We start from the raw sequence: 114,900 nt of genomic DNA, 5'->3' as shown, positions 1-114,900 counted from the left end.
TATTGGAGGTGCGGAATGGCGGGGACCGGCCGGGCCGCGGGCCCGGCGCCCGAGGACCTGACGGCGCGGGCCAAGATCCGGGACGCGGCGCTGCAGCAGTTCGCCGAGCACGGCATGAAGGGCGCGACGTTCCGCGGGATCGCCAAGGCCGCCGGGGTCTCGGTGGGGCTCGTCCAGCACCACTTCGGCTCGAAGGAGGAACTGCGCGAGGCGTGCGACGCCTACGCGCTCGACACGGTCCGCGAGCTCAGCTCGACCTCCGCCGGCGAGGCGATGGGCGACCCGGGGTTCCTGGCCGCGGCCGTCCAGGCGGACCTGCCCGTCCGGCGCTACCTGGCCCGCGCGCTCGTCGACGGCTCGGCGGCGGCGGGACGCGTGTTCGACGACCTGGTCGACGTGACCGAGCGGTACCTGGCGGATCCGCCGCCCGGGACCGCCGCGCCCACCACCCGTGACGCACAGGCCTACGCCGCCGCGATCGTCGCGATGACGACCGGGATCGAGGTGCTGCACCAGCACCTCAGCCGGGTCCTCGGCGTCGACACCTTCACCCCCGAGGGGTCGCTGCGGCTGCGCCGCGCGGTCCTGGAGATCTTCGACGACCAACTGCTCGACCGGGAGACCGTCACGCGCGCCCACGCGGCGATGGACCGGTACGAGGCGAGTATCAAGGGAGACGACGATGAATGACGTGGTCCGGGCCGACGGCCTGGTCAAGACGTTCGGCCGGACGCGCGCGCTCGACGCCCTCGACCTGCGCGTCGCCCCCGGCGAGGTGCACGGGTTCCTCGGCCCCAACGGCGCCGGGAAGTCCACGACCATCCGCGTCCTGCTCGGGCTGATGCGCGCCGACTCCGGCGCCGCGAGCCTGCTCGGCGGCGACCCGTGGCGCGACGCCACCGCCCTGCACCGCCGCATCGCCTACGTCCCGGGCGACGTCACGCTGTGGCCGAACCTGTCCGGCGGCGAGGTCATCGACCTGCTCGGGCGGTTGCGCGGCGGCCTCGACGGGAACCGGCGGGACGAGCTGCTCGGCCGCTTCGAACTCGACCCGAAGAAGAAGGGCCGCGCCTACTCCAAGGGCAACCGGCAGAAGGTCGCCCTCGTCGCGGCGTTCGCGTCCGACGCGGAACTGCTCATCCTGGACGAGCCCACCTCCGGACTCGACCCGCTCATGGAGGAGGTCTTCCAGGAGTGCGTGCGGGAGGAGAGGCGTGCCGGGCGCACCGTCCTGCTGTCCAGCCACATCCTCAGCGAGGTCGAGGCGCTCTGCGACCGCGTCACCATCATCCGCAAGGGCCGGACGGTCGAGACCGGCACGCTCGACGAGCTGCGGCACCTGACCCGCACGTCCATCCACGCCGAGCTCGCCGCCGCCGCGGACGGCGTCCCGCTGCCGGGGGCGCACGACGTCCGCATCGACGGCACCACCATCAGGTTCGAGGTCGACACCCCCGAGCTGGACGCCGCGCTCAAGGAGCTCACCCGGATCGGCGTGCGGACGCTGACGAGCCGGCCGCCCACGCTCGAAGAGCTGTTCCTGCGCCACTACGAGGACGACCTCGCCAGGGAGACCGCGTCATGACCGCCACGACCCTGCACGCCCCCGCGCGCGCCGCCGGCCGCGACGGCGGCCTCGCCGGCGCGGGCATGCTGCTGAAGATCTGGCTGCGCCGCGACCGCGTCATGATGCCGGCCTGGATCTACGGGCTGACCGCGCTCGTCTCCAGCACCGTCTACAGCCTCAAGCACGAGTACGACACGCCCTCGGCGCTCGCGAGCTTCGCGCGCGGCATCAACGACAACCCGTCCACGCGGGCGCTCTACGGGCCCGTCCTGAACGACGGCAGCGTCGCGGGGCTCAGCGCGTGGCGCGTCGGCGCGACCGGCGCCGCGTTCACCGCGGTGATGTGCGTCCTGCTGGTCGTCCGGCACACGCGCGCCGAGGAGGAGGCCGGCCGGCTGGAGCTGGTCGGCGCCGCCGCCGTCGGGCGCCGCGCGCCGCTCACCGCGGCGCTCCTGACCGCGGTGACCGCCGCCGGGACCCTGGGGGCGGTGGCCGCGCTCGTCATGATCCTCTTCGGGCTGCCGGCGGCCGGTTCGGTCGCGTTCGGGCTGTCCTGGTTCGGCGCCGGGCTGGTGTTCTCCGGCGTCGCGGCGCTCACCGCCCAGATCGCCGAGACCTCGCGCCTGGCCAACGGCCTGGCGTTCGCCGTCCTCGGCGTGTCCTACCTGCTGCGCGGCGTGGCCGACGCGAGCTCGGCGCACTGGGTCTCGTGGCTGTCGCCGATCGGCTGGGCACAGCGCGTCCGCCCGTGCGCGGACGAGCAGTGGGCCGTCCTGCTGCTTCCCCTCGCCGCGTTCGTGCTGCTGGTCGCCGCCGCCTACCTGCTGACCGAGCGCCGCGACCTCGGCGCCGGGATCCTGGCTCCGTCCCTCGGCCCCGCGCACGCCCCGCCGTCCCTGCGCGGCCCGTTCTCTCTGTGGTGGCGGCTGCAGCGCGGGACGCTGCTCGGCTGGGCCGGCGGCTTCCTGGTGTACGGGCTGGCGATCGGCGGGGTCGCGGACGGCGTCGACGACCTGGTCAACGGCAGCGACGCCGTCCTGGACGACATCCGCAAGATGGGCGGCCAGCAGGACATCGCGGACGCGTTCCTCGCCACGGCCATGGGCCTCATGGCGCTGTTCACCGCCGCCTACGCGGTGCAGAGCCTCCTGCGGCTGCGCGCCGAGGAGAGCGGCGGACGCCTGGAACCCGTCCTCGCGACCGCCGTCGGACGCACCCGCTGGGCCGTCGCCGCCCTGGCGAACACCGTCGCGGGGACGGTGGTCATGCTCACCGCCACCGGCCTGGCCGTGGGCCTGGTCCACGGCGCCCGCTCGGACGACCTCGCCGGCCAGCTTCCCCGCCAGCTCGGCGCGGCGCTGGCCCAGCTCCCGTCGGTCTGGGTCGTCGCCGCCGCCGCGATGCTGCTGTTCGGCGCCCTTCCCCGCGCGGCGTCCGCCGGATGGGGCGTCCTCGCCGTCTTCCTGCTCCTCGGCCAGGTGGGACCGCTGCTGGGTCTCCCGCAGGCGGTCATGGACCTGTCCCCCTTCACCCACACCCCGAAGCTGCCCGGCGGCGACGCCGACCCGCTCCCCCTTCTCGCGCTCACCGCGGTGGCGGCCGGACTGGCCGCGGTCGGACTCGCCGCCTTCCGCCGCCGCGACGTCACCTGATCGACGCTCCGCCGGACGGTTCCCGGGCGGGCGCCGGCAGGCCCGCCCGGGAACCCGCATGACCTCCCCTTTCATGGGTACTCCGCAATCTTGCGACTACGGGAGGTGATGGTCATGTCCATCGGAGCCGGCGAGACGCCGGAGGGAACCCCCATCGATCCATTGCGGGTCCGCAGCGACGCCCGCGGCCCCTGCCTGCTGGTAGAGGCGGAGGGGGAGCTCACGATCCTGACGGCCGACGCGCTGCGCGAGCACGTCCTGGCCGACATGCGGGCCATGAGCGGGCCGGCCCTGATCGTCCTGGACGTCGGCGAGGTGAGCTTCTGCGACTCCTCGGGACTGAACGCGATGATCACTCTGTGGAAGGCCGCCCACGCCTCCGGGGGCGAGCTCGTCCTGGCCCGCCCGGAGCGCCGGTTCCGCACGATCATCGAACGCAGCGGCCTGGACCGGCACCTCATCGCCCACCCGACCACCGAGCAGGCCCTCGACGCGCTCTCCTCCCGCTGAACCCGCCGTCCGCCGCGGCGTGTTCACCAGCAGGTCCACCCTGCTCCTCCAGCTCGCGCACCCCGTCGTGGGCGCGGGCGTCGCGGACCGGCACTTCGCGCGCGGTGTGCGGCCCGCCCACACCGCAACCCCGCTCCCGCTGCGCCACTCCCCCGTCGCCGCCCGCGCCCTCCGCTCGGCCGGGCGGGCGCGCGGCGGCTAGAGTCGGCCGCACGATGACGAGCGACGACGAACTCCTGCGGAGCCTGCTCACCGGCGGCCCGGAGAGCGAGCCGCAGACCGACCGCATCCTGGACGCCGCCCTGCGGTCCTTCGAGACCTTCGGGCCGCGCCGCACCACCCCCTCCTGAACGCGGGCGGCCGGAGGACTCAGGCGCCGTCTCCGGACGGGAGGACGATGCGGACCGTGGTGCCCTCCCCCGGCGGGCTCTGGACGGTGACCCGGCCGCGCAGGGCGCGGACGCGGTCGGTGAGGCCCGCCAGGCCGCCGCCCGGGTCCGGGGCGGCACCGCCGACGCCGTCGTCGCGGACCTCGGCGGCGATCCCGTCCGGCCCCGTGCGGACGGTCAGGTGGATCGCGTCGGCCCGGGCGTGCTTGACGGCGTTGGTGAGGGCCTCGCAGAGCGCGAAGTAGAGCGTCGACTCGATCTCGGGCGGGAACCGGTCCGCGGGCAGGTCGAGATGGACGGGCACGGCCGTGCGGCTGGCGACCAGCTCCATCGCCGGGGCCAGCCCGGCGTCGGCGAGGATCGCCGGGTGCATGCCGCGGGCCAGGGCCTCCAGTTCGGCGACCGCCTCGGTCAGTTCGCGGCGGCAGGTCCCGGCCTGCTCGCGGGCCCGCGGGTCAGCCGCCGCGACCTCCAGCCGGACGAGCATCTCCTCCAGGTCGTGGAGCCGCTGCCGGGCACTGTGCTTCAGGTCGGCGGCGAGCCGCTCGCGCTCGGCCGCCTGGACGCGCACCAGGCGCTCGCGCGCCTCGCGCGCCCGCTCCAGATTGGCCTGCGCGGCGGCCTGGAGCCGGACGGTCTCCAGCGCGCGGCCGCCCGCGACCAGCGCCGCCTCGACGAGCGGCTCGTGGTCGCGGAGCGCGGCGGCGAGGTCGACGGTGGCGAGGGGCTCGCCGCCGGACGTGCGGACCTCGTGCCGCCAGCGGCCCGCCGAGCCTCCGGGCGCGTCGCGCATGCGGCGGCCGTCCACGTCGACGTAGCCGCCGTCCGCCCACATCCACAGGTCCAGGTCGTCGTCGCCCAGGACGGTGCGGAGCGCGCCGCGGACGCGCGCCACCGAGACGGGGGCGACGAGCAGGCGCTGCATCCGCTCGGCGACGATCAGCTCGGCCAGCCGGGCGCGCAGCGCGGCGCCGAGGAACGCCAGCGGCAGCACCGTGGCGAAGACGCCCTGGAAGAGGTAGACGTCCAGCACGTCCGCCAGTTCTGCGTCGCTGCCGATGAGCGTGCTCTGGACCGCCAGGGCGCCGGTGACGCCAAACGTCACGGCGACGGCGACGGGAACGGTGAGCGCGCGGTCCAGCCGCCCCGTGCGCGGCAGGCGGGCCACCAGGATCACCACGAGGGCGCCGGCCAGCACCGTCATCGCGCCGGCCAGCCCCCGCTGGACGCCGTGGAACGCCTCGTGGTCGGGACGCAGCACCGGCCAGGTCACCGACGCCGCGAAGCCGTTCCAGGCCGGACGGGAGACGGCGCACAGCAGCCCCTGCCCGCCGACCATGATCACAACAGCGGCGGCGGTCCACGGCTTCGCGGCGGCGCCCTCCAGCCGCCCCGCCGGGTACAGCAGCACGCCGATGCCGATGGCGAGGAAGAACACCGACTGGGCGAACACCGACACCAGCGGCGCCGCGCCGGTGTTCCAGGCCGCCGCCCAGGTGACGGCCCACGCCGCGGCGGCCGCGACGAACGCCGCGCCGGTGCGCCGGCCGGTGCGCCCCGCCGCGAACAGCCCGCCCGCGACGGCGAACCCGCCGCAGCAGACCAGGGTGACGGCGGCGGCGACGGGCTGGGCGCGCCAGTGCGGCCAGCCGCAGGCCAGCGCCGCGACCGCGACCGCCGCCCCCGCGGCCAGGGCGCGTCGGACCCGCGCGCCGAGCCACGGCGGCCACCGGGGGACGGGCCTCACCGCGATCCTTCCGTGTCGTCCCGGGAAACCACCGTCCGGGACGGGGGTTTTCCCGGATGTGCGCGCAGGGCGCCGCCGGGAGCATGGGATCGTGCCGGGAACGGCCGCGTCACGAGCCCGAGGACGGGCCCGTGGCGCATCGCGGTGGCGTGCGGGGGCCACCACCGAGGTCACCTGACGCGACCGGACTCGCACAGGCAGTTTTCCCCACCGCCGCACCGCCGCGCGAGGGTCTGTTACCCGATCGATGCGTGGGACGCGGGTGGACGCGATGACCGCGCTACCGGGGTGTCCGGTTGCGGTCAGCGGGTCTCGGCAGCGCGCAGCCACGTCAGGACGGCGAGCACGCGCTTGTTGCTGTCCTGGGGACCGGGCGGCCCGCCGGGCGTGGTGATCTTGAGCTTGGCGAAGATGGCCCGCACGTGGTCCTCGACCGTCCGGGCGGACAGGTGCAGCCGCTTTCCGATGCCGGCGTTGGAGTGGCCTTCCGCCATCAGCCCGAGGACCTCCCTCTCGCGCCCCGACAGCCTGGACAGCTCCTGCTCGCGGTGCCGCGCCTCGACCAGCCTGGTCACCACGTCGGGATCGATGACGACCTCGCCGCGCATGACCCGCTCCAGCGCCGAACGCAGGTTCTCCACATCCGTCACGTGGTCTTTCAGCAGGTATCCGACGCCGCGCGGCCTGCCGCGGAACAGCTCCATCGCCTGCGGGGTCTCGTTGAAGGCCGACAGGACCAGGACGCCGAGGCCGGGGTGGCGCTCCAGGAGCCGGCGTGCCGCGACGACGCCCTCGTTGGTGAACGTGGGCGGCATGTGCAGGTCGAGGATGGCGACGTCCGGCGGATCGTCGGCGACGCGGGCCAGCAGTTCCTCGCCGGAGCCGGCGGAGGCCACCACGTCGATCCCGACCGTGGTGAGAAGGGTGACCAGAGCCTGCCGGAAGATCCCGCTGTCCTCCGCCACGGCTACTCGCATGGAAGGTCCATCCTTACCGTCATGCCCGCGCGGGGGCCGCCGCCGACTTCCACCTCACCGCGCAGCGCCCGGATCAGGCCGGACGGACCGGCCAGATCGGCAACGGGGTCGGCGGGGTCTCCGGGGCGGGCACCGTCGAGCCCGATCTCGGCGAGCACCCGCCCGTCCTCCTCGCCGACCCACACGGAGATCCGGGTGGCACGCGCGCGCTCGACAGCGTACGACAGCGTCTCGCACAGCGCGGAGTAAAGCGTGGACTCGATCTCGCGGGAGAACCGGCGCGGCGTGACGTCGAGCGCGACCCGGGTGCCGAGCCGCTCGGCGACGACCTCCAGCGCCGGGCCGAGACCGTGCTGGACGAGCAGCGCCGGCTGCACCTCTCTGGCCAGCGCCCGCAACTGGGCGAGGGCCTCCCTCAGCTCGGCGCGGCAGGCGCGGGCGTGCTCCTTGACCGCCGGGTCGCCGGTGACGGCCTCCAGCGTGCCGAGCATCGCGCCGACCGCCAGCAGCCGCTGCTGCGCGCCGTCGTGCAGGTCGCGGCCGAGCCGCTCGCGCTCGGCGGTCTCGGCCCGCACGAGGCGCCGGTAGGCGGCCCGGACCTGTTCGAGGCCCGCCTGCACGCCGGCCTGCAGCCGCGCCGTCTCCAGCGCCCGGCCGCCCGCGACGAGCGCGGCCTCCACGAGGGAGCCGTGGTCGCGCAGCGCGCCGCCGAGCTCAACGACCGCGAGCGGCTCCCCGGCGGCGCCGCGCACCCTGTGCCGCCAGCGCCCGCCGTCCTCCGCCGGGCCGTCCGCGCCACCGGTCTCCGGGCCCAGGTCGACCGAGTGCCCGGCGATGTCGACGTAGACGCCCTCCGTCGGCGCCCAGAACCAGAGCTCCAGGGTCGGGTCGTGCAGGACGTCGCGCAGCGCGTCGCGGACCCGTTCCACCGACACCGGGGCGGTCAGCCGGAGCATCCGCCCCGCGACGGTCAGCTCGGCGATGCGGACCCGCAGCCCGGACGCCAGCAGCGTCAGGGGGACGAGGACGACGACCGCGCCCTGGATCACGTAGACGCGCAGCAGGTCGTCCAGCGGGATCGACGCCTCCATGATCGGCTTCTGCGTGAACGCCGCCGAGATGCCGACGAACCCGATCGCGACCGTCACGGGCAGGGCGAGCAGGCGCCGCAACCGGCCCATCCGCGGCAGCCGCACGAGGAGGACGACGGCGAACGAGAGGGCGAGGAGGAGGTACAGGGCGGCGGAGACCTGAAGGACGACCTTGAAGGTGTCCAGGTCGGGGTAGAGGGCGGGCCACCACACCGACTCGCCCCGGAACGCGGCCCATTCCGGCTCGGACGTGACCCACAGCGCCGTGGGGCAGCCCCACAGGATCAGGCACGCCATGACCGTCCAGATCCGGTCTCCCAGGTACTCCAGCCGCCCGCCCGGGTAGAGCAGGACGCCGACGGCGAGGGCGAGGTAGAAGTCGGCCTGGGCGTAGGGCGACATGATGGGCCCGATGGTCGCGTCCCAGCTCGCGGCCCAGTTGACCGCCCAGAACACCGACGCGGCCGCGAACAGCAGCCCGGTGCGGCGGGTGCGCGGCCCGGTCGCGAGCAGCACCCCCACCACGGCGATGGCGGCGCAGCTGGCCAGCGTGGTCGCCGCGGCGGCCGGATGGTCCCGCCAGTACGGCCAGCCTGCGAGGAGCGCCAGCCCCGCGACCGCCGCCCCGGCGACGAGGGCGCGCCTCGCCTCCGTCCCGAACCACGGCGGCGACCTGCGCCTGCGTGGCGCGGAAATCACCACGACCATCCTTTCCATGCTGGGACCTCGGCCCCCGTCCCGCCACCGCGAACCCACGGGAGGCGGGTCCGTGCTTTCCCGGGGCCGCGACGGCCGTGCGCCCCTCGGCGGGCGCACCGGCATCCTCCCGACTCGGGGCGCACTCCCGAAGGGGCGTTATCCGATCGATGCGCGAGCCGTTCCGGCGATCCCGTCCCTGCCTCGCGGGACTCCGGGCCCTGGCTATGGGACCATCCACGGCGGCTTTCCCCTGACGCGGGACACCGCCGTGCTGCCCTGCGGATCCGGGCGTCCTCCCGCCGGATCGCAGGTCTACTTGTGCGGGACGGGATGCGCGCCGTGGAGGGCGTCGGCGGTGGCGCTCTTGTGGGCGCAGGCGATGCGCTCGATCTCGGCGGGGCCGGCGCCGCCGGTGACGAGGTCGAGGATGTGCCCGTGCTCGGCCACGGAGCGGCGGGCGCGGCCGGGGGCGTAGCCGAAGGTCGAGCGGCGCATGTGGTCCAGCCGCGTCCACTCGGCTTCGAGCAGAGAGCGCAGGTGCGCGTCCGGGCAGTGCTCGTAGATCGAGAAGTGGAACGCGCGGTCGAGCGCGGTGAACGCGGTCGGGTCGAACACCTCCAGCGCCTCCACCATGCGATCGTTGATCTTGCGGGAGGCGGCGATGTGCGCGGCCGTCATGAGCGGTGCGGAGATCGCGGTGGCGTAGCCCTCCAGCCGGGCGAGGACTTGCAGCGTGTGCTCGACCTGCTCGGCGTCGAAGACCGCGACGCGGGCGCCGACGTTGCGCACCACCTCCACGAGCCCGTCGGACTGCAGCCGGCGCAGCGCCTCGCGCAACGGGATCGTGCTGACCCCGGCCTCCTGGGCGAGCTGGTTGATGACCAGCCGGTATCCGGGCACGTAGGTGCCTTCGAGGATGCGCGACCGCAGCAGCTCGTAGCAGAACTCGGCCTTGCCCGCCCTGGTCTGGTCCTGCTTCTTCGCGGCACCCACCCGGTTCTCCTCACCCTCGGCCCGCACCGCCCGGACGTGTTCGCCGGGCCGGTCACCGCGACAGCGCGTCAATCATTCTCTCCGACGACGAAGACGAGAAGAACCTTCGCGTTCGACGGACCGCCCTCGAACGGCGTCGCGCGACGCCTGTACTCCGGCGGGCCGTGCCGGTTAGTCGGGCAGCAGCGGCACCGAGTCGCCCTGGTCCCGGCCGAGAAGGACGGCGCGGGTGATGGCGGACGAGCCGAACCGGTCCCGGACGCCGTCCACCGCGCCGTCCACCGCCATCGCCTGGTCGAACGGCAGGGTGAGCTGGACGGCACGGTCGTCGTGCAGGTTGCCGAGCGAGAGGCCGATCAGCGTCAGGCCGCGCTCGTCGATCACGGGCACGGCGGCGGCGAGCAGGCCCCGCGCCGCCGCCAGGAGCACGGAGGTCTCGGCGGTGGCCTGGGCCAGCGTGTGCGAGCGCGTGGCCCGGGCGTAGTCGCCGAACCGCAGCCGGAGGGTGACCGTCCGGCAGACGCGGCGGGCCTTGCGCAGCCGTCCGCCGAGCCGGTCGGCCAGCCCGACGAGCATCACGTCCAGCTCCGCCGCCGAGCGTTCGCGGCGGCCGAGCGCCCGCTGCGCCCCCATCGACCGCCGCCGCACCCCCGTCCGCACGGGGCGCGGGTCGCGGTTGTGCGCCAGGGCGTACAGGTGGCGGCCCGCCCCCGGGCCGAGCATCGACACCAGCGTGGACTCCGGCATGCCGGCCACGTCCCCGACCGTCGCCACGCCGAACCCGGCGAGCTTGGCCGCGGTCGCGGGCCCCACGCCCCACAGCCGCCGCACCGGCAGCGGGCGCAGGAACTCCAGCTCGCCGTCCGGCGGCACCACCAGCAGCCCGTCGGGCTTGGCGACGCCGCTGGCGACCTTGGCGAGGAACTTGGTGCGGGCGACCCCGACCGTGATCGGCAGCCCGACCTCCTCGGCGATCTCGCGCCGCAGCCGGACGGCGACGTCCACCGGCGGGCGGCGCAGCCCGTCGGCGTCGAGGAACGCCTCGTCGATCGACAGGCCCTCCACCAGCGGCGTCGTGGCCCGGAACACCGCGAAGACCGCCTTGCTCGCCGCGCTGTAGGCGCTCATGCGCGGCGGGACGACGACCGCCCGCGGGCACAGCCGGCGGGCCTGCCCGCCGCTCATCGCCGTCCGCACGCCGCAGGCCTTGGCCTCGTAGCTCGCCGCCAGCACCACGCCCGTCCCGACGATCACCGGCCGCCCCCGCAGCGCGGGATCGTCCCGCTGCTCGACCGACGCGTAGAACGCGTCCAGGTCGGCATGCAGGATCGTCGCACCATCGGACACGAACATATGTTCGCATATTCGGCCGTCGCTCCTGGTGGCGGGCCCCTGGGACGAGCGGAGGGCCCGTCGCGACGAGCGTCGCGACGGGCCCTCGTGCGGGTGGTCACTCGTTGAAGAGGCGGCCGTAGTCGGCCATGGCCAGGGCTATGTCCGCCTGGGCCCAGAAGCGGTGGTAGGTGAACGCCGGCGCCGTGGAGCTCTGGCCGCTGGCGTACGCCCACACGCGCGCGTAGTCGGGGTCGCTCTTGTAGAAGGAACGGATGGACATGAAGGTCGAGCTGGAGTTGATCGGGTCGCCGTTCGGCATCGTGCCGCTCCAGCCGGAGGGGACGTAGACCGGGTCGGTGAGGCGCTTGTAGTCGGACCTGGTCTCCTGGACGGAGACGCCCTTGGCGTCGGTGTGCTTCCAGATGGCGTCGAGCAGGTCCTTGGCGGCCTGCTTGGCGGCGGTGTCACCGGACTTGGCGGCGTAGTACGTCAGGGTCTTGGCGTACGCGGCGGCCACGCCGACGTCGTCGGTGTAGTCCTGTACCGAGACGTGCAGACCGGCGTTGGCGGGCGGCATCCCGGTGGAGCCCGACCAGTTCGCGTCCGGCTGCCCCGTCCACTTGAGGGTGGAGGGGATCTTGATTCCGCCCGTGGACGGGTCGACCGTCGTCTGCGACAGCGCCCAGGAGACCCACTTGTCGAGGATCGCCTTGGCGGACGCGTCGCCGGTGACCTGGTAGTACTCGGCCACGCGCTCCATCGACCACGCCTGGAAGCCGAACCACTGGTTGCTCGGCGGGTCGTGGTAGACGGGCTGCCAGTCGTAGGCCATGCCGAAGAACTCGGTCAGGCCGGCCGGGGGCGTGCTGTAGCTGCCCTCCCAGCTGTTGGTGACGCCTCCGGCGATCGCGCCCTCGGCGGACTGCAGCCACCTGTAGAGCTGGAGTTGCCGGGTGAGGCTCTTGCCCCAGTCGGCCTTGGCCGTCGCGCCCTTGGGCGCGAGCGCGGCGTCGTTCACCAGGGCGTAGGCGGCCAGGGGGTTCTGGTAGCCGAAGTGCGAGGCGCCGTCGCCGATGCGCCACGCCCAGCCGGCGCTCGTGTCCGTCGCGCCGCCCCACGCGTAGTACCAGGACAGCAGGTAGTGCTCGCTGTCCTTGCCCGACCCGGCCGGGCAGGACGAGGGCGAATGGCAGTCGCCGATCTTCTTGAAGTACTTGTCGAAGAACGAGTAGCGCAGGTAGTCGCCCATCTTGCCCGCCTTGGCCACGGTGGCCGAGACGTCACCGGACCTGCCCTGGTCCTTGGCCCAGGCGTTCGCCCAGTACGCGGCCTGGATGGCGCGCGCGTCGGCGTCCGGCGCGTCGGTGAACTTCCACTGCTTGGCGTAGGCGGAGTCCTTGATGAACAGGTCGAGATAGCCGTTGGTGCCGCCGAAGGCGAACTTGTCGCACGTCGGCTGCGGGACGGTCTCGAACACCGACTCCTGCGCCCCGCGCTGGTAGGTGTTGATGTAGGAGGGGCCGTCAGCGCTCGGACCCTGCTCGCAGCCGCCGCCGGGCGTGTTGCCGTACCCGTAGACGTTGTCCACGTCCTGCAGCCAGTGCATGCCGTAGATGTCGTCGGTGCCGTAGGCGGACTTCAGCTCGCTCGCGATCGGGTCCTGGCCGACCGGGACGCTGCCGTCGATCAGTGACGGGTAGTCGCTCACGGCGGCGTGCTCGGCGGCGTAGGTGGCGGGCTTGGAGGCGTTGTAGAAGGAGTTCGTCGGCTGGTCCGCGTGCGTCGGGATCATGTACTTCTCCATCAGCGCCCAGGAGGCGTTGAAGGGGGCCCAGTTCTGCGTGACCTTGCCGTACATGGCCTCCAGCCAGATGAGATAGCTGTAGGCCTCCGACGTCGTCTCGTGCCCGTGGTCGGGGGCCTCGACCATGAACGTCTCCACCGAGTGGTACGGGATGCCCTCGGGGCTGAAGTAGCCGTTCGCCGGATCCTTGATCTTGTTGTACTGGTCGAGGAAGCGCTGGGTGTAGGTGTCGCCGGAGGTCGCCACCTCGGTCGCGTTGACCTTGGCCGCGGCATGGCCGGGCGCGGCGGAGGTGAACGTCGCCTGGCCCGTCCCGGAGGCGTCCGCGGTGATCGTCACGTTCTGCGCGGTGGACCAGTTCTGCGGCGTGAAGGTCAGCGTCCCGCCGCCGGTCACCGACAGGCCGGAGTTGCCCGCGGTCCGGGTCGTCGTCACGGTCACCGTCGCGGACGGGGCCTGCGACAGCTTGACCGCGTACGCGGCCTTGGCGCCCTGCGCGACGGTCAGCGCGGCGGGGCTCGCCACGACGCTCGCCGCCGCCGTCACCGTGACGCCCACCGGCGCGGACTCGGCCGTCGCGCCGGTGCTGTCGGTCACCTTGGCGTAGATCGAGTACGAGCCGCCCGCGGTGGGCGTCCAGCTCAGCCCGTACGGGGCGGTGGTGTCGGCGGCGCCGAGCGACCCGTCCTGGTCGAAGAACTCCACCTTGGAGACGGTCGCGCCGGAGCCGGCCGCCGCGGTGGCGGCGATCGGCACCGCGGCGCCCACCGAGTACGTCGCGCCGGCGGACGGGCTCGTCAGCGCCACCGTCGGGGCGGACGAGCTCTGGTTGCACGGCGTGCCGTTGAGGCTGAACGCGGTGGGGTCGGTGTTCGTCCCGCTGTAGGTGAACTGCGCGCCGACGTTCACCGAGGCGCCCGAGGCGAGCGTCCTGTTCCAGTTCTCGTTCTCGACGGTGACCTGCTGGCCCGACTGCGACCACTTCGCCGACCAGCCGCTCGCCAGCTTCTGGTTCCCCGAGTAGGAGTAGGTCAGCTTCCAGCCGTCCAGCGCGTCGCCCTGGTTGGTGATGTCGATGCTCGCGGTGAAACCGCTGCCCCAGTCGTTCTTCTTGTAGACGACCTTGCACGCCGCTGCGGCGGCATGCGCCGGGGCCATGACGCCCAGGCCGCCGCAGAGCAGGGTCAGCGTCGCGCCCACGGCCGTGAACGCGCGCCATCGTTGATGTCTTCTCACCTGTGTTCCTTCCAGTCGCGCCCGGCGTCCGGGCGTGGCGGTCTCCACCCCCGGCGGAGCACGGCGGTGGTGGTGATGGGGTGGGCGGGGGCCACGCCGGCCCCGGTCCGTCAGCCGGACTCCCGGATGATCAACTTGGTGCGCAGCACGACGCCGCGCTCGGTGTTCGGCCTGCCGCCGGTGCAGGCGCGCAGCTCGCGCGCCAGGCGGGCGCCAAGGTCCTCGGCCGGCTGCCGGACGGTCGTCAGCCGGGGGCGTACCTGCTGGGCCACCGGGGCGTCGTCGAACCCGACGACCGCGACGTCGTCGGGGACGCGGCGGCCCGCGCGGCGCAGCGCGCTCAGCGCGCCGACCGCCATCTGGTCGGACGCGGCGAGCACGGCGTCGACGTCCGGCCGGCGCTCCAGCAGGCGGCGCATCGCCCGCTCACCGGACAGCCGGCCGAAGTCGCCCTGGCAGACCAGCCCGTTGACGCCCATCCCGGCCTCGCGCGCCGCGAGCCGGTAGCCGGCGAGCCGGTCGACGGCGGCGCCCATGTCGGCGGGCCCGGCGATGGTGCCGATCCGGCGGCGGCCCGAGGCCAGCAGGTGCCGGACGGCGGCATGCGCGCCGCCCCGGTTGTCGACGTCGACGTAGGGCAGCGCCACCTCGTCGAGGGGGCGCCCGGCGAGCACCACGGGAGCGCCGGCGGCGGCCTGCACGAGCGGGGCGACCTGGTCGCGGCGGGCGCTGACGAGAAGCACGCCTTCGGCCCGCCCGCCGCGCAGGTAGCCGGTGGTCGCCCGCCACTCGTCCGCCCGGCCGGCCATGAGGACGACGAGCGGCGCCCGGCCGCCGAGCTCGCGGCGCAGGCCCCACAGCAGGCGTGCGAAGAACGGGTCGCCGAGGACGCGGCAGCCGTCCTCGCAGACGACGGCGGCGATGGTGCCGGACGACTCCCGGTCGGGAGGGCCGCTGCGGCGCCGGACGTAGCCGAGCCGCTCGACCGCCGCCTCGACCTGGAGGCGGGCCGCCTTGCTGACGCGCGCGGACCCGTTCAGCACGCGGGACGCCGTGGCCGGCGACACGCCGGCCAGCTGCGCGACATGGGCGAGGGTGGGCGGTCGGTCGGGGAGGGCGGGGTCGTGCGGGGGGTGGGTGACGGTCACGCTTGCGGCACTCCCTTCGGGGGTTCCCGGCCTTTCGAGGGGGTGGACCGGGTCGGGAGTAGTGGGAGCGCTCCCAAGAATCTGATCGGACGCGCATCGTGTCAAGGGTCGCGACGAAACCGAATTCCGGGTCGCCCGCACCCGCCGCTCACCGCGCGCGCAAGGCGCCGTGAAAGTTCGTGAAAGGAATGGAACAAGGCTTCCCTCCCCCGTCCAAGGCGTTCTACGTTCACCGCAGTCCAGGAGTGGGAGCGCTCCCAAGCCCCATCATCCGACGTGAAGGCGGAGATCCATGAGATCGCTTTCCCCGCGCACCGCCGCGGTGGCGGCGCTGACCGGCGCGATCTGCGCGGCGGGCTCACTCGTCGCGGGCACCGGGACCGTGCTCGGCGCGCCGCCCGCCCGCGCCGCCGTCGCCTGCGAGGTCGGCTACACCACCAACGACTGGGGCACCGGCTTCACCGCCGCCGTCACGATCACCAACCGGGGACCGGCCGTGAACGGCTGGACGCTGACGTACTCCTACACCGGGAACCAGCGCCTCACGGGCGGGTGGAACGGCCGGTGGACGCAGTCGGGCACGACCGTCACGGTCGCCAACGAGAGCTGGAACGCGGCCCTCTCGACGGGCGCGTCCGCGCAGGCCGGAGCGCAGTTCGCCTACAGCGGCACGAACGCGGCGCCGACCGCTTTCGCGCTCAACGGGACGGCCTGCAACGGCGGCGGCGAGCCCACCACCGATCCCCCGACCACTCCCCCGCCCGGCGGACCCGCCCCCAAGCTGAAGGTCTCCGGCAACACGTTCGTGAACGCCGCCGGCGCCGCGGTGCGCCTTCGCGGGGTGAACCGCTCGGGCGGCGAGTTCGCCTGCGTCCAGGGCAACGGGATATGGGACGGCCCCATGGACGCCGCCTCCGTCGCCGCGATCAAGAACTGGAACGTCAACGCCGTCCGGGTGCCGCTCAACTCCGACTGCTGGCTGGGCTTGGACAACGTCGATCCCGCCTACCGCGGAACCGCCTACCAGAACGCCGTCAAGAATTACGTGGGGCTGCTCGAAGAGAACGGCATCACCCCCATCCTGGAACTGCACTGGAGCCGCGGATTGTGGACCGGCTACGACAGCCATTGCCAGACCGCGGCGGCGGAATGCCAGAAACCGATGCCGGACGCCCAGTACGCACCGGAATTCTGGAAGCAGCTCGCCGCCGCCTACAACGGCGACACGGCGGTCGTTTTCGATCTGTTCAACGAGCCTTACCCGAACAACCTCCAGGTCATGGACTACGCCCAGTCGTGGAAGTGCTGGCGTGACGGCGGCTCGGCCTGCACGGGCCTGACCTACGAGGCGGCCGGGATGCAGGACCTCCTCGACGCCGTCCGCTCGACCGGCGCGCAGAACGTCGTCATGGTCGCGGGCAGCAGCTACTCCAACGACCTCGGCCAGTGGCTCGCCCAGAAGCCGTCCGACCCCACCGGGAACCTGGCGGCCGCGTGGCACTCCTACAACTTCAACTACTGCAAGGACGCGTCCTGCTGGGACCAGCAGATCGCCCCCGTCGCCGCGCAGGTCCCGCTCGTCGCCGGCGAGATCGGCGAGAACACCTGCGGCCACTCCTACGTCGACTCGCTCATGACCTGGCTGGACGCGCGCGGAGCGTCCTACCTCGGCTGGACGTGGAACACCTGGGACTGCTCCAGCGGCCCGTCGCTGATCAGCTCCTACGACGGCACCCCGACCGCCTACGGCGCCGGGCTGCGCGACCACCTGCGCTCCGCTCCCTGACCCCCGATGGAAGCCCACCCCAACCAGATGGAGGAATCCGGATGAAACACCCCTCCGCGCGCAGCGGCCGCGGCGCCCGGCGCCGCGGCGCGGCGGCCGCCTCGGCGGCCGTGCTGCTCGCCTCAGGCATGGTCGCGCTGGCCCAGGCCCAGGCCAGCGCGGCCGCCGGCTGCAAGGTCGACTACACAACCAACGACTGGGGCACGGGCTTCACCGCCTCGGTGACGGTCACCAACCTCGGCGACCCGATCAGCGGCGGCTGGACGCTGGAGTGGGACTTCGCCGGTGACCAGCAGGTGACCTCCGGCTGGAACGGGACGTTCACGCAGTCCGGCAAGCACGTCACCGTGAAGAACCCGAGCTGGGCCCAGACGCTGGCGACCAACGCGACGGCCAGCCCCGGCTTCCAGGGCACCTACTCTGGCGCCAACCAGGCGCCGGCGCAGTTCAAGCTGAACGGGACCCTCTGCACCGGGTCGGCGGGACCGACCGACCCGCCCACCGACCCGCCGACCGATCCGCCCCCGGGCAACCGCGTCGACAACCCCTACGCCGGGGTCAAGGCGTACGTGAACCCCGAGTGGTCGGCCAAGGCGGCGGCCGAGCCCGGCGGCAGCGCGGTGTCCAACCAGTCGACCGGCGTGTGGCTGGACAGGATCGCCGCGATCCAGGGGACGAGCGGCTCCATGGGCCTGCGCGCCCATCTCGACGAGGCCCTCGAACAGGGCGCCGGTGTGATCCAGCTCGTCGTCTACGACCTGCCCGGGCGTGACTGCTCCGCGCTGGCGTCCAACGGCGAACTCGGGCCGGACGACCTCGACAAGTACAAGACGCAGTTCATCGATCCGATCGCCCAGATCCTCGGCGACGCCAAGTACGCCGACCTGCGCGTCGTCACGGTCGTGGAGATCGACTCGCTGCCGAACCTCATTACCAACGCCGGGGGCCGGCCGACCGCCACTCCGGACTGCGACACCATGAAGGCCAACGGCAACTACGAGAAGGGCGTCGCCTACGCGCTGCAGAAGCTCGGCGCCATCTCCAACGTCTACAACTACCTCGACGTCGGCCACCACGGCTGGATCGGCTGGGACGACAACTTCGCCCCGACCGCGCAGCTGCTCGCCACCGTCGCGCAGGCGTCCGGCTCGAAGGGCAACGTCGCCGGGTTCATCACCAACACCGCCAACTACGGAGCCTTGCAGGAGCCGTACTTCACCATCAACGACGCCGTGAACGGCACGTCCGTCCGGCAGTCCAAGTGGGTCGACTGGAACCGGTACGTCGACGAGCTGTCCTACGCGCAGGCGTTCCGGCAGGAACTCATCAAGGACGGGTTCGACTCGGGCATCGGCATGCTGGTCGACACGAGCCGCAACGGCTGGGGCGGCGCGAACCGCCCGACCGGGCCCGGCCCGAAGACCACCGTGGACGCCTACGTGGACGGCAGCCGTACCGACCGGCGCATCCACCTCGGCAACTGGTGCAACCAGGCGGGCGCCGGTCTCGGCGAGCGGCCCAAGGCGTCCCCCGCCGCCGGCATCGACGCCTACGTGTGGATGAAGCCCCCGGGAGAGTCGGACGGCGCCAGCAAGGAGATCCCGAACGACGAGGGCAAGGGCTTCGACCGGATGTGCGACCCCACCTACACCGGCAACCCGCGTAACAACAACAACATGAGCGGCGCGCTGGCGGACGCCCCGCTGTCCGGGCGCTGGTTCTCCGCCCAGTTCCAGGAGCTGCTCAAGAACGCCAACCCGCCCGTCCGGTAACCGGCCACCACGGAAACGGCCCCGTGACCCGCTCCGGTCACGGGGCTTCTCCCATCCTGGAGGCGGTGCCCCGGAAAGGAAGCGGCCCGCGGCGTCCCCTGTCGGACGCCGCGGGCCACGTTCTGCTCGGGCCTCAGGAGGTCATGCAGTGGGGTTCGAGTGCGGTCGGCGAGCCCGGCGCCTTCACCGTGAACCCGAACGTGGTCGACGCGCCGACGGCGAGGGCGCCGTTGTAGTTCGCGTTCTTGACCGTGACGTCCGGGCCGGACTGCGTATGGCTGCCGTTCCACAGACTGTCGACCGTCTCGCCGTTGGCGAAGGTGAAGTGGGCCATCCACCCGCCGAGCGGGAGCGTACCGGTGTTGGTGACGGTGATCTCGCCCTGGTAACCGCCGTTCCAGCTGCCGACGGAGCGGTACCCGGCCTTGCAGACCTTGCCGGGGTCGCCGGGCGGGTCGGTGGGCGGGTCGGTCGGACCGCCGCCGTCCTCGCCGACGCCGGTCACCTCCCCGTTACCGCCGTCGAAGACCACGTCGGAGCAGCCGTAGAACGTCTCGTTGCTGTCCGAGCGCTGCCACACGGTGTAGAGGAGGTGGCGGCCGCTCTTGCCGGAGGGCAGCCTGGCGTTCCAGTGGTAGTAGGCGTCCTCGTTGCCGGGCGAGCCGACGCTCGGGGGGTCGGTGACGCTGTAGAACGGCTGGTCCTCCAGGTCGTCCCAGCTGAGGGGCCTGGTCGGGCTCCAGCTGTCCTTCGTGATGTAGGTGCGGAACGTTCCGGGATGGGCCGCCCACTTGTTGTACCGGAACTCGATGTCGGCGCCGGAGGTCAGGTGCGTGACCGGCCAGTCGTCGCGGGCGAGGTCGTAGCCGCTGAAGTCGTAGACGACCGCGCCGCCGCTGCACGGCTTCCCGTCGGGGATGAAGCCGCGGGTGCGGCCGGCCCCGTCCGAGCGCAGGACGGCGAACCAGTTGTAGAGCGAGTTGGGGCCGCTCTGCGCGACCGCCGCCGCGCAGGCCGGGTTGTGCGGGACGATCTGCCCGGTCGGGCTCAGGCCGTCCTTCCAGCACAGGTAGGTGCGGCTGCCGGGCACCATCATCGCGCCGTGCGCCGACGCCGGCGCGGCCGTCAGCAGCGCTCCGGCGATCATCGCGGGTCCGAGCACCGCGCCCGCGGCCAGTGCCCTTCGTCTTCGCCTGCCCATGGTCCTCCTGTCACCGGGCCGAGGAGAGTGCCGTCCAGCGGACGCTAACTCGGCCCCGGGCGGCCCGTGAACGGGCCTTTCAGGCTTTCATCGGCCGCCGGGGACACGGCACGGCCGCGGGCTCAGCCCTTCGTCGCGCCCGCGGTGAGACCTCCGATCAGCTGGCGCTCGGCCACCGCGTAGAAGGCGATGGCGGGCACCATCGCCAGCACGATGTAGGCGATGACGAGCGCGTAGTTCGTCGAGTACTGCCCCTGGAACTGCTGGATGCCGACGGGGATCGTCTGCCATTTCGGGTCGGCCAGCACCAGCAGCGGAAGGAAGAAGTTGTTCCAGCTCGTCACGATGGCCAGGACCGACACGGTGCCGAGGGCGGGCCTCGCCATCGGCAGCAGGATGCGCCAGAAGAACCCGAACCGGCTGCAGCCGTCCATGATGGCGGCCTCCTCCAGCTCCGCCGGGATCGTCCGGAAGAACGACCGCAGGATGATGATCGTGATGGGCAGCGCGAACGCGGCCTGCGGCAGGATGATGCCGAGGGGGTTGTCCAGCAGCCCGAACGAGCGCAGCAGGACGAACAGCGGCAGCACCGCCACGGCGGGCGGGAACATCAGGCCGGCCGCGAACAGCGTGAAGAAGAACTCCCGGCCCCGGAAGGCGTAGCGGGCGAACGCGAACGCCGCCAGCGCCGCCGCCGCGACGGCGAGCAGCGTGGTGGCGACCGCGATCATCACGCTGTTGCCGATCTGCCGCCAGAAGTCGCCGGACGACAGGATGCCGGTGTAGTTCGACACCTTCCACGGCCCAGGCAGCCCGGCCGGGTCCGTGGTGAGGTCGCCCGTCGTCTTGAACCCGGAGAGCACCGCGTACAGCAGCGGGACGACGATGAAGGAGCCGAGCACCCACACCAGGGTGTGCCGGGACGCGCTCCGCGCGAGGCCCGCCCTCATCGGCGGGCTCCCGCGGAGGTGACGGCGCCCTGCAGGTCGCGGCGCAGCGCGTAACGCTGGTAGAGCAGGGAGAAGACCATGCTGATGAGGAACATGGCCACGCTGATCGCGCTTGCGTAGCCCATCTGGTACCGCTTGAACCCGAACTGGAACATGGTGACGGCCATCGTCTCCGTGGAATTCGTCGGCCCGCCGGTCGTCGTGACCCATACGAGGTCGAACAGCTGGATCGAGCCGATGACGGACAGGAATACGCTGATCCGCAGCGTCGGCCCGAGCAGCGGCAGCGTGACGCCGCGGAACCGCCGCCACGGCCCGGCCCCGTCGATCGAGGCCGCCTCCAGCACCTCGGCGGGGATGCCCTGCAGCCCGGCAAGGTAGATCATCATGTGGAAGCCGAAGTACTTCCAGGTCATGACGGCGAACAGGGTGGGCAGCGCGGTGCCCGGGTCGGAGAACCAGGTGCCGGCGAGGCCGCCGACGAGCGGCAGGCCGCCGACGAGCGTGTCGGCGAGCCCGGTGCCCGGCAGGAAGATGATGCCGAAGAGCACACCGGCGATCACCTCGGACAGGATGTAGGGCGCGAAGAAGACCGCCCGGTAGACCGCGCGGCCGCGCATCCGCTGGTTCAGCAGGACGGCCGTGCCGAGCGCGATCGGCAGCTGGACGGCGATCGACAGGACGACCAGGACCAGGCCGCGCCACAGGTCGCCGCGGAAGACGGGGTCGGCGGACAGCTTCCGGTAGTTGTCCAGGCCGGCGAAGTCCTCGGGCCGGCCGAAGCCGCCCCAGGTGAAGAAGCTCGTGTAGAACGCGACGAAGATCGGGATCAGCACGAAGAAGAGGAACAGCAGCAGCGCCGGGAGGAGGAACCAGGTGGCCGACATCCAGTCGCGCAGCCGCCGCCCCGCCGGCGCGCCGCGGGCCCGCCCGCGCGGGGCCCGCACGGCGGGCCGCGGCCGGTCGTCGGTCGTGGCGGACAGCGTCATTGGCTCTTGGCCGCCTTGGTCACCTGCCGCACGACCTCGTCAGGGGTCCCCTTGCCGCCGACGAGGGCCGCGACGCTGTCGTTGACCTGCTGCCCGACGGCGGGCGGGAAGGCCTGGTCCAGGTAGAGCTGGAACCCGCTGGAGCCGGCCAGCGCCTGCGCGACCTGCTTGCGGTTCGGGTCGCCGAGCGCGCTCTCGGCGCCCTTGACGACCGGCATGAAGGCGCCCGAGGAGACGAGCTTGCGCTCGTTCTCGTCGTTCATCAGGAACGCCAGGAAGTCCAGTGCCTCCTTGGGCGCGTCCTTGCTGAGCGAGTGGCCGTTGCCGCCGCCGAACACGTCGGTGACGGTGCCCAGGCCTCCGTCGACGGTCGGGAAGGGGAACCAGCCGAGGTCGTCGCCGATGCCCTTGCCTGAGGCGTCCTTCTCCACCGACGGCGCCCACTGCCCCATCAGCTCCATGCCCGCCTTCCCGGCGCCCATGGTGGCGGCCTGGCCTCCCGGCGCGTCGTAGCCGGCGTTCTGGAAGCCGCCCTGGAAGGGCTGGAGGTCGACCAGTTCCTTGAGGTGCTGCCCGGCCTGGACGAACGCCGGGGCGGTGAAGTCGGCGGACCTGGCGGCCTGCTCCATCGCGGCCATGCCGCCGACGCGCATCGCCAGGTAGGCCCAGTAGTAGTGGCCGGGCCACTTGTCCTTGCCGCCCAGCGCGATGGGGGTGACCCCGGCGCCCTTGAGTTTGCGGACGGCGTCCAGGAACTCCGCCCAGGTCTTCGGGGTGTCCTTGATCCCGGCCTTGGCGAAGTGCCGCTTGTTGTACCAGAAGCCCACCATGCCCATGTCGTAGGGGATGGCGTAGGTCTTGCCGTCGAACTGGTACGCCTTCTGCGATACCGGCGTGATGGTGCCGAGCAGGCTCGCACCGTCGGAGGTGAGGTCCTTCACCAGCCCCGCGTCGATCTGCTGCTTGAGCACCCCGCCGCCCCAGGTCACGAAGACGTCCGGGAGCTTCCCGGAGGCGACGAGCGCCGTCATCTTCGACTTGTAGGCCTCGTTCTCCAGGTTGGTGAGCTTGATTCTGACGTTCGGGTGCGCGGCCTCGTAGGCCTTGGCGATCTGCGGGTAGAGGGTCTTGGACGGCTCGGTGGTCGCGATGTCCATCCACTCGACGGTCACCTTGCCTCCTCCCGATCCGGAGTCGCCGTCGCCGCAGGCGGCGAGCAGGGGCGCGGCGGCGGCCAGCACGGCGCCCGCGGAGACTGCGGTGAGGAGGGAACGGCGCGACAGCGGTGGGATGCCCATGATGGCCTCCTGGATCGGGGGTGGGCTCGGCCGGGAGCGGCGGCACGGGACCGCTCGATCGAAACTTTTCGAAATTCTTCGGGCTTGCCGTTGCCGTTGGACTCTAAGAAAGGGCCCCCTCACGGTCAAGGCTTCGGCCGCGAGTGACCTAAATGGAACGCTTGAGAAGTCCAGGACCGGGACTAGGAGAGCGCGAAACATTGCGATACTGTTCGCAATCGTTTCCTCGGGGAGGAGAGAAGCGTGCCCGTGCGCACCACCGACGAGATGCCGGACCCGCCGTCCCGGCCGACCCTGGCACTGATCGCGTCCGAGGCGGGGGTGTCCCCCGCCACGGTCTCCAAGGTCCTCAACGGCCGCACCGACGTGGCCGCCGCGACCCGCGAGCGCGTGGAGGCGCTGCTGCGCACCCACAACTACCCCGGCCCCGGCGGGTCCCGGCGCGCCCGCAGATCCGGTCTGATCGACCTGGTCCTGGCCGGGCTGGACAGCCCGTGGGCGGTGGAGATCCTGCGCGGGGTGGAGGCCGAGTGCGCCGAGCACGGCACCGGCGTGGTCGTCTCACTGGTGCGCGAGGACGACGCCCGCCCGCCGAGCTGGCAGAACCTGCCCGCGCTGCACCACAGCGACGGGGTCATCCTGGTGACCTCCCGGATGACGCGGCGCCAGCGCGAGCAGCTGGAGCGGGCCGGCGTCGGGCTCGTCCTGGTCGATCCGGTGAACCTGCCGGACGCCGAGATCGCCAGCGTCGGCGCCACCAACTGGGCGGGCGGGCTGGCCGCGACCGAGCACCTGATCGGGCTCGGCCACCGCCGCATCGCGATGATCGGCGGCCCCGCCGACATGCTCTGCACGCAGGCCCGCGTGGACGGCTACCGGACCGCCCTGGAGCGCGCCGGGATCGAGGTCGACCGGGACCTCGTCCGGTACGGCGACTTCCACCACCGGGGCGGGTACGCCCGGACCCGCGAGCTGCTGGCGCTGCCCGAGCCGCCCACCGCGGTCTTCGCGGGCAGCGACGAGCAGGCCATGGGCGCCTACCAGGCGGCCCGGCTCGCCGGGCTGCGCATCCCCGAGGACCTGAGCGTCGTCGGCTTCGACGACCTGCCGACCTGCGAGTGGCTGTCGCCGCCGCTGACGACCGTCCGGCAGCCGCTGGAGGAGATGGGCCGCGTCGCGGCCCGCACCCTGCTCCAGCTGCTGGACGGACGGCCGCCGCTGACCCCCCGCGTGGAACTGGCCACCGACCTTCGGGTGCGCGCCTCCACCGCGCCGCCCCCGGCCTCGCCGTCCCGCACCTCGCCGTCCCCCACGGAGGAGCGATGACCGAAGCCGTCCCGGCCCCGAGCACGATCCGCGGGCCCTGGCAGGACCGCGGGCTGCCGGTCGCCGAGCGGGTCGCCGCCCTGCTGGCCCGGATGACGCCCGAGGAGAAGGCGGGGCAGCTCGCCGGCTTCTGGGCGATGCCGGCCGGGCCGGGCGAGCCCGTGGCGCCGATGGAGGACGACTCCCACGAGACCGCCCCGCGCCTGGAGGAGATCCTGGACCGCGGCCTCGGACAGCTCACCCGCGTGTTCGGCACCGTGCCGGTCGGGGCGGCCGAGGGCGCCGCCCGGCTCCGCGAGCTGCAGGGCCGCGTCGCCGCGGGCAACCGGTTCGGCGTCCCGGCGATCGCGCACGAGGAGTGCCTCAACGGCTTCATGACATGGGGCGCCACCGTGTTCCCCAGCCCGCCCGCCTGGGGCGCGACCTTCGACCCCGAGCTGGTCGGCGAGATGGCCGCCGCGATCGGGGCGAGCATGCGGGCGGCGGGCGTCCACCAGGGCCTCGCGCCCGTGCTGGACGTCGTCCGCGACGCCCGCTGGGGCCGTACGGAGGAGTGCATCGGCGAGGACCCGTATCTCGTCGGGGTCCTCGGCACGGCCTACGTGAGGGCCTTGGAGGGGTCCGGCGTCGTCACCACGCTCAAGCACTTCGCCGGCTACTCCGCCTCCCGCGCCGGACGCAACATGGCGCCGACGCCGATCGGTCCGCGCGAGTTCGCCGACGTCGTCCTGGAACCGTTCATGATGGCGCTGCGCGACGGCGGCGCCCGCTCGGTCATGCACTCCTACACCGACGTGGACGGGATGCCCGCCGCGGCCGACGAGCGCCTGCTGACCGGCCTGCTGCGCGAGGACCTCGGCTTCGCGGGCGTCGTCGTCGCCGACTACTTCGGCATCTCGTTCCTGGAGAGCCGGCACCGGGTGGCCGGGTCGCGCGGCGAGGCCGCCGCGCTGGCGCTGCGCGCGGGGATCGACATGGAGCTGCCGACCGTCCGCTGTTACGGCACGCCGCTGATCGAGCTGATCCGGCGGGGGGACGTGCCCGAGGAACTGCTCGACCGCGCCGCCGGCCGCGTCCTGGCGCTGAAGGCCGAACTGGGTCTGCTGGACGGTGCGCCCGCCGGGGCAGGCGGGGCGGACCTGGACTTCGACCCTCCGGAGCACAGGGCGCTGGCGCGGCGGCTGGCCGAGGAGTCGGTCGTCCTGCTGGCGAACGACGGCGTGCTGCCGCTGCGCTCCGGCGAGGGGGTGGTGCTGGCGGGGCCGCTGGCGGACGACCCGTTCGCGATGCTGGGCTGCTACACGTTCCCGAGCCACGTGGGCCGCCAGCACCCGGAAATGCCGCTCGGCGTGAACATCCCGACGCTGGCGGACGCGCTGCGCGCCGAGCTGCCCGGCGTGCGGGTCGCGGCCTCGGCCGACGTGTTCGTCGCCGCGGACGACGACATCGAGGCCGCCGTCGCGGCGGCGCGCGAGGCCGAGGTGTGCGTGCTCGCCCTCGGCGACCGGGCGGGGCTCTTCGGCCGCGGCACGTCCGGCGAGGGCTGCGACGCCGAGACGCTCGCGCTGCCGGGGCGGCAGGCCGAGCTGGCCGCGGCCGTCCTGGACACCGGCACGCCCACGGTCATCGTCATGCTGACCGGGCGCCCGTACGCGATCGAGTCCCTCGCCGACCGGGCCGCCGCCGTCGTGCAGGCGTTCTTTCCCGGCGAGGAGGGCGGCGGGGCCGTCGCGGGGGTCCTGTCGGGCCGGGTCGAGCCGTCGGGGCGGATGCCGATCAGCGTGCCGCGCCGCGCGTCCGGCCCGCCGGTCACCTACCTGCGGTCGCTGATGGACGGCGGGCACGACTGGAGCGTGGTCGACCCCGTCCCGCTCTACCCGTTCGGCCACGGTCTGACCTGGACGTCGTTCGAGTACGAGGACCTGCGCGCGGACGAGCGGGCGGCGACCGACGGCACGGTGACGGTCAGCGCGGTCGTCCGCAACACCGGGGAACGCGCCGGAACGGAGGTGGCGCAGCTGTACCTGTCCGACCCGGTCGCCTCGGTGGTGCGGCCCGCGCGCTGGCTCGCCGGGTGGGCCAGGATCCGGCTGGAGCCGGGCGCGGCGGCGCGGGTCGGGTTCCGGGTGCACGCCGACCGGACCTCCTTCACCGGCCCGGACCTGCGCCGCATCGTCGAGCCCGGCGTCGTCGAGGTCTCCGTGGGACGGTCGAGCGCCGACCTGCCGCTGCACGGCGCGTTCACGCTCGACGGACCCGTCCGCGAACTCGGCCCCGACCGGGTCCTCTCCGTCCCGGTGGAGGTCACGCCGCTGTGACCGCGTTCGGCAATCCCGTTCTGCCCGGCTGCCACCCCGACCCGTCGGTCTGCCGCGTGGGCGGCGACTTCTACCTGGTGACCTCGACCTTCGAGTGGTTCCCCGGGCTGCCGGTCTTCCACAGCCGCGATCTCGTGCACTGGCGTCAGGTCGGGCACGCGCTGGACCGGGCCGGCCAGCTGCCGCTGGACGGCGTCCCGGCGTCCGGCGGCCTGTACGCCCCGACGCTGCGCCACCACGACGGCACCTTCTACCTGGTCTGCACGCTGGTGGACGGGACGAGGTGGTCGGGGCACTTCGTGATGACCGCGTCCGATGCCGCCGGGCCGTGGTCGGACGCGCGCCGGCTGGACGGCGAGGGCATCGATCCGTCCCTGTTCTTCGACGACGACGGGCGCGCATGGTGCACCGGCACCCGGCCGACGGGACGCTACGAGGGCCACACCGAGATCTGGCTGCGCGAGTTCGACCCGTCCGTCCTCGCCCTGACCGGCGAGGAGCACGTGATCTGGGACGGGGCGGTGAAGGGGGCGATCTGGTCCGAGGGCTCCCACCTGTACAAGGTCGATGGCCGGTACGTGCTGCTCACGGCCGAGGGCGGCACCGCCCACGACCACGCCGTGATGGTCGCCCGCGCCGACGCCGTCACGGGTCCCTACGAGGGGAACCCGCGCAATCCGGTGCTGACGCACCGCAACCTCGGGTCCGGGCATCCGATCGTCGGGGCCGGGCACGCTGACCTCGTGGACACCCCGGACGGCGAATGGTGGATGGTGCTGCTCGCGATGCGCCCGCACCACCTCGACCGGTGCGCCCTCGGCCGGGAGACGTTCCTGACCCCGGTCACCTGGGAGGACGGCTGGCCGGTGACCGGCGGGCGGGTCGAGCCGCGCCACCCCGTCCCGTCGCTGCCGCCGCACCCGTGGCCGGCCGCTCCGGCGTGCGACCACTTCGACGGACCCGAACTGGACCCGGCCTGGAACATGCTGCGGACGCCGCGCGAACGCTGGTGGAGCCTGACGGAGCGCCCCGGTCACCTGCGGCTCCGCGTCCGTCCGGAGACCCTCGCCGACGTGGCCAACCCGTCGTTCCTCGGACGGCGCCAGCAGCACCAGGACTTCGCCGCGTTCACCTCGCTCGACTTCGCACCGGCCGATGAGGAGCGGGCCGGGCTCGCCCTCGTGCAGAACAACGACTTCCATGTCCTGCTCGTGTCCACCAGCCAAGGAGTGCGCTTGGTCGGACGCGAGCAGGGGGCCGAGACCGTGCTCGCCGCGGGCCCCGCCGTCCCGGGGCCCGTCCGGCTGGCCTTCGAGGCGCACGGACGCTGGTACCAGGCGTACTACGGCTCGGCGCCGGGGGAATGGGCGCCGCTCGGCCCCCCGGTGGACGGCGACCTCCTCAGCAGCCAGGTCGCGGGCGGTTTCACCGGCGCCTACATCGGCCTCTACGCCACGTCCAACGGCCGGGCGGGCGGCGGCCACGCCGACTTCGCCTGGTTCGAGTACCGCCCGCTCTAGAGGAGCAGCGCGGGGTCGGCGATCACGCGATCCACGACGAGGCCCGCGGCGCCGAGGACCGCGGCGCCCTCCGCCAGGCCGGAGACCTCGACCGGTGGCACGCCGCGCCGCAGCGAGCCCGGCCCCTCCGCGAGGACGCCCTCCAGCGGGGGCCGGATCCAGGCGGCCAGCGGGGAGAAGACCCCGCCGAGCACGATGGTGTCCGGGTCGATCAGGTTGACGGCCGAGGCCAGCGCGCCGCCGAGCGCGCGGCCCGCCCGGGCCACCGCGTCCAGCGCCGCCGCGTCGCCGGCGCCCAGCCGCTCGACCAGCCTGCTCACCGACCCCTCCGGCCCGGCGGCCGGCCGCGTCACCGGCAGGCCCGCCGCGCGCAGCATCGCCTCCTGGCCGGCGATCTGCTCCAGGCAGCCGCGCCCGCCGCAGGAGCACGCGGGGCCGGACGGGTCGGCGACCAGATGCCCGAGCTCGCCCGCGAAGCCGTGCGCGCCGCGGAACACCCGCCCGTCCACGACGATGCCGGCGCCGATCCCGATCTCCCCCGAGACGTGCACGAAGTCGCCGAACCGGGCGCCGTCGCCGAACCACAGCTCGCCGAGGGCCGCGAGGTTGGCCTCGTTGTCGTACTCGGCGGGCAGCGCCGTCGCCAGGCCCGGGGCGCCGGTGACGGGGACGTCCGTCCAGCCGAGGTTCGGGGCGTGCCGCACCACCCCGTTCTCGCGGTCGAGCAGGCCGGGCAGGGCGACCGCGGCGCCGGCGACGGTCAGGCCCTGCCCGGCGACGGCGGCGACCGCCTCGCCCGCGAGCGTGGACAGCGCGGCCAGCACGGCGCCGGGCTCGCGGCCGCGGTTGTCGGAGCTGACGACGTGCCGGTAGCGGACCTGCTTGGCGAGGTCGAGGACGCAGGCGGCGAGGTAGTCGACGTTGACCTCCAGGCCGAGCCCGGCGGCGCCGTCGCCGTGGACGGAGACGCCCACCCCGGGGCGGCCGCGCTCCCCCTCGTGCACCGGTGCGCCGTCCCGCACCAGGCCCGCGCCCTCCAGCAGGGAGACGAGGTTGGACACCGTCGTCTTGGTGAAGCCGGTGAGCTCGGCCAGGCGCGCCCGGGTCACGGGCTGGTGGCGGGCCACGTGCTCCAGGACGACGGCGAGGTTCCGCTCGCGCATCGTCGCGTGCCGGACGGGGGCGTTCGCGGACTTCGTCATGGATGAACCCTAAATGAATCACGTGTATAGGCAGGGCAGAGGCCCTCTGCTAGGTTAATTAGTCCATGCTCTTTACGAAAGGCGGGAACCGGATGCCCGAGAGCCTGGTCGCGGGCGTCGACTCCTCGACGCAGTCGACGAAGGTCGTGCTGTGCCGGGCCGCGGACGGCGCCGTGGTCGCGGCGGCGTCCGCCCCGCATCCGGACGGCACCGAGTGCCACCCCGACCACTGGTGGAGCGCGCTGAGCCAGGTCCAGGACCTGCTCGAACGCGCCGACGCGGTGGCCGTCGCCGCCCAGCAGCACGGCATGGTCGCGCTCGACGGCGCGGGCGAGCCCGTCCGTCCCGCCCTGCTCTGGAACGACACGCGCTCGGCGCCGCAGGCCCGCGCCCTCGTCGAGGAACTCGGCGGCGCGAAGGCCTGGGCGGAGCGGACCGGCAGCGTGCCGCTGGCGTCGTTCACGGTGACCAAGCTGCGCTGGATGGCCGAGCACGAGCCGGACCTCGCGCGCCGCACCGAGCAGGTCATGCTCCCCCACGACTGGCTGACGCTGCGGCTCGGCGCGTCCGAGCCGGTGACCGACCGGGGCGACGCGTCCGGCACCGGCTACTGGTCCCCCGCGACCGGCGCGTACCTGCCGGACCTGCTGCGCGCGGCGCTGGGCCACGACGCCGGGACGCCCCGCGTCGCCGCCCCCGGCGAGCGCGTCGGCGAGACGGCCTGGGGCGCGGCGCTCGGCCCCGGCACCGGCGACAACATGGGCGCCGCGCTCGGACTCGGGCTGGAGCCCGGCGACGTCGTCGTGTCGATCGGCACGTCCGGCACGGCGTTCGCGGTCACCGGGGAGCCCGCGGCCGACGCCTCCGGGCTGGTGGCGGGTTTCGCCGACGCGACCGGCCGGTTCCTGCCCCTCGTCTGCACGCTGAACGCCGCGCGGATCCTGACGGCCGCCGCCGCGATGACCGGGGCCTCACTGGAGGAGCTGTCCGCCCTGGCCCTCGCCGCCGAACCCGGCGCGGGCGGCCTGACGCTGCTCCCCTACCTCGACGGCGAGCGCACCCCCGACCGGCCGGACGCCAGCGGCGTGCTCGCGGGGCTCAGCACCTCCAACGCGACGCGGGAGAACCTCGCGCGGGCCGCCGTGGAGGCCCTGCTGTGCTCGCTCGCCGACGCCGTCGACCATCTCGCCGCGCAGGGCGTCCGGCCGCGCCGCGTCCTGCTGATCGGGGGCGGCGCCCGCGCCGCGGCCGTGCGGGCCCTCGCGCCGGCGATCTTCGGCACGCCGGTGACCGTCCCCGAGCCCGCCGAGTACGTCGCGCTCGGCGCCGCCCGCCAGGCGGCCTGGGCCCTGGCCGCAACGCCGGAACCGCCCGCCTGGCCGGCGCCGCCCGCGACCGAGCACACCGCCGACCGCACCGATGCCGGGGTCCGCGCACGCTACGCGGCGCTGCGCGACACCGCCCCGGAGATCTGAGGAGGAACCCATGAGCGACTACACGCCCACGCCCGAGGACCGCTTCTCGTTCGGCGTCTGGACGGTCGGCTGGCAGGGCGTCGACGTGTTCGGCCCGGGCACCCGCCCGCCGATGCCCGCCGACCGCGCCGTCCGCGAACTGGCCGAGATCGGCGCCTACGGCGTGAACTTCCACGACAACGACGTGTTCGACTTCGACGCCACGCCCGCCGAGCGGCAGGGCGCGATCGACGCGTTCCGCAAGGCCCTGGACGAGACGGGCCTGGTCGTCACCACCGCCACCACGAACCTGTTCGGACACCCGATCTTCAAGGACGGCGCGTTCACCGCCAACGACCGCGACGTCCGCCGGTACGCGCTGCGCAAGGTCATGGACAACCTGGACCTGGCCGCCGAGCTGGGCGCCCGCACCTATGTGTGCTGGGGCGGGCGGGAGGGCGCCGAGTCCGGGGCCGCCAAGGACGTCCGGGCCGCGCTGGACCGCTACAAGGAGGCGTTCGACGTCCTCGGCGCCTACGTCGCCGACCAGGGGTACGACCTGCGCTTCGCGATCGAGCCGAAGCCGAACGAGCCGCGCGGCGACATCCTGCTCCCCACGATCGGCCACGCGCTCGCGTTCATCCAGACCCTGGAGCGCCCCGACACCGTCGGCCTGAACCCCGAGGTCGGGCACGAGGAGATGGCCGGGCTGAACTACGCGCACGGCCTGGCGCAGGCGCTGTGGCAGGGCAAGCTGTTCCACATCGACCTCAACGGGCAGCACGGCCCCCGCTACGACCAGGACCTGCGGTTCGGCGCCGGCAACGCGCGCGGCGCCTTCTGGGTCGTCGACCTGATCGACCAGAGCGACTACGACGGCCCGGTCCACTTCGACTTCAAGCCGCCGCGCACCGAGGACGACCGGGGCGTGTGGGAGTCGGCGGCAGCGTGCATGCGCAACTGGCTGATCCTGCGCGAGAAGGCCCGCGCGTTCCGCGCCGACCCCGACGTCCAGGCCGCCCTGCACGAGGCCAAGCTGGAAGAGCTCGCCCAGCCCACTCTGGCCGACGGTGAGGACTGGCGCTCCGTCCGCGACGCCACCGCCGACGCCGACGCCCTCGGCGCCCGCCGCACCGCCTTCGAACACCTCGACCAGCTCGCTCTGGAGCACCTCTACGGCGTGCGGAGCTAGCAGTGTCTTCCCAGGGGGGCGACCCCCTGGGACCCCCCGTCACGGGCCGGGCGGCGTCCAGGCGCCCAGTGCGCCTTCCAGCCGCCCGACCCGTGCCGTGGCAAGGCTCCCTCGCTACTACTGATCCCTGGGCTTATGGGGTCGCCAGGGCTTCGGTGGGGGCCAGGCGGGCTGCGCGCAGGGCGGGGTACAGGCCGGCGACGCCGCCGATGACGAGGGTGGCGAGGATGCCGCCGGCCATCGCCCACACCGGGACGACGGTCGGCCAGCCCTGGGTCATGGCGAAGACGGCGGTGACCACGATGCCCGCGGCCACGCCGCCGACGCCGCCCAGCACGGCCAGCAGTTGCGACTCGGCGAGGAACTGGAGCCGGATCTGGCCCCGGGTCGCGCCGAGGCTGCGGCGCAGGCCGATCTCGGCGCGGCGCTCCAGGACGGAGATCACCATCGTGTTGGCGACGCCGACGCCGCCGACCAGCAGCGCGACACCGCCGAGGCCGAGGAGCAGGCCGGTGAACGCCCTGTCGCCGGCCTGCTGCGCGGCCAGCGCGTCCGAGGGCCTGCTGACCTCGACCTCGTTCGGCGACTGCGGGTTCGCGGTCGCGGCGAGCAGGTCCCGCACCTTCGCCACGGCGTCCTTGCGGGCCCGGGTGTAGACGGTGGTCGGGTGGCCGTCGAAGCCGAGGCGGGACGCTGCGGCGTCCCAGCCGACGAGCGCGGCCGAGTCCAGCTCCGGCGCCAGCTGGTTCGGTTCCAGGACGCCGACGACGGTGAACCACTGGGAGCCGAGCCACACCTGCACGTTCGGCGTCGAGACGCCGAGCCGGTCGGCGGCCGCCGACCCGAGAACGACGGCCGGATACTTCGCCGTGCCCGCGTTGAGCCAGGTGCCGGCGGCCATGGTGAGGCCGACGGTCCGCGGCAGGTCGAGGCGGGCCGCCAGGACGCTGATGCCGCCGCTCTCCCCCTCCGGGATGTGGTCGTTGCGGTAGACGGCGGTGTCCTCCAGCTTCGCCGTCGCCGACGCCGACCGCACGTCCGGCATCCGCGCCACCATGCCGACGGACTCCTCCGGCAGCTTGGCGTCCCCGCCGAACAGGTCCCGGCCGGGGCCGACCGTGAGCAGGTTGGTGCCGAGCCGGTCGAGGGTGGCCTGCAGCTGCGCGCGGCTGGACGTCGAGATGCCGACCACGCCGATCATCGCGGCGATGCCGATCGCGATTCCGAGGGCCGACAGGAACACCCGCATCGGCCGGGACCGCAGGCCGGCGGCGCCGACGCGCAGCACGTCGCCGGGGCCGAGCCTCGCCGGGGCGTCCCCGGGAGCGGTTCTGTCGATCACGGCGCCCCCACCCGTGCGTCGTCGTGCACGATCCGGCCGTCGCGCATCCGCACCTGCCGGGGCAGCAGCGCGGCGATGTCCCGGTCGTGCGTGATCAGGACGACGGTGGTGCCGCCGCCGGACAGCTCGCGGAGCAGGTCCAGGACGCCCGCGCCCGACGCCGAGTCCAGCGCGCCGGTCGGTTCGTCCGCCAGCAGCAGCGCGGGCTCCCCCACGACCGCGCGGGCGATCGCGACCCGCTGCCTCTCGCCGCCCGACAGCTGGTGCGGCCGGTGGCCGAGACGGTGCCCGAGCCCGACGCGCTCCAGCGCGCGGCGGGCCCGGCGGCGCCGCTGCGGCAGCGGCACGCCCCCGTACAGGAGCCCGTCGGCGACGTTGTCGAGCGCGCTCACGCCCGCGGCGAGGTGGAACTGCTGGAAGACGAAGCCGATCCGCCGGGCGCGCAGCGCGGACAGGCGCCGGTCCGGGAGCCGCGACACGTCCCCGCCCTCGACGAGGACGGTGCCGGCGCTCGGCCGGTCGAGCGTGCCGAGCAGGTGCAGCATCGTCGACTTCCCCGATCCGGACGGCCCGACGATCGCGAGGAGCTCGCGCTCCTCGACGGTCAGCGACACCGTGTCCAGCGCGGTGACCCCGCCCGGGTAGGTCTTGGTGACCTCCCTGAGCTCCACGACCGGGCTCATGACGGCACCCCGACCTTCATGCCCTCGGCGAGGCCAGCTCCGGAGATCTCGACCCGGCCTTCGGTGAACACGCCGGTCTCCACCGGCACCGTGCGGACCCGCCCGTTCTGGACAACCTGGACGGCGTAGCCGCCGTCGCCCCGGGCGATCAGCGCGCCGATCGGCACGGCGAAGACGTCGGGATGCCGGTTCGCGGTGAGGTGTACCTCGACGGGCGCCTTGTCGTAGGAGCCGAGCTTCGCGCGGCCGGCGACGGCGATCTCGACCTCCACGGTGGTCGGCCGGTCTTCCGCGCCCTCCTTGGCGACCTTCCCGACCGAGGAGATCCGCCCGGTGACGGTGTCGCCGGACGGCAGCTCGATCTCCACTTCCGCGCCCTTCCTCGCGAGCCGCTGGTACTCGACGTCCAGGTCGACGGACACGACCCGGGTCGTGCCGGTGTAGGTGAGGACGGGCCCGCCGACGCGGTCGCCGACGTTCGCCTTGCGCTCGGCGACCCGGATCCGGCCGGGCGCGACCACGGCCGCGCCGGGGGCGACCCGGCCGGTCTCGTCGACGCCGAGGGCGTCCTGCCAGCGTCGCACGGCCGCGGCGGTGGCGGCGTCGTAGGTTTTGTCGACGGTGAACCCGGTGTAGCCGAGGGCCCGCAGGTTCCGCTCGAACTGCAGGACGTCGGAGCCCTTCGTCCCCTCGGCGAGCGTCCTGTACAGCGGCAGCCCGCCGTACAGCAGCGGCACCGGCCGGTCGTCGACCCGGTACACCGCCCTGCCCCTGGAGACGACCGATCCGGGCCCGGCGAGCCACGTGAGGGTGCCCTGCCCGGCGCCGGCGACGGTGCGGGCACCGCCGTAGCCGAGCGTGCCGTCCACGTCCTGGGTCTCGACGAGCGTGGTGCGCTCGATCGCCGCCGTCGCGGGCGGCAGGGCGCTGCGGGCGGCGGCGGGGTCGCCGCCGCCGCCGAGACCGACCGTCGCCAGCCCCGCGCCGCCGGCCACGACCACCCCGGCCGCGCCGAGGACGACGATGCGCGTCCGCGCCACTAGTCGCCGCCCCGGCTCGTCGCGGGGCCCCTGCCGCCGCCGGGTGAGAACTTGGCGCATGCCTTCTGCGCGCTCTCGAACTTCGGGCTCTCCGGGTTCAGCCCGGTGCCCTTCCCAGCCTTGATCTTGATGCCGCCGTCCGGCTCGGGGTCGGGGAACGCGCTGATGCCGTTGTCGCGCATGCACTTGGAGAACGCGCGCATCTTCGCGAGGTCCTCGGGCTTGGGCTTGGGCGGCTTCCCGCCGTTCGGCATCAGGTGCGCGCACTTCTTCTGCGCCGCCTGGAGGCCGCGGTCGGTCTCCGGCCCGCCCTTGGCGGGGCTGCCCGGCCTGGCGGACGCCCTGATCTCCACCCGGCCGTCCTTCGGGTCGGGCATGTCCACCCCGTTGGCGCGCATGCACCGGGCGAACTCGCGCATCTTCTGGTCGTCGCTTGCGGCCTTGGCCTTGCCGCCCCCGCCGCCTTCGCCCCCGCAGCCCTGCAGGCCGAGGGCCAGGGCGGGGACGAGCGCCAGCGCGGCGAGCGTACGTCGTCGCATCGGTCGGTCTCCCGTCGTCTCCGCCGGACCGAGTGCCGGCGGCGACCGCAAGTCCAGCCCGCGACCGGTAACCCCCGCGTAACCGGATCGCGTTATGCCCGCGTTACGCCCCCTCCCCGAAGCTGGGGCGGCGAGACACGCCGGGGGCGGGTCCGAGGAGGGGTGGCGGACGTGCGAGTACTGATCGCCGAGGACGAGCGGATGCTCGCCGACTCGATCGCCGAGGGACTGCGGGCGGAGGCCCTCGCCGTGGACGTGGTCTACGACGGGGACGCCGCGCTGGAGCGGCTCGGCGTGCACGACTACGACGTGCTCGTCCTGGACCGGGACCTGCCCGTCGTGCACGGCGACGACGTGTGCCGCGCGGTGGTGGAGTCCGGCGCGCTCGTGCGGGTGCTGATGCTCACCGCCGCCGTCACCGTCCCGGCCCGGGTCGACGGGCTGCGCATCGGCGCCGACGACTACCTCACCAAGCCGTTCGCGTTCGAGGAGCTGGTGGCGCGGATCCTCGCGCTCGGCCGGCGGGCCCGCCCGGCGGCGCCGCCGGCGCTGGAGCGCGCCGGGATCCGGGTCGACCCGTCCCGCCAGGAGGTGTACCGCGACGGCCGGTACGTGCACCTGGCGCGCAAGGAGTTCGGGCTGCTGGCCGAGCTGCTGCGCGCGGACGGGACGATCGTGTCCGCCGAGCGGCTGCTGGAGAAGGTGTGGGACGAGCACACCGACCCGTTCACCAACACCGTCCGGGTGACGCTGATGAAGCTGCGCCGCAAGCTCGGCGATCCCCCGGTCATCGAGACCGTCCCGGGAGTGGGGTACCGAATTCCATGAGCGCTGCGAGGACCGCGAGGTTCACCGACCGGCTGCGGCCGACGATCCGGCTGCGGCTGACGATCCTCTACACGAGCCTGTTCCTCGGCGCGGGCATCGTCCTGCTCGGCCTGACCTACCTTCTCGTGCAGAACAACCTGCAGAGGCAGGAAAGGCCCCCGGAGGACCGCGCCTTCACGGCCGCTGCGGGACCCGCGATGAAGAGCGCGGCGCCGATGCCCGGCGAGGCGTCGCAGCTCACCGTGCAGCGGGTGCAGGGCGTGCTGATCAAGGGGCGTGAGGACTACCAGCGGGAGACCCTCAACGCACTGCTCACGCAGGGCGGGATCGCGCTCGGGCTGGTGGGCGCGGCCGGGCTCGGCTTCGGCTGGCTGCTCGCCGACCGTGCGCTGCGCCCCGTGCACGCGATCACCGAGACCGCGCGGCGCGTCGCGCGCAGCCACGACCTCACCGAGCGGATCGCCTACGAGGGCCCGCGCGACGACGTCAAGGAGCTGGCCGACACCTTCGACACCATGCTCGGCCGGCTGGCGCGGGCGTTCGACGGGCAGCGCCGGTTCGTCGCGAACGCCTCGCATGAGCTGCGCACCCCCCTCGCCATCAACCGGACGCTGGTCGACGTGGCGGTGCGGCGCCCGGACGCCACCGACGACGTCAAGCGGCTCGGCGAGTCGCTGCTGGTCGTCAACGGCAGGCACGAGCGGCTCATCGACGGGCTGCTCACCCTCGCCGGGACCGAGAACGTCGTGGTCGACGCCGGGCCGCTGGACCTGGCGGACGTCGCCGGGCACGTCCTGCGGCAGGCGGCCCCCGAGGCGCGGGCCCGCGGCGTGACCGCGGACCGCCTGTTCGGCCCGGCTCCCACCTCCGGCGACCCGGTGCTGGTGGAGCGGCTCGTGCAGAACCTGGTGGAGAACGCGATCCGGCACAACCGCGACGGCGGCGAGGTGCACGTCGCCACCCGGGGCCGGGACGGCTGGGCCGAGCTCACCGTCGCCAACACCGGCCCGGTGGTCCCCGCCTACGAGGTCGAGACGATCTTCGAGCCGTTCCGGCGGCTCGGCAACGACCGGGTGCGCTCCGACCGCGGCTCGGGCCTCGGGCTGTCGATCGTCCGCGCGACGGCCACGGCCCACGGCGGCACGGTGACCGCGGCGCCGCGCCCGGAAGGCGGCCTCGTCGTGACCGTCCGCCTGCCCGGCAGGGCCGACGCCCCGCTGCGCGCCGCCCCCGCCGGAAGATCCGCGTCAACCTCCGCGGGCTGAGGCGATCCCCTCGGCGGGGGCGGGCGCCCGCGGGCGCAGCGCGGACACGGCCAGGGCGACGACCGCCCCGGCGAGGGCCCACCCGGCGAGCACCCACAGCGCGTGCGCCGTGGCGTTGCCGGAGAAGTAGACGGTGTTGCGGACGGCCGTCGTCGCCGCGCCCGTCGGCAGCCAGCCGCCGATCGCGCGCCAGAACGGCGGCAGCAGCGCGACCGGGTAGGCGCCGCCGGCACTGGGGTTGCCGAGCACGACGAACAGCAGGATCGCCAGGCCGATCCCGACGAGTCCGAACAGCGTCTGGAGCGCGGCGGTGGCGGCCGCCGCCGCGAAGACCACGAGCGCCCCGATGCCCCACACCGGGAAGAAGTGGCCCGGCAGCGCGCCGAGGAGGGGGCCGGCGATGAGTGCGCCGCCGAGCCCCGACACGACCGAGTAGAGGGCGAGCGCCCCCAGCCGGATGACCGTGTGGCGCGCGTTCCCCGGGCGGGCGCCGCCCGCGACCGCGAGGATCGCGGCCGCCAGGTAGCCGCCCACGACCCAGCCGATGACGAGGTAGAAGGAGGACAGGCCCCGGCCGTCCTTGGGGCCGGGCGGCCGGATGTCGACGACCGTCACCTGCCGCCCCCGGGCGGTCTCCAGCCGGTGCGCGACGTCGGTGGCGGTGCCGGCGAGCGCCGGTCCGGCGGCGGAGGCGACCAGGAGCGTGTCGGTGCCGCCGCGCGGGTCCACGATGATCGCCGCGTCGACGTCCCGGTGCAGGATGTCCCGGCGGGCCTGCTGCGCGCCGGGGGCCGTGCGGGCCTTCAGCGGCCTGCCCGTCAGCGCGTTCACCTGCGCGACGGCCTGTCCCGCCACCGCGGGCGGCGCGACCACCGCGACGGGGATGCGGTGCGGGGTCGGTGAATGGAACGCGCCGATGTAGGACAGGATGAACCCGAATTGCAGCAGCAGGACCCCGGAGACCAGGGCGAACGAGCGCAGCGTCACCGCGTCGCGGAGTTCGGCCGCGAACCCGCGGTCGGGCGGCCGCCGGTCGGGCGCGCGAGTGCTCATGCCGGTCGCCTACCCATTCGGCGGCCCGCTAGCTGCGCGAACGCCCGGTTCAGGCACCGGCACCGCCTTCGGTGTCGCGCAGGGTGGGGGTGTGCAGCCGGATCGTGGTGCCGCCCGGGCCGGACCGCACGTCGAGGTGGTCGCAGATCTGCCGGGCGAGCCAGACGCCGTCGCCCGGCCGCGGGTCGAGCGTCGGCGGATGCAGGCCGATGAAGGGGTCCAGGGACGCGGTGGCGGGCAGGTCGACGTCGCAGACGACCTCCCCGGGCCGGCCCCACAGCGCGACGCTCGGGCGGCGCCCCCCGGCGCCGGACACGCCGATGAGCAGTTCGCCGACCGCCGCCGCGAAGATCATCAAGCGCTCGCCGGCCAGCCCGAGCAACGCGGTCTCCAGCACGACGGTGTGCCGCATCCGGGCGGGGTCGCCGGTGCACGGAACGGTGACGGCGTCGTCCGGGCGGGCGGCCAGCGGCGCCGCCCGGCCGCGCACGAACGCGACCGGCTCGGTGTATCCGGAGCTCGCGGCCACGTCGGTGCCGGCCAGCACCGCGTTGAGGGCGGAGTCCATGCACTCCCACGCCTCGACCTGCCGGGCCGACCGGCCCGCCCAGACGGGCTCGGCGAGGATGCGGACGCGCTCGGCGCCGGGATGCCGGTGCCGGTAGCCGGTGAACGCGGCGACGCGCTGCGGCGGGCGGCGGCCGAAGAACGCGGACTCGGCGTAGTCGACGTTGCGGGCGTGCCGCCCGAGGGCGGTCTGCACCAGGCCGAGGTTGACGGGCGTGGTGGTCACCAGCACCGGTTCCTCCCGCCGGAGCCCCTCGTCGATGAACGGGACCGCCATCCGTAAGAAGTCGTCGTCGCTGGAGTAGACGCAGCCTTGGTGCACGAACGTGGAGCCGTTCACCTCCGGTCCCCCTGTTCCAACGGCACCGGTGCGTGCCGTTACGCCGTGGCCCGCGGGCGCGCCCCGGCAGGCGGGGGCGTCGCCGCGGCAGATGACCCCCCGATCGACTACAGCAAGGATCGTATCGATCACAAGGAGTATCAAGCGGAACCCCGAAACACCCCTGCGTCCCGTCCGGATGCCGGAGGCCCCGGGCCTGAAACCCGGGCCGGATCAAGGTAGCGTCGGACCAATGACCAGTGCTGAACTGCTCACCGACGCGTTCGACCGGATCCAGGAGGTCGTCCACGGGGCGGTCGGGGGCCTCTCGGGGCGGCAGCTCGCCCGCCGGCCCGCCGAGGACGCCAACTCGATCGCGTGGCTCGTCTGGCACCTCACCCGCATCCAGGACGACCACGTCGCCGGGGTCGCCGGCACCGACCAGGTCTGGACGCGGGACGGCTGGGCCGACCGTTTCGCCCTTCCTTTCGACGCGTCCGACACCGGATACGGCCACACCCCGGACGACGTCGCCGCCGTCCGGGTGGACTCGGCGGACCTGCTCACCGGCTATCACGACGCCGTGCACGACAGGACCGTCCAGTACGTGTCCACGCTGACCGACGCCGACCTGCCCCAGGTCGTCGACCGGGCATGGGACCCGCCGGTCACGCTGGCGGTCCGGCTGATCAGCGTGATCTCCGACGACCTCCAGCACGCGGGCCAGGCCGCCTACGTGCGCGGCCTGCTCACGGACTGACCTGCGGCCCGCCCGGCCCCTCCGGCCTGCTCCGGGGACGGTACGGCGGGGGCGAGATCGCGAATCAGGCGGGACCACCGGGGGCCGATGCGGTCCAGGTGATGGGCCCGCGCGGAGCGCAGGGCCGCCTCGCCCAGCCGGTCCCGCAGGCCGGGGTCCGCTATCACCGCGCGGAGCGCCTCGGTCAGGGCGTCCACCTCCTCGGCGGGGGCGAGCAGCCCGTCACGGCCATGGGCGATCATCTCGGCCGGCCCGGTGGGGCAGTCGAACGCCACCACGGCCAGCCCCATGCCCATGGCCTCGATGACGACCATGGGCATGCCCTCGCGGCGCGACGACAGCGCGTAGACCGACGCCCGCTCCATCTCCGCGTGCAGGTCGCGGGTGCGAGGGCGCAGCTCGGCCCGCCCGCCGAGGCCGAGGTCGTCGATCAGCGCGCGGAGCCGGTCGCGCCGGGGCCCGCCTCCGAAGACGCGCAGGGTCCAGTCGGGATGCTCGGCGGCGATCGGCGCGAACGCGCGCAGAAGCAGGTCGAAGCCCTTGGCGTGGACGAGCCGCCCGGCGGCCACGACGACCTTGTGCTCGCGCCGGGACGGCCGCTCCGGTAGCGCGGGCGCGGCGTTCGGGATGCGGACGACGCGCACCGCGGACCCCGCGAGCGCGGCCTGGTACTCGGCGCGGTCCGCCTCGGTGAGCGTGGTGACGACAGTGAGCCGGCGGTAGGCGCGGACGATCTGCCGCCGGAGGGCGGGCCGGTAGGCCCCGAGGTGCATGTGGTCCTGGCCGATCGTCGCGACCCCGGCCGGCGCCAGTTCGGCCGCCAGCAGGTTGAGGGACGGCCTGGTGCCGATGAGCACGTCGGGCGGCGCCGCCCGCCAGATCGCGCGGCGCAGCAGGCACACGTCCGTCCAGAGGCTCATGTGGCGGAACGACGCCTCGTCCGCCGGCGTCAGAAGGCTCGGCAGCCTGGCCAGGACGCGGGCCGCGCGCCCCTGGGGAGCCAGGCCGTCGTCGGCGTAGGTGACCGTGACCTCGGCGGGGAGGGCGAAGAACGGCCTCCTGCTGCGCTTCAGCACGCTGACGATCTCGACGTCGTGGTCGCGGGCCAGATGGCCGCACAGGTTCAGGACCGTGCGGATCGTCCCGCCCGTCCCGTGCGCGTTCTGCAGCAGGACGCGGACGCGGAGCCGGTCACCGGGGGGCGGGGCGCCCCGGCGCCGCAGCGGGCGCAGCGCCGAGAGCGCCGCGCGGCGCAGGACGCGGTGCGCCCTGCGCCGTACGCGGCGCCGCAGTCGCAGCGGGCGCGCTGGCTCGTTCACCGGGTCCCCGATCGCCGACGGCCGTGTCCGGGCCGTTCCCCGGGCGGGGCCCGGTCATCGTCACCCGGTGGTCACGGTTCGGTTGAGGGCGCTGCCCTTCACCCACCGGTCCCATGACATCTGGTAGTAGCTCCAGCCGTTCATCGGGTCCAGCTTGCGCTTGCTGCCGGTGATGATCACCGGGTCGCCGCGGTAGGACCACTGGTAGTACCAGCGGGCGGCGGCGGGCGGGGAGTTGAGGCAGCCGTGGCTGACGTTCTGGCGGCCCTGCGCCCAGGTGGTCGCGGCCATCGAGTGGATGTACTCGCCGCTGTTGGAGATCCGCACCGCGTGCGGGATGACCTCCTTGTAGCCGCCGTTCTTCTTGTCGTCCGGCTTGACGCCCATCCACTCCGACGTCATGATCGCCGGATTCTCCTTGCCCATGGTCAGGTGGACGCCGCTGGTGGTGAGGTAGGTGTCGACGCCGTTGACGACGCGGCCGCCGCGGCCGGCGCTGATCCCCCAGCTGCGGACCTTCTTGCCGTTCTTGGTGGCGACGAGCTTGTGCGTCTTGGTGCTGACCTTGACCATGTGCGCGTCCCCGATGCGGAACCCGCGGGCGACGTCCGACACGCCGTAGGTCTTCTTGCCCGACCTCACCCCGGCCAACTTGGCCGTGAACGTCACCTGCTGGTTGGGCGCCCACCAGGTCCCGTTCTTCGTGCGGAAGATCACCGTGGTGTCGTTCGTCCAGTACCAGGCGCCGGTGGCGGGCGTGGCCGACTTGACCTCGAGCGCGCTCTCGACGGCCTTCTTGTCGGCCACCGGGCGGTTGAAGGTCACCTGGATCGGCATGCCGACGCCGACCTTCTCGTTCTTGCTCGGGGTGATGTCGACGATGCTCAGCTCGTTCGCGGCCTTGAGCGTGGCGAACGCGGCGTTGACGGTGGCCGTCTTGCCCTTGGGGCTCTTGGCGACCGCGGTGACCTGGTACTTGGCGCCGGGGCGCAGCGTGCGCGACTTCCAGCTGGTCTTGTCGGCGGCCATCGCGCCGTCCACGGGCTTGCCCCTGAGCGTGACCGCGACCTGTTCGAGCGTCCCGCCCGCGGCGGTGACGACGACGCCGTCCTCGGGCTTGGCCTTGGTGTTGCCGTTGCCCGGGTTGATCGTCACCTGCGGGACGCTCGCGTCGCCCTTGTCTCCGACGGTGACGCCGGAGTCCTTCTCTCCCCCGCTGCAGGCCGTCGTGAAGAGGAGGACGACCCCCGCCATTCCCGCGCCAGCCCGAACCCCTGCGGAACGCCTCCGCTGCACCCTTGACCTCCAGAACCCGCCGTCTACCAGAGCGACATTAGCGACAAAAGTCGTCGATCATGCCATGTCCCAGGGTTTTTGCAGGCGCCTGAGATCAAAGCGTTGCACGACGGCGGTTTCGTCGGCCTCTCCCGGCCCCTGGCGACCGTCTCAGCGGAGCGCACTGCCCTGCCGCCACTTGTCGAAGGAGAGCTGCCAGACGCTCCAGCCGTTGTCCCACTCGACCTCGCGGTCGGTCCCGGACAGGTCGATCACGTCACCGCGCTGCATGACGTCGTAGAACCACTTGGCGTTGGCCGGGCTGACGTTCAGGCAGCCGTGGCTGACGTTCGCCGAGCCCTGCGAGCCGACCGACCAGGGCGCCGAGTGCACGTACTCACCGCTGTTGGAGAAGCGGACGGCGTAGTTCACGACGGTCTTGTAGTAGCCCGCGTCCCCCTCCTTGCGTCCGGGGGACGTCATCGTGACCGGGTTGCCCTTCTCCATCAGGAGGTGGACGCCGCTGGTGGTGGTGAACTCCCGCGTCTGGCCGTTGCCGGCGCTGAACGGGACGGTGCGCAGCTTCTTGCCGTCCCGCGTCACCGTCATGTGGTGGTCGCCGATGTCACCGGTGGTGATCTGCGAGGCGCCGATGCTGATGGTCGCCTGCGCGTCCTTGGCCCCGTACACGCCGCCGCCCGCGTTCACTCCGGCGAGGTTCGCCTGGAAGCGGACCGTCTGGTGCGGCTGCCAGTACGTCTTCGTCCGGTAGATGACCTGATCGGAGCCGACCCAGCGCCACGCGCCCTCGACCGGCTTCTCCGGGCTGACGCGCAGCGTCCGCTCCACGGCGGCCTTGTCGGCGACCGGCCGGTTGAACCGGACGAAGATCGGCATGCCGACGCCGACCTTCTCTCCGGTCAGGTTCGGCGTGATGTCCGCGATCGACAGCGTCTCGGCGGGCTTCAGCGTCGTGAACGAACTGGTGGCCGTGCGGGTCTTCCCGCCGTCGCCGGCCTGGGCCGTGACCGTGTAGGACGTCCCGGGGGTCAGGGTGCGGGTGGACCGCCACGTCTTGCGGCCGTCCCCGTAGCTCCCGGAGATCGCGGCGCCCCCGCCCTGGACGGTGACGTTCCGCAGCTTCGCTCCGGAGGCCTTGACCTCGATCGTGCCGTCCGGCTTGACCTGGGCGGTCCCGTTCGCCGGCGTGATCGTCACGGCCGTGTCCGACCCGCCCGAGGCGAGCTTGCCCTCGCCCCCGATCGAGCAGCCGGTCACGAGCAGCGCCAGCGCTCCCGTCCCGCCGGCCACCACAGGTCCCAACCGACCCTTTGTCACCACTGACTCCCCCAACCCCAAACATTCACCCCGTGTAGGTGAAATCTATCTAAGGATGGAGACGCCCTGAATCACGCCCAGGTTCGGACATGAGCGAAGATTCGCTGCTCAGAGATGGTCAGAGACGGCCAGAGGGGCGCAGAGAGGCCACAGAGGGGGCGAAGAGGGGGCGAAGGGGGACGAAGCCGACGGTCAGGCGCCGGCCGCGGGGACGGCCGCCGTCGCGGGCTCGCGGTTGACGCGATGCACCAGGCGCTTGAAGCCCCAGACCGAGACCGCGATGCCGATCGCGCCCAGCCCCGCGACGATCCCGGTGCGGATCCACAGGTACATGCTGATCGACTCGTTGAAGAGCATCCAGAGGCTGACGCCCACGTTCGTGAGCAGCACCGCCGACCACAGCAGCGAGATGCGCAGGAAGAACTGGTGGACCCGGGCGTTCTTGTAGAACGCGTCGGGAATCGGCGCCATGTCCTTGGCGAGCTTCATCGCGAGCGGGCGACGGAGCGGCACCGAGGCGAGGAAGGCGATGCTGACGGCGAGCGTGCCGAGGGTCGGCTGGAGGAAGTAGACGACGGCACTGTGCGTCGCGGCGGCGAGGGCCGCGCGCACGGTCACCCCGACCGCGGCGAGCATGAGCATCCCCGACACCGGGTGGCCGCGCACGTACCGGTACACGATCCCGCCGTACACCCAGGCGACGGCGGCGATGAGCGCGCCGTTCAGGCCGAGGACCATGAGGGCGGCGTAGAACACCGCGACGGGGGCGATGACCCCCTCGATGAAGCGCGGGAGCGCGTGCATCAGCAGCGCGGTCACCCGCGGCAGTTCGAAGATGTGGTGGCCGCCCGCGTGCCCCTGGCCGTCCTGCGGCTTCGGAGCGCGCACCAGGCCGGGCGGTTCTTCCGCGGTCATGGTCGCCGGTCGTTCCATAGAGCGCTGCGCTCCCCGATCGGTGTGCATGGTCTCGGATGTGCTCACGATTCGCCCCACCGTACGTGATGATCCGCTCGCGTCCGTCCGGTTTGGACGGATCCGTCCCTGTGCGGCCGTTCTCCTGTTAGTTCGGCTCCGACACCCCTGTGGTGCGAATCAAGGCCGGATGCGGCCAGGTTCGAACACCGTCTCCCTGGCTTATTTCCGAGTTTCGGCAGAGGTCACGGCGGACTGCTTCCGGGTATCCCCAAAGCCTTCTCAGGACTCGGGCGCGGTGGGCTGGACCTCCTTCGCCGCTGCGTAGATCGCGCGTAGCGTGACCGCCACGGACGGCCTGCGCACGCTGGCGGTGCGCGTCACGGCGTAGACCTCTCGGGCCAGCGTGCATTCGGGGATGCGCCGGACCGCCACGCCCTGGTCGCCGGCGGCGAGCGCCAGCGCCGGCACCGCGGTGATGCCGATGCCGCGGGCCACGAGGCTCAGGATCGTGTGGAGGCCCTCGAACTCCCAGGGCACGGGACGGGCGCCGCCGACCGTGTCCAGGAGCCGCTCGACGGCCTGCCGGGACGGTTCCCCGGCCGGCGCCGCCAACCACGGCTCCTCCCGCAGCTGCTGCAGGTCGACCGGACGGTCCGGCTGGGACATGGGGTGGGTGTCCGGTACGACCAGCACGAGGGGGTCGCGGCGCAGGTGGAAGAACTCCAGAGCGGCGGGCGCCTGGTCGGGGACCTTGCCCGTCCAGTCGTCGATCAGCGCGATGTCGACCTCGCCGTTCTGCACCCGGCGGATGCCGGCGCCGGGCGCGGTCTGCCGCAGCACGAACGTGAGCCCGGGGTGGTCGCCGAGGCTCTGCGCCAGCGCGGGGGCGAACGCGACGGCCGCGGTCGGGAACGCGGTGACCACGACCCGGCCCATGGGCGCGTCGGCCTGCGCGGACAGCTCCGCCTCGGCCGTCTCCACGAGGCCGAGGATCTCCTCGGCGCGCTCGGCGAGGCGGCGCCCGGCGTCGGTCAGCTCCGCGCTCCGCGCCGTCCGGTCCAGCAGGGGGACGCGGGCCTCCCGTTCGAGGGCGGCCAGTTGCTGGGAGACCGCCGAGGGCGTGTAGCCGAGGGCCGCGGCGGTGGCCGCGATGCTGCCGCGGCGGGCGAACTCGGCGAGCAGCCGCAAGCGGCGCAGCTCTAGCATCAGCCCAGCTTACGGTCAGCATCGATGAGACTCGCTTGTAATGATGCTCAGCGCGGGCAAGAGTTAGGCGAACCCGGCCGGGTCGCAACACACGGGGATTCCACGATTACCCACCGTGAATCAGTCATGCCCTTTTGGAGTGCTCATGCCCCAGAACCAGCCCTCAGCCGTCCGGCCGGTGTCGTTCGAGCCGCGTCCGGTCCCCCTGTCCGCCACGCTCGCGGTCAACGAGGCCATAGCCCGCAAACGCAGGCGGGGGGAGCGTGTGCTTCCCCTCGGCTTCGGGGAGGCCGGGATACCGATACATCCCGCCCTGACCCGCGAGCTCGGCGCGGCGGCGGGCCGGGGCGGCTACGGGCCGGTCGCCGGGAGCGCCGCGCTGCGCGCCGCCGCGGCCGGGTACTGGGGCCGACGCGGGCTGCCCACCGACCCGGGCACGGTCGTCGCGGGCCCCGGCAGCAAGCCGCTGCTGTTCGCCCTGCTGACCGCGCTGGGCGGCGACGTCGTCGTGGCCGCCCCGAGCTGGGTGAGCTACGCGGCGCAGGCGTCGCTGGCCGGGCTGGACCCGATCCGGGTGGCGACGCCTCCGGGCGAGGGCGGGGTCCCGAGCCCGGCGCTGCTGGCCGACGCGGTGGTGCGGGCCCGCGCCCGGGGCCGCGACGTGCGGGCCGTCGTGGTGACGCTGCCGGACAACCCGACCGGGACCATCGCCTCCGAGGCCACCGTCCGGCGACTGTGCGCGGTCGCGCGCGAACAGGACCTGGTCGTCATCTCCGACGAGATCTACCGCGACCTGGTGCACGCGCCGGGCGGGACGGTGCCGAGCCCGGCGCAGTACGCGCCCGAGCGGACCGTCGTGACGACCTCGCTGAGCAAGAGCCTGGCGGCCGGCGGCTGGCGGATCGGGGTGGCACGCCTACCGGAGGGGCCGTTCGGCCGGGCGCTGCGCGACAGCCTGATGGGGGTGGCCAGTGAGATCTGGTCGAGCGCGCCCGCCCCGATGCAGCACGCCGCCGCGTTCGCGTTCGCCGAGCCCCCCGAACTGGTCGAGCACGTCGACCGCAGCAGGCGCCTGCACGCCGCCGTCGTGGGCGCGGTCGCCGACCGTTTCACCGCGGCCGGCGCGCGTGTCGTGCGTCCGGAAGCGGCCTTTTACCTCTACCCCGACTTCGGCCCTATGCGGGACGAACTGGAGGCGGCCCACGGCATCCGCACGGCGGCCGACCTCACGCACCTCCTCCTGGAGCGTTACGGAGTGGGCGTCCTGCCCGGAAGCTCGTTCGGGGACGCCCCGGCGGCGCTGCGCATGCGGGTGGCGCCCAGCCTGCTCTACGGAGAGGACGACGAGCAGCGCCTCGCGGCGCTGGCCTCCCCCGCCCCGGCCTCCCTGCCATGGATCGCGGGGGCCCTGGACCGGCTGAGCGAGGTGCTCAGCGACCTGTCGGCGAGCGTCACGGCCGGTGAGCCGGCGCTCGCCTGAGGGGGGAGAACGGTCCGCGGGCCGCCCGGTCGCCGGGCGGCCCGCGGACCGCTGCGTGAGGCGCCGGGCGCGCACCGTCACGGCGCCGCGACCTGCCGGGAAAAGGATCTGCGCCCGGCCCCGACCGGCCCGTATAAGCGTGGTGTAAGGTCCAACGACGCACGGGGCGAACGTCGCGAATCGACCACGGGCAGGCCGTCGGGGGTCCTGTCCGTCTCGCCCGTGGTAAACCCAGGACGAGCGCGAAGTCACGCGGTGATGGAAGAAGGCGAGGGGGCCCGCCATGAGGCATGCACGGGACGGGGCTGCCGCGGCGATGAGCGCCGCTTCCAGGATTCTGGTGGCGCGGGGCAAGAACGAGCCTCAGGAGATGGAGAACCCCGACGTCGCCTGGGGACAGCGTGCCCGTGACGGAGTGTGGGTGCCGACCAGGGACGGGCAGCGGATCCATTTCGGCATCGACGTCGCGGCGGCCGACACCGTCGCCCAGGTGCTGCGCCCGAGCCTGCGGGTGTTCGTCGGCGTGGACGTCGACACCGACATCGTCGCGCAGACGACGGCCGGCGGGGTGCGCCTGCTCACGGTGATCCACGGCCCTGACGCGCCGACCGAGTTCAGGTTCGCGGTCTCCCTGGCCGACGGGCTCGCGCTGGAGTCGATGCCGTCCGGCGGCTACGACGTCGTGCACCTGCGGTACGGCGCCACGGTGGGGCGGCTCTACAACCCGTGGGCGAGCGACTCGATGTTCCGCCAGGTGAAGGCGGACTACGCGCTGGACGGCTCGGCGGTCACGATGCGCATCCAGCACACCGACGCCTACTACCCGGTCGTCGCCGACCCCCATTACGAGCGCTGACGTCCCGCCGGAGCGGCGGGACCGGGTTCAGGGGGGCGGCCTCCTCACCGCCACGGGGTCCTCGAAGTCCAGTTCCCGCCCGACCTCGCGGAGCGTCTCGGTGCCGATCCTGCCCTTGCGGTAGAGCATCTCAAGGTCAGTCGCGGACGCGGGCCACGGAATGGAACGTTCCCGCCCGGATGCCGGCGCCGTGGGCGCCAGCGTGTCCTGGCGGGGTGGGCGCCGACGTGCGCCGTCCCCGTCATATGGTGGGGTCCACGGGCCGCGTTCCGGCCCCGGCGACGCCGCCGGGCACCCGACCGCCCGGGTCCCCCGAGACTGGAGTCATCGTGATCTTCACTCATGACACCGAGCACGCGCTCGCCGTCGTCGTCGACCTGATCAACACGAGCGCCGCGGCGTCCGGCGCGGAGGAGCTCGGCGGGCTGCCCGGCCTGCGGGAGTTCGTGGACCGCAACGCGTTCAGCGACGTGGGCGAGCTCACCCCGGCCGACCTGGACCGCGTACTGCAACTGCGCGGCCGCTTCCACGCGGTGTTCCGCTCTGGGGACGTCCCCTCCGCCGTGCGGCGGATCAACGAGATCGTCGGCGAGGTCCGCACCACGCCGCACCTGACCGACCACGACGGCTACCACTGGCACGTGCACTTCTTCGCGCCGGGCGCGCCTCTCGGCGAGCACCTGGCCGCCGACTGCGGCATGGCGCTGGCCTACGTGGTCGCGGCAGGCGAGCTGGACCGGCTGCGCACCTGCGAGGCGCCGGACTGCTCACGCGTGCTGGTGGACCTGTCCCGCAACCGCTGCCGCCGCTACTGCGACAGCCGCACCTGCGGCAACCGCATGCACGTCGCCGCCTACCGCGCCCGCCAGCGCGAGTCAGCACCGAGTTGAGGCAGTGCTCTGGGAGGCAGGCGCCTTGGGAGCACCTGACCCCAGAGCACCGCGGGCGATCGCTGCATCGCTCCGGCTCGTCCTGCGGGCTCGCTGCGCGATCACTTTTCCGCAGGCTCGAAAACGCCTTCGGACGCGATCTCGATGCTCCGGTGGTCGCGGGGCCTCGGGCGAGATCGGGTGGGAACGGATCTCACCGTGGTACACCGGGTGGCCCGGCGGGCGGACCAGAAGGGAATTCGGTTCAAACGGTGCCCTCCCTCGTCATGGACGTGGCCTGGTCGGTAACCTCATAAATCACGCTCGTTGCGGGTTTGGGCCCGTGGTGAGCCCGCGTCGGACCTATTTCAGCCATGGAGGATCCGCTGTCCAGGCGAGCACTCATCACCGGCATCACCGGACAGGACGGCTCGTACCTGGCCGAGCATCTGCTTGAGCTGGGATACGAGGTCTGGGGCCTGGTGCGGGGGCAGGCCAACCCCCATGTGTCGCGGCTGCGCAAGCACATCGGCGACGTGCAGATCACCACCGGGGACCTGCTCGATCAGGGCAGCCTGATCTCGGCGGTGGAGCGGGTGCGGCCCGACGAGGTCTACAACCTGGGCGCGATCTCCTACGTGCCGATGTCGTGGCAGCAGGCCGAGCTGACCGCCGAGGTCACCGGGATGGGCGTGCTGCGCATGCTGGAGGCGATCCGGGTGGTGTCGGGGATCAGCCCGTCCCGCACGCCGGGCGACGGGCAGATCCGCTTCTACCAGGCGTCGTCCTCGGAGATGTTCGGGATGGTGCGCGAGACGCCGCAGAACGAGAAGACCCCGTTCCACCCGCGCAGCCCCTACGGGGTGGCGAAGAGCTACGGGCACTACATCACGCAGAACTACCGCGAGTCCTACGGGATGTTCGCGGTGAGCGGGATCCTGTTCAACCACGAGTCGCCGCGCCGGGGCGCCGAGTTCGTGACGCGGAAGGTGTCGCTGGGAGCCGCCCGCATCAAGCTGGGCCTGGCCACCGAGTTGCGGCTCGGCAACCTGGACGCCCGCCGCGACTGGGGCTACGCGGGCGACTACGCCCGCGCGATGCGCATGATGCTGGCGCAGGACTCCCCGGAGGACTACGTCATCGGAACGGGCCAGACCCAGTCGGTGCGGGAGCTGGTGGAGTTCGCGTTCCGCACCGCGGGCCTGGACTGGCAGGACCACGTCGTCCTGGACGCCAAGTACACGCGCCCGGCCGAGGTCGATCTGCTGTGCGCCGACCCGAAGAAGGCCCGCGAGCAGCTCGGCTGGGAGCCCGAGGTGACCTTCGAGAGGCTGGTGACCATGATGGTCGAGTCGGACCTGCGTCTGCTGTCGCGGTCTGCGCGTCCCGAGGACGAACCGTTCAGCCCCGATCATTGGTAATCCGGTTACCACGGCCGTGGCACGATTTACGTATGGCCATTTGTGAGCACGTGCTGTCCCTCCCGGTGGAGGATCCGTCCCCGAACACCCCGCAGGGGTGCGAGGACTGTCTTCGCGAGGGCACACGCTGGGTACACCTGCGGCTCTGCCTGAGCTGCGGGCATGTCGGGTGCTGCGACTCCTCGCCCAGGCGCCACGCCACCGCGCACTTCGCGAAGGAGGGGCACCCGGTCGTCCGGTCGTTCGAGCCGGGCGAGGACTGGCGCTGGTGCTTCGCCGACCAGCTGATCGTCTGATGCCGGACGTCCGTCTGGGCACCGGGCCCGGACGCTGGATCCTGCTGGCGACGGTGCTCGGGTCGAGCGTGGCGTTCCTCGACTCCACCGTCGTGAACGTGGCGTTGCCCAGGCTGGCCCGCGACCTGGACGCCGACATAGCCGGGCTGCAGTGGACGGTGAACGCCTACACGCTCACGCTCGCGGGGTTCATCCTGCTGGGCGGCTCCCTCGGGGACCGGTTCGGGCGCCGCCGGATCTTCCTCGTCGGCGTGGTGTGGTTCGCGGTGGCCTCGGTGCTGTGCGGCGCGGCGCCGAACGTCGGGACGCTGGTCGTGGCGCGGGCGCTGCAGGGCGTGGGCGGGGCACTGCTCGCCCCGGGCTCGCTGGCGATCATCCAGGCGTCGTTCGCCGCCGACGACCGCCCCCGCGCGGTCGGCGCCTGGTCCGGCCTCGGCGGCGTCGCCGGCGCGATCGGCCCGTTCGTGGGCGGCTGGCTGGTGGAGGCCGCCGGATGGCGGTGGGTGTTCCTGCTGAACGTGCCGCTCTCCGCCGTCGTGGTGCTGGTCGCGGTCCGGCACGTCCCGGAGAGCGTCGACCCGCAGGCCCATGGGCGCTTCGACGTGCTCGGCGCGGCCCTGGCGGCACTGGCCCTGGCGGGGACGACGTACGCGCTGACCGAGGCGCCGGGCGGCGGCGCCGCCCCGCCGGTCATCGCCACCGCCGCGATCGCGGGCCTGGCGGCGGCCGTCGCTTTCGTGCTGGTCGAACGGCTGCGCCAGCGGCGGGCGCACGGACGAGCGGGCCGGGAGGCGCCACAGCCGATGCTGCCGCTGGACGTGTTCTCCTCGCGGCAGTTCTCGGCCGTCAACGTGGTCACGTTCATCATGTACGGCGGGATGGGCGTGATGTTCTTCCTGTTCGTCCTGAACCTCCAGGTCGTCACCGGGTTCTCGCCCATCGCGGCCGGGACGGCGCTGCTGCCGGTCACCGTGCTGATGCTGCTGCTGTCGGCGCGGGCGGGCGCGCTCGCGCAGAAGATCGGCCCGCGACTGCCGATGACTGTGGGGCTGGTGGTGGCGGCCCTCGGAATGCTCCTGGTGGGCCGGATCGGCGAGGACGCCTCCTACGTCCGGGACGTCCTGCCGGCCGTGACGGTGTTCGGGCTGGGGCTGGCGGCGGTGGTCGCGCCGCTGACCGCCACGGTCCTCGCCACCGCCGACGTCCGCCACGCGGGAGTGGCCAGCGGCGTCAACAACGCGGTGGCGCGGGCCGGCGGGCTGCTGGCGGTTGCGGCGATCCCGCCGCTGGCGGGACTGACGGGCGACGCCTTCAACAACCCCGTCGTCTTCTCGCACGGGTTCAAGCTGGCGATGATCACGTGCGCCGCGCTCCTGGCGGCGGGGGCCGTGCTGTCCTTCCTCACCGTCGGCGACGACGCACTGCGGACGCCGTCCGGGGAATCGGTCGAGCCGGAATGCCGGCGCCAGTGCGGGGTCGGCGCGCCGCAGTTGCAGCCCGAGGCGGAGACCGTCCCGGCCGAGCGCGCCGGCCGGGCCTCGCCCGAGCCCGGGACCTGACCACCGGGCCGGTCCGCTGATTCCCGGTCCGAATCCGGCTATGTCCAGGACCGGAGCGGTTCGTTGGCATACGGTCAGTGCATGAATCTGCGGCAGCTGCGCTATGTCGTGGCGACCGCCGACCATGGCACGATGACGTCGGCGGCCCAAGCCCTCTACGTGGCCCAGCCCGCGCTGTCGCGGGCCGTCCGCGAGCTGGAGCGCGAGCTCGGCCTGGAGCTGTTCGCGCGGTCCGGGCGCGGCGTCGTCCTCACGCCCGTCGGGGAGCAGGTCGTCCGGCAGGCCCGGGCCGCCCTGGACGCCGTCGACGCGATCGAGGGGCTGGCGGTCACGCGCGCCGACGGGCGCGGCGCGGAGCTGCGCATCGCGGTCACCGCGTCGCTGGAGCCGGAGCTGACCGGCGGGCTCATCCCCCGCTTCGCGCGCAACCAGCCGGCCGTGCGGGTCCGGGTGGTGCGCTGCGCGGACCGCGACCAGATCGCGGCGGTGCTGCGCGGGGGCCGCGCCGATCTGGCGCTGACCGACCTGCCCGTCCCCGGCGACATGACCGCGCACCCGTTCGAGCAGCGCGAGGTGGTGCTGATCTCCCCGCCCGCGCTGAAGGTCCGCGAGCCGGTGCCGCCGGCCGCGCTGGACGGGATGCGGCTCGTCCTGCCCGCCCGTGGCAGCGCCCGCCGCGCGGAGATCGACACGATGCTGCGGCGGATCGGCGCGCGGCCGGTCGCCGCGGTGGAGTCGGACGAGCGCGGTGCCTGGCTCGGCTGGGTCCGCGCCGGGCGGGGCTCCTTACTCTGGTACCGCAACCAGATCGACGACACCGAAGGGGTGACGGTCCGCTCGTTCATGCCGCCGCTCACCCGCATGATCGGCCTGGTGCACGCGCACCGCCGGCTCCCGCCCGCCGCCCGCGACTTCCTCACCTTCGCCAAGCAGGCGCCCTCCCGCGACGACCACGCCCGCTGACCGCGCTCCCGGCCCGCCCGCGCGACGCCGTTCCCGCCCGGTCATGCCATGATTCGGCGGGTGGGAACGACGCACGCACTCTGGCTGCTGGCCGTACCGGTCGGCGCCCTGATGGTGGCCGCGGCGGCGCGGCGCATCGGCCTGTCGGCACCGCTGGCCCTGGTGATCGCGGGGCTCGCCTTCTCCTTCGTCCCGGGCGTACCGGAGTTCGAACTCGAACCCGAGTTCGTGCTGTTCGTGTTCCTGCCGCCGCTGCTGTTCTCCGCGGCGTGGAACAGCTCGTTCACGAACCTGCGCCAGAACGTCTGGTCCATCGGCCTGCTGTCGGTGGGCCTGGTGCTGTTCACGACGTTCGCCGTGGGGTACGTGGCGCACCTGATCGTTCCCGACCTGCCGCTGGCGGCGGCGTTCGTGCTCGGCGCGATCGTGGCCCCGCCGGACGCGGTCGCGGCGGTGAGCATCGCGCAGCGCCTCGGCCTGCCGCGCCGGACGGTGACGGTCCTGGTCGGGGAGAGCCTGTTCAACGACGCGACCGCGCTGACCGCGTTCCGGGTGGCGCTGATCGCGGCGACGGGCGCGGGGTTCACCCTCCTGGACGGCGTCGGGCGCTTCCTGTTCGCCGCCGTCGTGGGCGCGGCGGTCGGACTGCTGCTCGGGCCGCCGCTGCACTGGCTGCGGACCCGGCTGGACGACCCGCTGGTGGAGAACGGCGTCGCGCTGGTGGCCCCGTTCGCCGCCTACCTCATCGCCGAGAGCGTGCACGCCTCCGGGGTGATCGCCGTGGTGGTCAGCGGGCTGTACCTGGGCAACCGGGAGACCCAGTCCGCGGCGGTGACCCGGTTGATCGGGCACTCCTTCTGGAAGGTCATGGTCTTCCTCCTGGAGTCGGTGGTCTTCCTGCTGATCGGCCTGCAGCTGCCCCCGGTCGTCCACGAGATGTCGGGGCGGAGCTGGCAGGAGCTGGCCTGGTGGGCGACCGCGGTGTTCGCCGTCACGATCGCGGCCCGGTTCGTGTGGGTGTTCCCCGCCTCGCAGATCCCGCGGCTGCTGTCGCGGCGGGAGCGGGCGGTGCCGAGCGTGGGCTGGCGCGGCCTGGTGGTGGTGTCGTGGGCGGGGATGCGCGGGGTGGTCTCGCTCGCCGCCGCGTTCGCGGTCCCGTTCGTCGCCTCAGGCGACCGGCCGTTCCCGGGACGCGACCTGATCCTGTTCCTGACGTTCACCACCGTCCTCGGGACGCTGCTGGTGCAGGGGCTGACGTTCCCCGCGCTGATCCGCGTGCTCGGCATCGGCGGGGAACGGGAGCGCTACGCCGACACCGTGGCGCTCGCGGGCGCGCAGCACGCCGCCGCGCAGGCATCGCTGGAGCGGCTGGAGGAGCTGAACGCCGAGGAGCGGCTCGACGCGTCGGTGGTGGACCGGCTCCGGGAGCTCGCCGAGCACCGGCAGCTGCGCGCCTGGGAGCGGCTCGGGGGCGGGACCGGCCCGGAGGGCGAAGAGGTGCCGACGGCGACGTACCGGCGCCTACGGCGGGAGATGCTGATGGCCGAGCGCCGGGTCTTCGTGCGGATGCGGGACGAGCGCCGCATCGACGACGAGGTCCTCACCCGTGTCATGCACGAGCTGGACCTGGAGGAGGTCGCCCTCAGCCGCGACTAGCGCGGCCGCGCCCCGGCCACGGTCACCGCCGTGGCCGGGGCGCGGCCGCGTTCAGACCGCCCCGTTGAGGGGCTGCTCGGGCAGCTGGACGGCGTAGGACTCCTTCACCACGTCGAGGTGGTGCCAGGACTCCCGTACCGTCACCCCGGACACCGACCGGATGGCGTCGAACACGGCCACCATCTCGGCGCGGGAGGCCGCCTCGACCTGCCCGACGATGTCGTACCGGCCGAAGCCGGTCGCCAGGTAGCGGACGCCGTCCTGGGCGGCGACCGCGTCGGCGACCTTGCGCAGCCCGCCCGTCACCACCAGCCCGAACCCGCCGAGCTCCGCGGCGCCGAGCGCCAGGGGATCGGCGAGGCCGGTGACCTGGATGACGCCCGTGCGCATGAGCCTGACCACCCGGGCCCGGGTGGCGGCCTGCGAGAGGCCGATGACGTGCGCGAGCCGGGTGTAGGGGGCGCGGCCGTCGCGCTGCAGCTCGTGCAGCAGCCGCCAGTCGATGTCGTCGAGGGTGACCTCGCCGAGCTCGCGCACCACCGCGTGCGTGTCGCGCACGGTGGCCACCGACCGGAACACCTCGGCCGCGCGGACGCCGGTGACGGACCTGATGTGGTCCACCTCGGCCGCGAGCGCGGCGTCGTCGCGGGTGCGCACCTGGGCGACCAGGTCGTACGGGCCCGCGGTCAGCGCGGTGAAGCTGACGGCGGCGCGCTCGGCGACGCTCTCGGCCACCTCCCTCGCCGAGCCGGCCACCGTGACCGACACGTGCCCGATCGCCTCCGCGCCGACGACGGCGGCGTGCACGATGCCGACGACGCGGACGACCTGGGTTTCGAGAAGGTGCTGCACCCGTGCCCGCACCGCCGTGCGGGAAAGCCCGACGCGATCGGCCAGCGCCTGGAACGTCGCCCTGCCATCCCGCTGGAGCTCGCGGACGAGCACGGCGTCGACCGCATCCAGCACGGCTCTCCTCCTCGACATGTGATGAATCGTTTTGCCAGCAACTGCAAGATCATTCCATTTCAGGACGGTATGACGTCAAATATTGATCTTGCTCGTGTTCGCCCTGCCCGGCCGCCGTCGAAGCGTCGGTGACCGGTTCCGGGCGGCGACGTTTCAAATGCCACAGAAACCGGTACGAAAGCGCAACGCTGCCGGGCCCACGCCACAGATGCGGCGCGACGCGACCCGGCGGTGGACGCGCCGGACGGCCATCACCGCTCCGGCGATCGCCGCCCGGTCGGGGCGCCCGGCGGCGCGGGCGGGCATGGCCGACCGGGACCACGTGCGTGACCTGCATGCGCTTCTCCCGGTGTTCTTCTGACCCACCCCCTACGGCGGATCCGCCGTCCGCGCGAGGCACATGTAAGAAAAGTGCATCGGGGGCGCAGTTACGTCAAGAGGTAACTTTACAGAGAGCCAAGCCTCACGTTGCACCGTTTTCCACCAGGCGCACGAGTTCACTTTCGTTATCCCTGCAAGGAGGGGGGAAGACGGGCGGAGACGACACTCAACGCCCTCCGGGGACACAGTGTCATCACCCCTGGTCACGGGCTTTGCCCGCGGCGGCGGGGCGGTCCGGCGCGCCCGGCCTGCGGCCTTGGCGGGAGCACCGCCGGGTATGACTGACAATGTACGGTGGCCCAGCCACTGCGAACGCGATTGGTGTGTAGTACTGCCGTGCACCTGCTGAACGGTGAGCGTTCCGCTCACGACCTCACCTACAACGACGTCTTCATGGTCCCCCGCCGCTCCTCGGTGGGGTCGCGCCTCGAGGTCGATCTGGCCACCACGGACGGCAGCGGGACGACCATCCCGCTCGTGGTGGCCAACATGACGGCCGTGTCCGGCCGCCGGATGGCCGAGACCGCAGCCCGCCGCGGCGGGGTCGCGGTGCTCCCGCAGGACATCCCGGTCGACGTCGTCGCCGAGGTCATCGACTGGGTCAAGGGCCGCGACCTGGTCGTGGACACCGCGATCCGGCTGGACCCCTCCAGCACGGCCGGGGACGCGCTGGCGCTGCTGCCGAAGCGGGCGCACAACGCCGTGATCGTCGTCGAGGACGACCGCCCGGTGGGCGTCGTCACCGAGGCCGACTGCATGGGCGTGGACCGGTTCGCCCAGCTCCGCGACATCATGTCCCGCGACCTGGTCACGCTGCCGGCCGGCGTCGACCCGCGGGAGGCGTTCAACCGGCTGCACGAGCGCGGCCACCGGCTCGCTCCCGTCGTGGACGCCGAGGGCCGCCTCGCCGGCGTCCTCACCCGCACCGGCGCGCTGCGCGCCACGCTCTACCGGCCGGCCGTGGACGCCGCCGGACGCCTGCGCGTCGCCGCGGCGGTCGGCGTGAACGGCGACGTCGCCGGCAAGGCCAAGGCCCTGCTGGAGGCGGGCGCCGACCTGCTCGTCGTCGACACCGCGCACGGCCACCAGGACAAGATGATGAGCGCGCTCGCCGCGGTCCGGGCGCTGGACCCCGCCGTCCCGGTCGTCGCCGGGAACGTGGTGACCGCCGAGGGCACCCGCGAGCTGATCGAGGCGGGCGCCGACATCGTCAAGGTCGGCGTGGGCCCCGGCGCGATGTGCACCACCCGGATGATGACGGGCGTCGGCCGCCCGCAGTTCTCCGCGGTGCTGGAGTGCGCCGCCGAGGCGCGCCGGCTCGGCCGCCACGTGTGGGCGGACGGCGGCGTCCGGCACCCGCGCGACGTCGCGCTGGCGCTCGCGGCGGGCGCCGCGAACGTGATGGTGGGCTCGTGGTTCGCCGGCACCTACGAGTCGCCGGGCGACCTGCAGCGGGCCGCGGACGGGCGGCTCTACAAGGAGAGCTTCGGCATGGCGTCCGCCCGGGCGGTGCGGCTGCGCACCGCCGAGGACTCCCCCTTCGACCGGGCCCGCAAGGCCCTGTTCGAGGAGGGCATCTCCACCTCCCGGATGTTCCTCGATCCGCAGCGGCCCGGCGTGGAGGACCTGATCGACTCGATCGTGGCGGGGCTGCGCAGCTCGTGCACCTACGCGGGCGCGCGGACCCTGGAGGAGTTCCACGAGCGCGCCACGATCGGGATCCAGAGCCCGTCCGGCTACGCCGAGGGCAAGCCGCTGTCCAGCAGCTGGTAAAGGGCATCCCCTCCGGACCGCCGGGGTTCCCCGCATTTCGCGACACGCCGCCGCCTTCGCCCCCGTTCAGCTCCCTGACCTGCACTCTCTTACGTCGGGAACGGAGAGGGGTCTCCGTCCCTGAAGGGGGCGCAGCATGGTCGACGGCGGGCCGGTCGGAGCCGGGGCGCGGCCGCTGCAGGAGGGGGCGCCGGGCCCGGCGGTCCGGGACCGCGTGCGGGAGCGCCGGGAGCGGGAGGCGGCGCTGCGGGGGCTGGCCGAGGCGCTGCTGATCGCCGCGGTCTCCCCGGCCCTGCCGGGCATCGCGCACCTGCGGGCCGGGCGCGTCAGGCTCGGGGCGGCGCTGCTGACCGTCCAGGCGCTGGCGCTGACCGCGGCGGCCCTCGCCGCCGGGCACGGCCGCCCGCTCCTGCTGCAGGCGGCGGCGCGGCCCGCGTTGCTGGCGGCGCTGACGGCCGGCTGCGTGGTCGTCGCGGCGCTGTGGGCGGGGCTGATCGTCCACTCCTACGCCGTGCTGCTCCCGGACGGGCTGTCGCCGTTGTGGCGTCTCGCGGGCGGCACCACGGTCTCGGTCCTGTGCCTGCTGGTGATCGTTCCGCCGCTGACGGCCGCCCACGCGCTGGCGCCCTGCCCGCCACGTGATCATCCGTACGGGCCCCCGGACGGCGGCGGATTCACTATCCTGACGTTCTGCACCAAAGGCCACATCCGCTTGCATGCGATCGACTCTTACGCAACCTTTGCCCGGTTCGACGCGTCCATAATGTGAGCCGAGGCTTAATTCACTGTGGGTGGGAATCGGAGCGTACATGGGTCGGTCGCCGAGGGGGCGTGCCCGGAACAGGGACGATGCGGGTACCTCCGGCGGAGCCGGGGGCCTTCCCCGCGCGCTGGCGCTGACGCTCGCGTCCGCCCTGGTCTGGGGTGTCGCGCATTTCGTCACGGGTCGCCGGGTCGCCGGCGGGCTGCTGCTCGCGCTGTACGTGGCGATCGTGGCCGCCCTCGGGGGCGCCGCCACGCTCTACCGCTCCGACCTGGTCCACTACGCCGTCCAGCCCGCGGTGCTGCAGCGGACCTCCGCCGCGCTCGTCGCACTCGGCGTGCTGTGGATCCTCGTCGTCGTCCGCTCCTACCTGCTGCTGCGCCCGGCCCGCCTCGCCGCGGGCGCCCGGACGCTCGGCGCGGCCGCCGTCGCGGTGATGTGCTTCGCCGTCGCGGTGCCGGTGGCGTGGTCGGCGCACAGCACCTACGTGTACCGTGACGCGCTGACCAGCATCTTCCGCACCGGCAGCGAGAACGGCAAGCCCGTCGACGCCAAGGACCCGTTCAACGGCCAGCCCCGCGTCAACATCCTGCTGCTCGGCGGCGACTCCGCCGCCGACCGCACGGGCGTGCGCACCGACAGCGTGACGCTCGCCAGCGTCGACACCAAGACGGGCGACACGGTGCTGCTGAGCCTGCCGCGGAACCTGGAACAGTTCCCGATGCCGCCCGGCCCCGCCCGCGACCGGTTCCCCTACGGCTTCACCGGCGACGGCCCGCAGAACCCGGGCCTGCTCAACGAGGTCTACGAATACGCCGAGAACCACCCCGACGTGGTGCCCGGCGTCGCCAAGAAACGCCGCGGCCCCGAACTTCTGAAGGCCACCGTCGCCGGCGTTCTCGGCCTGCGCGTGGACTACTACATCCTCGTCGACATGTTCGGCTTCGCCGACATCATCGACGCCATGGGCGGCGTCAAGCTCAAGATCACCGAGCCGATCCCCTACGGCCTGCAAGGGGGCGTCCTGCAGCCCGGATACCGGACGCTGAAGGGCAAGGAGGCCCTCTGGTACGGGCGGTCCCGCACCAACAGCAGCGACTACGTGCGGATGAGCCGGCAGAAGTGCCTGATGCGGGCGATCGCCGAGCAGGCCGACCCGCAGACCGTGCTCACCAGCTTCGACAAGCTCGCCGCGGCGGCCAAGCGGACGCTGTCGACCGACATCCCGCAGGAACTGCTGCCCGCGCTGATGAAGCTGTCGAACCGGGTCAAGAACGGCGCGCAGATCAGGAGCCTGCAGTTCGTCCCGCCGCTGATCTACACCGGGAACCCGGACTTCGACAAGATCCGCACCCTGGCCGCCGACGCCGTCAACAGCGACCCGCGGCAGGTCAGCGTCAAACCGAGCGGCACGCCCACCGCCTCACCCACCGGGTCGCCCACCGCTTCGCCCACAGGGTCGCCGGACGGGCAGGACGGCGGCGAACCGTCCAAGCCCAGTTCCAAGCCGGTGTCGCTGGAGAGCAGCTGCCCCTGACCGGCAGGCCCGGCCCGCGGCCGGCGCCCGTCCCGCCGGGGCGGTCCTGACCCGCGTGAATTGTCCTTCCCGGTCCGGGGAGGGGGGATCATTGAGGAAGGACCCCTACTTCGAAGGGCTGGTGCGGTGCCTCGGATCCACGGCTGCGACGCCTTCCGCGTGAGAATGCCGCGCGGGCGGCGGCCGGAGAGCGTCCTCGTCCGCCTGGCCGGCGGCGACGCCGTCGGCTGGGGCGAGATGGCCGTCCCGGTGGGGGCCGCGGACCCCGGCGCGGCATGGGCGGACATCGAGACGCGCATGGGGCCGGCGCTCATCGGGCTCGACTGGGACCGCCCCGAGGACGTGTCCGCGGCCGCCGACCTCGGCGCGCGCGAGGCCGCGGCGGCCGTCGACACCGCCTGCTGGGACCTGTGGTGCCGGACGCGGGGCCTGCCGCTCGCGCACGCGCTCGGCGGCACCCGCACCTCCATCGTGACGGGTGCGCGGATCTCCCCCGAGCCCGCGATCGACACCGTCACGGCCCGCGTCAACCAGGCCGTTGGAGCGGGCCACACCCGCGTCACGCTGGACGTCCGGCCGGGGTGGGACGTCGAGCCCGTCCGCGCGATCCGGCAGGCGTACCCGGCGCTGGCGCTCGTCGCCGACGCGGGCCACGCCTACACCGAGTCGCCGGAGCACCTGGCGGTGCTGGAGGCGCTGGACGCCTACGGCCTGGCGGCGATCGAACGCCCCTTCCCCGGCGGCGACCTGGCCGCGCACGCCCGGCTCCAGACGCGGGTGGGCACGGCCGTGGCCCCGGACGTGGGCGATCTGGAGACGCTGGACGCGGCACTGTCGCTGCAGGCGGGCCGTGCGCTGCACCTGCGCCTGGACCGGCTCGGCGGGCTGACCGCGGCCCGCAGCGCCCACGACCTCGCCTACGCGGCGGGATGGGACGTGTGGTGCAGCGGCTGCGGCGCGTTCGGCATCGGGCAGGCCGCCGCGGTCGCGCTCGCGGCCCTGCCGGGGTGCACGCTGCCGAGCGACGTGTCCGACCCGGCCGGCGGCCCGGTGTTCGTGACGCCGCCGGTGCGCTCGTCCGGCGGTGTGGTCGGCGTCCCGCTCACGCAGCCGGGCCTCGGCCACGAGATCGACGAGGCGCGCATCGAGCGGCTGGCGACCCGCCGCCTGCGCCTGTCGACGTGACACCCGCCCCGGTCTGGGTGGTGGCGGGGCCGCCCGGCTCCGGCAAGTCCACGATCTCGCACCTGCTGCTGCGGCGGCTGCGTCCCGTGCCGGCGCTGCTGGACAAGGACACGATGTTCGGGCCGTTCGTGGAGGCGACGCTCGCGGCGTCCTCCCGCGATCCCGGCGAGCGCGAGGGCCCCTGGTACGACGAGCACGTCAAGCCGCACGAGTACGCGGGGATGACGGCCACGGCGCGGGAGATCCGCTCGCACGGCTGCCCGGTGCTGCTGAGCGGCCCGTTCACCGGCCACATCCGGAACGCGGCGCGCTGGACGGAGTGGGTCGCGTCCCTGGGCGGGCCGCGGGTGCGTCTCGTCTGGATCCGGACGGACGCCGCGACCCTCCGGCACCGGCTGGAGCGGCGGGGCTCGCCCCGCGACACCGGCAAGCTGGTGGCGTTCGACGCGTTCGTCGCCCGGATGCTGCCCGGGACGCCGCCTCCGGTGCCCCACACGGCCGTGGACAACCGCCTCGGCGCGCCCGTGCCGCTGGAGGCGCAACTGGACGCCCTAGCCGAGTGACGATCTGGCGGAGACCGCGCGGTCTCCGCCAGATGGCCGCCCGCCGGAAGGAGCGCCGGGTGGAACGGCCTTCGCGTCAGCCGTTGATGTTGATGTTCACGTTCTTGTTGTAGTTGTGCTCGCAGCAGCAGTGGTGACCGTGCCCCGACATCGGCTCGCCGGAGGCCGTGGCGGCCGACGCCGTGGCGGACAGGCCGGTCATCCCGGCCACCGTCGTCCCGGCGGCGAGAACCAGAACCGCAAGACACCTCTTCATGATCATCCCTTTCGCTCCAGCATCCGTACTTGCGTAGCGATACTCCCCGCCACATGCTCTATGTAGCGTAATGACTACGAAGAGTGAGCAAAGGTCGAGGTTGGGTGATTCAGTAGGACTTCGGCAGTTCCGGGCCCTGGGCGACTACTGCTGCGGCGGCGGCATGTACTGCTGCGGCGGCTCGTACCAGCCGGGCTGGGCGGGCTGGGCCGGCTGGCCGGGGTGGGAGTACTGGCCCGGTTGGGCGTAGGGGTCGTAGTGCGGTGCGGGCGGCGGGAGGGCGGGCTGTTCCGGCTGCGGGGGGAGCGCCTGCCGGCGCGCGGCCCGGCGATCCTGGTAGGCGTTCCTCAGCCGGCCGCCGACGCGCTTGCCCGCGTCTCCGACCTGCTGTGCCCGTTCGCTCTGCATCGCGCCCTGCATCCGGGCGGCGGATCGCCGGCCCAGATCCTGCATCTGCCGGGCGCGCTCCGACTGCAGGGCGCGCTGCATCGATTCGGCCTGGGCGATGCGGGCGGCGTTCTCCCGGACGGCCTGGCCCGCGACCTGGCCCGCCGCCTGCGTGCCGTCCCAGGCGATGACGGCGCCCTGCCGCGCGGCCTCGGCGGCGCGGCGGTAGCCGTCCGCGCGGACGAGGGACGTCCCCGCCACCAGGTCGGCGAGGGCCCGCCGGCGGGCGCCGACGAGGGTCGGCGCGCTGTTGGCCAGGAACACCGCGACGGCGACCAGCCAGGTGACGAGGGAAAGGAAGAAGAGGCCGTGCAGGAGAAGGATCCACGCGGTGCAGTACAGGCCGGTGCCGCCCGCCGTGGTCACCAGCGAACGGCGCAGCGCCCTGGACTTGGCGGACGTGGTGTTCTCCACGCGCAGATCGAGCACGGCCTTGCCGACGGTCCGGCCGGCGAAGGCCTGCCCCGCGAACTGGTGCAGGAACTCGATCAGGACGAGCAGGAGCAGTGCCTGCTGGACGGCGCTGACGACCGTGTTCCAGATGCCCATGCCGAACTTCTCGGCGGCCTGCTGGACGTCGCCGCCGGACAGCAGGAGCCCGCCCCCCGCCGACAGGGCGTCGCCCCAGAGTCCGTCCCCGAGGAGCCCGTTCAGCCGTCCCCAGGTCATCATGCCGAGGAGGACGGCGGCGCCGGCGAGGAGTGCGGTGTCGATGCCCCAGGCCGCGAGGCGGCGGCCGCGCGGGGCCGCGGCGGGAGGCGGGGCGGGCGGCACGGGCTCTGCGGCGGGCAGCGGAACGGGTGGCGGACCGTACACGTGAGTCCCTCTGGTCGCGATCTTCTTTTGTAATCAAAGCGCCGGAACGGCAGGAGTCTAAGCCGCCCGGTCCCGCGCCGCCACCGTAATCGTCAGTAGGACTTGGGCAGCCCCAGGGAGTGCTGTGCGACGTAGTTGAGGATCATCTCGCGGCTGACCGGGGCGATGCGCATGAGCCGGACGACCCCGGCGAGCATCCCGACGCCGTACTCGGTGGTGAGGCCGTTGCCGCCGTGGGTCTGGATGGCCTGGTCGACGCAGTGGATCGCGGCCTCGGCGGTGGCGTACTTGGCCATGTTCGCGGCCTCGCCGGCGCCCGTGTCGTCGCCCGCGTCGTAGAGCCAGGCGGCCTTCTGCCCCATCAGCCGGGCCAGCTCCAGCTCGATCTTGGCGGCGGCGAGCGGGTGCGCGAGGCCCTGGTGCGCGCCGATCGGCGTCCTGAACACCTGCCGGGACATGGCGTAGCCGGTCGCCTTGCCGAGCGCGAGGCGGCCGATCCCGGCGCCCATCGCGGCGGCCATGATGCGCTCGGGGTTGAGTCCGGCGAACAGCTGCAGCAGGCCGCCGTCCTCGTCGCCGACGAGCGCGTCGTAGGGCAGCCGGACGTCGTCGAGGTGGCAGACGAACTGCTTCTCCGGCGACACGATCTCCATGTCGATGGGGGTGAAGGTGAACCCCGGTGCGGCGGTCGGGACGATGAACAGCGACGGCCGCAGGTTGCCCTTCTGGTCCTGCGTGCGGGAGACGAACAGCACGGCGTCCGACTCGTCCACGCCGGAGATGAACGTCTTCTGCCCGCTCAGCACCCACCCGTCGCCGTCGCGGCGCGCCGTGGTGGTGATGCGGTGCGCGTTGGAGCCGGCGTCGGGCTCGGTGATCGCGAACGCCATCTTCACCGAGCCGTCGGCGAAGCGCGGCAGCCAGTGCTTGCGCTGGTCCTCGGTGCCGGACCGGGCGATGATCGTCGCGCAGATCGCCGGGGACACGACCATGAGCAGCAGCGGGCAGCCCGCGGCGGCCAGCTCCTCGCACACGGCGGCGAGGTCGCCGATGCCTCCGCCTCCGCCGCCGTACTCCTCCGGCACGTTGACGCCCAGGTAGCCGAGCCGCCCGGCCTCGGCCCACAGCTCGTCGGTCTTCTGCCCGGACTTGGCCTTCTCCACGTAGTAGGAGGAGCCGTACTTGCCGCCCAGCTCAGCGGCGGCGGCGCGCAGGGCCCGCCGTTCCTCGGTCTCGACGAAGCTCATTCAGGGGTCCCTTCGATGACGGCGAGGACGGCGCCGGACTCGACCTGCTGCCCCGCGGTGACATTGAGTTCGGCGACCGACCCGGCGGACGGCGCGGCGACGCGGTGCTCCATCTTCATCGCCTCCAGGACGACGAGGGTCTGCCCCTCGGCGACGTCCGCGCCCGGTGCGGTCTCGACGCGGACGACGGTGCCGGGCATGGGGGCCAGAAGGGACCCCGGGGCGATCCGGCCGCTCGGGTCGGCGAACCGCGGGACGGCGACGAGCGTGACCGGGCCGAGACGGGAATCGACGTGCACCGCACCCCCTGCGGCGGTCACGGTGAAGGTCTCGCGGAGGCCGTCGTGGTCGAGGACGACGCGTTCCGGCGAGGCCGACAGCAGCGACGTGCCCGGGCACAGCTCGGAGTCCAGGCCGTTCCTGTCCAGCCGGTAGTCGACGTCCACCGGGCCTCCGGGCCCCTGGAACGTCCTGCGCTGCGGCTGGGACCGCACGTTGCGCCAGCCCGGCGGGAGGCCGCCGAGCACCGCGGCGCCCGCCCGGTCCGCGGCGGCCTGGGCGAGCGCGGCGGCCAGCGCGCAGACCCGGACCGCCGCCTCGTCCGCCAGCGGCGCGGCCAGGGTGCCGAGGCCGACACGGTCGAGGTAGCCGGTGTCGGTGGCGCCGTCCAGGAACGCGGGCTCCTCCAGGATCCGGACGAGCAGGTCGCGGTTGGTGGTGAGGCCGTGGATGCGGGCGCCGCGCAGCGCGGCCGCCAGCCTGCGCGCGGCGGCGGCCCGGGACGGCGCCCACGCGATCACCTTGGCGAGCATCGGGTCGTAGTGGACGCCGACCTCGGCGCCGCTCTCCACGCCGCTGTCGAGGCGGACCCCGTGTGCCGCCGGAACGGCGAACTCGACGTCCGCCCCCGGAACCTCGAAGGTGTGCAGCGTGCCGCTGGCGGGCCGCCAGTCCTGCGCGGGGTCCTCGGCGTAGAGGCGCACCTCGATGGCGTGGCCGCGCGGTTCCGGCGGCGCCTGCGGCAGGCGGGCGCCCTCGGCGACCTCGATCTGCAGCCGGACGAGGTCCACCCCGTACACGCACTCGGTGACCGGGTGCTCGACCTGGAGCCGGGTGTTGACCTCCAGGAAGAAGAAGCGGCCGTCGCGCGCCAGCATGAACTCGACCGTGCCCGCGCCGACGTAGCCGATGGCGCGTGCCGCGCTCGCCGCCGCCCCGCACAGCCGCGCCCGCAGCTCGGGGCCGACGGCCGGGGACGGCGCCTCCTCGATGATCTTCTGGTGGCGGCGCTGGATGGAGCACTCGCGCTCGCCGAGCGTCCAGACCGTCCCGTGCGCGTCGGCGAGGATCTGCACCTCGATGTGGCGGGCGTCCTCCAGCAGCGGCTCGCAGAACACGGTCGGGTCGCCGAACGCCGACTCCGCCTCCCTGCGCGCGCCCGCGACGGCGTCCGGCAGGTCCTCCGGCGTCCGGACGACGCGCATGCCGCGCCCGCCGCCTCCCGCGGACGCCTTGACCAGCAGCGGCAGGTCCGCGCCGCCGACCCGGGCGGGGTCGAGCTCGGGCAGCACCGGGACGTCCGCCGCGGCCATCAGCTTCTTGGCCTCGATCTTGGACCCCATCGCGGCGATCGCCTCGGGCGGCGGGCCGATCCAGGTCAGGCCCGCGCCGACGACGGCCCGCGCGAAGTCCGCGTTCTCCGACAGGAACCCGTAGCCCGGGTGGACGGCGTCGGCCCCGGCGCGCTCCGCCACGGCGAGGAGCCGCTCCACCGACAGGTACGTCTCCGCCGGGGACGCCCCGGGCAGCCGCCCGGCCACGTCCGCCTCCCGGACGTGCGGCGCGCCGGCGTCGGGGTCGGAGTGGACGGCGACCGTCCCGACACCGAGGTCCCGGCAGGCCCGCAGGACGCGGCGGGCGATCTCGCCGCGGTTGGCGACCAGCACTCTGTTGATCATTGTTCGACACTCACATCCGGAAGACGCCGAAGCCCTCGGCGCCGCGCACGGGCGCGTTGTGGACGACGGACAGGCACAGGCCGAGGACGGTCCGGGTGTCGCGGGGGTCGATCACCCCGTCGTCGTAGAGCCGCCCGGACAGGAAGAACGGCAGCGACTCGGCCTCGATCTGCGCCTCGACCATCTCCCGCATCGCGCGGTCCTGGTCGTCGTCGTAGGCCTGCCCGCGCGCCTGCGCCGCCTGCCGCGCCACGATCGACAGGACGCCCGCGAGCTGCTGCGGCCCCATCACCGCCGACTTGGCGCTCGGCCAGGCGAACAGGAACCGCGGGTCGTACGCGCGGCCGCACATGCCGTAGTTGCCCGCCCCGTACGAGGCGCCCATGACGATCGAGATGTGCGGGACCCGGCTGTTGGCCACCGCGTTGATCATCAGGGCGCCGTGCTTGATGATCCCGGCCTGCTCGTACTCCCTGCCGACCATGTAGCCGGTCGTGTTGTGCAGGAACAGCAGCGGGGTGTCGCTCTGGTTGGCGAGCTGGATGAACTGCGCCGCCTTCTGCGCCTCGTCCCCGAACAGGACGCCCTGCGCGTTGGCGAGGATCCCGATCGGATAGCCGTGGACGCGCGTCCAGCCGGTGACCAGGCTCGTCCCGTACAGCGGCTTGAACTCGTCGAACCGCGATCCGTCGGCGATCCGCGCGATGACCTCGCGCGGGTCGAAGGGGACCTTCAGGTCCTCGGGGACGATCCCGGCCAGTTCCTCGGCGTCGTAGAGCGGCTCCTCGACCGGGCCGGGCGCGGGACCGAGCCTGCGGTGGTTGAGGTTCGCGACGATCTGGCGTCCGAGGCGCAGCGCGTCCGCCTCGTCCGCCGCCATGTAGTCGGCGAGGCCGGAGGTGCGGGCGTGCATCTCGGCGCCGCCGAGCTCCTCGTCGTCGGCCTCCTCGCCGGTCGCCATCTTCACCAGCGGCGGACCGCCGAGGAACACCTTCGCGCGCTCCTTGACCATGACGACGTGGTCGCACATGCCCGGAATGTAGGCGCCGCCCGCGGTGGAGTTGCCGAACACGAGCGCGATCGTGGGGATCCCCGCGGCCGACAACCGGGTGAGGTCGCGGAACATGCGGCCGCCCGGGATGAAGATCTCCTTCTGCGTCGGCAGGTCCGCGCCGCCCGACTCGACCAGGTTGATGACGGGCAGCCGGTTCTCCAGCGCGATATCGGACGCCCGGAAGCTCTTCTTCACCGTCCACGGATTGCTGGATCCGCCCCGCACCGTCGGATCGTTCGCCACGATCATGCACTCGACGCCCTCGACGACGCCGATGCCGGTGACGACGCTCGCGCCGACCGGGAAGTCGCTCCCCCACGCGGCGAGGGGGCTCAGCTCCAGGAACGGCGAGTCGAGGTCGAGCAGCAGTTCGATGCGCTCGCGCGCCAGCAGCTTGCCGCGCCCGCGGTGCCGCGCGACGTACTTCTCGCCGCCGCCTTCCAGCGCCTTGGCATGCTCGGCGTCCAGGGCCGCCAGCTTCTCCAGCATGGCCGCGCGGCGTTCCCGGTATTCCGGGCTCCGCGCGTCCAGGGTGCTCTTGAGGGTCACAGGACTGCCTCCGGGATGTCGACGAGGCGGGACCGCAGCCACTCCCCCAGGGCCTTGCCCTGCGGGTCGAACCGGGTCGAGGCGGACACACCCTCCTGCAGCAGCCCTTCGACGACGAAGTTCACCGCGCGGAGGTTGGGGAGCGCATACCGGCGGACGGCGTGCTCGCTGGTCTCCGGCAGCAACTCGCGGAGCCTTTCGGTCGTCAGGAACGGCTCCAGCCAGCGCCACTGCGCGTCGGTCCGGGCCCACACGCCGATATTGGCGTCCCCGCCCTTGTCCCCGCTCCGCGCCCCGGCGACACGGCCGAGCGGTGCGCGGACAGTGGCGCCCGGCGGGACGGCCCCGGCGGGTGGAGACTCGGAGGAGATCTCAAGGTCGCGTACGAGAGGGGCGGCCGGGATGGAGACTCGCTCACCCTCGGAGGTCACCGCGACATGCTCGATGGCCTCGTTCGGGACGTAGGCGGGCGTGTAGACCCCGTAGGGGGCGCCCTTTCCGGGCGGGGAGGTCATGGTGAAGCCCGGGTAGCCGGCGAGGGCGAGTTCCACGACGGCCCCGCTGAACCCGCGGCCGACCTTCTCCGGATCCGGGTCGAGGACGGCGCAGCGCAGCAGGGCCGTGGCCTCCCCCTGCGTGGCCGGATCCGGTCCGGGCGCGCCGACGAGCGTCCATTCGACACGGGCCGGCCGAGCCTCCGCGAGGGCGGCCTCCAGCTGTGCCTTCGCGAGCTCGGCCTTGGCCTCCACGTCCAGGCCGGTGAGGACGAAGGTCATTTCGTTGCGATGGCCGCCGAGATGGTTCAGGCACACCTTGGTGGACGGCGGCGGCGGAACGCCCCGGACGCCGCTGATCCGCACCCGGTCGGGTCCGTCCTGCGCCGGCGCGATCGTGTCGAATCGCGCCGTCACGTCCGGTCCCGCGTAGGACGGCGCGCCGATCTCGTAAAGGAGCTGGGCGGTGACGGTCTCGACGGTCACCGCGCCGCCCGTCCCGTCGTGCTTGGTGATCACGCTGGAGCCGTCGGGATGGATCTCGGCGACCGGAAAGCCCGGCGCCTTTACATTGTAGATTTCTTGGAAGAAGGCGTAGTTGCCGCCGGTGGCCTGCGCGCCGCACTCCAGGACGTGCCCGGCGACCGTCGCACCCGCGAGGGCGTCCCAGTCGTCGCGCGCCCAGCCGAAGTGCGCGGCGGCGGGGCCCACGACCAGGGACGCGTCGGTAACGCGTCCGGTCACCACCACGTCCGCGCCGGCCCGCAGGCACTCGACGATCCCCCAGGCGCCCAGGTAGGCGTTCGCGGTGAGCGGCCGCCCGTGGCGGCCGTCCGCCAGGCCGAGATCCTTCGCCCGGGACAGCAGGTCGTCGCCCTCCACATGGGCGATCCGCACGTCGATCCCGAACCGGGCGGCCAGCTCGCGCAAGCGGTCCGCCAGCCCCCGCGGGTTGAGTCCGCCGGCGTTCGTGACGATCGTGGTGCCGCGTTCCGCGGCCAGGCCGAGGGACTCCTCCATCTGCCGGAGGAACGTCGCGGCGTACCCGGCGTCCGGGTCCTTCATCTTCCCGCGCCCGAGGATCAGCATCGTCAGCTCGGCGAGGTAGTCGCCGGTGAGGAAGTCCAGCGGCCCGCCCTCCAGCATCTCCCGCACCGCGGAGAAGCGGTCGCCGTAGAAGCCCGAGGCGTTACCGACCCGCAGCGGTTGGCTCATGGCCAGAACCCTGCCAGCCCGCATCTAAAAAATCAATCGTGCATGATTGTTTCTTCGCCTGATCGTTTGGTTGACTGGAGGGCCGGCCACCGACCCCGAGGACTCCATGACCGCCCAGGCACTCCCCCGCGAACCGCAGCAGGACCGCAGCCGCGCCACGCGGCGGCGCCTCCTGGAGGCCGCCATCGGCTGCCTCGCCTCCGTGGGCTGGGCGGGCACGACGGTGGCGGTGGTCGCCGAGCGCGCGGGCGTCTCCCGTGGCGCGGCCCAGCACCACTTCCGCACGCGCGAGGAACTGGTGACCGCGGCGGTCGAGTACGGCTCGGACGTGAGAATGGCGCAGATGCGCGAGCGCCTGGACGCGCTCGCCGACCGCCGTCCCTCCACGCTGGACGTCGTCACGCTCCTCGGCGAGATGTACACGACCCCGCTCTTCCGGGCCGCACTCCAGCTCTGGGTCGCGGCCAGCTCGGACGAGCAGCTCCGCGCGCAGGTCGTTCCCCTGGAGGCGCGGGTCGGACGTGAGGCGCACCGCCTCACCGTCGAGGCCCTCGGCGCGGACGAGTCGGTCCCCGGCGTCCGGGAAACGGTCCAGGCGACCCTCGACCTGGTCCGCGGCCTCGGCCTGGCCGATCTCCTCACCGACGACTCGGCACGCCGTACCCGCCTGCTCGACCAGTGGGCCGCCACGCTCGACCGCACGCTCGGCCGCTGACCCGGATGCTCGGGATGTCGGTAAAAATGAGAAAGGCCCCGCCGGTAACGGCGGGGCCTTTCTGCAATATATGTCCGGCGGCGTCCTACTCTCCCACACGGTCTCCCATGCAGTACCATCGGCGCTGAAGGGCTTAACTTCCGGGTTCGGGATGGGACCGGGTGTTTCCCCCTCGCCAAAACCACCGAACGTCTCAACGCACCACCCAACCTGGGTGGGCAAATCCACGTCCGAGCCATCGGCTCGACATTCAATTAAGTTAAGTCTAACGGGTTCCCGGTTGTTTTCTGGGAACCACACAGGGACGCGAACATCTCTCGCAGCAATTCACTCTGAACGTTCAGTGTGTTCAAGCCACTCGGCCTATTAGTACCGGTCGACTCCACACGTTACCGCGCTTCCATCTCCGGCCTATCAACCCGGTCGTCTACCGGGGGCCTTACACCCCTTTAACAGGGTGGGAGAACTCATCTCGAGGAAGGCTTCCCGCTTAGATGCTTTCAGCGGTTATCCCGACCGAACGTAGCCAACCAGCCGTGCCCCTGGCGGGACAACTGGCACACCAGAGGTTCGTCCGTCCCGGTCCTCTCGTACTAGGGACAGACCCTCACAATTCTCCTACGCGCACAGCGGATAGGGACCGAACTGTCTCGCGACGTTCTAAACCCAGCTCGCGTGCCGCTTTAATGGGCGAACAGCCCAACCCTTGGGACCTACTCCAGCCCCAGGATGCGACGAGCCGACATCGAGGTGCCAAACCATCCCGTCGATATGGACTCTTGGGGAAGATCAGCCTGTTATCCCCGGGGTACCTTTTAGCCGTTGAGCGACACCACTTCCACACGTAGGTGCCGGATCACTAGGCCCTGCTTTCGCACCTGCTCGACACGTCCGTCTCACAGTCAAGCTCCCTTGTGCCCTTGCACTCGCCACCTGATTGCCAACCAGGCTGAGGGAACCTTTGGGCGCCTCCGTTACATTTTGGGAGGCAACCGCCCCAGTTAAACTACCCACCAGGCACTGTCCCCCACCCGGATACACGGGTGCGGGTTAGACGCTCAAAACGACCAGAGTGGTATTTCACCAACGACTCCACCCAAACTGGCGTCTGGGCTTCACAGTCTCCCACCTATCCTACACAAGACGCTCCAAGCGCCAATGCCAAGCTATAGTGAAGGTCCCGGGGTCTTTCCGTCCTGCTGCGCGAAACGAGCATCTTTACTCGTACTGCAATTTCGCCGGGCCTGTGGTTGAGACAGCGGGGAAGTCGTTACGCCATTCGTGCAGGTCGGAACTTACCCGACAAGGAATTTCGCTACCTTAGGATGGTTATAGTTACCACCGCCGTTTACCGGCGCTTAGATTCTCAGCTTCGAAGGAACAAGTCCCCCTAACCGGTCCTCTTAACGTTCCGGCACCGGGCAGGCGTCAGTCCGTATACAGCGTCTTACGACTTCGCACGGACCTGTGTTTTTAGTAAACAGTCGCTTCCCCCTGGCCTCTGCGACCCCACCCAGCTCAGACAGCAAATGCCATCACCAGGCGAGGTCCCCCTTCTCCCAAAGTTACGGGGGCAATTTGCCGAGTTCCTTAACCACAGTTCACCCGATCGCCTTGGTATTCTCTACCTGACCACCTGAGTCGGTTTGGGGTACGGGCCGCCGGTACACTCGCTAGAGGCTTTTCTCGGCAGCATGGGATCACTCACTTCACCTAAAACGGCTCGGCATCAGCTCTCAGGATACGTGAGAGACGGATTTACCTATCTCTCTCCCTACAGCCTTACCCCGGGACAACCATCGCCCGGGCTGAGCTACCCTCCTGCGTCACCCCATCACTCACCTACTACCCCCTCGGGCCCCACGCTCCCCACCCAACAGGCCCGAAGGCCCAAAGGATGGTTCAGGTGGTTAGCATCAGAGGATTCAGCGTTGGCGCATACCAGCGGGTACGGGAATATCAACCCGTTGTCCATCGACTACGCCTGTCGGCCTCGCCTTAGGTCCCGACTTACCCTGGGCGGATTAGCCTGCCCCAGGAACCCTTGGTCATCCGGCGCACACGTTTCTCACGTGTGATTCGCTACTCATGCCTGCATTCTCACTCCCGCACCCTCCACCCCTGGGTCACCCCGAGGCTTCACCGGATACAGGACGCTCCCCTACCCATCAACACATACGTGTCAATGCCACGGCTTCGGCGGTGTGCTTGAGCCCCGCTACATTGTCGGCGCGGAATCACTTGACCAGTGAGCTATTACGCACTCTTTCAAGGGTGGCTGCTTCTAAGCCAACCTCCTGGTTGTCACAGCAACTCCACATCCTTTCCCACTTAGCACACGCTTAGGGGCCTTAGCCGATGATCTGGGCTGTTTCCCTCTCGACTACGAAGCTTATCCCCCGCAGTCTCACTGCCGCGCTCTCACTTACCGGCATTCGGAGTTTGGCTGACGTCAGTAACCTGGTAGGGCCCATCAGCCATCCAGTAGCTCTACCTCCGGCAAGAAACACGCGACGCTGCACCTAAATGCATTTCGGGGAGAACCAGCTATCACGGAGTTTGATTGGCCTTTCACCCCTAACCACAGGTCATCCCCCAGGTTTTCAACCCTGGTGGGTTCGGGCCTCCACACCGTCTTACCGGCGCTTCACCCTGCCCATGGCTAGATCACTCCGCTTCGGGTCTACAGCATGCGACTAAAAACGCCCTATTCAGACTCGCTTTCGCTACGGCTACCCGACACCGGTTAACCTCGCCACACACCATAACTCGCAGGCTCATTCTTCAAAAGGCACGCCATCACCAACAACAAGGAACAAGTCCCTCACTGAGGAGGCTCTGACGGCTTGTAGGCACACGGTTTCAGGTACTATTTCACGACCCCTCACCGGGGCACTTTTCACCTTTCCCTCACGGTACTGGTCCGCTATCGGTCATCAGGAAGTATTCAGCCTTACCACGTGGTCGTGGCAGATTCACACGGGATTTCACGGGCCCCGTGCTACTCGGGAACACACCCAGAAGCCACTCGAATTTCGTCTACCGGACTCTCACCGTCTACGGTCGGCCATCCCAAGCCATTCGACTACCCGAGCAGTTTATAACTCCTTGCCGCCTCGGCAGAGACGACCAGATGGTCCCACAACCCCGCACACGCAACGCCTGCCGGCTATCACACGCGCACGGTTTAGGCTCCTCCGCTTTCGCTCACCACTACTCACGGAATCACTATTGTTTTCTCTTCCTGCGGGTACTGAGATGTTTCACTTCCCCGCGTTCCCACCAACCTGCCTATACATTCAGCAGGCGGCGACACCCCATGACGGGTGCCAGGTTTCCCCATTCGGAAATCCCCGGATCAAAGTCTGGTTGCCGACTCCCCGAGGCATATCGCAGGCTCCCACGTCCTTCATCGGCTCCTGATGCCAAGGCATCCACCGTATGCCCTTAAAAACTTGAACACACAAAACGATCAGAACAAATCGCAGATAAACAACAAAACCAACCCTCAAAGAACCCTCACCAAAAGGCAGGGTCCCTCTCCAGGCGGCTCTCATCATCTACCAGAGATGCTCGCGTCCACTGTGCAGTTCTCAAAAAACAACCGGGCCCACCAAAACCACACCACCCGAAGATGATGCGGTCCTGGTCCCGTAGTCCGAGGTCACCCGAGCTCGCGCCCGTTCCCTCAGGACCCAACAGCGTGTCCACCAGACCAACCACCCGAACCCGCCGTTCCCATTCCCTCCAGCCGAAGCTGCAGGACGGTACTAGCCGGGCCGCATGAGCGGCCTAGTGAATAACCAGTGCTCCACATCTATGAGCAGCCACCTGACAGACATTCGCTGTCAACGGCGGCCACCGACCACGGTCCCTCTCACGAGGCGACCCCGGCCAGTTGATGCTCCTTAGAAAGGAGGTGATCCAGCCGCACCTTCCGGTACGGCTACCTTGTTACGACTTCGTCCCAATCGCCGGCCCCACCTTCGACCGCTCCCCCCACAAAGTGGTTGGGCCACGGGCTTCGGGTGTTGCCGACTTTCGTGACGTGACGGGCGGTGTGTACAAGGCCCGGGAACGTATTCACCGCAGCGTTGCTGATCTGCGATTACTAGCGACTCCGACTTCACGAAGTCGAGTTGCAGACTTCGATCCGAACTGAGACCGGCTTTAAGGGATTCGCTCCACCTCACGGTATCGCAGCCCTCTGTACCGGCCATTGTAGCATGTTTGCAGCCCAAGACATAAGGGGCATGATGACTTGACGTCATCCCCACCTTCCTCCGAGTTGACCCCGGCGGTCTCCCATGAGTCCCCACCCGAAGTGCTGGCAACATGGAACGAGGGTTGCGCTCGTTGCGGGACTTAACCCAACATCTCACGACACGAGCTGACGACAGCCATGCACCACCTGTCACCGGCCCAAAAAGGACCCACCATCTCTGATGGTTTTCCGGCAATGTCAAGCCTTGGTAAGGTTCTTCGCGTTGCGTCGAATTAAGCAACATGCTCCGCCGCTTGTGCGGGCCCCCGTCAATTCCTTTGAGTTTTAGCCTTGCGGCCGTACTCCCCAGGCGGGGCGCTTAATGCGTTAGCTGCGGCGCGGAATCCGTGGAAGGACCCCACACCTAGCGCCCAACGTTTACGGCGTGGACTACCAGGGTATCTAATCCTGTTCGCTCCCCACGCTTTCGCTCCTCAGCGTCAGTACAGGCCCAGAGAACCGCCTTCGCCACCGGTGTTCCTCCCGATATCTGCGCATTTCACCGCTACACCGGGAATTCCATTCTCCCCTACCTGCCTCTAGTCTGCCCGTATCCACCGCAGACCCACGGTTAAGCCGTGGGCTTTCACGACAGACGCGACAAACCGCCTACGAGCTCTTTACGCCCAATAATTCCGGACAACGCTTGCGCCCTACGTATTACCGCGGCTGCTGGCACGTAGTTAGCCGGCGCTTCTTCTGCAGGTACCGTCACGTTAGCTTCGTCCCTGCTGAAAGAGGTTTACAACCCGAAGGCCGTCATCCCTCACGCGGCGTCGCTGCGTCAGGCTTCCGCCCATTGCGCAATATTCCCCACTGCTGCCTCCCGTAGGAGTCTGGGCCGTGTCTCAGTCCCAGTGTGACCGGTCGCCCTCTCAGGCCGGTTACCCGTCGTCGCCTTGGTAGGCCATCACCCCACCAACAAGCTGATAGGCCGCGAGCCCATCCCCAACCGAAAAACTTTCCACCACCCGATCATGCGATCAGTGGTTACATCCGGTATTAGACCCAGTTTCCCGGGCTTATCCCAAAGTCAGGGGCAGGTTGCTCACGTGTTACTCACCCGTTCGCCGCTCGAGTACCCCCGAAGGGGCCTTTCCGCTCGACTTGCATGTGTTAAGCACGCCGCCAGCGTTCGTCCTGAGCCAGGATCAAACTCTCCATCAAGGTCACACGACCAACCAGGGGGCGAACCCCGACCGGCCAAACCTCAGGAAACAATCCCAGCATCACCATCCCCCACAAAGAGGGACAGCATTGCCTCAAAGAAATCCCCACCACCCCCGAAGAGATGGCACGGGGCGACCCGGCCAAACAAATGACCGAGCCGATAAAGGCACTGGCTTTTAACACGCTGTTGAGTTCTCAAGAAACGGACACCCACCGCGCCGGACCCCGCTCCCGCGGTCCCCGGCTCCGGGGCAACCCTTCGATCGTACCCGATCCGTCCTGGTTTAACCAACTTCGGGCGGTTCGGCCTCGTTAGTCCCTTTTAGGCGCGACGTAGCGCACCCGTTCGGGTCTGTAGAGGTTTTCCCCTCGGGGCCGGCCGCCTGTCGGCGTCCCGCTCCCCCGTGGGGCGTGTAGAACATTAGGTCCCACCGCCAGGACCGTCAAATCAGCACTGGCGGGGTATGAATCCGCAGGTCATCACTGTTTTCAGTCTCTGAACCATGCCCGGTCACGGGCCGCCGTAACCGCACTGTGACGTATATCTACCGAAGTTTTCCCTCGATATGACGACCGCCCGTCCGGGAACGGATCCGGACGGGCGGTCGGGTGGTGCTTCAGGAGGCGGTCACCTCGACGCCGCCCACGTTGCGCTTGCCGCGCCGCAGGACGAGGAAGCGGCCGTGGAGCAGGTCGGCGGGCGCCGGTACCGCCTCCTCCGACTCGACCTTGGCGTTGTTGAGGTAGGCGCCGCCCTGGGCGATGGCACGGCGAGCCTCAGACTTGCTCTTGCAGAGGCCGGACGCCGCCAGGAGGTCCACCACCGGCGGCAGCTCCCCCGCGGGTACTTCCGTGCGGGGGACCTCGGAGAGGGCGGCGCGCAGTGTCCGTTCGTCCAGTTCCTCCAGGGATCCCTGACCGAACAGGGCGCGGGAGGCCGCGATGACCCGGGCGGTCTCGTCCGCGCCGTGCACGAGCGCGGTCATCTCCTCGGCGAGCGCCCGCTGCGGTGCTCGCGCGGCCGGACGGTCGGCGCCCTGCTTGGCCAGGTCCTCGATCTCCTCGCGGGAACGGAAGCTGAAGAACTTCAGGAACTTCTCCACGTCCCGATCGTCGGCGTTGATCCAGAACTGGTAGAACGCGTACGGCGACGTCAGTTCGGGGTCGAGCCAGTAGGTCTCGCCGCCCGCGGTCTTGCCGAACTTGGACCCGTCCGCCTTGGTCAGCAGGGGCGTGGTCAGCGCGTGCGCGCTTCCCCCCTCCACCCGGCGGATCAGGTCCACGCCCGCGGTGAGGTTGCCCCACTGGTCGCTGCCGCCGGTCTGCAGCAGGCACCCGTGGCGTCGGTACAGCTCAAGGAAGTCCATGGACTGGAGCAGGACGTAGCTGAACTCGGTGTAGCTCATCCCGGTGGATTCGAGCCGGGCCCTGACGGTCTCACGGGCGAGCATCCGGTTGACCGGGAAGTGCTTGCCGATGTCGCGCAGGAACTCGATGGCCGACATGGGGCCGGTCCAGTCGAGGTTGCTGACCATCGTCGCGGCGGTCGGGCCTCCGTCGAAGTCGAGGAACGCCGACACCTGGCCGCGGACCCGTTCGACCCAGCCGGCGACGGTCTCCTCGGAGTTCAGCACGCGTTCGGCGCTCTTGCCGCTCGGGTCGCCGATCAGGCCCGTGGCGCCGCCGACCAGGCCGATCGGCCGGTGCCCGGCCTTCTGGAAGCGGCGCAGCGTGAGGATCTGGATGAGGTTGCCGAGGTGCAGCGAGGGTGCCGTCGGGTCGAAGCCGCAATAGAGGGTGACCGGTCCCGCGGCGAGCAGGGCCCGCAGTTCGTCCAGGTCGGTGGACTGCGCGATCAGGCCGCGCCACGCGAGATCGTCCAGGATGTCGGTCACGGTCTCCCTCGTCTCCGGCTTTCTTTTCGTGTGCCCACCAGGCTGTCCCAGAGGGCGACTGTCACGCCAACGATATTCAACGTCCGCCGCAGCGTGGCGCCCACCGGCCGACCACATGATCACGGCGGGTCATCCCTCGGTGGTGATCTTCCTGCGCTGCCTCGGGACGTGCGGGCGGTAGGGGGAGACGGTCGGGTCTCCCTCGATCCAGAACCGCCACGGGATCTCCTTGGCGCCGTTGACGCCCGTCCGGGGACCGTTGCGGATCAACGCGGGGTCGGCGGGCTCACCCCTGAGGACCGTCATCGCACCCCCCGGCGCGCACACGTCCAGGCCGTTCTGCTCGCGGGCGACGCCGAGGGCCTGGCAGAGCCGGGCCGGACCGCGGGCCAGGTCGCGGACGGTCGAGCGGGGGCGGCGCGCCCTGGCGACGTCCTCCCCAGCGATGATCTCGCCGGCGCGGAGCAGCACCGCCATGGACGTCCCGTCCGGCCCGCACACGAGGTTCATGCAGAAGTGCATGCCGTAGGTGAAGTAGACGTAGACGTGCCCGGGCGGCCCGAACATGACCTCGTTGCGCGGGGTCGGTCCCCGGTAGGCGTGCGAGGCCGGGTCCAGCGGGCCCGCGTAGGCCTCCACCTCGGTGAGCCGGGCCGCCACCTCCCCCTCCGGGGTGCGGTGGCTGATCACGTGCCCGAGCAGCGCGGGCGCGACCTCCTCCACCGGGCCGTCGAAGAACTCCCGGGACAGCACCGCTCCGTCCATCGCCTCACCGTGGTCTAGGGGACAGCTTCGCCGCCCGACCAGCCTAGGGGGCGGTCCGCACCGCGGCGGCCGCCCCCGGCCCGCCGGGTCAGGAGTCCGAGCCGGCGGCCCACGCGGCGTGGCCGTTGACGAGCGTGCGCAGCGCCTCGATCTGCTCGCTGACGCGGTCGGGCGCGGTGCCCCCGTAGGCCTTGCGGGACGCGAGGGCGCCCTTGACGTTCAGCACCTCGCGCACGTCCGACGTCAGGTGCGGCGACACCTTGCCGAGCTCCTCGTCGGTGAGGTCGTCGAAGTCCTTGTCGTTGACCTGGCACCAGACGACGAGGTGCCCGACGACCTCATGGGCGTCGCGGAACGCCACACCGCGGCGGACGAGCAGCTCGGCGAGGTCGGTGGCGAGGGCGAAGCCGTCGGGGGCGAGGGCCTCGAGCCGCTCGGTGTTGACCCGCATGGTCGCGATGAGCCCGGACATGGCGGGCAGCACGAGCAGCAGCGTCTCGACGGCGTCGAACGCGCCCTCCTTGTCCTCCTGGAGGTCGCGGTTGTAGGTGAGCGGGAGGCCCTTGAGGGTGGTGAGCAGGCCGACGAGGTGGCCGATGAGGCGGCCGGCCTTGCCGCGCGCCAGCTCGGCGACGTCGGGGTTCTTCTTCTGCGGCATGATCGACGACCCGGTGGTGTAGGTGTCGTCCATCTCGATCCAGCGGAACTCCTGCGAGGCCCAGAGGCAGACCTCCTCGCCGAGGCGGGACAGGTGCACGCCGATCAGGGCGGCGGCGAAGAGGAACTCGGCGACGAAGTCGCGGTCGGCGACGGCGTCCATCGAGTTGGGCGCGGCGGCGTCGAAGCCGAGCTCGGCGGCGGTGGCCTGCGGGTCCAGCGGCAGGGACGAGCCGGCGAGGGCGCCGGAGCCGAGCGGGGAGACGGCGGCGCGCCGGTCCCAGTCGCGCAGCCGGTCGATGTCGCGGGTGAGCGGCTGGACGTGCGCGAGGAGCTGGTGGGAGAACAGCACGGGCTGGGCGTGCTGGAGGTGCGTCATGCCGGGCGCGGCGACGCCGAGGTTGTGCTCGGCCTGCGCGATCAGCGCGGTCTCCAGCTCGACCAGCCGCGACACGATCTGGCGGACGTGGTCGCGCAGGTACAGGCGCAGGTCGGTGGCGACCTGGTCGTTGCGGCTGCGGCCGGCGCGCAGCTTGCCGCCGAGGGCGCCGAGGCGCTCCAGCAGACCGCGCTCCAGGGCGGTGTGGACGTCCTCGTCGGCGACCGTGGGGCGGAACTCGCCGCTGCGGCACGCCTCCTCAAGGTCGTCCAGGGCACCGATCATGCGCTCCAGCTCGTCGTCGGTGAGCAGGCCCGCCCGATTGAGGACGCGGGCGTGCGCGCGCGATCCCATCAGGTCGTAGGGGGCGAGCCGCCAGTCGAACTGGACGCTCACCGAGAGCCTCGCGAGCGCGTCCGACGGGCCGCCTTCGAACCGGCCGCCCCACAGCCGCGTCGGTGCCTTGGTCACGGAGAATCCTCTACTTCCCACCACTGGTCGTTCGGTCAACTGCCATCTCACCACGCGGCCGCCTGCCGGGTACGGCACGGAAGCACCCGCATGGGACGCCGCGGTGCCGGCGTCCGCAACAGCGTACGGCGAATCCGCCGCGTCCCGCGGTCAGGACGGGCCGGAGTCGGGGCCGCCCGGCGGCCCCTGGGTTCGTCGCTCGCGCGTGCCGGTCAGCCGCAGCAGCGCCTGGGCGACGTCCTCCCCGCCGTGCGGGTCGCGGGCGATGACGAGGATCGAGTCGTCGCCGGCGACGGTGCCGAGAATGGACGGCCATTCGGCGTGGTCGATCGCCGAGGCCAGGTACTGGGCGGCGCCCGGCGGGGTCCGCACCATGACCAGGTTCGCCGACGCCTCGGCCGAGACGAGCAGTTCGGCGGAGAGCCGGGAGAGCCGCCCGGTGAAGGTCTCGGCGGCGCCGGTGCGGGCGCGGCGGATCCGCTCGCCGCCCTCGCCGGGCACGGCGTAGATCAGGCTGTCGTCGTCGGCGCGCAGCTTCACCGCGCCGATCTCGACCAGGTCGCGGGAGAGCGTGGCCTGGGTGACCTCGACGCCCTCGTCGCCGAGGAGCTTGGCGAGCTCGCTCTGCGAGTGGACGGGGTGCCGGGTCAGCAGGTCGATCACCCGGGCGTGCCGCGCGGCCTTGGTCATGGGGGTGGTCACCGGGCGCGCTCCAGGAGCCACACGAGCAGCGCCTTCTGGGCGTGCAGCCGGTTCTCGGCCTCGTCCCACACCCGGCTGCGCGGTCCGTCGAGGACGGAGGCGTGGATCTCCTTGCCGCGGTAGGCGGGCAGGCAGTGCAGGACGATCGCCTCGGGATCGGCGAGGGCGAGCAGGTCCTCGGTCACCGAGTACGGCTCGTACAACGCGGTGTCCTTGCCGCCCTGGCCCATCGACACCCATGTGTCGGTGGCGAGGACGTCGGCTCCCGCGGCGGCTCCGGCGGCGTCCGCGGTCACCGTCACGGACCCGCCGGTCGCGGCCGCGATCGCCTTGGCGCGGTCCACGATCGCGGGATCGGGCGGCTGGGACGCCGGGGCGCCGACCCGGACGTGCATCCCGGCGGTGGCGCAGCCGAGGAGGTAGGAGTGCGCCATGTTGTTGGCGCCATCGCCGAGGTAGGCGAGGGTGACGCCGGCGAGGCCGCCCTTCTCCTCCTGGACGGTCTGCAGGTCGGCGAGGACCTGGCAGGGGTGGAACACGTCGGTGAGCGCGTTGACGACCGGCACGGTGGTGCCGGCGGCCATCTCCTCGATGCGCTCCTGCCCGGCCGTCCGCCACACGATGGCGCTGACCTGGCGTTCGAGGACGCGGGCGGTGTCGGCGATGGTCTCGCCGCGGCCGAGCTGGCTCGTGCCCGCGTCCATCACCAGGGGGTTGCCGCCGAGCTCGGCGATGCCGGTGGCGAACGACAGCCGGGTCCGGGTGGACGGCTTGTCGAACAGCACGGCCACCGAACGGGGGCCCTCCAGCGGCCGGCGGCCGAAGCGGTCCTTCTTCACCTGCGCGGCGAGGTCGAGGACCTCGGCCTGCTCGCCGGGGCTGAGATCGTCGTCCCGCAGAAAGTGCCTGGTCACGGTGAGTTCTCCTGCTCGGGGGAGGCGGCGTCGAGGATATCGGGGAACGCCTCGGCGAACGAGCCCGCCTGCTCGGCGGTGAGGATCAGCGGCGGGGCGATGCGCACCGCGTCCGGCTGGACCGCGTTGACGAGGAAGCCGGCGGCGCGCGCGGCGGCCTCCACGGCGGCCGCGTACGGCCCGGTCAGCACGGCCGCCCGCCACAGCCCGCGGCCCCGCACGCCCGCGAACAGCGGGTGGTCGACCGCGTCGAGCCCGGCGGCGAGGGCCTCCCCCACGGCGGCGGCGCTGGCGAGCAGGCCGTCCTTCTCGATGGTGGTGAGGACGGCGAGGGCCGCCGCCGCGGCCACCGGGTTGCCGCCGAACGTGCTGCCGTGGTCGCCCTTGGCGAACAGGTCGCCGTGCGGGCCGAACGCGACGCACGCCCCGATCGGCAGGCCGCCGCCGAGTCCCTTGGCGAGGGTGAGGACGTCGGGCCTGGCGTTCTCGTGCTCGAACGCGAACCAGGCGCCGGTGCGGCCGATCGCGGACTGGATCTCGTCGGCGACGAACAGCGCGCCCGCCGCGTCGCAGATCTGGCGGACGGCGGCGAAGTACCCGTCCGGCGGCGGGACGACCCCGCCCTCGCCCTGCGTGGGCTCCAGGAACACCGCCGCGCAGTCCTCGTCCACCGCGGCCTTGAGCGCATCCGCGTCCCCGTACGGGACGAACCGGACGTCGATCGCGAACGGCCCGAACGGCTCCCGGATCGCGGCCTTGCCCGTCAGGCTCAGGGCGCCGAGCGTCCGGCCGTGGAAGCCGTTCTCGGCCGCGACGAGGTACGGGCGCCCGTTCGCCTTCCCGTACTTGAGGGCGAGCTTGAGCGCGCACTCGTTGGCCTCGGTGCCGCTGTTGGCGAGGAAGACCTTCCCGTCGCCGCCCAGGAGCTCCCGCAGCCGCTCGGCGAGCAGCACCTCCGGCTCGTTCAGGAACAGGTTGGACGTGTGGGCGAGGGTCGCCGCCTGGGACGACACCGCCTCGACGAGCGCGGGGTGGGCGTGGCCGAGCGAGCTGACCGCGATCCCCGCGATGAGGTCGAGGTACTCGCGGCCGCCGGTGTCCCACACCCGGCAGCCCTCGCCGCGCGCGAGCACCACGGGCGGGACGCCGTAGTTCGGCATGAACGCCGCCTCGAACCTCTCCCTCAGATCGCTCACGAGGCCTCCTCGGCCCCGACGGCCCCCGGGAGACTGGGCAGCACCATCGTTCCGATCCCTTCGTCGGTGAAGATCTCCAGCAGCAGCGAGTGGAGGACCCGGCCGTCCAGGACGTGGGCCTGCGGGACACCGCCGCGCACGGCCGCCAGGCAGGCCTCCATCTTGGGCACCATCCCCGCCGACAGGTCCGGCAGCAGGACGGCCAGCTCGTCGGCGGTGAGCCGATCGATGACGTCGTCGCTGTCCGGCCAGTCCGCGTACAGGCCCTCGACGTCGGTGAGGACGACGAGCTTCGCCGCGTCCAGCGCGACGGCCAGCGCGGCGGCGGCCGTGTCGGCGTTGACGTTGTAGACCTCGCCGTCGTCGCCGCGCGCGACGCTGGAGATGACCGGGATGCGGCCGTCGTCCAGCAGCGCCCGCACGGCCCCGACCTGCACCTCGACGATCTCGCCGACCTGGCCGATGTCGACGGGCGCGCCGTCCACGACCGCGTGCTTGCGCTCGGCGGTGAACAGGTTCGCGTCCTCGCCGGACATGCCGAGCGCGAACGGGCCGTGCCGGTTGATCAGACCGACGACGTCGCGCTGGACCTGCCCGGTCAGCACCATCCGGACGACCTCCATGGCCTCCGGGGTGGTGACCCGCAGCCCGGCGGTGAACGTCGAGTCGATGCCGTTGCGGGCCAGCGCCGCGTTGATCTGCGGGCCGCCGCCGTGCACGACCACCGGCTTGAGTCCGGCGTAGCGCAGGAAGACCACGTCCTCGGCGAAGGAGTGCCGCAGCCGCTCGTCGGTCATCGCGTGCCCGCCGTACTTGATCACGACGGTCGTGCCGTGGAAGCGCTCCAGCCACGGCAGCGCCTTGATCAGGGTCTCGGCCTTGCCCATGACGCCCAGCCGGTTCTTGCGCATCTGCGCGCCCGGGGTGACGGCGCTCATGTCGAGTACGCCGAGTTCTCGTGGACGTAGTCGGCCGTGAGGTCGGTCGTCCAGACGGTGGCGCTGTGCGGGCCGGCGGACAGGTCGACGGTGATCGTCACGTCGCGGGGTCGCAGGTCGACCTTGTCGCGGTCGTCGCCGAACGAGCCGTTCCGGCACACCCACACGCCGTTGATGGCGACGTTGAGGTGGTCGGGCTCGAACACCGCGTCGGTGGTGCCGACGGCCGACAGCACCCGGCCCCAGTTGGGGTCCTCGCCGTGGATGGCGCACTTGAGCAGGTTGTTGCGGGCGACGGACCGGCCGACCGTGACCGCGTCGTCCTCGGAGGCGGCGCCGACGACCTCGATCGCGATGGCCTTGGACGCGCCCTCGGCGTCGACGAGCAGCTGCCGCGTGAGGTCGCCGCACACCTCGGTGAGCAGCGCGGTGAACTCCTCCTCGTCCGGGACGACCTCGGCGGCGCCCGAGGCGAGCAGCAGCACGGTGTCGTTGGTGGACATGCACCCGTCGGCGTCGAGCCGGTCGAGAGTGACGCCGGTGGCCGCGCGCAGGGCCCGGTCGAGCGCTTCGGCGGGCAGGTCGGCGTCGGTGGTGATGACGCAGAGCATGGTGGCCAGGGACGGGGCGAGCATGCCCGCGCCCTTGGCCATCGCGCCGATCATGTAGCCGCCGGCGCCCTGCCGGAAGGAGATCTTGGCGACGGTGTCGGTGGTGCGGATCGCGTCGGCGGCGGCGAGCCCGCCGTCCCCGCGCGACAGCTCCGCGGCGGCCTTGTCGAGGCCGGTCAGCAGCAGGTCCATCGGCAGCCGCTCGCCGATCAGTCCGGTGGAGCAGACGGCGATCTCGCCCGCCGAGTCGTCCAGGACCTCGGCGGCCTTCTCGGCGGTGGCATGGGTGTCCTGGAAGCCGGGGGCGCCGGTGCAGGCGTTCGCGCCGCCCGCGTTCAGCACGACGGCGCGGACGCGGGCGCCCTTGAGGACCTGCTCGGACCACAGGACGGGCGCGGCCCGCACGCGGTTGCGGGTGAAGACGCCGGCGGCCGCGCGGGACGGCCCGTCGTTGACGACGAGGGCCAGGTCGCGGCTGCCGCTGTCCTTCAGCCCGGCGACGACGCCGGCGGCGCGGAAACCGCGGGGGGCGGTGACGCTCAAGGGGACACTCCGATCGTGGTCAGCCCGAGTTCTTCCGGGAGGCCGAGGGCGAGGTTGGCGCTCTGCACCGCGCCGCCCGCGGTGCCCTTGGTGAGGTTGTCGACGGCGGCGACCACGACGACGCGGCCCGCCGCCTCGTCCAGCGCGACCTGGACGAGGACGGTGTTCGCGCCGAGGGTCATGGACGTGGCGGGCCACTGCCCCTCCGGCAGCAGCCCGAGGAACGGCTCGCCCGCGTACGCCTGCTCGTAGGCGGCGCGCAGCGAGGCGGCGGTGACGCCGGGTCGCGCCTTCGCCGTGCAGGTGGCGAGGATGCCGCGGCTCATCGGAACGAGCGTCGGGGTGAAGGAGACCGAGACCCGCTCCCCCGCCGCCGCGCTGAGGTTCTGGATCATCTCGGGCGTATGCCTATGCGTGCCCCCGGCGGCGTAGGCGGACACCGAGCCCATCACCTCGCTGCCCAGCAGGTGCGGTTTGAGGGCCCGGCCGGCGCCGGAGGTCCCCGACGCCGCGACCACGACGACGTCGGGTTCGGCGAGGCCCGCGGCGAGTGCCGGGAACATCGCGAGCGAGACCGCCGTGGGGTAGCAGCCGGGAACGGCGACGCGCCTCGTGGAGCGCAGCGCGTCGCGTTGGCCGGGCAGTTCGGGCAGCCCGTAGGGCCAGGTCCCCGCGTGGGGGGTGCCGTAGAACCGCTCCCAGTCGCCCGGGTCGGCGAGCCGGTGGTCGGCGCCGCAGTCGATGACCAGGACGTCCTCGCCCAGCTGCTCGGCGAGCGGCCCGGACCGGCCGTGCGGCAGCGCCAGGAACACCACGTCGTGGCCGGAGAGCGTGCCGGGGGTGGTCTCCTCCAGGACGCGTCCGGCCAGGGATCGCAGGTGGGGCTGGTGCGCGCCGAGCGCGGTGCCCGCGTTGGAGCCCGCCGTCAGCGCGCCGATCTCGAACTCTGGATGTCCCGCCAGGATGCGCAGCACCTCGCCGCCCGCGTAGCCGCTGGCGCCGGCGACCGCCGTCCGGATTCCCATGTCCACTCTGCCCTTCCCTAACGTCAAGCAAGAGTATGCATGAGGCTGGATGCCTATTCAACGACGGGTTACGTCTTTCACACCGCTGAGACAAGTGCCACAGCGAGAAGTACTTAGGTGCCTAAAGATTTGCTCCCTAAACATCAGTGCCCTAACATCGCCTGTATGGAGAACCACGGTCTCGGCGACCTGAAGACGCTCGGGCCCGTCGAGGAGTGGCCGATCGGGCGGCTCTTCGGCGCCGCGTCCCGCATGTCGGGCCCGATCGTCTGGCGCATCATCGAGCGGCACGGCATCAGCCCGGCGGGCTTCTTCCTGCTCCGCCTGCTCATCGCCGAGGACGGCCTGCGTCCCGGCGAGGTGGCCAAGCGCCTGCTGGTGACCCCCGCCACGGTCACCTCGGTCGTCGACACGCTGGAACGCAACGGGCACGTGCGGCGCGAGCGCTCCTACCGGGACCGGCGCGGCGTGATGCTGCTCATCACCGACTCCGGACGGCGGTTCCTGGCCGAGAAGTCCGGCCCCATCGGCCGCGACCTCGCCCGCCTCTACGACGTCGTCGACGAGGAGGACGAGGCGGCCGTCCGCCGGTTCCTGCTCAAGCTGATCCACAAATTCGAGAACCACTCCTCCGACGAGGAAGCGAAGGGAGACGGCGCGTGACCCAGCCCCCCGAGACCGCCGTTCGCACGGTCGACCTGAAGAAGACCTATCCCGCGTCCGGCCCGCGTCCCGCGGTGCCCGCCGTCCAGGGCATCGACCTGGACGTCCCGCGCGGCGAGTTCTTCGGCCTGCTCGGCCCGAACGGCGCGGGCAAGTCGACCACCATCGGCATGCTCACCACGCTCGTCGTCCCGACCGGCGGCACCGCCCGCGTGTCCGGCCTGGACGTGGTCAAGGACGCCGTCGAGATCAAGCGCCGCATCGGCGTCGTCTCGCAGAACAACACCCTCGACAGCGACCTCACCGTCGCCGAGAACCTGGAGTTCCGCGGCCGGTACTTCGGGCTCGGCGCGCGGGACGCCCGCAAGCGCGCCACCGAGCTGCTGGAGCTGTTCGGGCTGACCGAGCAGCGCCGCGGCAACCCGTTCGAGATCTCCGGCGGGCAGGCCAAGCGCGTGATGATCTGCCGCGCCCTCATGCACGGCCCCGAGGTGCTGTTCCTGGACGAGCCGACCGCCGGGCTCGACCCGCAGACCCGCACCAACCTGTGGGAGGTGCTGCGGGGGCTCCAGGCGGGCGGGCAGACGATCCTGCTCACCACCCACTATATGGAGGAGGCCGAGGCGCTCTGCGACCGCGTCGCGGTCGTCGACCACGGCAGGGTCCTCGCCAGCGGCACGGTGGACCAGCTGAAGTCCAGCGCCGGCGCGGACACGGTCATCACCGTGACCTACGACTCCCCCGCCCCGGAGGGGATCAAGGCCCTCGGCGACCGGGAGGGCATCAGCAAGGTCGAGGTCACCGACGGCCAGGTGCGCGTGTTCGCCGCCGAGCCTGACGGCATCCTCGGCGAGCTCGTGGAAATCGGGTCCGTGGCTGGCGTCGGAGTCACCGACGCCAGCCAACTGCGTCCCAGTTTGGAGACCGTTTTCCTCGCCCTCACCGGAAGGGACTACCGCGATTGACGTCGCCCCTGCCGAAGCAACGGGCTTCAACCCTTGCGAGTCGAGATTTCTGCTTCCCAGACGGCTGCCGAACCGAATGAACGGCGAGGGGCAGAGTGCTGCCCATCGGTCTTACGCCAGCTCCACAGACCTCACATCCCGCCAGCCCGGCGGTAGACCCGGTCAGTTTGGTTCTCACCTACCAGGCATCACCGAAAGTATCACTCCTGCCACGATTCGTGGCCGCGATGGAGGAAAGCAATGAGCATCACCGTTCTGGCACCGCCGCCGGCGCGGGCCACGGTGCCCCGCACGTTCGCCGCGATGATGGCGCGCGAGGCGCTGGTCATGCGCAAGAACTTCCTGTCGACGTTCACCCGGGTGCTGGTGCAGCCGATCATGTTCGTGTTCGTGTTCGCCTACGTGCTGCCGAAGCTCGGCGGCGGCGCGATGGCGGGCGGGCCGGGCGGGCCGACGTTCTCCACCATCCTGCTGCCCGGGCTCGTCGGCTCGTCGATCATCATGCAGGCGATGATGGCGGTGATCTTCCCGCTGATGATGGAGCTGAACTGGCAGAAGTCGATCACCGACCGGGCGCTGGCGCCGATTCCCGTGCCGCTGCTGGCCGTCCAGAAGATCATCGCGGCGGCCGCGCAGGGCCTGATCGGCGGACTGCTGGTGTTCCCCGCGGTGCTGTTCATCCACGCCGACGGCCAGTCGCCCGAGGTGCACGTGGACAACTGGCCGGTGCTGATCGGGGTGATGGTGGTCGGGGCGCTGATGTCGGCGTCCGGCGGGCTGCTGCTGGGGACCCTGATGAACCCGCAGAAGGTCCAGATGCTGTTCGCGATCGTGCTGCTGCCCATGACGATGCTCGGGTGCGTCTACTACCCCTGGTCGGCGCTGGAGAACATCCGCTGGCTGCAGATCGTCAGCCTGTTCAACCCGCTGGTGTACGTGAGCGAGGGGCTGCGCAGCGCCCTCACGCCGGAGATCCCGCACATGCCGGTGTGGGCGTTCATGCTCGCCATCGTCGGTGGGACGGTCCTGCTGACGTGGGCGGCGACCCGCACCTTCACCAAGCGCGTGCTGACCTGACCGGAAACGGGGCGGCCCCCGCGCGGAACGGTCCGCGCGGGGGCCGCCGCACGCGCTACACCGGCTCGACCTCGGTGAGGCCGCACGACCGGTCCATGCGCAGCCAGCGGGTGATGCCGAGGGTGCGCAGGAACGGCACGTCGTGGCTGACCACGATCAGAGCGCCCTCGTAGGCGGCGAGCGCCTGCCCGAGCTGGGCGGCGCTGGCCATGTCGAGGTTGTTCGTCGGCTCGTCCAGCAGGAGCAGCTGCGGGGCGGGCTCGGCGAGCAGCAGCGACGCCAGCACGGCGCGGAACCGCTCGCCGCCCGACAGGGTCGCGGCCGGCTGGTCGGCCCGCGCGCCGCGGAACAGGAACCGCGCCAGCCCCGCCCGGATCCGCGCCGGCGGCGCCGACGGCGCCTGCGCGCGGACGTTCTCGGCGACGCTGAGCTCCCCGTCCAGGACGTCGAGGCGCTGCGGCAGGTACCGGACTCCTTCCACCCCGAGCTTCACGGCCGCGCCCTCGGGGACGCGGTCGCCCATGAGCGTCCGCAGGAACGTGGTCTTGCCCGAGCCGTTGGGCCCGACCAGCGCGATCCGCTCCGGCCCCCGGACGATCAGCTCCTCCAGCGTGCCCGGTTCCGGCTCGGGGGCGGCGAGGCCCGTCACGGTCAGCACCGTCCGCCCGGCCGGGACGCGGGTGGCGGGCAGCTCGACGCGGATCTCGGCGTCCTCGCGGACGGCCCCCTCCGCCTCGGTGAGCCGCGTGCGGGCGTCGGCGAGCCGCTCCTCGTGCATGATGCGGTGCTTGCCGGCCGAGACCTGGGCCTGCCGCTTGCGTTCGCCCATCACGATCTTCGGCTCGCGCTTGTTCTCCTGCATCTTGTTGCCGTACCGCTTGCGGCGGGCCAGTTTGACGTGGGCCTCCTCCAGTTCGCGCTTCTGGCGGCGCAGGTCGGTCTCGGCGGCCCTGACCGTCCGCTCCGCGGCCTCCCGTTCGACGGCGAGCAGGTCCTCGTAGGCCGACAGGTTGCCGCCGAAGGACCGGACGGCGCCGTCGCGCAGGTCGGCGATCTCGTCGACGCGGTCGAGCAACTCCCGGTCGTGGCTGACGACGACGAGCACGCCCGTCCAGGACGCGACCGCCTCGTACAGGCGGTGGCGCGCGTCCAGGTCCAGGTTGTTGGTCGGCTCGTCCAGCAGCAGGACCTCGGGACGGGCCAGGAACCGCGCCGCCAGCCCGACCATCACGGCCTCGCCGCCCGACAGCGTGGGGACCGTGCGGTCCAGGTCGAGATGGCCTAGGCCGAGCCGGTCGAGCTCCGCGCGGGCACGCTCCTCGACGTCCCAGTCGTCCCCGACGACGGCGAAGTTCTCCTCGGTGGCCTCGCCGCGCTCGATGGCGTGCAGGGCCGCGCGGGTCGCGGTGACGCCGAGCAGGTCCGAGACCGTGGCGGCGTCGTCCAGGACGAGGTTCTGCGGCAGGTAGCCGATCTCCCCGTCGACGCTCACGGTGCCCGAGCCGGCTCGCAGCTCGCCAGCGATGATCTTCAGCAGGGTGGACTTGCCGGAGCCGTTGACGCCGATCAGGCCCGTCCTTCGGGTGCCGAACGCGACGTCCAGCCCGTCCAGCACGACGGTGCCGTCCTCCCACGCGAACGACAGGTCCGAGCACACGATGGCGAATGACATTGGGCGGCCTCCATGGTGAGTGAGAAAGATGCGGAACGCATGGAGACACCGCGGATCGCGCGACGCGCCGGCGGGCATGAGAAAGCCCGGCGGGTAAGAGTCCGCACTGAGGTCACGTGCGCGGGCCGAGAGCGGCCACTGCGCGGTGTCGGACCTCAGATCCTCAATGGACTCCCCAGCCGGGCGGCAATGTGACGCGGCCGAGCCTACCCGACGACCTATCGCAACACAAGTAGCGTTAAGAACCGCCACGGGGCCGAGACGCAGGCGTGCCCCGGACCCTGCGCGGGATCCGGGGCACGCCTGCGTTCCGTCAGGCGCCGCGCAGCACGGCTCCGGTCCGCTCGGACGCGGCGGCCACGGCGGAGTCGCGGGCCTGCGACGCCTCCTCGGCCGTGAGCGTCCGGTCCGGGGCGCGGAACCGCAGCGAGTACGCCAGCGACTTGCGGCCCTCGCCCACCTGCTCGCCCGTGTAGACGTCGAACAGCCGGATCGCCTCCAGGAGCCCGCCCGCACCGTCGCGCAGGGCCGACTCGACCTCCGCGGCGGGCACCCCGGAGTCCACGACCAGCGCGACGTCCTGCATCGCGACCGGGTACGACGACACGTGCGGCGCGCGGACGGTCACCGGCTCGCCCAGACGGCGCAGCTCCAGCTCCATCGCGCACGACCGCGCGGGCAGCCCGTACGCCTTCGTGACCCGCGGGTGCAGCTCCCCCGCGTGCCCGACGAGGGTGTCGCCCGCGTACAGCGCGGCGCAGCGGCCCGGATGCCAGGGCTCGTGCTGGTCGGCCTTCACCGCCAGTTCGACGCCCACCTCGCGGGCCACCGTGCGGGCCGCCTCGACCGCGTCCGCCCACAGGGCGGGACGGCCCTCGCCCCACCAGCCCGACGGCTCGCGGTCGCCGGACAGCACCACCGCGACCCGGTACGGCTGGTCCGGCAGGGCGGCCTCCAGCCCGGCGACCTCCTCGGCCGTCGGGCCGCGGTCCACGGCGAGCCGCGGCGCCCGCTCCGGGGCGTCCGGGCGCGGCCGGAACACCACGCCGACCTCGAACAGCGCGACGTCGCCGAAGCCGCGTCCCACGTTGAGCGCCAGCACCTTGAGCAGGCCCGGCAGCAGCGTGGTGCGCAGCAGCGGCTCCTCCTCCGACATCGGGTTCGCGAGACGCAGCGTCCGCCGCCGCGCGTCGCCGGCCGGGAGCTGGAGGCCGTCCAGGTCCTTCTCGGCGACGAACGGGAAGGCGAGCGCCTCCACGTATCCGGCGCCGGCGAGCGCGCGGCCCACCCGGCGGCGCAGCCGCTGCTCGGCGGTCAGGCCCTTGCCCGCCGCCGGGCGCGGCGCCCGGGCCGGGATGTCCTCGTAGCCCTCCAGCCGGATGACCTCCTCCGCGAGGTCGTTCGGCGCCGTGAGGTCGGGACGCCAGGACGGCGGCGTCACCGTCAGCACGTCGTCGCCGGCCACCGTGCACCCGACTTGCTCCAGGCGCCGGACGACCACGTCCCGGCCGTAGGCCACGCCCGCCACCCGGTCCGGATGTCCGGCGGGCATCGTCACCGCGGCCCGCTCGACCGGCGCCTCGGCGTGCGTGACGCCGGGCACGATCTTCGCGCCGCCCAGCTCGGCGAGCATCCGCACCGCCCGGTACGAGGCGTACAGCGGCAGCTCGCGGTCGACGCCGCGCTCGAACCGGTGGGACGCCTCGCTGTGCAGCCGGTGCCGGCGGCTCATCCGGGCGGTGCCCATGGCGTCGAAGTGCGCGGCCTCGACGACCATGTCGCTCGACCGGTCGTCGATCTCGGTGGCGAGCCCGCCCATCGTGCCGGCCATCGAGATCGGCCCCGACGCGTCGGTGATGAGGATGTCCTCGGGGTCGAGGGTCCGCTTGACGTGGTCGAGCGTCTCCAGCTGCTCGCCGGGCTCGGCGCGCCGCACGACGATCGGGCCGGTCAGCTTGCCGCGGTCGAACGCGTGCAGCGGCTGCCCGAGCTCCAGCATCAGGTAGTTGGTGATGTCGACCGCCAGCGACACCGGCCGCATCCCCGCGCGGTGCAGGCGCACCTGCATCCACATCGGGGTCCGCGCGTCCGGGTCGAAGCCGCTCACCTCGCGCAGGACGAACCGGTCGCACACGGACGGATCGCCGATACTGGCCGGATAGCTCTCCCCGCCGCCCTCCGGCGCCCGCCCCTCACCGGAAGGCAGCTCGACCTCCGCCGGGTCCCTGAACGGCACCCCGTAGGCGATGGCGGCCTCGCGGGCGATGCCCCGGATGGACAGGGCGTAGCCGCGGTCGGGCGTCACGGCGATGTCGAGGACGTCGTCGCGCAACCCGAGCAGCTCGATCGCGTCCGCGCCGACGGGGGTGTCCGGCGGCAGGACGAGGATGCCGCTGTGGTCGTCGCCGATCCCGAGCTCGGTCACCGAGCAGATCATGCCCTCCGACAGCCGGCCGTAGGTCTTGCGGGCGCCGATCTCGAACCCGCCGGGCAGCACGCCGCCCGGAAGGACGACCACGACGCGGTCGCCGACCGCGAAGTTGGTGGCGCCGCAGACGATGCTCTGCGGCTCCCCTGTGCCGTTGGCGTCGCCGACGTCCACCCGGCAGTGGCGGATCGGCTTCTTGAAGCCGGTCAGCTCCTCGATCGCCAGGACCTCGCCGACCACGAGCGGGCCGGCGATGTCGGCGCCGGCCCGCTCGACCGTCTCGACCTCCAGGCCCGCCGCGATCAGCTCGGCTGCCAGCGCGCGGCCCGTGACGTCGGCCGGGAGCTCGGCGTGCTCGCGCAGCCAGGAAAGCGGGGCCCGCATCAGATCTCCATCCCGAACGGGAGGGTGAACCGGACGTCGCCCTCCACCATGTCGTACATGTCCTCCACGCCGTGCCGGAACATCAGCGTCCGCTCGACGCCCAGCCCGAACGCCCAGCCGCTGTAGCGGTCCGGGTCGACCCCGCAGGCCACCAGCACCCGCGGGTTGACCATGCCGCAGCCGCCGAGCTCGATCCAGCCCTCCGAGCCGCAGGTGCGGCACGGGTCGCCGCCCGGCTCCGCGGACGCCCCCCGGCACACGAAGCACTGCATGTCCACCTCGGCGGACGGCTCGGTGAACGGGAAGAACGACGGCCTGAACCGCGTCCTCAGCCCTTCGCCGAACATCCCGGTGACGAACGCGTCGATGCCGCCGCGCAGGTCGGCCATCGTCAGGCCCTCGTCGACGGCGAGGCCCTCCAGCTGGTGGAACACCGGGCTGTGCGTGGCGTCCAGCTCGTCGGTGCGGAAGGTGCGGCCGGGCGCCACCACGTACACCGGCAGCGGCCGCGACAGCAGCGACCTGATCTGCATCGGCGAGGTGTGGGTGCGCATCACCAGCCCGGAGTCCTCCGACTCGACGAAGAAGGTGTCCTGCATGGTGCGGGCCGGGTGGTCGGGCAGGAAGTTGAGGGCGTCGAAGTTGAACCACTCCGCCTCGACCTCGGGGCCTTCGGAGACCTCGAAGCCCATCGAGACGAAGACGTCGGCCATCCGCTCCTGCATCGTGGTCAGCGGGTGCCGCGCGCCGCGCGGCGCGCGGTCCCACGGGAGGGTGACGTCGACGGTCTCCTCGACGAGGACGCGGCGGTCGCGCTCCTCCTCCAGTTCGGCCTGGCGCTCCTTGAGCGCCTTCGCCACCGCCCCCCGGGCGGCGCCGATGCGCTTGCCGGCCTCGGCGCGGGCGGCGGGCGGCAGCGCGCCGATCTCGCGGTTGGCGAGGGCCAGCGGGGAACGGTCGCCGGCGTGCGCCAGCCGGACCTGCTTCAGGGCGTCGAGGTCGGCGGCCGCGGCGATCGCCGCGAGCGCCTCGGCGCGGGCCCGCTCCAGCTCCTCGGGCTGCAGCGCGGACACCTCGACGGGGTCATAGGACTTGTTCGGTGCAGACATGGTGGTGTGATCGACTCCGGTCGGCGTGGGACGCCCGCAGTCTAGTGCGCGGGCGGAGAACTTCCGGAAAGCGTGCGCGTGACGCGCTGGCCCGCCGGGGACCCGATGCCGTGCCGCGGCGTGGACCGCGGGTCAGCCGGCGTAGTCGGGGGCCCCTGCGGGCACCGTAAATCGGAACTCGGCGCCGCCGCCGGGCGCCCGCCGCACGGTGATCACACCGCCGTGCGCCTCGACCAGCCCCTTGACGATGTAGAGCCCGAGCCCGGTGCCGCCGCGGCGGCTGCCGCCGGGGCCGCGCCAGAACTGCCGGAACACGCGCTGGACGGCCTCGGGCGGAATGCCCTCGCCCTCGTCGCGCACCGACACGGCCGCCCCCTCCTTATGCGCATCCGGCTCCACCACAATGGTGACAGTGCCCGCGCCGTGACGCACCGCGTTTTCGACGAGGTTGCCGAGGATTTGATCCATCTTGTCGGGATCGAGCCACATCTCGGGCAGCTCGCCGCGCGTCTCGAAGCGGAAGCGGTCCTCCGGCTCGCCCGCCGCGACCCGTCCCGCGATGACCTTGCGGACCTCCTCGGGAAGGTCGACGACCTGGCGGCGCATCTCCAGCCGGCCCGACTCGATGCGGGATACGTCCAGGAGCTCGGTGATCAGCCGGGTGACGCGGTCGGCGTCGGCGTTGACGGTCTCCAGCATCACCCGCTTCTGGTCGTCGTTGAAGCGGTGCCATTTGGCCAGCAGCGTCGCGGTGAACCCCTTGACGCTGGTGAGCGGGGAGCGCAGCTCGTGGGCGACGGTGGAGACGAGGTCGGCGCGATCACGCTCCTGACGGGCGCGGTGCAGGGCGTCGCGCAGGCACACGGTGAACCGTTCCACGCGGCGTTCGGCGTCGCGGCGGTACGCCGCGGTCACGAGCACCTCGGTGCCGCCGGGCAGGAACAGCACGCGCTCGGGATGGCGGGTGCGGGTGGCCAGGCCGTCGTAGGGGGCCAGGCACTTCCACCAGTCGCGGCCCTCGGCGTCGTGCAGGGGCAGGACGTCGCGGAAGTCGCGGCCCACCGCCGACCCGGCGGGAATCCCGGTGATCCGCGCGGCGGCGGCGTTGAACACGATGACGCGGGCATCCCGGCCGGCGACCATCAGCCCGTCGGGCAGGTCGTCCGGGCCGCTCCCCTCGGGGCCCGGCCCGGACCCCGCCTCGGGTCCGCGCGCGGCCACGAGAGGGGATTCCTCTCCGCCCACAGCGGCCTCCAGAACACCGATGGAACGCGGCCTGTCGGAAAGAGACTCTAGCCGGAGTCGGGCCCCTAACGGGACCCGGAAACCGCCTCGCGGCAAGGCATGTGTAGCCCCCGTGCCCGGTGTCGCCTCCTCCCGCGGACGGCCTCATCAGGGGTTCGCGCCCTCATCCGGACCTCGTGGGCGAGTCCTGGCCGGACAGCGCGGCCTCGACATCGCGATGGATCGCGAACAGCCGGTGCAGGCCCGTGATCTTCAGCAGCCGCAGCTGGGCGGGCCGCACCCCGGCGAGGGCGATCTCGCCGCCGGCGGCGGAGATCTGGTTGTGCGCGGCGACCAGCGCGCCGAGCCCGGCCGCGTCGCAGAACGGGACGGCGGCGAAGTCGGCCACCAGACGGCGCGGCCCCGCCCCCGGCATCCGCCCGTGCATCTCGACGAGCCGGTCGCGCAGCGGCCCGGCGGTGCGCAGGTCGATCTCCCCGGTCACCGCGACGACGGCCGTACCGGCCGCGACCCTGGCGGTCTCGATGCGCAGCCCGTCGTCGGCGTGCGCGCCGGAGGCGCCCGGGGCGGCATCCGGGACGGCCCGGACCGCGCCGGCCCGGCACCGCACCTCCGGGGGACGCCGGCCCGGCCTTCCCGTCCGCCTGGTCTCCTCGGTCATGACGCTCGCCCCCACTCTGTGCGGCCTCGTCGCCGCCCTGGTCAACCCACTGATCAACACGTTAGGCGCGGTATCGCGACGGCTGATCCCCCACCGGTCGCGGTTCTCGCTCCTGCCCGCGGACGAGCCGTACGCGGCGGCAGGCCCCCCTGCCCCACGTCCACGCGGAGACCATCTTCCCAGCTCACCCGTCACGAGGAGGGGCCTATGGCGACCGCATGCGGCCATTCGATCACGGAATGCAGTGAAACACCGCGACCGCACCGTGCTTCACGTGCGGCTCGGGCGCTCTTCCTGGGAGCCGCGCTGCGCGCGGGCGGACGCATAGAGGCATACGGCAGCGGCCGTCGCCAGGTTCAGGCTCTCGGCCCGCCCGTAGATGGGCACGCGGACGACTTCGTCCACGTGGCGCAGGATCTCTTCGGGCAGCCCCCACGCCTCGTTCCCGAACACCCAGGCGGTGGGGCGCGCGAGCACCCCCTCGTCGATCGCCTCGTCGAGGGTGCGGTCGCCCGCGCCGTCGGCGGCGAGGACGGTCAGGCCCGCGCCCTTCAACTCCGGGATCAGCGCGTCGAAGCGGGGACCGACGACGACCGGCAGGTGGAACAGGCTGCCCGCGGAGGCGCGGACGCACTTGCCGTTGTAGGGGTCGACGGACGCGTCGGTGAACACGACCGTCTCCGAGCCGGCGGCGTCGGCGGTGCGCAGGACGGTCCCCGCGTTGCCGGGGTCGCGGACGTGCGCGAGCACGGTCACCAGCCGAGGACCGTTTTCCAGCGCCTTGTCCAGCGGGACGTCGACGAACCCGCAGACCGCCAGCAGCCCCTGCGGGGTGACGGTCTGGGCGAGCTCCGCCATGATCTCGCCGCTCACGCGCAGCACCGGCGCGCCGGCGCGCTCGGCGGCGAGCACCAGCTCGGGATGGCGGGCCTCCGCCTCGGCCGTGGTGAACAGCTCGGCGAGCCCGCCGGGGATCCGCAGCGCCTCCCGCACCGCCTGCGGCCCCTCGGCGAGGAACCGGTTCTCACGGCGCCGGAACGCGCGTTTGGCGAGCCGCCGAGCGGCCTTCACCCGTGGTGATCGGAGAGAGGTCAGCTCGCGGCCCGCCATGTCGCTGTGATCGCCCGTGTGCCGGTCACCCGGCTCAGGCGGCCTCCGAACCCTCGGCCGGGAGCGCGTCCTGGGCGACCTTGACCAGGGCGGCGAACGCCGGGGCGTCGTTGACGGCGAGCTCGGCGAGCATGCGCCGGTCGACCTCGACCTCGGCGGCCTTCAGGCCCTGGATGAACCGGTTGTAGGTGATGCCGTTGGCGCGGGCCGCGGCGTTGATCCGCTGGATCCACAGCCGGCGGAACTGGCCCTTGCGGTCCTTGCGGTCCCGGAAGGCGTAGGTCATCGAGTGGAGCTGCTGCTCCTTGGCCTTGCGGTACAGGCGCGAACGCTGCCCGCGGTAGCCGCTCGACCGCTCCAGGACGACCCGACGCTTCTTGGCGGCGTTGACCGCCCGCTTCACGCGTGCCACGTGCTGAACTCCTTCGTGGGGGCCGGGGCCGTGCTGGCCTCGGCCGGTCGGTGATGTTCCTGGTCGAGTGCTACTTGCGCAGCAGCTTCTTGATGTTCTTGGCGTCGGCGTCGGCCACCACGGCGGGGCCGTCGAGGCGCCGGGTCCGCTTGGACGGCTTGTGCTCGAGCAGGTGGTTGCGGTTGGCGCGGCGGCGCATCACCTTGCCGGTGCCGGTCAGCTTGAAGCGCTTCTTGGCACCGCTGTGGGTCTTGGTCTTCGGCATGGTCGCCGTCGTCTCCCTCTTTCCCGGCCCCCGTGCCGACCGGCATGGAGGCGCGCCTGATCGGCGCACCGCACGGCAATCCGTGGACGCGCCAGGTCAGGCTTCAATGTACGTAGGCCGCGACCTCGCTCAGCCACGAGGTCGCGATGGGGGCCACCGCGAGGCCGGTCCCCGGACGGCCGTCAGACGGTCGTCTCCGACTCCTGCCCGCGGGCCGTCTTCTTCTTGTGCGGACCGAGCACCATGATCATGTTCCGGCCGTCCTGCTTGGGCCGCGACTCGACGAAGCCGAGCTCCTCGACGTCGTCGGCGAGCCGCTGCAGCAGCCGGAAACCGAGCTCGGGACGGGACTGCTCACGACCACGGAACATGATCGTGACCTTCACCTTGTCCCCGGCCTTCAGGAACCGCACCACGTGACCCTTCTTGGTCTCGTAGTCGTGCGGGTCGATCTTCGGGCGGAGCTTGATCTCCTTGATGACCGTGTGCGCCTGGTTCTTCCGCGCTTCACGCGCCTTCATCGCGGACTCGTACTTGAACTTGCCGTAGTCCATGAGCTTCGCGACGGGCGGACGCGCGGTGGGCGCCACCTCGACGAGGTCGAGGTCCGACTCACGCGCGAGTTCGAGGGCCTTGGCGATGGGCACGATGCCCACCTGTTCGCCGTTCGGGCCGACGAGCCGGACCTCGGGCACGCGAATGCGGTCGTTGATACGCGGTTCGGCGCTGATGGGACCTCCTTGGGGCCGTTCTCAAGTTCGTTGGACCGGTCGTACCCCGAGGCTTCCACGAGAAAAGCCCCGCACGACTCACGCACGGGGCCACCTTCGGTCTCCCGGTGACGGCCATGCCGCCCGGGAACAACGACGAGACGGGCCGAACGCCCGTTCGCCGGACCGAGACCCACCGGCCTTGCAGCCGGTCAGGTGGGAGGTGGCCTCCGCTTGAGCGCCCGGCACGCGCCACCATCTGGTCGCGCGCACAGGGCCGGTCGACCACTAAGAATACCACCCAGTGGGACCACGTGCGCCATGAAGGACGGCTCGCCCGGCCCCTTGCCGTGCGAGCGCCCGGATGAGGTACGCCGTCCCTTACAACAGGCCGCGGCGCGGAGCCATTCCCGGGCCCGCGCCGCCCGCCCCGAGGTGAGAGTGTTCTGGCCCGGCGGGCGTCTCGGCGCGAAGACCGCGGGTTGTTACGGTGGAGCCGAGACGGCCCGGTGGGGCCGGCACCAGGGAGGTCTCCCGCGATGCCCTCGGTCGACGCCGGCGCCGCCGGCCCTCTCACCGCCGTGCCGCCGGTCCGGCTCCAGTTCGCGCAGAAGGCGTTCATCGTGTCCGGCGGGCGGCTGCTGCTGGTCCGCAAGGCCGCCTCCGACCCGTTCCACCCGGGCCGCTGGGAGGTGCCCGGCGGGCGGCTGGAGGAGGACGCCGACCTCGATCTCGACGACCACATCCGCCGCGAGGTCTGGGAGGAGGTCGGCCTGAAGATCGATCCGGGTCCGCCGTTCCACCTGTGGCAGTGGTTCATGCCCGATCGCGGCAATCCCGGCGGGCAGATCCGGGTGGTGGCGGCGGCGCGCCGCTGCCGGCCCGTGACCCTGGACGCCACCCTGGAGAACCAGGACGTCAGCGACCACCTGGACCGGTGCGCCTGGGTGCCGCTGCGCGAGGCAGGCGGGTACGACCTCATCCCGAGCCTGCGCCCGGTGATGCGGGCCTTCCTGCCTCCGGCCGGCTGACCCCGGGACATGGCGCCGTTCCGATCGCCCCTCGAATGGCCGGGCCTCGACGGCGCCGCCGTGCGCCGCTTCGCGCTCTTCGTCATCGGGGACGCGGGGATCGAGGTGCGCGCGAGCCTGCCGGGCGTCCGCTTCGCCGAACTCGACGCCGACCGGCTCTGCTACGCACCCGCCCGCGTGCTGACCGCGGGGACGGCGGTGAACCTCGCCCGCTCCGCCGTGGGCTACTTCCGCCGGGTCGGCGTGCTGGCCAAGGTCGGCGACGACGACTACACGGAGACGATCCGCCGCGAGCTGTGCCGGCTGGGGGCGGCCGACCGCCTGGTCGTCGAGTCCGGCGTCCCGAACGGCGTGTCGGTGATGCTGCGCGACGGCGCGGACGGCGGCGGGCCCGGCGTCAGGCTTCTGGTCGTCCAGGACGAGCCGCCCGCCCGGCGGCTCACCGCGGCGGACGTGCGCGCGGCGGCGGCCGGGATCGAGGACGCCGACGTGCTGGCCGTCGACGGGTACTCGCTGCTGGCCCCCGGCTCCCGGGAGGCTCTCCACGAGGCGATGCGCACGGCGCGCGCGGCGGGCACGCGGGTGGCGTTCGACGTCGTCCCCCACGACATCGACGCGCGGCTTCCGGCGTCCTGCGTGCTGCCGGTCCTGGAGCGGGCGGACCTCGTCGTCTCCGAGGCGCACACCCTCGCGCGCCTGCTCGGGCATCCGCCGCCGCGCGGCGGCCGGGCACCGCGGGATCTGCTGCCGGTCCTCGACCGCGCCGTTCCCGGCGGTCCCCTGTGGCTGCTGCGGTTCGGCCCGACGTCCCTGGAACGGGTGCTCGCCCACCAGCGGGGACGGTCGCCGGAGGCGTACTCCACCGGCTACTCGCCCGGTGCGCCGCGGGCGGGGTACGGGGACCGGCTGACCTCGTGCGAGCTCTACTGGTGGCTGTCGGGAGGCTGATCCGTGTCCGGCAGGGCGGCCGCCGCCGCCCGAATCGCCCGCAGCGTGCACAGGAAGCGCCGCCTGCTGGCGGGCGACCCGAAGGTCTCCTGCCAGCGCCAGGTACGGCTCGGGCTCGACGCCTCCACGGCCCAGCGCAGGAACTGGCTCCGCACACCGTCGCCCGGGTGGACGGTCGCGGCGCCGTCCTCCTCGATCAGCAGGTAGGAGCGGCCGGCGCGGTAGCAGGCCCGCAGGGTCGCGTGGTCCGCCGGAACGCCTGGGCGCCCCTCCCGCTCCACGACCACCCGTACGCCGGTCGCGCCAGGGAGGAAATGCCAGTGCGCGTGGTCGATGCATGCGCCGCCGCCCTGAGCGCTCGCCGACCCGTGCTCGAACAGCAGCAGTCCTCCGGCTCCGTACGCCTCCCGGTAGAGACGGGCCACACGGTCACGCCACCACAGCGCGCGCTCCCACATCGGCCCGGGGAAGTCTCCCGCGCACTGGTGGTGCTCACGCGTCACCAGCAGGAGGTGCCCCTCGGCGAGCGGCGCGACGTCCGGGATCAGGAAGAAGTCGCGGTCGCCGGCGATGACGCCCGACTCGCCGGGCAGTCCGGCCATGCCGTTGAAGCGGAACCGCAGCGGGGGGCACAGGACGCAGTCGTGGTCGGGCTCGTCCCGGACGGTCGGTTCGGCCAAGCCACCTCCAGCATCGCGGAACGCGGGAGCGGTCTGCCTCCAGCCTGCCCGGTGCCGCGCGCCTGCGCTCGCGGCAGCGGATACAGAGGCGGGACCGCGAGGTACAAATCCCGGCCTGCCGGGAATAACAAGAGCAGAAGGCAAGAACGTGAACCAGACACCCCCGCTCCCGTCCCGTGCGCCCCGTGCGCCCCGCGCCGCCCGCTCCGCCGCCTGGCGCCGCGGCGCCGACCCCCCGATCATCGACCTGGCCGTCCTCGACGCCCGGCTGAACGAGTCGCTGGACGTCCTGCGCGACACCTACGCCCCCGCGCTCGGCACCGGGGGGGGCTGGTACCACGAACTCGCGCGGCCGGAACCCGGCACCACCGCCACCGCCCTCGGGCTGATGGCGTTCGCCGAAGCGGGGCGGGCGTTCGAGCACTTCGACGACGGCCTAGAACTCCTCGCCGCCCGGCAGACCCGGTCCGACGACCCGCTGCGCGACGGCGGCTGGGCCACCAGGACCAGCCTCGGCATGCCGGTGGTCGAGGCGACCGGCTGGATCGCGCGCTTCCTCGCCCGCGCCCGCTGCGACCTGCGCGAGGACGCCCCCGACCTGGAGCGCGCCTACCGGTGGCTGCTGTACAACCAGAACCCCGACGGTGGATGGGGCTCACTGCGCGGCTGCCCGTCCCGGGTGTGGCTGACGTGCCTGGCGCTCCGCGCGCTCAGCCAGCTCAACCCCTACGACCCCGCCGTCGACCGCGGCGTGGAGTGGCTGACGGCGGACCGGACCGCGCACCGTCCCGCCTGGGGCCCGACGCCGGCGTCCCGGCCCACCGTCACGCACACCGCCTTCGCGTTGGTGACGCTGGCCGAGGCGCGCCCCGACCTGAGGACCGAGCGGCTGCTGGACGCCTACGACTGGCTGCTGGAGCACCTCGACCCCGACGACGACCACACCTGGATCGAGACCTACGGCGTCTCGCCGCGCACCGTGTCGGAACGCGGCGCCGGGCCGGAGCCGGTATGGCGTCTCGCCCTGTGGCACTACGGGCTGCCGATCGCGCTCACCGCGCTGCTGCGGGACCCGCGCGGACCGCACGGGCCCACCGTCGCCCGCGCGTTCCGGACGCTGGTGCGCGGGGAGGTCGCCGACCCGCGCTGGAACGGCTACCCGGGCAGCGGGCGCACGTCGCTGTGGACGCTGTGGTGGCGGCTGGAGACGCTGGTCGCCCTGTCCCGGATCCCGCTCGCCGGGAACGCCGACGTCCTGCACTGGCTGCCGGACGCGATGGTCGTGCAGCGCGCCCACGCCCGGGAGCGTCCGCTGGCCGACCTGCTCCCGCACCGCCGCATCGTCGACCCGATCGGGCTGGCCCAGCGGCACTGGGCGGCGTTCCTGCTGAGCCTCGTGTGCGCCGGCAGTGCGCTCGGCGTCGCCGCGGGCGTGTGGGGCTGGAAGGACTTCTGGCTCAGCGTGATCCTGCCCATCGTCCTCACCAGCATCGACGAGTCGGTGAAGCGGCGCCGTGCCCAGCGCGCCCCGCCCTGAGGCGGGGTCAGGCGCGGCGGGCCAGCTCCGCCTCGCCCGCGGCGCGCATCGCCTCCACCGGCACGTCATCGCGGCCCGTCATCATGGCCACCTGCCGGACGGCCTGGTGCAGGAGCATCGCGAACCCGCCGACGGCCGTGCCGCCCGCGCGCTCGACGGCCGCCGCGAGCGCCGTGGGCCACGGCGCGTACACGACGTCGAACAAGGCCGCGCCGGACTCGGCGACCGGCTCGGCGAACACGTCGGCGGCCCCTCCGGGAAGGGTCGACACGACCAGCTCCGCGGGCAGGTGCGCGGACGCCTCACCGAGCGGCACGACCCGCACCGCGAGCCCGAACCGCTCCCCCACCTCGGCCGCGCCGGCGGCGCGCTCCGGCGTCCGCACCGCGAGGACGGCCTCGCGCGTGCCGAGCCCGGCGAGGGCGGCCAGCGCGGACGCCGCCGTCGCGCCGCCGCCCAGCACCAGCGCCTCGGCCGGGGCCTTCAGCCCCGCCTCGGCGAGCGCCGTCTCGATGCCGTACACATCGGTGTTGTCCCCGTGCCGCCGCCCGTCCCGCAGGACGATCGTGTTCGCGCCCCCGACCTTCGCCGCCAGGTCCGAGACCGTGTCGACCAGGCCGAGCGCGACGCGTTTGAGCGGCATGGTCAGCGACAGGCCCGCCCATTCCGGCCCGAGCCCGTCCAGCAGCGCGGCCAGACCGTCCTCACCGCACTCGACCGCGTCGTAGGACCAGGCGTCCAGCCCCATCGCCGCGTACGCCGCCCGGTGCAGCACCGGCGAGAGCGAATGCGCGATCGGCGACCCCAAAACCGCCGCGCGGCGGCCCGTCCCGTCGGTCATTGGCCCGGGTGCGCCTTCTGCCAGGCCCGGAACTCCTTCTCGATCGCCAGCCGCTCCTGCTCCGTCGTGGCGAACTTGGTGACCTTGTTCGTCGGGTCGGTGGCGATGAAGTACAGCCACGTCCCCTCCGCCGGAGCCAGCGCGGCCTCGATCGCGTCCGGTCCGGGATTGGCGATCGGGCCGGGCGGAAGGCCCACGTGCAGGTAGGTGTTGTAGGGCGATTCGGTCTGCAGGTCCTTCTCGGTGACGGTCAGCCGCCGCTCGTTCAGCGCGTACAGCACCGTGGTGTCGAACTGCAGCTTCATGCCCTTGTCCACCCGGTTGTAGATGACCCGGGAGATCTTCGGCAGGTCGCTGGGCTTGCCGCCCTCGGCCTGGACCAGGCTGGCGAGCGTGATGACCGTCGCCGGGTTCAGGTGCGCCTTGCGCGCCTCGGCGACGAGGTCGACGCTGTCGGCCTCCTTGGTGAACCGGCCCACCATCTCCTTGAGAATCTGCTCCGCCGAGCCGTTCGGGTCCAGGTCGTAGCGTCCCGGGTACAGGTACCCCTCGACCTTGCCCCGCGCGTAGGAGGGCAGCCCGAGGTTCTTCGGCCGCTTCGCCACCGCCTGGAACTCCTTGACGGAGATCCCGGTCTTCTTCGCCAGCAGCTCGAAGACCTCGATGGCCCGCCGGCCCTCGGGGATCGTGACCTGGTTCCCGGCCCGCGACTTCGGGTCCAGCAGCAGCGCCATCGCCGCGGCCGAGGACATCTGCAGCCGCATCTGGTAGAAGCCCGGCTGGATGCTGGAGGCGCGGGTCTCCTTGTTGTAGGTCTTCACGAAGGCCTGGGAGCTCTTGACGACCTTGTGCTGCTCCAGCGTCGTCCCGATCACCGACCCGCTCGCGCCGTCGCTGATCTGGACGGTGACCTTGCCGGAGCCCTCTCCCTCGTAGTCCGGCGGGTGCCACTTGTTGTCGAGCCACGCGTACCCGAGGACGCCGCCGGTGCCGAACACGGCCACGAGGAACGCCATCGCGAACAGCGCGGCGGCACGCCCGCTGCGCCTGCGGCGCTTCTGGCGCTTGCGCCGGCGCCGCTGGTCCCGCCGGCCGCGGGTCTCCTCGGGCGGAGGCCCGTCGCCGTACGGGTCGGAGAAGAGGTCCAAGTCGTTCATGAGCTCCCCTGGACGATCTCGCCCGGGGGGCGTCCGGTCAACCGTTCGGCGTCGAGGGCCGCCTGGAGCAGGACCGCCGCGGCGGCCTGGTCGACGACCTTGCGCCGCGCCTGGCCGTGCACGCCGCCGGCCCGCAGGCCGCTCTCGGCGGTCACGGTCGTGAGCCGCTCGTCGTGCAGCCGGACCGTCTCCGCGGGAAGGCGGCCGGCGAGCCTGACCGCGAACCTGCGCGCCGACTGCGCCGCCGGCCCCTCCCGCCCCGACAGCGAGGTGGGCAGCCCGACGACGACCTCGATCGCCTCGTGCTCGGCGACCAGGTCCACGAGCCGGTCGACGTCGCCCTTGCCGCTCTTCACCGTCTCCAGCGGAGACGCGAGGATCCCGCCGGGATCGCACCGGGCGACCCCGACCCGCACGCTCCCCACATCGACCCCGAGCCTGACGCCCTGCCTCATCGCCTCGCCTCCGCTCGGCGGCTCGGAGCGCCACCAGGCACCGGCTTCCCTCGTCGCGTGCTCACTCCTCCGTCGCTCCGCGCGCTCCTCAGTCCAGCCGACGCCGCGCACCTCGCGGGCCTCATCGCCTCGCCTCCGCTCGGCGGCTCGGAGCGCCACCAGGCACCGGCTTCCCTCGTCGCGTGCTCACTCCTCCGTCGCTCCGCGCGCTCCTCAGTCCAGCCGACGCCGCGCACCTCGCGGGCCTCATCGCCTCGCCTCCGCCCGGCGGTGGCGCGGCTCGCTTCTCCCGCCCCGTCGTGCCGGGCTCACGCGGCCCCTGCTGCCTGCTCGACGGCGGCGAGGGCATCGCCGATCGCGGCGGGGTTGGCGCCGCCCCCCTGGGCCAGGTCGTCCTTGCCGCCGCCGCCTCCGCCGAGCGCCTTGGCGGCCAGGCCGACGAGCGCGCCCGCCTTGAGGCCGCGGTCGCGTGCGCCCTGGGTGACGGCGATGACCACGACGGGACGGTCCTTCGGCACGCCGGCGACCATCACGACCGCGGGGCGCGCGGTGAGGCGGCCGCGGATGTCGACGGCGAGCTTGCGCAGGTCGTCGGCGCCGGTGCCGTCGGGGGCGCGGTGCCCCACGAACGCGGTGCCGCCCACGTCCTTGGCGCCCTCCGCGAGGGACCCGGCGATCGCGAGGACCTGCTGCGAGCGCAGCTTCTCCAGCTCCTTCTCGGCGTCCCGCAGCCGGGAGACCACGCCGGAGAGGCGTTCGGGCAGCTCCTCCTTGCGGGTCTTCATCTGCTCGGCGAGCTGCGCCACGAGGACGCTCTCGCGGGCCAGGAAGCGGAAGGCGTCGATGCCGACGAGCGCCTCGACGCGCCGGACGCCGGCGCCGATGGACGACTCGCCCAGCACCTTGACCAGGCCGAGCTGCCCGCTCCGGGCGACGTGGGTGCCGCCGCACAGCTCGCGGGAGTAGTCGCCGACCTCGACGACCCGGACCTCGTCGCCGTACTTCTCGCCGAACAGCGCGAGCGCGCCCATCGCGCGGGCCTCGTCGATCGAGGTGTGGAAGGCGCGCACGTCCAGGTCGCCGACCAGGACCTCGTTGACCTCGTCCTCGACGTCGCGCAGCACGCTCGCGGGGACGGCCCCGGACGCGGTGAAGTCGAACCGGAACCGGCCGGGCGAGTTCTCCGAGCCGGCCTGCGCGGCGGACTCGCCGAGCGCGCGGCGGAACCCGGCGTGCACCATGTGGGTGGCGGTGTGCGATCGGGAGATCGCCCGGCGCCGCTCCACGTCGACCTCGGCGTAGGCCGAGTCGCCGGCCTGCGCCTCGCCGCTGCGGACCCGCCCGCGGTGCACGATGAGCCCGGCGAGGGGCGCCTGCACGTCGGTCACCTCGACCACGGCGCCGTTGCCGAACCGGATCAGGCCGTGGTCGGCGAGCTGGCCGCCGCCCTCGGCGTAGAACGGGGTGCGGTCGAGGACGACCTCGACCTCGGTGCCCTCCCCCGCGGCGGGCGCGTTGGCGCCGTTCACCAGCAGCCCCACGAGGCGGGCGTCGCCGGCGAGGCTGCCGTAGCCGGTGAAGTCGACCCTGCCGCCGGCGCCGGTGAGCAGCTCGTCCAGGACGGACACGTCGAGGTTGCCGGTCTTCTTGTCGCGGGCGTCCTTCTTCGCGCGGTCCCGCTGCTCCTTCATGAGCCGGCGGAAGCCCGCCTCGTCCACCTGGAGGCCCTGTTCGGACGCCATCTCCAGGGTGAGGTCGATCGGGAAGCCGTAGGTGTCGTGCAGCTTGAACGCCTGGTCGCCCGCCAGGGTCGCGCCGCCGGAGCGCCGGGTGTCCTCGACGGCGGTGTCGAAGATCGCGGTGCCGGTGCGCAGCGTCTGGAGGAAGGAGTCCTCCTCGGCGTCGATGACGGTGTGGATGTTCGCGGCGGTGCGCACCAGCTCCGGGTACTGCTCGCCCATCGCCTGGATCGCGACGGCGGTCAGCTCGTGCATGAGCCCGGCGTCCTGCCCGCCGAGCAGGCGCAGGTTGCGGATGGAGCGGCGCAGGATGCGGCGCAGCACGTAGCCGCGGCCCTCGTTGCCGGGGCGGATGCCGTCGGCGACCATCATCGTGCCGCTGCGGACGTGGTCGGCGACGACGCGCAGCGACACGTCCGCGCGGTGGTCGCGCCCGTAGGAGGTGCCGGTCAGCCCCGCGGCGCGGTCGAGGACCCGCCAGAGGGTGTCGGTCTCATAGATGTTGTCGACGCCCTGAAGGATCGCCGCCATGCGCTCCAGGCCCATGCCGGTGTCGATGTTCTTGGCCGGCAGGTCGCCGAGGATCGGGAAGTCGGTCTTGCTCTCCCCGGGACCCCGCTCGAACTGCATGAAGACGAGGTTCCAGACCTCCAGGTAGCGGTCCTCGTCGGCGACCGGCCCGCCCTCGCGGCCGTACTCGGGGCCGCGGTCGTAGTAGATCTCCGAGCAGGGGCCGCACGGGCCGGGCACGCCCATCGACCAGAAGTTGTCCTCCATGCCGCGCCGCTGGATGCGGTCGAGGGGGACGCCGACCTTGTCGTGCCAGATGCTCTGGGCCTCGTCGTCGTCCTTGAAGACGGTGACCCACAGCTTCTCCTCGGGAAACCCGAAGCCGCCGTCGACCCGCGACCGGGTCAGCAGCTCCCAGGCGAACGGGATCGCCTGCTCCTTGAAGTAGTCGCCGATGGAGAAGTTGCCCAGCATCTGGAAGAAGGTGGCGTGCCGGGTGGTCCTGCCGACCTCCTCGATGTCGGGCGTGCGCACGCACTTCTGGGCGCTCGTCATCCGCTGGGACGGAGGGGTGCGCTGGCCGAGGAAGTACGGCTTGAAGGGGACCATGCCGGCGTTGACCAGAAGCAGGGTCGGGTCCTCGGCGACCAGGCTGGCCGAGGGCACCACCGTGTGCCCGCGCTCCTCGAAGAATCCGAGGAAGCGGCGCGCGACCTCTGCCGACTCCATATCAGTGGCCATCCTTGTCGTTCTCGATGATCGTGTATCTCGCCTTGAGCACGCGGCGGGCCTGCGGCCCCCCGCCGTCCGGCGGGGCCTGGTCCATTTGGACGGCCTCGCGCAGCTCCTCCTCACGGGCCCGCATCTCGGTACGGACGTCGGAGGCGAAAAGCCTCAGCCGCTCGCCGGCGCCCTGCCCGGTCGACACCGCCCGCGCCGCCACGCCCTCGGGCGACCAGGCGCGCGCGAAGCGCTCCACGCGCCGCTTGACGCGGTGCGAGGCGTAGACGCCGGCGCCGGCGCCGACCGAGAGCCAGAACAGCCGCCTCATTTGCGCCCCCTCCCCGGGGAGCGGGCCGGCAGCTCCGGACGTCCGGACGCGGCGCGCTCCTCCCCGTCGCGGTTGCCGAGGGCCTTGCGGACGCCGTAGGAGAAGGCGGCGGCCTTCACCAGCGGCCCGCCGACCACCGAGGTCATCACGGTGGTGACGGCCGAGACGTTCTGGGTGACGCCGGCGACCTGCCTGGTGATGACGTCGGTGCGGCCGAGCTGCTCGTTGGCGCGCTTCACCGTCCGGGTCATGTCGTCCATCAGCGGGCCGGCCTGCTCGCCGATGTCGCGGACGAGCTCGCTGGCCTCGCCGAGGAGTTTGGAGAGCTTCAGCAGGGTGAGCGCGACGAACGAGACGAGCACCGCCCAGAACACGGCCACGATGAGGCCTGCTAGCTGTCCACCAGTAAGCATCAGGGCTTTCCGTTCACGTGAGGTCGGCACGGGGCCGGGCATGGCCTGACAGACCTTACCGGTCCACCAGGCCGCATGGCGGGAGCACCGGGCGGCGGAGAACGATCATCGCCGGTCCCCGGCGCCGCGCAGCACGGAGCGGATCCGCGCGAGCACCTCGGTGAACCGGGCTTCCGCGCCGTGCCTGGTCGGGCGATAGTACTCCCGTCCGTCGACCGCGTCGGGCGCGTACTGCTGGCGGACCACGCCACCGGGGTGCTCGTGCGCGTACTTGTAGCCCTGCCCGTGCCCGATCTTCGCGGCGCCCTTGTAGTGGGCGTCGCGCAGGTGCCCCGGGACGGGGCCGGCGAGCCCCTTGCGGACGTCGCCGAGCGCGCCGTCCACCGCCGTGATCACCGCGTTGGACTTCGGCGCGAGGGAGAGGTGGATCACCGCCTGGGCCAGGTTGATGCGGGCCTCGGGCAGGCCGACGAACTCCACCGCCTGCGCGGCGGCGACCGCGGTCTGCAGCGCGGTCGGGTCGGCCATGCCGACGTCCTCGCTGGCGTGCACGATCAGCCGCCGGGCGATGAACCGGGCGTCCTCGCCGGCCTCGATCATGCGGGCGAGGTAGTGCAGCGCCGCGTCGACGTCGCTGCCGCGGATGCTCTTGATGAACGCGCTGATGACGTCGTAGTGCTGGTCGCCCTCCCGGTCGTAGCGGACGGCGGCCCGGTCGACGGCCTTCTCCAGCACGTCCGGGTCGATCGCCCCGCCGTCGTCGACGACGAGCGCGGCGGCCTCCAGGTAGGTGAGGGTGCGGCGGGCGTCGCCGCCGGCCAGCCGGACGAGGTGGTCCTCGGCGGCGGGGTCGAGGGTGACCGCCCCGTTCAGCCCGCGCTCCTCGGTGAGGGCGCGGCGGATCACCTCGCGCAGGTCGTCCTCGCCGAGCGGCTCCAGGGTGAGCAGCAGCGAGCGCGACAGCAGCGGGCTGATGACGGAGAAGAACGGGTTCTCGGTGGTGGCGCCGATGAAGGACACCCAGCGGTTCTCCACGGCGGGCAGCAGGGCGTCCTGCTGGGCCTTGTTGAAGCGGTGCACCTCGTCGACGAACAGGACCGTCTGCCGTCCCGTCATGCCGAGCTCCCGGCGCGCCAGGTCGATCTCGGCGCGGACGCGCTTGACGCCGTCGCTGACCGCGGAGACCTCCACGAAGCGGCGCGAGGTGACGTGGCTGACGACGGTGGCGAGGGTGGTCTTGCCCGTGCCCGGCGGGCCCCACAGCACGAGCGACATCGGCACGTCACGGTCGACGAGCTGCCGGATCGGCGTGCCCGGGCCGAGCAGGTGGCCCTGCCCGACGACCTCGTCCAGGGCGCGGGGGCGCATCCGGACGGCGAGGGGCTGCTCCGCGCCGCCACGGGCGGGCGCCGCCGGCGGCTTCGCCCGCGCCTCCGCCGGGATCGCCCCGTCCCGCTCCGGAGCGTCGAAAAGGCCCTCCGGCTCGCCCGATTCCGCCCTGCTGGTCACGCTCCGACACTATCTCGCGGCGCGGACAGTCCCGGACGGTCCCGCAGGTCCGCGGGCGGCTGGCAATTCTCCCGCACGCGCAGTCCCCGCACGCGCGTCCGGCGGGTGGGAACCCGGAGGACGGCTGCGGCGTTGGAACAGCCCGGAAGACGCGACCAGGAGCGTGACGGTGTCCGGTACGGCCCCCCGTCGACGCCACGGGCTGGCAGGGCTGCTCGTGGCGCTGTTCGTCGTGGGCGGGCTGGTGTTCAGCTACGGGCTGGGCCATGCGCCCCCGGCGCGCGTGTGCACCCAGCACGCCGTGAGCGTTCCCGTCGGCGCCGTCTTCGCGTCCACGGGCCACGAACAGCCGGGTGCCGGCGCAACGCCGCTCCGCGGCTTTCAGGGCCCCGCACAGGGCGCGCCGGCCGCCTCCCCGATGAAGGTGCCCGCACCCGTCCCCTCGGACGCGTGCCTGTGCCTGGCCGTCCTGTTCACCCTCGTCCTAATGGGGCTGGCCGCCGTGCTGCGCCGGCCCGTCTCGCGCCTGCCCGCCCGCCTCGGCTGGACGTTCGCCCCGCCGCCCTGTACCCGGCTCGTCCCCGCGTCCGCGCCCTCCCTCCAGGTTCTCCGGCTGTAAACGGACCGGCCCTTCGGCCGTTCGCACCGCCCGCATCACGCCTGTGCCCGATGCGGCGCTGCCCTGTCCGTTCACATCCACAGCACCCTGAGAGGCCGCCGGCATGTCCAAGAGCGCCCGTAACAAGAGCGCGCGTAACCAGAACGCGCGCGGCAACACCGCCAAGAAGAACGCGCTGACACAGCGCGAGGTCCCGTGGGGAGGCATCGCGTTCTTCGCCGTGATCGGCCTGGTGGCGGTCGTCGCCATCGGCTTCACGTTCATGCAGACCAGGTCGTCGTCCGCCGACGGCTCCTCCTCCATCCGCGGCCTGGTGACCAAGGACGGCCTCGGCCGCGGCCACGTCGGCGGCAGCGTCAAGTACGACACCGGTCCGCCGATGGGCGGCGACCACAACCCCGTCTGGCAGAACTGCGACGGCCGCGTCTACGAGACGCCGCTGCTGAACGAGCACGCCGTCCACTCGCTGGAACACGGCGCCGTCTGGATCACCTACCGGCCCGGCCTTCCCGCGGACCAGCTCGGCGTGCTCAAGGGGAAGGTCACCGCGACCGACTACACGCTGCTCAGCCCCTACCCGGACCAGGACTCGCCGGTCACGCTCACCGCGTGGGGCAGGCAGGTGAAGCTCCAGCAGGCCACCGATCCGCGGGTGGACCGGTTCCTGCGGGCCTTCGTGAAGGGCCCGCAGACCCCCGAGCCGGGCGCGGCCTGCTCCGGCGGCAAGGACACCCCGTGAGCGAGGGCGCCGCGGCGCCGCGGGGGCGGCGGGCCACCGTCGTCCTCGCGGCCCTGGTCCTGCTCGCCGGCGCCGTCCTGGTGGCGCTCGCCGTCTCCCGCTCGGAACGGCCCGGCACGGACGGCCCCGAGGCCGGGTTCGCCCGCGACATGAGCGCGCACCACGCCCAGGCGGTGAAGATGTCGTTCATCATCAGGGACCGCACGGACGATCCCGGGACGAGGCTGCTGGCCTACGACGTCATCAACACCCAGTCCGCCCAGATCGGCATGATGACGGCCTGGCTGGACGAATGGGGCGTGCCGAAGGCCGACCCGTCCGGCCGCATGCGCTGGATGTCCGGCCACGGCGGCCACGGCGGCGGCGGGGCCGCGATGCCGGGCATGGCGACGCGCGGTCAGCTCGCCGAGCTGGAGAAGGCATCCGGCCGCGCCGCCGAGGTGCTGTTCCTGAAACTGATGATCGCGCACCACCGCGGCGGCGTGGGCATGGCGCGGGCGGCGCTGGAGCGCACGGGGCACGACCGGGTGCGGCGGCTGGCCCGCACGATGGTGGAAGGGCAGCAGGCGGAGATCACGCAGATGAACGCGATGCTCCGGCAGCGCGGCTCCCCCGCCGTGTGACCCGGTCCCCGCGAGGTTCGCGATAGCGCTTGACAGCGCCGCCGGATCGCGCGTCACTGACCACCATGGCTCACAACCTCAGCGGCTACCACCGGGCCCTCGACCTCTTCGAGGGCCTGGTGGCCGGCGTCCCCCGCGACGGGTGGGACGCGCCGTCGCCCTGCTCGGGGTGGACCGCCCGGGACGTCGCCGGCCACGTGACCGGCGGCCAGTTCCTGGTCCGGGCGCTGGCCTCGGGACAGCCCGAGCCGGACGTCAGCACCGACCCCGCGCGGTTCGTCGCGGGCGACGTCCTGATGAGCTGGCGGACGGCCCGCAAGGAGTGCGCGGCGGCCCTCACCCCCGACGCGCTCCGCCGCCCCATCCCGTTCGACGGGCTGGGCGAGCTGCCGCTGGGCGACTTCCTGGAGGCCTACATCCTGGAGCCGCTGACGCACGCCTGGGACCTGGCCCGGGCGACGGGCCAGCCGGCGCGCCTCGACCCCGACCTCGTCCACCACGCGTTCGCGACGGCCCAGGTGGTCGCCGCCTCACTGCGGACCGAGGGGCGTCTGGCGCCGCCCCTGCCCGCGCCGCGCGGCGCGGACGAGCAGACGCGCATGCTCGCCTTCCTGGGCCGGACGGCCTGAAGGCGGCGGCGAGAAGGTCAGGAGAACTCGGCGAGGGTGCGCTCGGCCTCTTCGAGCCAGGCGCGACGGGCGCTGAGGGCCTCCTCGGCCTCCTTCACGTCCTTCTGGCGGCCGGCCTCACGGGCCTTGCCGAGCCGCTTCTCCAACTGCTCGATGGAGCTGCGCAGCTGGCCCACCGTGGCCTCGGCGCGGGCGCGGGCCTCGGGGTTGGTGCGGCGCCACTCGTTCTCCTCGGCGGAGCGGACGGCCTCCTCGATCTTGCGGAGCCGCCCTTCGAGACGGTCGCGCTGGTCGCGCGGCACCATCCCGGCGGCCTCCCAGCGCTCCTGGACCGCGCGCAGGGACTGGCGGGCCTGCCGGACGTCCCGCACCGGCAGCAGCCGCTCGGCCTCGGCGAGGATCTTCTCCTTCTCCTCGGCGTTGCCGCGGAACTCGGCGTCACGCTCGGCGAACGCCGCGCTGCGGGCCTGGAAGAAGGTGTCCTGGGCGCCCTTGAAGCGGGCCCACAGGTCCTCCTCGGCGTCCCGGGAGGCGCGCCCGGCGAGCTTCCAGCGGCGCATCAGG

98 protein-coding genes and 3 rRNA genes (1 of these 101 running past the window's edge) are annotated in these 114,900 nt (G+C 72.5%); 41 read left to right on the top strand and 60 right to left on the bottom strand.

Annotated features, from left to right (window positions below; all coding sequences use genetic code 11):
• Nucleotides 1-15: 15 nt before the first annotated feature.
• The 6 genes from BJ999_RS19285 to BJ999_RS43050 all read left to right on the top strand — a co-directional run bounded on the left by BJ999_RS19285 (nt 16) and on the right by BJ999_RS43050 (nt 4,079).
• Nucleotides 16-690: a TetR/AcrR family transcriptional regulator gene (locus tag BJ999_RS19285; RefSeq protein ID WP_179834578.1), complete on the top strand. Its 675-nt coding sequence runs from the start codon at nt 16-18 to the stop codon at nt 688-690.
• On the top strand, nt 683-1,585 hold the full coding sequence (locus BJ999_RS19280; protein ID WP_179834577.1) for an ABC transporter ATP-binding protein: 903 nt from the start codon (nt 683-685) through the stop codon (nt 1,583-1,585). Before BJ999_RS19285 ends, BJ999_RS19280 begins: the two co-directional genes overlap by 8 nt.
• On the top strand, nt 1,582-3,219 hold the full coding sequence (locus BJ999_RS19275) for an ABC transporter permease (RefSeq protein WP_179834576.1): 1,638 nt from the start codon (nt 1,582-1,584) through the stop codon (nt 3,217-3,219). Before BJ999_RS19280 ends, BJ999_RS19275 begins: the two co-directional genes overlap by 4 nt.
• Nucleotides 3,220-3,333: 114 nt before the next feature.
• Nucleotides 3,334-3,729, top strand: a complete 396-nt coding sequence (locus BJ999_RS19270; protein WP_179834575.1) for an STAS domain-containing protein — start codon at nt 3,334-3,336, stop codon at nt 3,727-3,729.
• Between the two features lie 19 nt (nt 3,730-3,748).
• Nucleotides 3,749-3,931, top strand: a complete 183-nt coding sequence (locus tag BJ999_RS19265) for a hypothetical protein (RefSeq protein ID WP_179834574.1) — start codon at nt 3,749-3,751, stop codon at nt 3,929-3,931.
• 13 nt (nt 3,932-3,944) lie between these two features.
• Nucleotides 3,945-4,079, top strand: coding sequence for a hypothetical protein (locus tag BJ999_RS43050; RefSeq protein WP_268247849.1), 135 nt, complete (start codon nt 3,945-3,947; stop codon nt 4,077-4,079).
• A gap of 19 nt (nt 4,080-4,098) precedes the next feature.
• On the opposite strand, the gene BJ999_RS19260 is transcribed toward BJ999_RS43050, so the two are convergent.
• The 7 genes from BJ999_RS19260 to BJ999_RS19230 form a co-directional block, all read right to left on the bottom strand.
• Complete coding sequence (locus tag BJ999_RS19260; RefSeq protein WP_179834573.1) at nt 4,099-5,865, bottom strand: ATP-binding protein; 1,767 nt, start codon at nt 5,863-5,865, stop codon at nt 4,099-4,101.
• A 302-nt stretch (nt 5,866-6,167) separates the two neighbouring features.
• The gene (locus BJ999_RS19255; protein ID WP_179834572.1) at nt 6,168-6,842 is read right to left on the bottom strand and encodes a response regulator transcription factor; all 675 of its coding nucleotides are present in this window, start codon (nt 6,840-6,842) and stop codon (nt 6,168-6,170) included.
• Complete coding sequence (locus BJ999_RS43630) at nt 6,833-8,632, bottom strand: sensor histidine kinase (protein WP_179834571.1); 1,800 nt, start codon at nt 8,630-8,632, stop codon at nt 6,833-6,835. The genes BJ999_RS19255 and BJ999_RS43630 overlap by 10 nt, the downstream gene beginning before the upstream one ends.
• 312 nt (nt 8,633-8,944) lie before the next feature.
• Entirely contained in the window at nt 8,945-9,625 is a 681-nt protein-coding gene (locus BJ999_RS19245; protein ID WP_179834570.1) for a GntR family transcriptional regulator, read from the bottom strand.
• 171 nt (nt 9,626-9,796) lie between these two features.
• Nucleotides 9,797-10,972: a DNA polymerase IV gene (gene dinB / locus BJ999_RS19240; protein ID WP_218935132.1), complete on the bottom strand. Its 1,176-nt coding sequence runs from the start codon at nt 10,970-10,972 to the stop codon at nt 9,797-9,799.
• A gap of 103 nt (nt 10,973-11,075) precedes the next feature.
• Nucleotides 11,076-14,000 (bottom strand): glycoside hydrolase family 48 protein, encoded by a 2,925-nt coding sequence (locus BJ999_RS19235; RefSeq protein ID WP_229810547.1) that lies wholly within the window; start codon nt 13,998-14,000, stop codon nt 11,076-11,078.
• Nucleotides 14,001-14,110: 110 nt separating this feature from the next.
• Nucleotides 14,111-15,148, bottom strand: coding sequence for a LacI family DNA-binding transcriptional regulator (locus tag BJ999_RS19230; protein WP_179834568.1), 1,038 nt, complete (start codon nt 15,146-15,148; stop codon nt 14,111-14,113).
• 292 nt (nt 15,149-15,440) lie between these two features.
• Here BJ999_RS19230 and BJ999_RS19225 point away from each other — a divergent pair, with 292 nt between their 5' ends.
• Nucleotides 15,441-16,934 carry a cellulase family glycosylhydrolase gene (locus BJ999_RS19225; RefSeq protein WP_179834567.1) on the top strand — a complete coding sequence of 498 codons (1,494 nt, stop codon included), beginning with the start codon at nt 15,441-15,443 and terminating at the stop codon, nt 16,932-16,934.
• A gap of 41 nt (nt 16,935-16,975) precedes the next feature.
• Entirely contained in the window at nt 16,976-18,706 is a 1,731-nt protein-coding gene (locus BJ999_RS19220) for a glycoside hydrolase family 6 protein (RefSeq protein WP_276514112.1), read from the top strand.
• 133 nt (nt 18,707-18,839) lie between these two features.
• On the opposite strand, the gene BJ999_RS19215 is transcribed toward BJ999_RS19220, so the two are convergent.
• From BJ999_RS19215 to BJ999_RS19200, 4 genes are all read right to left on the bottom strand, one after another.
• On the bottom strand, nt 18,840-19,907 hold the full coding sequence (locus BJ999_RS19215; protein ID WP_179834566.1) for a lytic polysaccharide monooxygenase: 1,068 nt from the start codon (nt 19,905-19,907) through the stop codon (nt 18,840-18,842).
• Between the two features lie 122 nt (nt 19,908-20,029).
• Nucleotides 20,030-20,857 carry a carbohydrate ABC transporter permease gene (locus BJ999_RS19210; RefSeq protein WP_179834565.1) on the bottom strand — a complete coding sequence of 276 codons (828 nt, stop codon included), beginning with the start codon at nt 20,855-20,857 and terminating at the stop codon, nt 20,030-20,032.
• Nucleotides 20,854-21,846: a carbohydrate ABC transporter permease gene (locus BJ999_RS19205; protein ID WP_179834564.1), complete on the bottom strand. Its 993-nt coding sequence runs from the start codon at nt 21,844-21,846 to the stop codon at nt 20,854-20,856. The genes BJ999_RS19210 and BJ999_RS19205 overlap by 4 nt, the downstream gene beginning before the upstream one ends.
• Entirely contained in the window at nt 21,843-23,144 is a 1,302-nt protein-coding gene (locus tag BJ999_RS19200; RefSeq protein ID WP_179834563.1) for an extracellular solute-binding protein, read from the bottom strand. Before BJ999_RS19200 ends, BJ999_RS19205 begins: the two co-directional genes overlap by 4 nt.
• 267 nt (nt 23,145-23,411) lie before the next feature.
• On the opposite strand from BJ999_RS19200, the gene BJ999_RS19195 reads away from it, so the two are divergent.
• Genes BJ999_RS19195 through BJ999_RS43625 form a run of 3 tightly spaced genes read left to right on the top strand, consistent with a single transcriptional unit; the run spans nt 23,412 to nt 28,308 of the window.
• Nucleotides 23,412-24,470: a LacI family DNA-binding transcriptional regulator gene (locus tag BJ999_RS19195; protein WP_179838658.1), complete on the top strand. Its 1,059-nt coding sequence runs from the start codon at nt 23,412-23,414 to the stop codon at nt 24,468-24,470.
• Nucleotides 24,467-26,788 (top strand): beta-xylosidase/alpha-l-arabinosidase, encoded by a 2,322-nt coding sequence (locus tag BJ999_RS19190; RefSeq protein WP_179834562.1) that lies wholly within the window; start codon nt 24,467-24,469, stop codon nt 26,786-26,788. The genes BJ999_RS19195 and BJ999_RS19190 overlap by 4 nt, the downstream gene beginning before the upstream one ends.
• Nucleotides 26,785-28,308 carry a glycoside hydrolase family 43 protein gene (locus tag BJ999_RS43625; RefSeq protein ID WP_179834561.1) on the top strand — a complete coding sequence of 508 codons (1,524 nt, stop codon included), beginning with the start codon at nt 26,785-26,787 and terminating at the stop codon, nt 28,306-28,308. The genes BJ999_RS19190 and BJ999_RS43625 overlap by 4 nt, the downstream gene beginning before the upstream one ends.
• Here the strand turns inward: BJ999_RS43625 and BJ999_RS19180 are convergent.
• Complete coding sequence (locus BJ999_RS19180; protein ID WP_179834560.1) at nt 28,305-29,510, bottom strand: ROK family transcriptional regulator; 1,206 nt, start codon at nt 29,508-29,510, stop codon at nt 28,305-28,307. The genes BJ999_RS43625 and BJ999_RS19180 overlap by 4 nt on opposite strands.
• A gap of 92 nt (nt 29,511-29,602) precedes the next feature.
• On the opposite strand from BJ999_RS19180, the gene xylB reads away from it, so the two are divergent.
• Nucleotides 29,603-30,985, top strand: a complete 1,383-nt coding sequence (gene xylB, locus BJ999_RS19175) for a xylulokinase (RefSeq protein WP_179834559.1) — start codon at nt 29,603-29,605, stop codon at nt 30,983-30,985.
• 10 nt (nt 30,986-30,995) lie between these two features.
• Nucleotides 30,996-32,156, top strand: a complete 1,161-nt coding sequence (gene xylA / locus BJ999_RS19170; RefSeq protein WP_179834558.1) for a xylose isomerase — start codon at nt 30,996-30,998, stop codon at nt 32,154-32,156.
• 133 nt (nt 32,157-32,289) lie between these two features.
• On the opposite strand, the gene BJ999_RS19165 is transcribed toward xylA, so the two are convergent.
• The 4 genes from BJ999_RS19165 to BJ999_RS19150 are packed head-to-tail and all read right to left on the bottom strand — an operon-like array spanning nt 32,290 to nt 35,760.
• On the bottom strand, nt 32,290-33,498 hold the full coding sequence (locus BJ999_RS19165; protein ID WP_229810546.1) for an ABC transporter permease: 1,209 nt from the start codon (nt 33,496-33,498) through the stop codon (nt 32,290-32,292).
• A complete protein-coding gene (locus BJ999_RS19160; protein WP_179834557.1) occupies nt 33,495-34,181 on the bottom strand; it encodes an ABC transporter ATP-binding protein in 687 nt (228 codons plus the stop codon). Before BJ999_RS19160 ends, BJ999_RS19165 begins: the two co-directional genes overlap by 4 nt.
• Nucleotides 34,178-35,281 carry an efflux RND transporter periplasmic adaptor subunit gene (locus tag BJ999_RS19155; protein WP_179834556.1) on the bottom strand — a complete coding sequence of 368 codons (1,104 nt, stop codon included), beginning with the start codon at nt 35,279-35,281 and terminating at the stop codon, nt 34,178-34,180. Before BJ999_RS19155 ends, BJ999_RS19160 begins: the two co-directional genes overlap by 4 nt.
• Nucleotides 35,221-35,760 carry a hypothetical protein gene (locus BJ999_RS19150; RefSeq protein WP_179834555.1) on the bottom strand — a complete coding sequence of 180 codons (540 nt, stop codon included), beginning with the start codon at nt 35,758-35,760 and terminating at the stop codon, nt 35,221-35,223. Before BJ999_RS19150 ends, BJ999_RS19155 begins: the two co-directional genes overlap by 61 nt.
• 171 nt (nt 35,761-35,931) lie before the next feature.
• Here BJ999_RS19150 and BJ999_RS19145 point away from each other — a divergent pair, with 171 nt between their 5' ends.
• Together BJ999_RS19145 and BJ999_RS19140 are read left to right on the top strand one after the other, a co-directional pair.
• Nucleotides 35,932-36,588 carry a response regulator transcription factor gene (locus tag BJ999_RS19145; RefSeq protein ID WP_179834554.1) on the top strand — a complete coding sequence of 219 codons (657 nt, stop codon included), beginning with the start codon at nt 35,932-35,934 and terminating at the stop codon, nt 36,586-36,588.
• Nucleotides 36,585-37,853 (top strand): sensor histidine kinase, encoded by a 1,269-nt coding sequence (locus BJ999_RS19140; protein ID WP_179834553.1) that lies wholly within the window; start codon nt 36,585-36,587, stop codon nt 37,851-37,853. Before BJ999_RS19145 ends, BJ999_RS19140 begins: the two co-directional genes overlap by 4 nt.
• On the opposite strand, the gene BJ999_RS19135 is transcribed toward BJ999_RS19140, so the two are convergent.
• Entirely contained in the window at nt 37,836-38,906 is a 1,071-nt protein-coding gene (locus BJ999_RS19135; RefSeq protein ID WP_179834552.1) for an ABC-2 transporter permease, read from the bottom strand. The genes BJ999_RS19140 and BJ999_RS19135 overlap by 18 nt on opposite strands.
• A gap of 49 nt (nt 38,907-38,955) precedes the next feature.
• Nucleotides 38,956-39,813 (bottom strand): sensor histidine kinase, encoded by an 858-nt coding sequence (locus tag BJ999_RS19130; protein ID WP_179834551.1) that lies wholly within the window; start codon nt 39,811-39,813, stop codon nt 38,956-38,958.
• 232 nt (nt 39,814-40,045) lie between these two features.
• Here BJ999_RS19130 and BJ999_RS19125 point away from each other — a divergent pair, with 232 nt between their 5' ends.
• Nucleotides 40,046-40,552, top strand: coding sequence for a mycothiol transferase (locus tag BJ999_RS19125; protein ID WP_179834550.1), 507 nt, complete (start codon nt 40,046-40,048; stop codon nt 40,550-40,552).
• Here the strand turns inward: BJ999_RS19125 and BJ999_RS19120 are convergent.
• From BJ999_RS19120 to BJ999_RS19100, 5 genes are all read right to left on the bottom strand, one after another.
• Nucleotides 40,525-41,871 (bottom strand): glycosyltransferase family 4 protein, encoded by a 1,347-nt coding sequence (locus BJ999_RS19120; protein WP_229810545.1) that lies wholly within the window; start codon nt 41,869-41,871, stop codon nt 40,525-40,527. The genes BJ999_RS19125 and BJ999_RS19120 overlap by 28 nt on opposite strands.
• Before the next feature lie 60 nt (nt 41,872-41,931).
• A complete protein-coding gene (locus tag BJ999_RS19115; RefSeq protein ID WP_179834549.1) occupies nt 41,932-43,125 on the bottom strand; it encodes a L,D-transpeptidase in 1,194 nt (397 codons plus the stop codon).
• Between the two features lie 192 nt (nt 43,126-43,317).
• Nucleotides 43,318-44,460 (bottom strand): L,D-transpeptidase, encoded by a 1,143-nt coding sequence (locus tag BJ999_RS19110; RefSeq protein WP_229810563.1) that lies wholly within the window; start codon nt 44,458-44,460, stop codon nt 43,318-43,320.
• Nucleotides 44,461-44,676: 216 nt separating this feature from the next.
• Complete coding sequence (locus BJ999_RS19105) at nt 44,677-45,399, bottom strand: VC0807 family protein (RefSeq protein WP_229810544.1); 723 nt, start codon at nt 45,397-45,399, stop codon at nt 44,677-44,679.
• 279 nt (nt 45,400-45,678) lie between these two features.
• On the bottom strand, nt 45,679-46,605 hold the full coding sequence (locus BJ999_RS19100) for a LysR family transcriptional regulator (RefSeq protein WP_179834547.1): 927 nt from the start codon (nt 46,603-46,605) through the stop codon (nt 45,679-45,681).
• Between the two features lie 145 nt (nt 46,606-46,750).
• Between BJ999_RS19100 and BJ999_RS19095 the strand changes: the two genes are divergently transcribed.
• The 8 genes from BJ999_RS19095 (at nt 46,751) to BJ999_RS19060 (ending at nt 55,705) form a co-directional block, all read left to right on the top strand.
• Nucleotides 46,751-48,085, top strand: coding sequence for a pyridoxal phosphate-dependent aminotransferase (locus BJ999_RS19095; RefSeq protein ID WP_179834546.1), 1,335 nt, complete (start codon nt 46,751-46,753; stop codon nt 48,083-48,085).
• A gap of 283 nt (nt 48,086-48,368) precedes the next feature.
• Complete coding sequence (locus BJ999_RS19090) at nt 48,369-48,941, top strand: hypothetical protein (protein ID WP_179834545.1); 573 nt, start codon at nt 48,369-48,371, stop codon at nt 48,939-48,941.
• Between the two features lie 329 nt (nt 48,942-49,270).
• Entirely contained in the window at nt 49,271-49,831 is a 561-nt protein-coding gene (locus BJ999_RS19085; protein WP_179834544.1) for a CGNR zinc finger domain-containing protein, read from the top strand.
• Nucleotides 49,832-50,196: 365 nt separating this feature from the next.
• Nucleotides 50,197-51,231, top strand: a complete 1,035-nt coding sequence (locus BJ999_RS19080; protein ID WP_179838654.1) for a GDP-mannose 4,6-dehydratase — start codon at nt 50,197-50,199, stop codon at nt 51,229-51,231.
• 32 nt (nt 51,232-51,263) lie between these two features.
• Nucleotides 51,264-51,527 carry a ubiquitin carboxyl-terminal hydrolase 14 gene (locus tag BJ999_RS19075; protein WP_179834543.1) on the top strand — a complete coding sequence of 88 codons (264 nt, stop codon included), beginning with the start codon at nt 51,264-51,266 and terminating at the stop codon, nt 51,525-51,527.
• The gene (locus tag BJ999_RS19070) at nt 51,527-53,086 is read left to right on the top strand and encodes an MFS transporter (protein ID WP_179834542.1); all 1,560 of its coding nucleotides are present in this window, start codon (nt 51,527-51,529) and stop codon (nt 53,084-53,086) included. Before BJ999_RS19075 ends, BJ999_RS19070 begins: the two co-directional genes overlap by 1 nt.
• Before the next feature lie 81 nt (nt 53,087-53,167).
• Nucleotides 53,168-54,049: a LysR family transcriptional regulator gene (locus tag BJ999_RS19065; RefSeq protein WP_179834541.1), complete on the top strand. Its 882-nt coding sequence runs from the start codon at nt 53,168-53,170 to the stop codon at nt 54,047-54,049.
• A 60-nt stretch (nt 54,050-54,109) separates the two neighbouring features.
• Complete coding sequence (locus tag BJ999_RS19060) at nt 54,110-55,705, top strand: Na+/H+ antiporter (protein ID WP_229810543.1); 1,596 nt, start codon at nt 54,110-54,112, stop codon at nt 55,703-55,705.
• Between the two features lie 51 nt (nt 55,706-55,756).
• Here the strand turns inward: BJ999_RS19060 and BJ999_RS19055 are convergent, their stop codons facing one another.
• On the bottom strand, nt 55,757-56,671 hold the full coding sequence (locus BJ999_RS19055) for an Lrp/AsnC family transcriptional regulator (RefSeq protein WP_179834539.1): 915 nt from the start codon (nt 56,669-56,671) through the stop codon (nt 55,757-55,759).
• A 208-nt stretch (nt 56,672-56,879) separates the two neighbouring features.
• Here BJ999_RS19055 and BJ999_RS19050 point away from each other — a divergent pair, with 208 nt between their 5' ends.
• From BJ999_RS19050 to BJ999_RS42145, 6 genes are all read left to right on the top strand, one after another.
• Nucleotides 56,880-57,032, top strand: a complete 153-nt coding sequence (locus tag BJ999_RS19050; RefSeq protein ID WP_179834538.1) for a hypothetical protein — start codon at nt 56,880-56,882, stop codon at nt 57,030-57,032.
• Nucleotides 57,033-57,388: 356 nt separating this feature from the next.
• The gene (locus tag BJ999_RS19045; protein ID WP_179834537.1) at nt 57,389-58,825 is read left to right on the top strand and encodes a GuaB1 family IMP dehydrogenase-related protein; all 1,437 of its coding nucleotides are present in this window, start codon (nt 57,389-57,391) and stop codon (nt 58,823-58,825) included.
• A gap of 136 nt (nt 58,826-58,961) precedes the next feature.
• Complete coding sequence (locus tag BJ999_RS19040; RefSeq protein ID WP_179834536.1) at nt 58,962-59,594, top strand: hypothetical protein; 633 nt, start codon at nt 58,962-58,964, stop codon at nt 59,592-59,594.
• Nucleotides 59,595-59,634: 40 nt separating this feature from the next.
• The gene (locus BJ999_RS19035; protein ID WP_179834535.1) at nt 59,635-61,125 is read left to right on the top strand and encodes an LCP family glycopolymer transferase; all 1,491 of its coding nucleotides are present in this window, start codon (nt 59,635-59,637) and stop codon (nt 61,123-61,125) included.
• Between the two features lie 165 nt (nt 61,126-61,290).
• Nucleotides 61,291-62,310, top strand: a complete 1,020-nt coding sequence (locus BJ999_RS42150; RefSeq protein ID WP_244984266.1) for an enolase C-terminal domain-like protein — start codon at nt 61,291-61,293, stop codon at nt 62,308-62,310.
• On the top strand, nt 62,307-62,873 hold the full coding sequence (locus BJ999_RS42145) for a P-loop nucleotide/nucleoside kinase family protein (protein WP_229810541.1): 567 nt from the start codon (nt 62,307-62,309) through the stop codon (nt 62,871-62,873). The genes BJ999_RS42150 and BJ999_RS42145 overlap by 4 nt, the downstream gene beginning before the upstream one ends.
• Nucleotides 62,874-62,949: 76 nt before the next feature.
• Here the strand turns inward: BJ999_RS42145 and BJ999_RS19025 are convergent, their stop codons facing one another.
• The 6 genes from BJ999_RS19025 to BJ999_RS19000 form a co-directional block, all read right to left on the bottom strand.
• Nucleotides 62,950-63,129, bottom strand: a complete 180-nt coding sequence (locus BJ999_RS19025; protein ID WP_179834533.1) for a hypothetical protein — start codon at nt 63,127-63,129, stop codon at nt 62,950-62,952.
• A 144-nt stretch (nt 63,130-63,273) separates the two neighbouring features.
• Nucleotides 63,274-64,392: an RDD family protein gene (locus tag BJ999_RS19020; RefSeq protein ID WP_179834532.1), complete on the bottom strand. Its 1,119-nt coding sequence runs from the start codon at nt 64,390-64,392 to the stop codon at nt 63,274-63,276.
• A gap of 92 nt (nt 64,393-64,484) precedes the next feature.
• Entirely contained in the window at nt 64,485-65,639 is a 1,155-nt protein-coding gene (locus BJ999_RS19015; RefSeq protein ID WP_179834531.1) for an acyl-CoA dehydrogenase family protein, read from the bottom strand.
• Entirely contained in the window at nt 65,636-67,597 is a 1,962-nt protein-coding gene (locus BJ999_RS19010) for an acetyl/propionyl/methylcrotonyl-CoA carboxylase subunit alpha (RefSeq protein ID WP_179834530.1), read from the bottom strand. The genes BJ999_RS19015 and BJ999_RS19010 overlap by 4 nt, the downstream gene beginning before the upstream one ends.
• Nucleotides 67,598-67,607: 10 nt before the next feature.
• On the bottom strand, nt 67,608-69,200 hold the full coding sequence (locus tag BJ999_RS19005; RefSeq protein WP_179834529.1) for an acyl-CoA carboxylase subunit beta: 1,593 nt from the start codon (nt 69,198-69,200) through the stop codon (nt 67,608-67,610).
• On the bottom strand, nt 69,197-70,909 hold the full coding sequence (locus BJ999_RS19000; RefSeq protein ID WP_179834528.1) for an acyclic terpene utilization AtuA family protein: 1,713 nt from the start codon (nt 70,907-70,909) through the stop codon (nt 69,197-69,199). Before BJ999_RS19000 ends, BJ999_RS19005 begins: the two co-directional genes overlap by 4 nt.
• Nucleotides 70,910-71,015: 106 nt before the next feature.
• On the opposite strand from BJ999_RS19000, the gene BJ999_RS18995 reads away from it, so the two are divergent.
• The gene (locus BJ999_RS18995) at nt 71,016-71,624 is read left to right on the top strand and encodes a TetR/AcrR family transcriptional regulator (protein WP_179834527.1); all 609 of its coding nucleotides are present in this window, start codon (nt 71,016-71,018) and stop codon (nt 71,622-71,624) included.
• Between the two features lie 72 nt (nt 71,625-71,696).
• On the opposite strand, the gene rrf is transcribed toward BJ999_RS18995, so the two are convergent.
• The 12 genes from rrf to argC form a co-directional block, all read right to left on the bottom strand.
• A 5S ribosomal RNA gene (rrf, locus tag BJ999_RS18990) occupies nt 71,697-71,813 on the bottom strand.
• A gap of 156 nt (nt 71,814-71,969) precedes the next feature.
• Nucleotides 71,970-75,085, bottom strand: a 23S ribosomal RNA gene (locus tag BJ999_RS18985).
• Nucleotides 75,086-75,536: 451 nt separating this feature from the next.
• Nucleotides 75,537-77,055, bottom strand: a 16S ribosomal RNA gene (locus BJ999_RS18980).
• The 16S, 23S and 5S rRNA genes sit together here, the layout of an rRNA operon.
• 620 nt (nt 77,056-77,675) lie before the next feature.
• Nucleotides 77,676-78,953 carry a tyrosine--tRNA ligase gene (tyrS, locus tag BJ999_RS18975; protein WP_229810768.1) on the bottom strand — a complete coding sequence of 426 codons (1,278 nt, stop codon included), beginning with the start codon at nt 78,951-78,953 and terminating at the stop codon, nt 77,676-77,678.
• A gap of 129 nt (nt 78,954-79,082) precedes the next feature.
• Nucleotides 79,083-79,718: a DNA-3-methyladenine glycosylase gene (locus BJ999_RS18970; protein WP_179834526.1), complete on the bottom strand. Its 636-nt coding sequence runs from the start codon at nt 79,716-79,718 to the stop codon at nt 79,083-79,085.
• 88 nt (nt 79,719-79,806) lie between these two features.
• Complete coding sequence (gene argH, locus BJ999_RS18965; protein WP_179834525.1) at nt 79,807-81,225, bottom strand: argininosuccinate lyase; 1,419 nt, start codon at nt 81,223-81,225, stop codon at nt 79,807-79,809.
• 150 nt (nt 81,226-81,375) lie between these two features.
• On the bottom strand, nt 81,376-81,915 hold the full coding sequence (locus tag BJ999_RS18960; RefSeq protein WP_179838652.1) for an arginine repressor: 540 nt from the start codon (nt 81,913-81,915) through the stop codon (nt 81,376-81,378).
• A gap of 8 nt (nt 81,916-81,923) precedes the next feature.
• Nucleotides 81,924-82,841 carry an ornithine carbamoyltransferase gene (gene argF, locus BJ999_RS18955; protein ID WP_179834524.1) on the bottom strand — a complete coding sequence of 306 codons (918 nt, stop codon included), beginning with the start codon at nt 82,839-82,841 and terminating at the stop codon, nt 81,924-81,926.
• Entirely contained in the window at nt 82,838-84,037 is a 1,200-nt protein-coding gene (locus BJ999_RS18950) for an acetylornithine transaminase (RefSeq protein WP_179834523.1), read from the bottom strand. The genes argF and BJ999_RS18950 overlap by 4 nt, the downstream gene beginning before the upstream one ends.
• Entirely contained in the window at nt 84,034-84,948 is a 915-nt protein-coding gene (gene argB, locus BJ999_RS18945; RefSeq protein ID WP_229810770.1) for an acetylglutamate kinase, read from the bottom strand. The genes BJ999_RS18950 and argB overlap by 4 nt, the downstream gene beginning before the upstream one ends.
• Before the next feature lie 23 nt (nt 84,949-84,971).
• A complete protein-coding gene (gene argJ, locus BJ999_RS18940; protein WP_179834521.1) occupies nt 84,972-86,129 on the bottom strand; it encodes a bifunctional glutamate N-acetyltransferase/amino-acid acetyltransferase ArgJ in 1,158 nt (385 codons plus the stop codon).
• Nucleotides 86,126-87,154, bottom strand: coding sequence for an N-acetyl-gamma-glutamyl-phosphate reductase (gene argC, locus BJ999_RS18935; RefSeq protein WP_179838651.1), 1,029 nt, complete (start codon nt 87,152-87,154; stop codon nt 86,126-86,128). Before argC ends, argJ begins: the two co-directional genes overlap by 4 nt.
• Nucleotides 87,155-87,319: 165 nt before the next feature.
• On the opposite strand from argC, the gene BJ999_RS18930 reads away from it, so the two are divergent.
• From BJ999_RS18930 to BJ999_RS18920, 3 genes are all read left to right on the top strand, one after another.
• Nucleotides 87,320-87,817: a MarR family winged helix-turn-helix transcriptional regulator gene (locus BJ999_RS18930; RefSeq protein ID WP_179834520.1), complete on the top strand. Its 498-nt coding sequence runs from the start codon at nt 87,320-87,322 to the stop codon at nt 87,815-87,817.
• A complete protein-coding gene (locus BJ999_RS18925) occupies nt 87,814-88,782 on the top strand; it encodes an ABC transporter ATP-binding protein (protein ID WP_179834519.1) in 969 nt (322 codons plus the stop codon). The genes BJ999_RS18930 and BJ999_RS18925 overlap by 4 nt, the downstream gene beginning before the upstream one ends.
• Before the next feature lie 240 nt (nt 88,783-89,022).
• Nucleotides 89,023-89,859, top strand: coding sequence for an ABC transporter permease (locus tag BJ999_RS18920; RefSeq protein ID WP_179834518.1), 837 nt, complete (start codon nt 89,023-89,025; stop codon nt 89,857-89,859).
• 55 nt (nt 89,860-89,914) lie between these two features.
• On the opposite strand, the gene BJ999_RS18915 is transcribed toward BJ999_RS18920, so the two are convergent.
• From BJ999_RS18915 to infC, 9 genes are all read right to left on the bottom strand, one after another.
• Nucleotides 89,915-91,531 carry an ABC-F family ATP-binding cassette domain-containing protein gene (locus tag BJ999_RS18915; RefSeq protein WP_179834517.1) on the bottom strand — a complete coding sequence of 539 codons (1,617 nt, stop codon included), beginning with the start codon at nt 91,529-91,531 and terminating at the stop codon, nt 89,915-89,917.
• A 313-nt stretch (nt 91,532-91,844) separates the two neighbouring features.
• Entirely contained in the window at nt 91,845-94,343 is a 2,499-nt protein-coding gene (gene pheT / locus BJ999_RS18910; protein ID WP_179834516.1) for a phenylalanine--tRNA ligase subunit beta, read from the bottom strand.
• The gene (gene pheS / locus BJ999_RS18905; RefSeq protein WP_179834515.1) at nt 94,343-95,452 is read right to left on the bottom strand and encodes a phenylalanine--tRNA ligase subunit alpha; all 1,110 of its coding nucleotides are present in this window, start codon (nt 95,450-95,452) and stop codon (nt 94,343-94,345) included. The genes pheT and pheS overlap by 1 nt, the downstream gene beginning before the upstream one ends.
• Nucleotides 95,453-95,584: 132 nt before the next feature.
• Complete coding sequence (locus tag BJ999_RS18900; protein WP_268247881.1) at nt 95,585-96,673, bottom strand: sensor histidine kinase; 1,089 nt, start codon at nt 96,671-96,673, stop codon at nt 95,585-95,587.
• A gap of 187 nt (nt 96,674-96,860) precedes the next feature.
• Nucleotides 96,861-97,358: an STAS domain-containing protein gene (locus BJ999_RS18895; protein ID WP_179834513.1), complete on the bottom strand. Its 498-nt coding sequence runs from the start codon at nt 97,356-97,358 to the stop codon at nt 96,861-96,863.
• Nucleotides 97,359-97,628: 270 nt separating this feature from the next.
• Nucleotides 97,629-98,468 (bottom strand): TrmH family RNA methyltransferase, encoded by an 840-nt coding sequence (locus BJ999_RS18890; protein WP_179834512.1) that lies wholly within the window; start codon nt 98,466-98,468, stop codon nt 97,629-97,631.
• Nucleotides 98,469-98,502: 34 nt separating this feature from the next.
• A complete protein-coding gene (rplT, locus tag BJ999_RS18885; RefSeq protein ID WP_179834511.1) occupies nt 98,503-98,880 on the bottom strand; it encodes a 50S ribosomal protein L20 in 378 nt (125 codons plus the stop codon).
• A 70-nt stretch (nt 98,881-98,950) separates the two neighbouring features.
• Nucleotides 98,951-99,145 carry a 50S ribosomal protein L35 gene (rpmI, locus tag BJ999_RS18880; protein ID WP_067894345.1) on the bottom strand — a complete coding sequence of 65 codons (195 nt, stop codon included), beginning with the start codon at nt 99,143-99,145 and terminating at the stop codon, nt 98,951-98,953.
• Nucleotides 99,146-99,327: 182 nt separating this feature from the next.
• On the bottom strand, nt 99,328-99,858 hold the full coding sequence (gene infC / locus BJ999_RS18875; protein ID WP_258943360.1) for a translation initiation factor IF-3: 531 nt from the start codon (nt 99,856-99,858) through the stop codon (nt 99,328-99,330).
• 536 nt (nt 99,859-100,394) lie between these two features.
• Between infC and BJ999_RS18870 the strand changes: the two genes are divergently transcribed.
• On the top strand, nt 100,395-100,886 hold the full coding sequence (locus BJ999_RS18870) for an NUDIX domain-containing protein (RefSeq protein ID WP_179834510.1): 492 nt from the start codon (nt 100,395-100,397) through the stop codon (nt 100,884-100,886).
• Between the two features lie 9 nt (nt 100,887-100,895).
• The gene (locus BJ999_RS18865; protein WP_179834509.1) at nt 100,896-101,834 is read left to right on the top strand and encodes a carbohydrate kinase family protein; all 939 of its coding nucleotides are present in this window, start codon (nt 100,896-100,898) and stop codon (nt 101,832-101,834) included.
• On the opposite strand, the gene BJ999_RS18860 is transcribed toward BJ999_RS18865, so the two are convergent.
• Complete coding sequence (locus BJ999_RS18860) at nt 101,810-102,514, bottom strand: HIT family protein (protein ID WP_179834508.1); 705 nt, start codon at nt 102,512-102,514, stop codon at nt 101,810-101,812. The two genes, BJ999_RS18865 and BJ999_RS18860, sit on opposite strands and share 25 nt — an antisense overlap.
• Nucleotides 102,515-102,662: 148 nt before the next feature.
• On the opposite strand from BJ999_RS18860, the gene BJ999_RS18855 reads away from it, so the two are divergent.
• On the top strand, nt 102,663-104,051 hold the full coding sequence (locus tag BJ999_RS18855) for a prenyltransferase/squalene oxidase repeat-containing protein (protein ID WP_179834507.1): 1,389 nt from the start codon (nt 102,663-102,665) through the stop codon (nt 104,049-104,051).
• A gap of 7 nt (nt 104,052-104,058) precedes the next feature.
• Here the strand turns inward: BJ999_RS18855 and BJ999_RS18850 are convergent, their stop codons facing one another.
• The 7 genes from BJ999_RS18850 to BJ999_RS18820 form a co-directional block, all read right to left on the bottom strand.
• Complete coding sequence (locus BJ999_RS18850) at nt 104,059-104,892, bottom strand: shikimate dehydrogenase (RefSeq protein ID WP_179834506.1); 834 nt, start codon at nt 104,890-104,892, stop codon at nt 104,059-104,061.
• Entirely contained in the window at nt 104,889-106,049 is a 1,161-nt protein-coding gene (mltG, locus tag BJ999_RS18845; protein ID WP_179834505.1) for an endolytic transglycosylase MltG, read from the bottom strand. The genes BJ999_RS18850 and mltG overlap by 4 nt, the downstream gene beginning before the upstream one ends.
• Nucleotides 106,046-106,504 (bottom strand): Holliday junction resolvase RuvX, encoded by a 459-nt coding sequence (ruvX, locus tag BJ999_RS18840; RefSeq protein ID WP_179834504.1) that lies wholly within the window; start codon nt 106,502-106,504, stop codon nt 106,046-106,048. The genes mltG and ruvX overlap by 4 nt, the downstream gene beginning before the upstream one ends.
• 308 nt (nt 106,505-106,812) lie before the next feature.
• A complete protein-coding gene (alaS, locus tag BJ999_RS18835) occupies nt 106,813-109,482 on the bottom strand; it encodes an alanine--tRNA ligase (RefSeq protein WP_179834503.1) in 2,670 nt (889 codons plus the stop codon).
• Between the two features lies 1 nt (nt 109,483).
• Complete coding sequence (locus BJ999_RS18830; RefSeq protein WP_179834502.1) at nt 109,484-109,804, bottom strand: hypothetical protein; 321 nt, start codon at nt 109,802-109,804, stop codon at nt 109,484-109,486.
• A complete protein-coding gene (locus tag BJ999_RS18825; protein WP_179834501.1) occupies nt 109,801-110,217 on the bottom strand; it encodes a DUF948 domain-containing protein in 417 nt (138 codons plus the stop codon). The genes BJ999_RS18830 and BJ999_RS18825 overlap by 4 nt, the downstream gene beginning before the upstream one ends.
• A 105-nt stretch (nt 110,218-110,322) precedes the next feature.
• Nucleotides 110,323-111,585, bottom strand: coding sequence for a replication-associated recombination protein A (locus BJ999_RS18820; protein ID WP_218935921.1), 1,263 nt, complete (start codon nt 111,583-111,585; stop codon nt 110,323-110,325).
• Between the two features lie 310 nt (nt 111,586-111,895).
• Here BJ999_RS18820 and BJ999_RS18815 point away from each other — a divergent pair, with 310 nt between their 5' ends.
• The 4 genes from BJ999_RS18815 (at nt 111,896) to BJ999_RS18800 (ending at nt 114,336) form a co-directional block, all read left to right on the top strand.
• Nucleotides 111,896-112,345 (top strand): hypothetical protein, encoded by a 450-nt coding sequence (locus tag BJ999_RS18815; RefSeq protein WP_179834500.1) that lies wholly within the window; start codon nt 111,896-111,898, stop codon nt 112,343-112,345.
• 103 nt (nt 112,346-112,448) lie between these two features.
• Entirely contained in the window at nt 112,449-113,084 is a 636-nt protein-coding gene (locus tag BJ999_RS18810; RefSeq protein ID WP_179834499.1) for a DUF3105 domain-containing protein, read from the top strand.
• Entirely contained in the window at nt 113,081-113,707 is a 627-nt protein-coding gene (locus tag BJ999_RS18805; protein ID WP_179834498.1) for a DUF305 domain-containing protein, read from the top strand. The genes BJ999_RS18810 and BJ999_RS18805 overlap by 4 nt, the downstream gene beginning before the upstream one ends.
• Nucleotides 113,708-113,772: 65 nt before the next feature.
• The gene (locus BJ999_RS18800) at nt 113,773-114,336 is read left to right on the top strand and encodes a TIGR03086 family metal-binding protein (RefSeq protein WP_179834497.1); all 564 of its coding nucleotides are present in this window, start codon (nt 113,773-113,775) and stop codon (nt 114,334-114,336) included.
• A 17-nt stretch (nt 114,337-114,353) separates the two neighbouring features.
• Here the strand turns inward: BJ999_RS18800 and BJ999_RS18795 are convergent, their stop codons facing one another.
• Nucleotides 114,354-114,900, bottom strand: the 3' portion of a protein-coding gene (locus BJ999_RS18795; RefSeq protein WP_179834496.1) for a DUF349 domain-containing protein. Its footprint extends 689 nt past the window's final position; 547 of the gene's 1,236 nt are visible here — the last part of the coding sequence; its start codon lies off the right edge, out of view; the stop codon is at nt 114,354-114,356.

Source organism: Actinomadura citrea, assembly GCF_013409045.1.
In the GTDB taxonomy this organism is placed as follows: Bacteria; Actinomycetota; Actinomycetes; order Streptosporangiales; family Streptosporangiaceae; genus Spirillospora; species Spirillospora citrea.
Note: the sequence above shows the minus strand (reverse complement) of the source record. Positions and strands in the feature narration are given on the sequence as shown.

Coding starts and splice junctions, on each gene's coding strand:
- BJ999_RS19285 (WP_179834578.1), top strand. CDS start 16: ATGGCGGGGACCGGCCGGGCCGCGGGCCCGGCGCCCGAGGACCTGACG.
- BJ999_RS19280 (WP_179834577.1), top strand. CDS start 683: ATGAATGACGTGGTCCGGGCCGACGGCCTGGTCAAGACGTTCGGCCGG.
- BJ999_RS19275 (WP_179834576.1), top strand. CDS start 1,582: ATGACCGCCACGACCCTGCACGCCCCCGCGCGCGCCGCCGGCCGCGAC.
- BJ999_RS19270 (WP_179834575.1), top strand. CDS start 3,334: ATGTCCATCGGAGCCGGCGAGACGCCGGAGGGAACCCCCATCGATCCA.
- BJ999_RS43050 (WP_268247849.1), top strand. CDS start 3,945: ATGACGAGCGACGACGAACTCCTGCGGAGCCTGCTCACCGGCGGCCCG.
- BJ999_RS19255 (WP_179834572.1), bottom strand. CDS start 6,842: ATGCGAGTAGCCGTGGCGGAGGACAGCGGGATCTTCCGGCAGGCTCTG.
- BJ999_RS19225 (WP_179834567.1), top strand. CDS start 15,441: ATGAGATCGCTTTCCCCGCGCACCGCCGCGGTGGCGGCGCTGACCGGC.
- BJ999_RS19220 (WP_276514112.1), top strand. CDS start 16,976: ATGAAACACCCCTCCGCGCGCAGCGGCCGCGGCGCCCGGCGCCGCGGC.
- BJ999_RS19215 (WP_179834566.1), bottom strand. CDS start 19,907: ATGGGCAGGCGAAGACGAAGGGCACTGGCCGCGGGCGCGGTGCTCGGA.
- BJ999_RS19210 (WP_179834565.1), bottom strand. CDS start 20,857: ATGAGGGCGGGCCTCGCGCGGAGCGCGTCCCGGCACACCCTGGTGTGG.
- BJ999_RS19205 (WP_179834564.1), bottom strand. CDS start 21,846: ATGACGCTGTCCGCCACGACCGACGACCGGCCGCGGCCCGCCGTGCGG.
- BJ999_RS19200 (WP_179834563.1), bottom strand. CDS start 23,144: ATGGGCATCCCACCGCTGTCGCGCCGTTCCCTCCTCACCGCAGTCTCC.
- BJ999_RS19195 (WP_179838658.1), top strand. CDS start 23,412: ATGCCGGACCCGCCGTCCCGGCCGACCCTGGCACTGATCGCGTCCGAG.
- BJ999_RS19190 (WP_179834562.1), top strand. CDS start 24,467: ATGACCGAAGCCGTCCCGGCCCCGAGCACGATCCGCGGGCCCTGGCAG.
- BJ999_RS19180 (WP_179834560.1), bottom strand. CDS start 29,510: ATGACGAAGTCCGCGAACGCCCCCGTCCGGCACGCGACGATGCGCGAG.
- xylB (WP_179834559.1), top strand. CDS start 29,603: ATGCCCGAGAGCCTGGTCGCGGGCGTCGACTCCTCGACGCAGTCGACG.
- xylA (WP_179834558.1), top strand. CDS start 30,996: ATGAGCGACTACACGCCCACGCCCGAGGACCGCTTCTCGTTCGGCGTC.
- BJ999_RS19160 (WP_179834557.1), bottom strand. CDS start 34,181: ATGAGCCCGGTCGTGGAGCTCAGGGAGGTCACCAAGACCTACCCGGGC.
- BJ999_RS19155 (WP_179834556.1), bottom strand. CDS start 35,281: ATGCGCCAAGTTCTCACCCGGCGGCGGCAGGGGCCCCGCGACGAGCCG.
- BJ999_RS19150 (WP_179834555.1), bottom strand. CDS start 35,760: ATGCGACGACGTACGCTCGCCGCGCTGGCGCTCGTCCCCGCCCTGGCC.
- BJ999_RS19140 (WP_179834553.1), top strand. CDS start 36,585: ATGAGCGCTGCGAGGACCGCGAGGTTCACCGACCGGCTGCGGCCGACG.
- BJ999_RS19135 (WP_179834552.1), bottom strand. CDS start 38,906: ATGAGCACTCGCGCGCCCGACCGGCGGCCGCCCGACCGCGGGTTCGCG.
- BJ999_RS19125 (WP_179834550.1), top strand. CDS start 40,046: ATGACCAGTGCTGAACTGCTCACCGACGCGTTCGACCGGATCCAGGAG.
- BJ999_RS19115 (WP_179834549.1), bottom strand. CDS start 43,125: ATGGCGGGGGTCGTCCTCCTCTTCACGACGGCCTGCAGCGGGGGAGAG.
- BJ999_RS19105 (WP_229810544.1), bottom strand. CDS start 45,399: ATGACCGCGGAAGAACCGCCCGGCCTGGTGCGCGCTCCGAAGCCGCAG.
- BJ999_RS19100 (WP_179834547.1), bottom strand. CDS start 46,605: ATGCTAGAGCTGCGCCGCTTGCGGCTGCTCGCCGAGTTCGCCCGCCGC.
- BJ999_RS19095 (WP_179834546.1), top strand. CDS start 46,751: ATGCCCCAGAACCAGCCCTCAGCCGTCCGGCCGGTGTCGTTCGAGCCG.
- BJ999_RS19090 (WP_179834545.1), top strand. CDS start 48,369: ATGAGGCATGCACGGGACGGGGCTGCCGCGGCGATGAGCGCCGCTTCC.
- BJ999_RS19075 (WP_179834543.1), top strand. CDS start 51,264: ATGGCCATTTGTGAGCACGTGCTGTCCCTCCCGGTGGAGGATCCGTCC.
- BJ999_RS19070 (WP_179834542.1), top strand. CDS start 51,527: ATGCCGGACGTCCGTCTGGGCACCGGGCCCGGACGCTGGATCCTGCTG.
- BJ999_RS19065 (WP_179834541.1), top strand. CDS start 53,168: ATGAATCTGCGGCAGCTGCGCTATGTCGTGGCGACCGCCGACCATGGC.
- BJ999_RS19050 (WP_179834538.1), top strand. CDS start 56,880: ATGCGGCGCGACGCGACCCGGCGGTGGACGCGCCGGACGGCCATCACC.
- BJ999_RS19040 (WP_179834536.1), top strand. CDS start 58,962: ATGGTCGACGGCGGGCCGGTCGGAGCCGGGGCGCGGCCGCTGCAGGAG.
- BJ999_RS19035 (WP_179834535.1), top strand. CDS start 59,635: ATGGGTCGGTCGCCGAGGGGGCGTGCCCGGAACAGGGACGATGCGGGT.
- BJ999_RS42150 (WP_244984266.1), top strand. CDS start 61,291: ATGCCGCGCGGGCGGCGGCCGGAGAGCGTCCTCGTCCGCCTGGCCGGC.
- BJ999_RS19025 (WP_179834533.1), bottom strand. CDS start 63,129: ATGAAGAGGTGTCTTGCGGTTCTGGTTCTCGCCGCCGGGACGACGGTG.
- BJ999_RS19015 (WP_179834531.1), bottom strand. CDS start 65,639: ATGAGCTTCGTCGAGACCGAGGAACGGCGGGCCCTGCGCGCCGCCGCC.
- BJ999_RS19010 (WP_179834530.1), bottom strand. CDS start 67,597: ATGATCAACAGAGTGCTGGTCGCCAACCGCGGCGAGATCGCCCGCCGC.
- BJ999_RS19000 (WP_179834528.1), bottom strand. CDS start 70,909: ATGAGCCAACCGCTGCGGGTCGGTAACGCCTCGGGCTTCTACGGCGAC.
- BJ999_RS18995 (WP_179834527.1), top strand. CDS start 71,016: ATGACCGCCCAGGCACTCCCCCGCGAACCGCAGCAGGACCGCAGCCGC.
- BJ999_RS18970 (WP_179834526.1), bottom strand. CDS start 79,718: ATGGACGGAGCGGTGCTGTCCCGGGAGTTCTTCGACGGCCCGGTGGAG.
- BJ999_RS18960 (WP_179838652.1), bottom strand. CDS start 81,915: ATGACCAAGGCCGCGCGGCACGCCCGGGTGATCGACCTGCTGACCCGG.
- argB (WP_229810770.1), bottom strand. CDS start 84,948: ATGCGCAAGAACCGGCTGGGCGTCATGGGCAAGGCCGAGACCCTGATC.
- argC (WP_179838651.1), bottom strand. CDS start 87,154: ATGGGAATCCGGACGGCGGTCGCCGGCGCCAGCGGCTACGCGGGCGGC.
- BJ999_RS18930 (WP_179834520.1), top strand. CDS start 87,320: ATGGAGAACCACGGTCTCGGCGACCTGAAGACGCTCGGGCCCGTCGAG.
- BJ999_RS18920 (WP_179834518.1), top strand. CDS start 89,023: ATGAGCATCACCGTTCTGGCACCGCCGCCGGCGCGGGCCACGGTGCCC.
- BJ999_RS18915 (WP_179834517.1), bottom strand. CDS start 91,531: ATGTCATTCGCCATCGTGTGCTCGGACCTGTCGTTCGCGTGGGAGGAC.
- pheT (WP_179834516.1), bottom strand. CDS start 94,343: ATGCGGGCCCCGCTTTCCTGGCTGCGCGAGCACGCCGAGCTCCCGGCC.
- pheS (WP_179834515.1), bottom strand. CDS start 95,452: ATGTCTGCACCGAACAAGTCCTATGACCCCGTCGAGGTGTCCGCGCTG.
- BJ999_RS18895 (WP_179834513.1), bottom strand. CDS start 97,358: ATGACCGAGGAGACCAGGCGGACGGGAAGGCCGGGCCGGCGTCCCCCG.
- BJ999_RS18890 (WP_179834512.1), bottom strand. CDS start 98,468: ATGGCGGGCCGCGAGCTGACCTCTCTCCGATCACCACGGGTGAAGGCC.
- rpmI (WP_067894345.1), bottom strand. CDS start 99,145: ATGCCGAAGACCAAGACCCACAGCGGTGCCAAGAAGCGCTTCAAGCTG.
- BJ999_RS18870 (WP_179834510.1), top strand. CDS start 100,395: ATGCCCTCGGTCGACGCCGGCGCCGCCGGCCCTCTCACCGCCGTGCCG.
- BJ999_RS18865 (WP_179834509.1), top strand. CDS start 100,896: ATGGCGCCGTTCCGATCGCCCCTCGAATGGCCGGGCCTCGACGGCGCC.
- BJ999_RS18850 (WP_179834506.1), bottom strand. CDS start 104,892: ATGACCGACGGGACGGGCCGCCGCGCGGCGGTTTTGGGGTCGCCGATC.
- mltG (WP_179834505.1), bottom strand. CDS start 106,049: ATGAACGACTTGGACCTCTTCTCCGACCCGTACGGCGACGGGCCTCCG.
- ruvX (WP_179834504.1), bottom strand. CDS start 106,504: ATGAGGCAGGGCGTCAGGCTCGGGGTCGATGTGGGGAGCGTGCGGGTC.
- alaS (WP_179834503.1), bottom strand. CDS start 109,482: ATGGAGTCGGCAGAGGTCGCGCGCCGCTTCCTCGGATTCTTCGAGGAG.
- BJ999_RS18830 (WP_179834502.1), bottom strand. CDS start 109,804: ATGAGGCGGCTGTTCTGGCTCTCGGTCGGCGCCGGCGCCGGCGTCTAC.
- BJ999_RS18825 (WP_179834501.1), bottom strand. CDS start 110,217: ATGCTTACTGGTGGACAGCTAGCAGGCCTCATCGTGGCCGTGTTCTGG.
- BJ999_RS18820 (WP_218935921.1), bottom strand. CDS start 111,585: ATGCGCCCCCGCGCCCTGGACGAGGTCGTCGGGCAGGGCCACCTGCTC.
- BJ999_RS18810 (WP_179834499.1), top strand. CDS start 112,449: ATGTCCAAGAGCGCCCGTAACAAGAGCGCGCGTAACCAGAACGCGCGC.
- BJ999_RS18800 (WP_179834497.1), top strand. CDS start 113,773: ATGGCTCACAACCTCAGCGGCTACCACCGGGCCCTCGACCTCTTCGAG.